The organism is Pseudomonas sp. URMO17WK12:I12, from assembly GCF_000514395.1.
In the GTDB taxonomy this organism is placed as follows: Bacteria; Pseudomonadota; Gammaproteobacteria; order Pseudomonadales; family Pseudomonadaceae; genus Aquipseudomonas; species Aquipseudomonas mucoides.
Genome location: NZ_AZVV01000006.1, coordinates 287,532 through 386,676, shown reverse-complemented (window position 1 = coordinate 386,676; position 99,145 = coordinate 287,532). Strand labels below are relative to the sequence as shown.

Here is a 99,145-nt window from a genome sequence, read left to right as displayed (position 1 = left end):
CACACTACCGGCCAGCATCATGGCTGCAACTGCTGACAACTGGCAGATAAGCTGAGCGTTGTTGTTCTTCTTCATCCCTACATCCTCGTTTTATTGTTATTAACTGTGTTCTAACGCGGTTACATCAGGCGCGAAGAGCGACAGGCCGCTCACCGCATATCCCCCTGTGGGAGCGAGCGCGCCCCCACATTTTGTTCTTCAGCGGCCTTTGAATTGGGCCACGTTGGCGCTGTGCGCCTCGGCTTTTGGTTCGCCAGCCACACCCAACCGCTCCCCGGTCTTGGCATCGAACAGCAACACTTTCGACGGATCGAATTGCAGGGTCAGGGTTTCGCCCGGGGCCGGTGCAACATCGGGTGCCAGACGGCAGCAGACTTTGGTTTCATTCAGATTGACGAACACCAGGGTGTCGGGACCGGTCGGTTCGGTGACCTGGACTTCCGCGCGGATGGTCGGCAAACCGTTCGGCTCGCCGTTCGCCAGCACGATCTGCTCAGGGCGCATGCCGAGGATCACTTCGCGGTCTTCGAGACCGGCGTCCTGCATGCCCAGCGGCAATTCACAACGGGCCTGGCCGCTGTCGAGCAGCGCGTAGAGACGACCGTCCTTGCGCTGCAAGCGCAGGGGGATGAAGTTCATCGGCGGTGAACCGATGAAGCTCGCCACAAACAGGTTGGCCGGGTTGTTGTAGATGTCTTTCGGCGTGCCGAACTGCTGAATGATTCCGTCCTTCATGACCGCCACTTTGTCGCCCAGGGTCATCGCTTCGATCTGGTCGTGGGTCACGTAGACCGTGGTGGTTTTCAGGCGCTGATGCATCAGTTTCATTTCGGTGCGCATCTCGACCCGCAGCTTGGCGTCGAGGTTGGACAGCGGTTCGTCGAACAGGTAAATCTTCGGCCGACGCGCCAGGGCACGGCCCATGGCCACGCGCTGTTGCTGACCACCGGAGAGCTGGCCGGGCTTGCGGTTGAGCAAGTGTTCGATCTGCAACAGCTTGGACACCCGCGCCACTTCCGTTTCGATATCGGCGGCGGGCATTTTGCGAATCTTCAAGCCGAAGGCGATGTTCTCGCGCACGCTCATGGTCGGGTACAGCGCGTAGGACTGGAACACCATGGCGATGTCGCGGTCTTTCGGGCTCATGCCGCTGACGTCCTGGTCATCGATCATGATCGCACCGCCGGTGATGGTTTCCAGGCCGGCGATGCAATTCATCAGAGTCGATTTGCCGCAACCCGAAGGTCCGACCAGGATCAGGAACTCACCGTCCTTGATCGACAAATGAATGTCCTTGAGGGTGTCCGGCAAGCCGGGGCCATAGGTCTTGTTTACATTGCGAAGTTCGAGCGTAGCCATGATTACCCCTTGACTGCGCCGGCCGTCAGCCCGCGCACGAAATACTTGCCTGCGACCACATAGACCAGCAGGGTCGGCAGCCCGGCGATCATCGCCGCCGCCATATCAACGTTATATTCCTTGGCCCCGGTACTGGTGTTGACCAGGTTGTTCAGCGCGACCGTGATGGGTTGCGAGTCACCGCTGGAGAACACCACACCAAACAGGAAGTCGTTCCAAATCTGAGTGAACTGCCAGATCAGGCAGACCATGATGATCGGGGTGGACATCGGCAGGATGATCAGGCGGAAGATCGTGAAGAAACCCGCGCCATCGAGCCGCGCCGCCTTCACCAGCGCATCGGGAACGCTGACGTAGTAGTTACGGAAAAACAGCGTGGTGAACGCCAGGCCGTAGACAACATGGACGAACACCAGGCCCGTGGTGGTGCTGGCCAGGCCCATCTTGCCGAGGGTGAACGAGGCTGGCAGCAGGACGGTCTGGAACGGCAGGAAGCAACCGAACAACAGCAGGCCGAAGAACAATTGCGAGCCGCGAAAGCGCCACATCGACAGCACATAGCCGTTCAGTGCACCGATGGCGGTGGAGATCAACACCGCCGGGACGGTGATCTTGATCGAGTTCCAGAAATACCCGTCGACGGTGCCCCAGGCCTTGACCCAGCCAATGCCGCTGACCACGGTCGGCCAGCTCAGCAGGTTGCCGGTATTGATGTCTTCCGGTGTCTTGAAGCTGGTCAACAGCATGACCACCAGCGGTATCAGGTACAGAAATACGGCGAGGATCAGCACGCCGTAAATCGCGATGCGACTCAGGCTGATGGAAGGTTTGGCAGCGAAACTAGTCATGACGCTTGGTCCTCAGCTCGGAGTACAGGTAAGGCACGATGATTGCGAGAATCGCACCGAGCATCAGAATCGCACTGGCCGAGCCCATGCCCATCTGGCCGCGACTGAAGGTGAAGGAGTACATGAACATCGCCGGCAAATCGGAGGAGTAACCCGGGCCGCCAGCCGTCATCGCTGCCACCAGGTCGAAACTCTTGATCGCGATGTGGGCCAGGATCATCACGGCGCTGAAGAACACCGGACGCAAGCTTGGCAACACCACTTTCAGGTAAATGCGCGGCATGCTCGCGCCATCGATCTGGGCGGCACGGATGATCGATTGATCAACGCCACGCAGGCCGGCGAGGAACATCGCCATGATGAAGCCCGAGGCTTGCCAGACCGCAGCAATGACCAGGCAATACACCACGCGGTCCGGGTCGATCAGCCAGTCCAGGCGGAAGCCTTCCCAGCCCCAGTCACGCAGCAATTTGTCCAGGCCCATGCCCGGGTTGAGCAGCCATTTCCAGGCGGTACCGGTGACGATCATCGAGAGCGCCATCGGGTACAGGTAAATGGTGCGAATGAAACCTTCGCGACGAATGCGCTGATCAAGAAACACGGCCAGCAGCACACCGATCACCAGGGTGATGCCGATGAACATGCCGCCGAAAAGCGCCAGGTTCTTGCTCGCCACCCACCAACGATCGTTGTCGAACAGCCGCTGGTATTGAGCCAGGCCTGCCCATTTGTAAGTCGGCAAAAAGGTCGAACTGGTGAACGACAGAACGAACGTCCACAGGATGTAGCCATAAAAGCCCACCAGAACGATGAACATGCTCGGCGCCAGCACCAGTTTAGGTAGCCAGCGTTGCAATGCATCGAACGGCGAGGCCTTGCTGAACACAGCAACAGAACTCATGGGGAAATCCAGTACGAGAGAAAATTTACGTTGGAAATGCTGCCCCCTTGTAGGAGTGAACCTGCTCGCGATCGCTGAGTGTCAGTCAGTGGATGTATCAACTGATACACCGCAATCGCGAGCAGGCTCGCGCCTACAGGGGCCAGGCATTACTTGGCAGACTTGACCGCGGCGCCGAGTTTCTTGGCGGCATCGGCTGGGTCGGCTTTCGGGTCGTTGATGTAGTTGGTCACCACATCAAAGAACGCACCCTGTACGGCCAGCGTGGTCGCCATGTTGTGCGCCATGCTCGGCTGCAGGCCGCCAGACTTGGCGTCTGCCAGGAAGTCCTTGGCAGCGGTCTGGGCGCAGGAGTCGAAACCGTACTTGCCCATGTCGCTCAGCATGTCGTTGCGAACCGGGATCGAGCCCTTGTTGATGCTGAAGACTTTCTGGAAGTTCTCACCCAGGACGATCTTGGCGATGTCCTGCTGACCGGCCGCAGTGCCCGCGTCTTTCTGCTTGAACACGGCCAGGGAGTCGATGTTGTAGGTGAAGGCCTTGTCGGTGCCCGGGAACGCTACGCACTCGTAGTCCTTGCCGGCGACTTTCTTGGCGGCGGTCCATTCGGACTTGGCCCAGTCACCCATGATCTGCATGCCGGCCTTGCCGTTGATGACTTTGGCCGCTTCCAGGTTCCAGTCCTGGCCTTTGCCATCGACGTCCATGTAGGTCGCGACTTTCTTCAGCTCGGTCAGCGCCTTGACCATTTCAGGACCGGTCAGCGCAGCGTTGTCGAGATCGACCAGGGCTTTCTTGTAGCCATCGACACCCATGACCGAAAGCACCACGGCTTCGAACACGGTGCTGTCCTGCCAAGGCTGGCCGCCGTGGGCGAGCGCAATGAAGCCCGCAGCCTTGAGCTTGTCGCCGGCGGCGTAGAATTCTTCGAGGGTGGTCGGGTTTTTGGTGATGCCGGCTTTCTTGAAGACTTCCGGGTTGATCCACAGCCAGTTGACGCGGTGAATGTTCACCGGCACGGCCACGTAGTTACCCTCGTACTTCACGGTATCGGAGACTTTCTTGTCGAGCAGGCTGTCCCACTTCTCCGATTTGGCAACGTCTTTCAAGACGTCGGTGTCGAGCAGACCGGTAGACGCCCATTCCTGGATGTCCGGACCTTTGATCTGCGCCACACCTGGCGGGTTGCCGGCAACGGCGCGGCTCTTGAGCACGGTCATGGCGGTAGCACCGCCACCACCGGCAACAGCGCCGTCCTTCCAAGTGAAGCCGTCTTTTTCGACTTGGGCCTTGAGCACATCGACCGCTGCTTTTTCACCACCCGACGTCCACCAGTGAACCACTTCCACGGAACCTTTGGATTCGGCGGCAAGCACACTGAGAGGGAGCGCAGACAGGGAGGCGAGAGAAATGACAGTAGCGAGGCGAGAAATCGCATTCATCTAGAAGTACCTTTCTTGTTGTTATGCATGCAAGTCTGGTGCTTGCGCTGCATAGGATTTTAAACAGGAGTTATCCCCTCGCAGGTAACGAAGGGACGCTTGAATGTCACCACATGGTTACACAGGAGCGCTCTGGGACAACCTCGTCAGAGCCGTGGCCATGCTGGGCGCCAGGGGCAGTCGTGGAATCAGTACGGCTTGCCAGGCGTGATACAGATCAGGTTTACCCGCCCAGATATCGGCACTTGGGCGATTCTGCGGATCCAGTTCGTGATGCCAGCTGCCGTCGCAATGGTCGATGAAATGAGTGTCACAAAATTCCCAGAACAGCCGGTACCAGCGTTCGTATTGCTCATCGCCCGTGCGTTTGAGCAACGCGCTGGCGGCAGCGCTGGCTTCGCAATGGGTCCAGTGCAGACGGTGACGAACCACTGCGCGGTTGCCCCAATCGAGGGTGTAGACAATCCCGGGCAGCCCGTCGATATCCCAGCCATGACGGCAGTTGTGGTCGAAAAGTTTTTGCGCGTCAGTAGCCAGCCACCCCGGCGTCAGCATGCCGGCCTGAACCCGCGCTGCTTCGAGGTGCAGTAGCAGGCGTGCCCATTCAAAACCGTGGCCCGGTGTGGTGCCGTAGGGGCGAAAACCGTCGGCCGGGTTGTCGTGGTTGTATTCGCGTAGCGGCTGCCAGTCGCGGTCGAAATGTTCGACCACCAGATAATCATTAGCGGCGGCGTGACCGTGGATCACCCGCTCGACGATGCGCTGTGCGCGACATAGCCAACGACTTTCTTCGGTGACATCGGCCAGCGCGAGGAACGCTTCGGTGGCGTGCATGTTGCTGTTGGCGCCGCGGTACGCTTCTTCTTCGCTCCAGTCACGATTGAAGGATTCGCGCAGGGCGCCCTCCTCCTCGCTCCAGAAATGCGTGTCGATGATGTTGATCGCGTCATCGAGCAAGGCGTGTGCGCCGGGACGTTGCGCGACCACGGCCGAACTGGCGGCCAGGGCCACGAAGGCATGCAGATAAGCCGCCTTGCCGGTGTTGTCATCCAGCGCATGAGCGACGGCAAACCAACCGCCATGTTCGGCATCGCGCAACGGGCCGCTGAGGGCCTGGACACCGTGATCCACCAACTCGGCAAACCCCGGCAAGCCTTGAATATGGGCCATGGCGAAGCTGTGCGTCATGCGCGCGGTGTTCATGGTTTCAGCGCGAGCGTTGGCCGGGAGATGGCCTTTTTCATCGAGATTGCCGAAGCCGTCAGGAAGCTTTGAAGCCTTGGCGAACGCCAGCAGGCGCAGGCCTTCGGCGGCGAGCCATTGCTGGTGGGCAGGCGCGTTCAGCCAACTGCTGAAGGCCGGTTGGAAGGTGTCCATGGGGTGCCTTTTTTGTTGTTTTGACTGAGGGCAGTCTAAACAACGGGCGGGGACGGGCTTGTAACGAAAGGGGCGAGTTATGTCACTGATTTGTGACATTAGCTAAATGATGTGTTGAAAATCTGCTCGCGAAGAACGATGACGCGGCATTACTAATCAACACTACGAGGCAACTGCAACGTCACCCGCAACCCACCCTCACGCAGGTTTTGCAGACTGACCTCGCCACCATGACTGTGCGCAATATTGCGCGCAATCCCCAACCCCAGCCCATATCCCTGCTGCTGCCCGGCCAGGCGGAAGTGCGGTTCAAACACCTGCTCCAGCCGTTGCTCCGGCACGCCCGGCCCTTCGTCATCGACGTGAAGGATGAACGCGCTCTCGTCGTCATCGATGTGCAAATGCGCGTTCTGTCCGTATTTCAGGGCGTTGTCGATCAGGTTGCCAATGCAGCGCTTGAGCGCCAACGGTTTGCCCGGATACGCCGCCAACGCCCGGCCCTGCTGGGTCACGCGGCCATTGCCGTTAGGTGCCAGGTACGGTTCCACCAGGCAATCGAGCACGTGGTTGAGGTCCACCGGCTCGATGTTTTCGTGAATGTCGGTGTCTTTCACGCATTGCAGCGCGCCTTTGACCAGCAACTCCAACTCATCCAGATCACGCCCGAACTTGGCTTGCAGCTTCTCGTCTTCCAGCAATTCCACGCGCAGGCGCAAACGGGTAATGGGCGTGCGCAGGTCGTGGGAAATCGCACTGAACAACTGACTACGCTCCGTCAGGTAACGGCTGATCCGTTCGCGCATGGCGTTGAACGCGCGCCCCACTTCGACCACTTCACTGCCGCCACCCTCGGCCACCGGTTGCACATCGGCCCCCAGCGACATATCGCGCGCGGCCCGTGCCAGGCGCTTGAGCGGACGGCTTTGCCAGTGCACCAGCAAGCCAATGAACAACAGCAAGAAGCTGCTGGTGAGGACGATGAACCAGACCTGTTGCGCCGGCAGGCCTTGCTCTTCAAGACTGGTGTAGGGCTCGGGCAGCAATGACGCGATGTACAGCCATTCTCCCGGCGCCATCTGGATTTGCGTGACCAGCACGGGTGGATTGACCGGTTCGAGGGTCAATGCGTAATGCGCCCAGGAGCGCGGCAACTCATCGAGTTTCAGCCCGCTGTTGAAGATCCGCAGGTCTTCAGGACTGACGAAAGTCACCGAGATATCCGTGTCATGGCCCAGGGATTCGCGCAGCACCTGGTCCACCGCTTTGAGCACGGCCTCCTTGCGCGGGGTGATCGGCAGCACTTCCATGCCCAGGGGTTTGTCGTTGAGCGTCACCACGAAACGGGTGCCGCCCATGCTGCGCAACTGATCCAGTACCAACGGCCTGAAAGCGACGGGCAATGAGCGGAAGTAACTGACGCTGGCCGTCATCGAATGCGCCAGGCTGCGGGCAGCAGTGACCAGGCCTTCAAGCTGCGTGGCTCGCAATTGCGAGACCCAGATCACGCTCGACAACGTCTGCGCAAACAGCACCGCCAACAACGTCAGCAGCAACATCCGCCCGAGCAGCGAACGGGGCACCGGCACGCGGGCGGCGAGCTTGCGCAGAAACTCAGTGGCCATTGCTGGCAACCACATTGGCTGCCAGTTGGTAGCCGCTGCCGCGCACGGTGCGGATCAGACGTGGCGGCTTTTCGGTGTCACGCAGGCGTTGACGCAAGCGGCTGACCGCCATGTCGACGATGCGGTCCAGCGGCATCAGATCGCGCCCGCGGGTGGCGTTGCCGATGGTGTCACGGTCGAGGATTTCCTGCGGGTGATCGAGGAACAGTTTCAGCAGCGCGAAGTCGGCGCCGGACAGAATCACTTCTTCGCCATCGGTGTGGAACAGCCGATGGCTGACCATGTCCAGGCGCCAGTCGTCGAACGCCAGCACTTCTGCGCCATTACGCTCCTGGCCAAATTGCGCACGGCGCAACAGGGCTTTGATGCGCGCCTGCAATTCTCGTGGGCTGAACGGTTTGCCGAGGTAATCGTCGGCGCCGAGCTCCAGGCCGATGACGCGGTCAGCTTCGTCGGAGCTGGCGGTGAGCATGATGATCGGCACCTGCGCCTGACGCGGGTGCTGGCGAACCCAGCGGCAGAGGCTGAAGCCGTCTTCGTCCGGAAGCATCACGTCGAGGATCACCAGATCGCTCGGGGCCTCGTTCAAAGCCTGGCGAAAACCGGCGCCATCGGGCGTGGTGCGGACCTGGAAACCGGCGCGAGTCAGGTAGGTATCCAGCAACTCGCGTATCTCTTGATCGTCATCGACCAACAAAATCGACTTGTTGACTGAGCTCACGGGGCGGCGTCCTTGTTGTTTGAATTGGGCGGATTATGCCTGATGAACCTTGGAAATTTGTTGCCTGATCTGGCCTCATCGCGGGCAAGCCCGCCCCCACAAGGTTACGCACACATCTTCAGATGTAGGAAATCCTGTGGGCGCGTGGCTTGCCCGCGATGAAGACGACGCGGTTTCAAGCCTGTTCCAGCGCCACGCCCGCACCCATCAGGCCGGAATACGGCGCTGTCACCAACCACACCGGAATGCCCTTGAAGTAATCGCTCATGCAACCCTTGTCGGCGAAGCACCGGGCGAAACCGCTCTCAAGGAAGAAATCGGCAAACCGTGGGATAACACCACCAACGATATACACGCCACCGCGCGCGCCAGTGGTCAGCACGTTGTTGCCGGCCACGCGGCCGAGCCAGCAGCAGAACTGCTCCAGCACTTCGAGGGCAATCGGGTCGCCCGCGAGCCCGGCAGCGGTGATTGCTTCCGGTGTTTCGAGCACCGGCGTGTGGCCGTCGACTGCACAAATCGCCCGGTAAACCCGAGGCAAGCCGCCGCCGCTCAACGCCGTTTCAGCACTGACATGGCCAATCTCATTGAAGATGTGTTGCCACAATTGAGTTTCCCGCGGGCTGCTCAGCGGCAAATCAACATGACCGCCCTCCCCCGGCAACGCGGCAAAACGCCCTTCACCAAAATCCAGCAAGGTGCCGACGCCAAGGCCGGTGCCCGGCCCAATCACGACCGCTGGCCGCAACGGTTCCGGGGTGCCTTCGCAGACCACGCGAAACTCGCCCGGCTGCAAACGGGTCATGCCCAGCGCCATCGCCGAGAAGTCGTTGACCAGCAACAGTTGCTCGACCTGCAAGGTCTTGCAGAAACCCTTGCGGCTCAGGCGCCAGTGATTGTTGGTGAACCTGAATTCATCGCCACTCACGGGACCTGCCACCGACAGGCATACCGCGCCGATCGAACCCAACGCCAGACCGAGCCCGCTCAAGTAGAGGGCAATCGCCTCTTCCGGGCTGGCGTGGTCGGCCGTCGCCAGCACCTGGACCGACTCCAGCTGCTGGTTTTTCCACAACGCGAAACGAGCGTTGGTCCCACCGATGTCACCGACCAAAGCCAGTTTCAATTAAGCGTCTCCAGGGCAGAAGTAAAGGCGCTGGCGCCCTGCTCTGCGGAGCTGAAGGCCATGCGCATGAAACCAAACAGCTCGCGTCCGCTGCCAATGTTGTTGCCCAACAGGCCTTTGGCAGGTTCGCGCGCCGCGAATTCGTCGGCGTCCACCTTAAGCTCCAGGGTGCCTTTGACGCCATCGACGCGAATGATATCGCCCTCTTGCACTCGCGCCAAAGCACCACCGACATACGCTTCGGGGCTGACGTGGATCGCCGCCGGGATTTTCCCCGAGGCGCCGGACATGCGTCCGTCCGTGACCAACGCCACCTTGAAACCGCGATCCTGCAGCACGCCAAGGAACGGCGTCATCTTGTGCAGTTCCGGCATGCCATTGGAACGCGGGCCCTGGAAGCGCATCACGGCAACAAAATCCTTCTCCAGTAGACCGGCCTTGAAGGCGTCTGCCAGATCCTGCTGATCCTGGAACACCATGGCCGGTGCTTCGACGATCTGGTTTTCCAGCGCCACGGCCGAGACTTTCATCACGCCGCGACCGAGGTTGCCTTCCATCACGCGCAAACCACCCTCTGGCGAGAACGCGCGAGCGACCGGGCGCAGGATGCTTTCGTCGAGGCTGTCGGTCACGCCTTCGCGCCAGACCAGTTCGCCGTTATCGAGGAACGGTTCCATGGTGTAACGGCGCAGGCCATGACCCAGCACGGTGTTGACGTTTTCGTGCAACAACCCGGCGTCCAGCAGTTCGCGGATCAGGAACGACATGCCGCCCGCCGCCTGGAAGTGGTTGATGTCGGCTTTGCCGTTCGGGTAGACGTGGCTCAGGGTCGGCACGACTTCGGAGAGGTCGGCCATGTCCTGCCAGGTCAACTGGATGCCCGCCGCCATGGCGATGGCCGGCATGTGCAAGGTGTGGTTGGTCGAGCCACCAGTGGCGTGCAGTGCCACGATGGAGTTGACCAACGAACGCTCGTCGACGATTTCGCCGATCGGCATGAAGTCGCCGTTCTGCTTGGTCAGGCGCGTGACCTGATGCGCCGCTTCGCGGGTCAGGGCATCGCGCAACGGCGTGTTCGGGTTGACGAAGGACGCGCCCGGCAAGTGCAGGCCCATCACTTCCATCAGCAATTGGTTAGTGTTGGCGGTGCCGTAGAACGTGCAGGTGCCAGGGCTGTGGTAGGAGTTCATTTCCGACTCCAGCAGCTCTTCGCGACTGGCCTTGCCTTCGGCATAGCGCTGACGCACATCGGCTTTCTGCTTGTTGGAAATGCCCGAGACCATCGGCCCGCCCGGCACAAAAATCGTCGGCAGATGGCCGAAACGCAACGCGCCCATCATCAGGCCCGGCACGATCTTGTCGCAAATGCCGAGCATCAGCGCGCCGTCGAACATGTTGTGAGACAACGCCACAGCGGTGGACATCGCGATCACTTCGCGGCTCGGCAGGCTCAGCTCCATGCCGGGTTCGCCCTGGGTCACGCCATCACACATGGCCGGAGTGCCGCCGGCGAACTGGCCGACCGAACCGATCTCGCGCAGCGCTCGTTTGATCTGCTCCGGAAAGACTTCGTACGGCTGATGCGCCGAGAGCATGTCGTTATATGACGAAACGATGGCGATGTTGGCGGAGTTCATCATCCGCAGGCTGTTCTTGTCTTCGGTGCCGCAACCCGCCACGCCGTGGGCGAAGTTGGCGCATTGCAGCTTACCGCGCATCGGACCGTCGCTGGCCGCACCGCGAATCAGTGCAAGGTAGGCCTCACGCGTGGCGCGGCTACGGGCGATAAGCCGTTCAGTGACCTCAAGGACGCGGGGATGCATGTGTAGAACTCCAGGCTAACGGATAGGGCGACCTGATTGTCTATGCTGAACAAGGACCGTTGTGATTGGGATGACAGACGGTTTTCTTGATCGGTCGGACCAGTTGATTCAGGTCACTCGTTGTAGATTGAACAAAATATTGCCATTAAAAAGGCTTGTTTTCTATTTTTATGCGAATAATCTTGTAATTCCAACAACAAAACGACGGCGGCGCTGTAAATGACTCTTCGAATCGCAATCAATGGTTTTGGCCGGATCGGCCGCAACGTCCTGCGCGCACTGTATACCCAAGGCTATCGCCAGGATCTGCAGATCGTGGCCATCAACGATTTGGGAGACAGCGCGATCAACGCTCATCTGCTCAAGTACGACACTGTTCACGGCACGTTCGACGCCGATGTCCAGCACGACCAGGAGAGCCTGACAGTCAATGGCGACCGTATTGCGGTCAGCGCCATTCGCAACCCGGCCGAACTGCCTTGGGCTGCGGAAAAAATTGATGTGGTATTTGAATGCACCGGTCTGTTCACCGACCGCGCCAAAGCCGCCGCGCATATTACGGCCGGCGCACGCAAAGTCATCATCTCGGCACCGGCCAAGGGCGCCGACGCCACCGTGGTGTATGGGGTCAACCACGACATCCTGCGCCAGCACCACCAAATCATTTCCAACGCATCGTGCACCACCAACTGCCTGGCACCGGTGGCTCAGGTGCTGCACCGCGAACTGGGGATCGAAAGCGGTCTGATGACCACGATCCACGCCTACACCAACGACCAGAACCTGACCGACGTCTACCACACCGACCCGTACCGCGCCCGCTCCGCCACGCAGAACATGATCCCGAGCAAGACCGGTGCAGCTGAAGCCGTTGGCCTGGTGCTGCCGGAACTGGCGGGCAAACTGACTGGCATGGCCGTGCGCGTTCCCGTGATCAACGTGTCGCTGGTGGACCTGACCGTGCAGCTGAAACGCGAAGCGTCGGCCGAAGAAGTGAATGCGCTGCTGAAAGAAGCCAGCCAGCATTCGAAAATTCTCGGTTACAACACCCTGCCGCTGGTTTCCAGTGACTTCAACCATAACCCGCTGTCGTCGATCTTCGACGCCAACCACACCAAGTCCAGCGGCAAGCTGCTAAAGGTGCTGGCCTGGTACGACAACGAATGGGGCTTCTCCAACCGCATGCTCGATAACTGCCTGGCGTTGTGCAACGCAGAATGATCGTGGAGCAGCAACCGATGATCGGTATCAGCTTTATGCAAAAGACCATGGCGGCGCGCAAGCGTGTTGCCTTGGTCGCCCACGACCACTGCAAGGTGTTTTTACTGGACTGGGCCGAGCGGCAGAAAGACAGACTCGCACAGCATGAATTGATCGCCACCGGCACCACGGGGTTGTTGTTGCAACAACGCCTGGATTTGCCAGTGGAGAGCATGATCAGCGGTCCGTTGGGCGGCGACCAGCAACTCGGGGCGCAAATCGCCGAGCAGCGGGTCGACATGCTGGTGTTCTTCTGGGACCCGTTCGAACCACAGCCTCACGACCCGGACATCAAGGCGTTATTGCGCGTCGCGGCGGTCTGGAACATCCCGGTGGCCTGCAACGAATGCAGCGCCGATTACCTGCTCAGTAGCCCCATGATGGATCAGGCACACGAACATCGAATACCCGATTACTCGAAATATCTGCTTGGCCGCGCCTGAAGCTTCAACCTGTTTGCGGAACAATCTTGAGTCTGCATCCTGGATGCCCGCCTGACTTAAAAGCGCCCCACCTGCGGGCGCTTGTTTCAGCAGCCCCCCCTGCCTCCCCCTGCCGCGCGCCCGGAATCACTGCCGAGAATGTCTTGAATTCCCGGCCATTTCAGGGCTTTTTCCTGCGCAAACGTTCACCTGCTACCGTTCGTCGGCATCCGTTCATGCAATCGTCACACGGCGCCGATGTGCATTGAATGGCGCTAAATGGATTTGGCGTACCGAGTCGATCTCGACTCCTTGCCAACACCTCATCCATTTGTGAGTTCGCCCTATGTTCGACTCTCTCTCTATCCGTCTGAAAATCGTTTTGTTGTCCGGTCTGTGTCTGCTCGGAGTGGTCGCTCTGATCGTCGGCATGAACATTTACCAGACCAATCAGAACGATGATCTGGTCAACGCCTCCAGCAGCAAGATGCTCACCGACAGTGTGCAGAACCTGCTGCAAGCCAAGGCGGCGGAACAGGCCGTGCGAGTGCAGAAGACCTTCGGCGAAACCCTGACGGTGGTGACCGCCCTGGCGGACCAGATCAAGGACATGCGCAACATGGCCGCCAAGCGCTCGCTGGAGGCGGGTGCGTTGCGTGAAGAGTTGAACCAGAGCATCAAGACCGCGTTCGAGCGCAACGCAAAAGTATTGGGCGTCTGGCTGGCGTTCGAGCCTAACGGGCTGGATGGCAAGGACAGCGAGTTCGTCAATGATGCGGTCCGCCAGTCCAACGAAGCCGGGCGTTTCGCCACGTACTGGAGCCGCGCAGGGGGGGAAGTGCTCAACACCGTCATGGTCGAAGAAGACATGACCAAAACCACCCTGAACCTCAGCGGCACGCCCTACAACGTCTGGTACACCTGCCCGCGCGACAGCAAGCGTACCTGCCTGCTCGACCCCTACGCCGACACCATCGGCGCTAACAAAACAGAAGTGTTGATGACCACCATTTCCGTGCCGCTGCTGGTGGATGGCAAGTCCATTGGCGTGGTCGGTATCGACATTGCCCTCGATGCGCTGCAAGCGGCGGCGGTCGACTCCCAGCGTGAACTGTTCAACAGCGCCGGGCACATGCTGATCGTCTCCGGCACCGGCGTGCTGGCGGCTAACAGTGTCGACGCCGGTAAAGTCGGCAAGCCTATCGGCGAAACCCTGGGCGCGGACGGCAAGGACATCCTGCAATTGCTCAGCGGTGGTGCGCCGAAGATTGTGCAGCAAGGCGACCTGATTCGCGCGGTGTACCCGGTCAGCCCGATTGCCGATGCGAAGGCCTGGGCTGTGGTGATCGACCTGCCTAAACAAGTGTTGCTGGCCGACTCGGTAAAACTGCAAGCGGTGCTCGATGACGCCCAGCAAAGCGGCACGATTAAAACAGTGCTGGTCGCCGTGATTGCCGGCCTGGTCGGTTTGCTGCTGACCTGGCTCACCGCCTCGGGCGTCACCCGGCCGATCAACAGCGTGGCCCAGATGCTCAAGGCGATTGCCAGCGGCGACGGCGACCTGACCCAGCGTTTGCACTACAGCAAGAAAGACGAATTGGGCGAACTGGTCAGCTGGTTCAACCGCTTCCTCGACAAGCTGCAACCGACCATCGCGCAGATCAAGCAAAGCATCACCGACGCCCGCGGCACTGCCGACCAGTCTTCGGAAATCGCCCGTCAGACCAGCGAAGGCATGCAGGTGCAGTTCCGCGAAATCGACCAGGTCGCCACCGCGTCCAACGAAATGAGCGCTACCGCCCACGACGTTGCCAACAGTGCCTCGAACGCAGCCAACGCCGCCAAAGGGGCCGACCAGTCGGCACGCGATGGCATGCAGATCATCGAGCGCAGCACCCGCGACATTAATCAACTGGCCGACGAAGTCAGCAAAGCCGTGACGGAAGTCGAAGCGCTGGCGGTGAACAGCGAGCAGATCGGTTCGGTGCTGGAAGTGATCCGCAGCATTGCCGAGCAGACTAACCTGCTGGCGCTCAACGCCGCGATTGAAGCGGCGCGTGCCGGCGAGAGTGGGCGCGGCTTTGCGGTGGTGGCCGATGAAGTACGCAACCTGGCCAAACGCACCCAGGACTCGGTGGAAGAAATTCGCCAGGTGATCGAACGCATCCAGAGCGGCACACGCGGCGTGGTCGCCACCATGCATTCGAGCCAGACCCAGGCGCACAACAACGCCGGGCAGATCCAGCAAGCGGTGCAGGCCCTGGGCAAAATCAGTGACGCGGTGACGGTGATCAGCGACATGAACCTGCAAATCGCCAGCGCCGCCGAACAGCAAAGCGCCGTGGCCGAAGAGGTCAACCGCAACGTCTCGGCGATCCGTACCGTCACCGAAACCCTGACCGGCCAGGCCACCGAATCGGCGCAGATCAGCAGCCAGCTCAACTCGCTGACCACCCACCAGATGAAACTGATGGACCAGTTCCGGGTTTAAGACTTCACCTCGCTCCTACAAGGGGGGGGGCAGTGTTGAAGCTGACATCATCGTTTCATCCGGCCAGCCAGTTTTTTGAACTATGATCGGGCTCTCGTTCCGGAGGGCCTTCGATGACTGATCTACTCACGTCCATTCAAACCGCACTCGGCTTGCCCCACACCCCAATTCCCTTCACGTCGAGCGGCGCCCTGCCCTCGGCGTTTGCCGTGACCGACCTTGCCTGCGCCAGCATTGCCGCAGCCGGGCAGGCGGTCAGCGAATTGTTGCAGCAGCACACCGGTCGCTTGCCCGGGGTTGAAGTCGACCGCCGCCTCGCGTCGTTCTGGTTCGCCACCTCGATCCGCCCCATCGGCTGGAGCGTTCCGCCGCTGTGGGACCCGATTGCCGGTGACTACGCGACGAAGGACGGCTGGATCCGCCTGCACACCAACGCGCCCCATCACCGCGCCGCGGCTGAAAGCGTGCTCGGCACCTGCGCCGACCGCGCGGCGATGGCGAGCAACGTGGCGCAATGGGCCAGCAGTGGTCTGGAACAGGCCGTCGTCGACGCCGGAGGATGCGCCGCCGAGATGCGCACTTGGGCGCAATGGCAGCAACACCCACAAGGTATGGCCGTGAACACCGAGCCGTTGATTCAGTTCAGCGGCGACCAAGGGCAACCGGCGAAACCGTGGCAAGGTTCCGTGGCTCAGCCGCTGGCCGGGCTCAAGGTGCTGGACCTGACCCGCGTGCTGGCCGGTCCGGTCGCCAGCCGTTTTCTCGCCGGCCTCGGGGCGGATGTTTTGCGCATCGACCCACCGACCTGGAACGAACCCGGCGTGGTGCCGGAAATCACCCTGGGCAAACGCTGCGCGCGCCTGGACCTGCACAACAACGATGATCGCGCGGTGTTCGAAACGCTGCTCAAAGAGGCTGACATCCTCCTGCACGGCTACCGCGCCGATGCGCTGGAGCGCATGGGTTACGGGGCTGCTGAACGCCGGAGGCTGGCACCGGGGCTGATCGATGTCAGCCTCAATGCGTACGGCTGGAGCGGACCGTGGCAGAACCGCCGTGGTTTCGACAGTTTGGTGCAGATGAGCAGCGGGATTGCCGAGGCCGGGATGCACTGGAAAAACGCGGACAAACCGACGCCGTTGCCAGTGCAGGCACTCGACCACGCGACCGGGTATTTGATGGCGGCGGCAGCAATCAGGTTGTTGGGGCGCGGGGGTTCGGCGCGGCTTTCGTTGGCGCGTACAGCAAAGTTGCTGATTGAAAATGGCCCGGGAACGGCCGAGGCATTACGGGCGGAGGATGACAACGACCAGGGGCTGGTAGTTGAGCAGACACCTTGGGGACCGGCGCATCGGCTGCATGTGCCGCTGAGAATAATCGGTACTCCGTTGCAGTGGGCACTGCCGGCAACTGAATTGGGTTCCCATCGCGCGCAGTGGGGGTGATTGCTCGCGATGAGGCCAGCAGAATCAATACAAATCCCGGATCAGCTCAATCCATTCGGCTCAGCGATGTCCAAAGCAACTGCGCCGCATACCCTCGACAAGGTCGCCACGCCTCGGCGCGCAACAGCAGTTCGCGCGCCGTCACCGGCCTTTGCTCGAGTGCCGCCAACGCCTTGATCAACCCCACATCCCCGGACGGAAACGCATCCGCCTCACGCAACTGACGCAAGGCAATGTACTGCGCCGTCCAGCCACCAATCCCGTGTAACGCCAACAACCGCGCCACACCGCCCTCCCGCCCCGGCGCAAACAACAGCGAATCATCCAGCAGCGCCTGAGCCACGCCGGACAAGGTCCGCCCTCGGCTTTTCGGCATGCCCAACCTCGCCAGATCCGCCTGCGCCAACACGACAGGCTCAGGAAAAACATGGCTCAAACCCGCCAGCGGCGAGGAAAAGGGCGCACCATACTGCGCGACCAATTTACCCGCCAACCGAATCGCCGCGCCCACGGTAATCTGCTGCCCCAGCACGGCCCGAATCGCCAGCTCCAGCCCATCCCAGGCCCCCGGCACCCGCAAGCCCGGACGCTCGGCCATCAAGCGCGCCATCAACGGGTCCCGCTTCAACTGCCGATGAATCGACGGCAAATCCGCGTCCAGATCAAACATCCGTCGCACGCGCGCCACGATCTCGGGCACCGCCGACTCCTGCGCAAAATCCAGCGTCAGCTCAAGCGCATCACCGCCCGCCGGCCCGATCGAAAACGTACCGTGAACACCGTTAAACCCGATGCTGCGCGAGTACACCCCATCGGTCACGATTTCCATACCGGCCACCGCCCGCGCCGACAAGAACTGCAACATCGCCGCCCAGTCATACGGCGGTTGATACGCCAGCAGCAACCTCATAACGACAGTAAACCGCTGTACAACCCATATGCGGCCAACCCGGCACCAATCAGGACACCGGTAAAAATGCCCTTCTCTACATGAGTGAACAACGGCTCGCCCTGCTCGTGCTTGGCCTTGGCAAACAGAATCACCCCCGGCGCATACAGCAGCGCCGACAGCAGCAGGTATTTGACCCCGCCGGCATACAGCAACCACACCGCATACCCCAGCGCCACCCCACCGATCATCAGGTCTTTGGTGCGCTCGGCACTGGCGTGTTCGTAGGTTTCGCCGCGTCCGCTCAACAATACCGCGTACGCCGCCGACCACAGGTACGGCACCAGAATCATCGAGGACGCGAGGTAGATCAGGCTGGTGTAAGTGCCGGCGGAAAACAGCGTGATCAGCAGGAAGAGCTGGATCATCACGTTGGTCAGCCACAGGGCGTTGACCGGCACATGGTTGGCGTTTTCCTTCGTCAGGAAAGCCGGCATGGTCTTGTCCTTCGCCGTGGCGAACAGGATCTCGGCACACAGCAGCGCCCATGACAGCAATGCCCCCAACAGCGAAATCGCCAGGCCGATACTGATCAGCAACGCGCCCCAAGGCCCGACGATATGTTCCAGCACCGCTGCCAGTGACGGGTTTTGCAAGTTGGCCAGTTGCGGCTGGCTCATGATCCCCAGCGACAACACGTTCACCAGCACCAGCAATGCCAGCACCCCGAGAAAGCCGATGACCGTCGCCCGGCCCACGTCCGAGCGTTTCTCCGCACGCGCCGAATACACACTGGCACCTTCAATGCCGATAAACACGAACACCGTCACCAGCATCATGTTGCGCACCTGGTCCATCACTCCGCCGAAACTCGGGTTGCTTCGGCCCCAGATGTCGCGGGTAAAGACGTCAGCCTTGAAAGCGACGGCGGCAATGACGATGAACATGATCAGCGGCACGATCTTGGCCACGGTGGTCACCTGGTTGATGAACGCCGCCTCCTTGATCCCGCGCATCACCAGAAAATGCACGGCCCACAGCAGCACCGAGGCGCAGCCAATAGCAGTCGGCGTATTGCCCTGGCCAAAGACCGGAAAGAAATAACCGAGGGTGCTGAACAGCAGCACGAAGTAGCCGACGTTGCCCAGCCAGGCACTGATCCAGTACCCCCACGCCGACGAGAACCCCATGTAGTCACCGAAGCCGGCCTTGGCGTAGGCGTACACCCCGGAGTCCAGTTCGGGTTTGCGATTGGCCAGGGTCTGGAAGACGAACGCCAGGGTCAGCATGCCGACAGCAGTAATGGCCCAGCCGATCAGCACCGCCCCCGCGTCGGCCCGCGCTGCCATGTTCTGCGGCAACGAGAAAATCCCGCCGCCAATCATCGACCCCACCACCAGGGCGATCAGTGCGCTCAGGCGTAGCTTTTGCGTGGGTTGTGACATTCCAGCATCTCCATTTTTGTCCACAGTCGGCCAAGGGCTGTCATGGTTTTGAAACCTTCAAGGGGTTGGCTTAACTAAATAGATACAGCGTAATAACGTTTATTAGATAAAGCCATTTCGGACGCGGTTATTTATAGCCGATCACTCTATAGGCGTCTTGGCAAAGAGCGAATTTGTCGATGAATCCCAATAAATCAAATCCACACTGGAAACGACTGCCAAATAGTTGCGGAAACGCCAAAACGAACTAATTTAAAGATCGCCAGCCAAGCTCTCTTATTTCGGATAGCTCTGAGCGAGCCGTCTGGAATAGGCTTCTGCGGCAATCCGTGTGTGGCCGGAGCAACATCCAAAAGTCTTTATTTAACAATGGAATGTGCCAATGCACTGATCTAAGTCAGATGTTTGAACAGCTAACAGAACTACTCTGTTGTCTCTCTTCTCCTGCACTGGAGTCATGCGATGTCTGAATCCCCCGGAAAACTGAAACTCGGCGCATTGGTTGCACTGGTTGTTGGCTCAATGATTGGTGGCGGGATCTTTTCCTTGCCACAAAACATGGCCGCCAGTGCGGACGTTGGCGCGGTCCTGATCGGCTGGGCCATTACCGCTGTCGGCATGCTCACGCTGGCCTTCGTCTTTCAGACCCTGGCCAACCGCAAGCCTGATCTGGATGGCGGGGTGTACGCCTACGCCAAGGCCGGTTTCGGCGACTACATGGGTTTCTCTTCCGCCTGGGGGTACTGGATCAGTGCCTGGCTGGGCAACGTCGGCTACTTCGTTCTGCTGTTCAGCACCCTCGGCTACTTCTTCCCCATTTTTGGCGAGGGTAATACGGTCGCAGCCATCATCGGTGCATCGGTACTGCTCTGGGGTGTGCATTTCCTCGTGTTGCGCGGGATCAAGGAAGCGGCGTTCATCAACCTGGTGACCACGGTCGCCAAAATCGTGCCGCTGCTGCTGTTTGTGCTGATCGCGATTTTCGCCTTCAAACTGGACATCTTCACCGCCGACATCTGGGGTTTGAAAAACCCGGACCTGGGCAGCGTGATGAATCAGGTGCGCAAAATGATGCTGGTCACCGTCTGGGTGTTCATCGGCATCGAGGGCGCGAGCATTTTCTCGGCCCGCGCAGAAAAACGCACCGACGTCGGTAAAGCCACCGTCATCGGTTTCATCACCGTGCTGCTGTTCCTGGTGCTGGTGAACGTATTGTCCCTGGGGATCATGACCCAACCGGAACTGGCCAAGCTGCAGAACCCGTCGATGGCGGCCGTGCTGGAGCATGTGGTCGGTCATTGGGGCGCGGTGCTGATCAGCGTCGGTCTGGTCATCTCGCTGCTGGGGGCCTTGCTGTCGTGGGTACTGCTGTGCGCGGAGATCATGTTCGCCGCCGCCAAGGACCACACCATGCCGGAGTTCCTGCGCAAGGAAAACGCCAACCACGTGCCGGTCAACGCCCTGTGGCTGACCAACGCAATGGTGCAGCTGTTCCTGGTCATCACCCTGTTTTCGGCCAGTACTTACCTGTCGCTGATCTACCTCGCCACTTCGATGATCCTGGTGCCCTACCTGTGGTCGGCGGCTTACGCACTGTTGCTGGCGGTACGCGGTGAGAGCTACGAAATCGACAAGGCCGATCGTTCCAAGGACCTGTTCATCGCCAGCATCGCGGTGATCTACGCCGTCTGGCTGGTCTACGCCGGCGGCACCAAATACCTGCTGCTGTCCGCCCTGCTCTATGCGCCCGGCGTGATCCTGTTCGCCAAGGCCAAGCGAGAACTGGGCAAACCTGTTTTCACCAACGTCGAGAAGCTGATTTTTGCAGCCGTGATCATAGGTGCCGTAGTGGCGGCCTATGGACTGTATTCCGGCTTCCTGACTCTGTAACACCTGAATAATTTGTCATCTGGAGGATCACTGTAATGACCACGGAAAAAGTTAAGTACGGCGTGCATTCCGAAGCCGGCAAACTGCGCAAAGTCATGGTTTGCTCCCCCGGCCTGGCCCACCAGCGGCTCACCCCGAATAACTGTGACGAGCTGCTGTTTGATGATGTGCTGTGGGTCGCCCAAGCCAAGCGTGACCACTTCGACTTCGTCACCAAGATGCGCGAACGCGGGATCGACGTTGTGGAAATGCACAACCTGTTGACCGACATCGTCGCCATCCCCGAAGCGCTGGAATGGATTCTGGAGCGCAAGGTCACCGCCGATTCGGTGGGTTTGGGCCTGATCAATGAAGTGAAATCCTGGCTGCTCAGCCTGGAGCCACGTCATATCGCCGAGTTCCTGATTGGCGGTGTCTCCGCCGATGACCTTCCGGACAGCTTCGGTGGCAAGACCATCCAGATGTTCCGCGACTTCCTCGGCCATTCCAGCTTCATTCTGCCGCCACTGCCCAACACTCAGTTCACCCGCGACACCACGTGCTGGATCTACGGTGGCGTGACCCTGAACCCGATGTACTGGCCGGCACGCCGTCAGGAAACCCTGCTGACCACCGCCATCTATAAATTCCACCCGCAGTTCACCAACGCCGAATTCGAGATCTGGTACGGCGACCCGGACCAGGATCACGGCAGCTCCACCCTTGAGGGCGGCGACGTGATGCCGATCGGCAACGGCGTAGTGCTGATCGGTATGGGCGAGCGTTCGTCGCGCCAGGCCATCGGTCAATTGGCGTTGAACCTGTTCAAACACAAAGCCGTGGAAAAAGTCATCGTCGCCGGCCTGCCAAAATCCCGCGCCGCGATGCACCTGGACACCGTGTTCAGCTTCTGTGACCGCGACCTGGTCACTATTTTCCCCGAAGTCGTGAACCAGATCGTCGCCTTCACCCTGCGTCCGGACGAAAAGAAACCGGGCGGCATCGACATCCGACGCGAAGACGGCACGTTCCTCGACACCGTGGCCAAGGCACTCAACCTGAAAGCGTTGCGGGTCGTCGAAACCGGCGGCAACAGCTTCGCCGCCGAACGCGAACAGTGGGATGACGGTAACAACGTGGTGGCCGTGGAGCCGGGCGTGGTCATCGGTTATGACCGTAACACCTACACCAACACCTTGCTGCGCAAGGCGGGTATCGAGGTCATCACCATCAGCGCCGGCGAACTGGGGCGTGGACGTGGGGGCGGCCACTGCATGACCTGCCCGATCATTCGCGACCCTATCGACTATTAATCTTTGAGCCCTGGCCGCTGCTGCCCTCTACCCGAAGGCAAGCACGGCCAGGGGGATAACCGACATCTAAGGAGATCCATCATGGCTTTTAACATTCACAACCGTAATTTGCTGAGCCTGGAACACCACACCCCTCGCGAATTGCGTTATCTGCTCGACCTGTCCCGCGACCTCAAACGCGCCAAGTACACCGGCACCGAGCAACAGCACCTCAAAGGCAACAACATCGCGCTGATCTTCGAAAAAACCTCGACCCGCACCCGTTGCGCCTTCGAAGTCGCCGCTTATGACCAGGGTGCCAACGTCACCTACATCGACCCGAACTCTTCGCAGATCGGCCATAAAGAAAGCATGAAAGACACCGCCCGCGTGCTGGGGCGCATGTACGACGCTATCGAGTACCGTGGCTTCAAGCAGGAAATCGTTGAAGAACTGGCCAAGTTTGCCGGTGTGCCCGTGTTCAACGGCCTGACCGATGAATACCACCCAACGCAAATGATCGCCGACGTGCTGACCATGCGCGAACACGCCGACAAGCCGATCCACGACATCAGCTACGTCTACCTGGGCGACGCCCGTAACAACATGGGTAACTCGCTACTGCTGATCGGCGCCAAGCTGGGCATGGACGTGCGCATCTGCGCGCCAAAAGCCCTGTGGCCGCTGGACGATCTGGTTGAGCGTTGCCACAAATATGCCGAAGAAAGCGGCGCGCGCATCACCCTGACCGAAGACACGAAAGTCGCGGTCAAAGGCGTGGACTTCATTCACACCGACGTGTGGGTCTCGATGGGTGAACCGGTCGAAGCCTGGGCTGAACGTATCCAGCAACTGCTGCCGTATCAGGTCAACGCCGAACTGATGAAAGCCACCGGCAACCCACGCACCAAGTTCATGCACTGCCTGCCGGCCTTCCACAACAGTGATACCAAAGTCGGCAAACAGATTGCCGAGCAGTACCCGAACCTGAAGAACGGCATCGAAGTGACTGATGACGTGTTCGAGTCGCCGGCCTGCATCGCCTTCGAGCAAGCGGAAAACCGCATGCACACGATCAAGGCGATTCTGGTGTCGACCCTGGCTGACCTTTAACGGCGCACCCGGCTCCCACTGACTGGACTCAGTCAATGTGGGCGCCGGCTTTTGTGGGAGCCGGGCTTGCCCCGGGCGGCGTTCCGATGATGGCATCACCTCGTTGTGACTGATTCACCGAGGCGTCTGCATCGCTGGCAAGCCAGGCTTCCACAATGACCGCATTCGTCTTACGAGACCTCACTGTTTTCTGGAAGGACTGCATTATGCGTATCGTCGTAGCTCTGGGCGGTAACGCCCTGCTCCGCCGTGGTGAACCCATGACCGCGGACAACCAGCGCGCCAACATCCGGATCGCCACTGAACAAATCGCCAAGGTCCATGCCGGCAACCAACTGGTGATCGCTCACGGTAATGGCCCGCAGGTCGGCCTGTTGTCGCTGCAAGCCGCGGCCTACACCTCGGTGTCCCCTTACCCGCTGGACGTGCTCGGTGCCGAAACCGAAGGCATGATCGGCTACATCATTGAACAGGAACTGGGCAACCTGCTGGACTTCGAAGTGCCTTTCGCCACCCTGCTCACCCAGGTCGAAGTCGACGCCAACGACCCGGCGTTCCAGAAGCCCAGCAAACCCATCGGCCCGGTCTATACCAAGGCTGAAGCGGAGAAACTCGCCGCCGAGAAAGGCTGGGCGATTGCCCCGGACGGCGACAAGTACCGTCGCGTGGTGGCCAGCCCGAAACCGAAACGCATTTTCGAAATCCGCCCGATCAAATGGCTGCTGGAAAAAGGCAGCATCGTGATCTGCGCCGGCGGTGGCGGCATCCCGACCATGTATACCGCGCCCGGCAAACTGGAAGGCGTCGAAGCGGTGATCGATAAAGACCTGTGCTCGGCGCTGCTGGCCGAACAACTCGAGGCCGATCTGCTGGTGATCGCCACCGACGTCAACGCCGCGTTTATCGACTATGGCAAGCCGACCCAGAAAGCCATCGGCCAGGCTCACCCGGATGAAATGGAAAAACTCGGCTTCGCCGCAGGCTCCATGGGACCCAAGGTTCAAGCGGCTTGCGAGTTCGCCCGTCACACTGGAAAAACCGCGGTAATCGGTTCACTCTCGGACATTGAAGCGATCGTCCAGGGCAAGGCAGGTACGCGTATCAGCACGGCGAAACCTGGCATTACTTACTTGTAAGGAGAGACGTCTATGGCAAAGTTTGAACCAGGTCACTTGCACATCGAGCGTCACGCGCTGACCCCGGATGATGTCAGCTACAACATTTTCCTCGACTATGAAGTCAGCAAGAACCCCAAAGGGGAAAAAGGCATCCAGTTCAGGATGCATGGCGACATTCAGGGCAAGAAAGTGGACGAGCCCTTCTTCCTGCGCAAGGAGGAGGCCTACAACTTTGCCAACAACGTGACGGTTATCGCCGAGAAGTACGGCATTCCAAAGACACACAGCCAGATTGGTTCGGTTCACAAGCATTACGATCTGATGTTTGAAGACATCCGGGTGCAACTGGACATGAAGTCCGGCGACCCGGTGAACCTCGAGAACTTCGAGTAACCCACACTCCCCCTGTAGGAGTGAGCCTGCTCGCGATAGCGGACTGACATTCACCATGGATGTCGACTGATACACCGCTATCGCGAGCAGGCAAACTCCTACAAAGGTTCGGTGTGGGCCTGAAATCCCGCGCAGGATTTCACCATTCGCCCGCCCCAAGGCATACTTGCGCCCCTCCGCACTCCAGAACCAAATACCGCCCCATGCGTATCCACGTCAGTTTCATCGACCGCGTCGGTATCACCCAGGAAGTCCTGGCCCTGCTCGGTGGGCGCAATCTCAATCTGGATGCGGTGGAAATGGTCCCGCCCAACGTTTACATCGATGCCCCGACCCTGAGCCCGGAAGTCCTCGAAGAGCTGCGCGATGCGCTGTTCAGCGTGCGTGGCGTGCAAGCGGTGACGGTGGTCGACATCCTTCCCGGCCAGCGTCGACACCTGCAACTCGACGCACTGCTCGCGGCCATGACCGACCCGGTACTGGCTCTCGACAGTGCCGGCAAAGTGTTGCTGGCCAACCCGGCATTGATCGCGCTGTACGGGCGTGAACCGGCGGGTGAAAGCATCGCCGACTTGTTCGCCGACCCGGCGCTGCTCGACGCGTTGCTGGAACAGGGCTTTCGTTTGCCGCTGCGGGAAATCACGGTCAACGGCCAGACCTTGTTGCTGGACGCCACGCCGATCACCGACGCGGGTGCCCTGCTGACGCTGTATCAACCCAACCGCATCGGCGAACGCCTCTCGGCGCTGCACCATGATCACGCCGAAGGATTCGATGCGCTGCTCGGCGAGTCGCCGGTGATCCGCACCCTCAAGGCGCGCGCGCAACGGGTGGCGGCGCTCGATGCACCACTGCTGATTCAGGGTGAAACCGGCACCGGTAAGGAACTGGTGGCCCGGGCCTGCCACGCCATCAGCGCGCGGCACAGTTCGCCCTTTCTTGCGTTGAACTGCGCAGCATTGCCGGAGAACCTCGCCGAAAGTGAACTGTTCGGCTACGCCCCCGGTGCCTTTACCGGCGCGCAACGGGGCGGCAAACCGGGGCTGATGGAACTGGCCAACCAGGGCACGGTGTTTCTCGATGAAATCGGGGAGATGTCGCCGTACTTGCAGGCGAAACTGCTGCGGTTTCTCAATGACGGCAGTTTCCGTCGGGTCGGCGGTGATCGTGAGGTGAAGGTCAATGTGCGGATCCTCAGCGCCACCCACCGTGATCTGGAAAAAATGGTCAGCGAAGGCACCTTCCGCGAAGACCTGTTTTACCGCCTCAACGTACTCAACGTTGAAGTCCCGCCGCTGCGCGAACGCGGCCAGGACATTCTGCTGCTCGCCCGCTACTTCATGCAGCAAGCCTGCGCGCAGATCCAGCGCCCGGTCTGTCGCCTGGCGCCGGGCACCTACCCGGCACTGCTGGGCAATCGCTGGCCGGGCAACGTGCGGCAATTGCAGAACGTGATTTTCCGCGCCGCGGCAATTTGCGAAAGCACGCTGGTCGACATCGGCGACCTCGACATCGCCGGCACCTCGGTGGCGCGCCAGAGCGACAGCGATGTCGACAGCCTGGAGCAGGCGATGGAAGAGTTCGAGAAAACCCTGCTGGAAAAACTCTACGTCAGCTACCCCTCGACTCGCCAACTGGCCAGCCGCCTGCAGACGTCCCACACGGCGATTGCCCATCGGTTGCGCAAGTACGGCATACCCAACAAGCCCTGAGCCTGAGGTTGAACCACAACCCACAAACACCACAAAACCCTGTGGGTGGCCCCAGAACATCTCTCCAAAAACGACCTCCATCTGTACTGAAAGCGCTACAGCGGAACGATATCGCTACACCCCTCCCTGATCACGGCTGTGCAAGGCTTTGATCCACCTCGGCTTTCTTCCCTGACCTTGTCCGTATCGATTTCGCTACAGCGGGCGAATTCCGTCGACTCGCAAAACGCCACAAACCACTGATTAATAAAGACAAAACCAACATTGGCCGTGTTCTTGCTATGTAGTCCGGCATAACAGGGCTTTTTTGCCCAAGCATTCAATAGCGTCCACCAGACGAGTCTGGCCCCCTTAGGAGTTCTCATGAGCGATTTGCGTTTTACTGAAGATCACGAATGGCTGCGCACCGAAGCTGACGGCACCGTTACTGTCGGCATCACCGCTTTCGCACAGAACGCCTTGGGCGACGTGGTTTTCGTACAACTGCCTGAGCTGCAGTCCTACGACAAAGGCGCTGAAGCCGCCACCGTGGAATCGGTAAAAGCCGCCAGCGGCGTCTACATGCCGCTCGACGGCGAGGTGCTGGAAGTCAACCCGGCACTCGACAGCAGCCCTGAACTGGTCAACGAAGATCCGCTGGGCGAAGGCTGGTTCTTCCGCTTCCAGCCAAGCGACGCCTCTGCCGTCGCCCAACTGCTGGACCAGGACGCCTACGACCGCCTGATCAAAGCCCAAGCCGAAGCCTGAGGAGCACCGACATGACCGTAAACCTGACCACCGCCAACGAATTCATCGCCCGTCACATCGGCCCGCGTGCCGGCGACGAGCAAGCCATGCTCAACAGCCTCGGCTTCGACTCGCTGGAAGCCCTGAGCGCCAGCATTATCCCGGACAGCATCAAAGGCACCAGCGTGCTGGGCCTGGAAGACGGTTTGAGCGAAGCTGAAGCCCTCGCTTCGATCAAAGCCATCGCCGGCAAGAACCAACTGTTCAAGACCTACATTGGCCAGGGCTACTACGGCACCCACACGCCATCGCCGATCCTGCGCAACCTGCTGGAAAATCCGGCCTGGTACACCGCCTACACCCCGTACCAGCCAGAAATTTCCCAGGGCCGACTCGAAGCGCTGTTGAACTTCCAGACCCTGATCAGCGACCTGACCGGCCTGCCGATTGCCAACGCCTCCTTGCTCGACGAAGCCACCGCCGCTGCCGAAGCCATGACCTTCTGCAAACGCCTGAGCAAGAACAAGGGCAGCCACGCCTTCTTCGCTTCCGTGCATTGCCACCCGCAAACCCTCGACGTACTGCGCACCCGTGCCGAGCCGTTGGGCATTGATGTGGTGGTCGGCGACGAACTCGAACTGACCGACGTGACGCCGTTCTTCGGCGCTCTTCTGCAATACCCGGCCAGCAACGGTGACGTGTTTGATTACCGCGAACTGACCGAACGCTTCCACGCCGCCAACGCACTGGTGGCTGTGGCCGCTGACCTGCTGGCCCTGACCGTGCTGACCCCGCCAGGCGAATTCGGTGCCGACGTGGCCATCGGTAGCGCCCAGCGTTTCGGTGTTCCGCTGGGCTTCGGTGGCCCGCACGCGGCGTACTTCTCCACTAAAGACGCGTTCAAGCGCGACATGCCGGGCCGTCTGGTCGGTGTCTCCGTGGACCGTTTTGGCAAGCCGGCCCTGCGCCTGGCCATGCAAACCCGCGAGCAACACATCCGTCGCGAGAAAGCCACGAGCAACATCTGCACCGCTCAAGTGCTGCTAGCCAACATCGCCAGCATGTACGCCGTGTACCACGGTCCGAAAGGCCTGACCCAGATCGCCAACCGCGTGCATCACCTGACCGCCATTCTGGCCAAAGGCTTGAACGCACTGGGCCTGACCGTCGAACAAGCCAGCTTCTTCGACACCCTGACCCTGGCCACCGGCGCGCAAACCGCCGCGCTGCACGACAAGGCTCACGCCCGGCAGATCAACCTGCGCGTCATCGACGCTCAGCGTCTGGGCCTGTCGGTGGACGAAACCACCACCCAGGCTGACATCGAAACCCTGTGGGCTCTGTTCGCCGACGGCAAGACCCTGCCGGACTTCGCTGCGCTGGCCGCCTCGGTACAAAGCACCCTTCCAGCTGCGCTGGTGCGTCAATCGCCGATCCTCAGCCACCCGGTGTTTAACCGTTATCACTCGGAAACCGAGCTGATGCGCTACCTGCGCAAGCTCGCCGACAAGGACCTGGCGCTGGACCGCACCATGATCCCGCTGGGTTCTTGCACCATGAAACTCAACGCTGCCAGCGAGATGATCCCGGTGACCTGGGCTGAATTCGGTGCCCTGCACCCGTTCGCCCCGGCCGAGCAAAGCGCCGGCTACCAGCAACTGACCGACGAACTGGAAGCGATGCTGTGCGCCGCGACCGGTTACGACTCGATCTCGCTGCAACCGAACGCCGGTTCGCAAGGTGAATACGCCGGTCTGCTGGCCATCCGCGCCTATCACCAGAGCCGTGGCGAAGATCGTCGCGACATCTGCCTGATCCCGTCGTCCGCCCACGGCACCAACCCGGCCACCGCCAACATGGCTGGCATGCGTGTGGTCGTGACCGCTTGCGATGCACGCGGCAACGTCGACATCGAAGACCTGCGCGCCAAAGCCATCGAGCACCGCGAACACCTTGCGGCGCTGATGATCACTTACCCGTCGACCCACGGCGTGTTCGAAGAAGGCATCCGCGAAATCTGCGGCATCATTCATGACAACGGCGGCCAGGTGTACATCGACGGCGCCAACATGAACGCGATGGTCGGCCTCTGCGCACCGGGCAAGTTCGGCGGCGACGTGTCGCACCTGAACCTGCACAAAACCTTCTGCATCCCCCACGGCGGCGGCGGCCCGGGCGTCGGCCCGATCGGCGTGAAATCGCACCTGACTCCGTTCCTGCCGGGCCACGCCCAGATGGCACGCAAGGAAGGCGCGGTCTGCGCAGCACCGTTCGGCAGCGCGAGCATTCTGCCGATCACCTGGATGTACATTCGGATGATGGGCGGCGCCGGCCTGAAACGCGCTTCGCAGCTGGCGATCCTCAATGCCAACTACATCTCCCGTCGCCTCGAAGAGCATTACCCGGTTCTGTACACCGGCAGCAACGGCCTGGTGGCGCACGAATGCATCCTCGACCTGCGTCCGCTGAAAGACAGCAGCGGTATCAGCGTTGATGACGTCGCCAAGCGCCTGATCGACTTCGGCTTCCACGCCCCGACCATGTCGTTCCCGGTCGCCGGCACGCTGATGATCGAGCCGACCGAAAGCGAATCCAAGGAAGAACTGGACCGTTTCTGCGACGCCATGATCCGCATCCGCGAAGAAATCCGCGCGGTGGAAAACGGCACGCTGGACAAGGAAGACAACCCGCTGAAGAACGCTCCGCACACCGCGGCAGAGATCGTTGGCGAGTGGACGCATCCGTACAGCCGTGAGCAAGCGGTGTACCCGGTGGCCTCCCTGATCGAAGGCAAATACTGGCCACCGGTCGGTCGCGTCGACAATGTGTTTGGCGATCGCAACCTGGTGTGCGCCTGCCCGTCGATCGAAAGCTACGCTTAAGAAAATCAGCGTCTAGCGGCCAGCCTCGGGCTGCAAGGAAGAGCCGATCGGCTTTAACTTGCAGCTTGTTGCTTGTTGCTTGCCGCTGAGTGCTCGCGCTTGCGCGCGCCTATAACAAGAAACCGGAGAACAACCATGTCGTTAAGCGTGTTCGACCTGTTCAAGATTGGCATCGGCCCCTCCAGTTCCCACACCGTCGGCCCGATGCGCGCAGCTGCGCGTTTCGCCGAAGGGTTGCGCCGCGAAGGGCTGTTGGCCGCCACCACCTGCGTCAAAGTCGAGCTGTACGGCTCGCTCGGCGCCACCGGCAAGGGCCACGGCAGCGACAAGGCTGTGTTGCTCGGCCTCGAAGGTGAACACCCGGACACCGTGAATACCGAAACCGTGGCCGCCCGTCTGCAAGAAATCCGCGGCAACGGTCGCTTGAACCTGCTCGGTGAACACAGCATTGCGTTCAACGAGAAAGAACACCTGGCAATGATTCGCAAACCCTTGCCCTATCACCCCAACGGCATGATCTTTCGCGCCTTCGACGCCGCCGGCCTGCAGATCCGCAGCCGCGAGTACTACTCGGTCGGGGGTGGTTTTGTGGTCGATGAAGATGCCGCCGGCGCCGACCGCATCGTCGAAGACGCCACGCCGCTGACCTTCCCGTTCAAAAGTGCCAAGGACTTGCTCAGTCATTGCACCACCTACGGCCTGTCCATCAGCCAGGTGATGCTGACCAACGAAAGCGCCTGGCGCCCGGAAGCGGAAACCCGCGCCGGCCTGCTGAAGATCTGGCAAGTCATGCAGGACTGTGTCGACGCCGGTTGCCGCAACGAAGGCATTCTGCCCGGCGGGTTGAAGGTCAAGCGTCGCGCGGCGGCACTGCACCGGCAATTGTGCAAAAACCCGGAATCGTCACTGCGCGATCCGCTGTCAGTGCTGGACTGGGTCAACCTGTACGCCCTGGCGGTCAACGAAGAAAACGCCAATGGCGGACGCGTCGTCACCGCGCCCACAAACGGAGCGGCCGGGATCGTTCCGGCGGTTTTGCATTACTACATGCGCTTCATTCCCGGTGCCAATGAAGACGGCGTCGTACGCTTCCTGCTGACGGCGGCGGCCATCGGCATTCTCTATAAAGAAAACGCCTCGATCTCCGGCGCCGAAGTCGGCTGCCAGGGCGAGGTCGGCGTGGCCTGTTCGATGGCGGCCGGCGCCTTGTGCGAGGTCCTTGGCGGGACCGTGCAGCAAGTGGAAAACGCCGCCGAAATCGGCATGGAACATAACCTCGGCCTGACCTGCGACCCGATTGGCGGGCTGGTGCAAGTGCCTTGCATCGAGCGCAACGCCATGGGTTCGGTCAAGGCGATCAACGCGGTACGCATGGCCCTGCGCGGCGACGGTCAGCACTTCGTCTCCCTCGACAAGGTCATCCGCACCATGCGCCAGACCGGCGCCGACATGAAAAGCAAATACAAGGAAACCGCCCGCGGCGGTTTGGCGGTCAACATTATCGAGTGCTGATGCTCACGCGCACTGCACACTTTTTCAGGAGCTGAATATGTCCACCGAACAATTGCTGAAAACCCCGCTGCACGCACTGCACATCGAACTCGGCGCACGCATGGTGCCGTTCGCCGGCTATGACATGCCGGTGCAATACCCGCTCGGCGTGATGAAAGAACACCAGCACACCCGTGATCAGGCCGGGCTGTTTGATGTGTCGCACATGGGCCAGATCCGCCTGACCGGCGCCAATGCCGCCAAGGCCCTGGAAACCCTGGTGCCGGTGGACATTATCGACCTGCCGGTGGGCATGCAGCGCTACGCCATGTTCACCAACGAAACCGGTGGCATCCTCGACGACCTGATGGTCGCCAACCTCGGTAACGACGAACTGTTCCTGGTGGTCAACGCAGCCTGCAAGGATCAAGACCTGGCGCACCTGCGCAAGCACATCGGCGAGCAGTGCAACATCGAGCCGCTGTTCGAAGAACGCGCCCTGCTGGCGCTGCAAGGCCCGGCCGCCGTCACCGTGCTCGCACGCCTGGCGCCGGAAGTGGCGAAGATGACCTTCATGCAGTTCACCCGCGTGAAACTGCTGGGCGTGGACTGCTTTGTCAGCCGTTCGGGCTACACCGGTGAGGACGGTTTCGAAATCTCGGTACCGGCCGCCAACGCCGAAGCCCTGGCTCGCGCCCTGTTGGCTGAACCTGAAGTGGCGGCCATCGGCCTTGGCGCTCGCGACTCGCTGCGCCTGGAAGCCGGTCTGTGCCTCTACGGCCACGACATGAACACCGAGACCACCCCGATCGAAGCGAGCCTGCTGTGGGCCATCTCAAAGCCTCGTCGTGCCGATGGCGCGCGGGCCGGCGGCTTCCCTGGCGCTGAAACCGTGTTCGCACAACAGCAAGGTGGCGTCAGCCGCAAGCGCGTCGGCCTGCTGCCTCAGGAACGCACACCCGTGCGTGAAGGCGCAGAAATCGTCAACGAGGCCGGCGAGATCATCGGCGCCGTTTGCAGCGGCGGCTTCGGTCCGACCTTGGGTGCTCCTTTGGCCATGGGTTACCTCGACAGCGCTTATATCGCTATCGACACACCCGTATGGGCGATCGTCCGTGGGAAAAAGGTGCCTTTGCTTGTAAGCAAAATGCCATTTGTTGCACAACGCTACTATCGCGGCTGATTGATTGTTTCTATAAGTAACGCGGTTGCGTTGACAGTGCACTAATGTGTAACGCAACCGCCATAAAATAGTGCATATCTTTATAGCCAGCCTTCGTTTATGAACGTTGCTTATAACGATCGAAAACAATTGAACAGCGGCAAAGAATAAGACGGCACTAGTGGATCGACTAGTACCCTCAACCTGAGTAAAACCGGGCCTCTGACGGGGCTTGTTTTTTCTCCCGTAGTTGGCGTAGAGTTTATTCACTGTGTTTGCATGGGTCGCTTGGAATCGTGACCTGGGCAGTAGCCTACAAGTTAGCTACATCCCGTTCGACGTCTTCTTACTCTCCTGCAACCAGCCCCAGTACTCTTTCATGAGAAGGAGACTGTCATTAATTTTTGCGTCAAAGGAAATAAGAAATGTCCCAACGTCAGAGCGGTACCGTCAAGTGGTTTAACGACGAGAAAGGTTTTGGTTTTATCACTCCTGAAAGCGGTCCGGATCTGTTCGTGCATTTCCGCGCCATCCAGGGCAACGGCTTCAAGAGCCTGAAAGAAGGCCAGAAAGTGACTTTCGTTGCTGTGCAAGGCCAGAAAGGCATGCAGGCTGACGAAGTACAAGCAGAAGCCTAATCTTCTGTTACGAAAAAGCCCCTGATGCTGACATCAGGGGCTTTTTTGTGCGCGTAAATCCGTAAAATGGCTTTTTTTCCGCCCAGAGGCTGCCATGTCGAAACACCTGCTCAATCCCCAGGGCGACTTTCCCGCCGCCACCCTGGGTCGTCGCCTGGCAGCGATGTTCTATGACTTCCTGTTGTGTACCGCCCTGCTGATCGTCACCAGCGGCGTCTACAAGATGATCCAGATGGCGATCCTCGGCGAAGAGAAAATGCGCACCCTGACTGAAGCCGGCGCGCTGGACGGGGATCCATTACTCTCGACGGTGCTGCTGTTTGTGTTGTTTGGTTTTTTTGCCAAGTTCTGGACCTGGTCCGGTCAGACCCTGGGCATGCAGGTGTGGTGCATCCGTGTGCAGAATGCCGATGGCTCGTCCATCAGCCTGTGGCAGGCGTTGTTGCGCTTTGTGGTGTCGATTGCTTCTTGGCTGTGCGTGGGCCTGGGGTTTATCTGGCCATTATTTGATAAGCAGAAACGCAGCTGGCATGACATGTACTCCAACACTCAGCTTGTGCGCATCCCGAAGAAAACCAAGTAATTCAGCTATACAGAAACCACTGTGGGAGCAAGCTTGCTCCCACAGGTTTTTTAGGACTGGCTCAAAGAGTTCAGGCGTTACCGGCGAGCTTCATCCGCGCAGCCTGAGTAAAGTCCAGCATGCGCTTCAACGGCCGAATCGCCTGCGGAATCAACGCCGGATCCACAAAGATCTCGTTAGTCCCTTCCTTCAAGCACTTCAGCGTGCGCTCAAGGGTGTTCATCGCCATCCACGGGCAGTGCGCGCAACTGCGGCAGGCTGCGCCGTTACCGGCCGTTGGCGCCTCGATGAAGACCTTGTCAGGGCACAGCTGCTGCATCTTGTAAAAGATGCCGCGATCGGTGGCGACGATCAGGGTCTTGTTCGGCAGACTCTGTGCCGCCGCAATCAACTGACTGGTGGAACCGACGGCATCCGCCAGCTCGATCACCGAGGTCGGCGACTCCGGGTGCACCAGAATCGCGGCATCCGGGTACAGCGCTTTCATGTCTTCAAGCTGCTTGGACTTGAACTCTTCGTGAACGATGCAGGCACCGTCCCAGAGCAGCATGTCCGCACCGGTCTGGCGCTGAATGTAGGTGCCCAGGTGCTTGTCCGGGCCCCAGATAATGGTCTCGCCGTTATCCATCAGGCTTTCGACGATTTCCAGCGCACAGCTGGATGTCACCACCCAGTCCGCCCGCGCCTTGACCGCCGCCGAGGTGTTGGCATACACCACCACCGTGCGTTCCGGGTGCTGATCACAGAACGCCGAAAACTCGTCCACCGGGCAACCCAGGTCCAGCGAGCAGGTCGCTTCCAGGGTCGGCATCAGAATGCGTTTTTCAGGGTTGAGAATTTTGGCGGTTTCGCCCATGAACTTCACTCCGGCGACCAGCACGGTCTTGGCCGGGTGAGCACTGCCGAAGCGGGCCATCTCCAGTGAGTCGGAGACGCAACCACCGGTTTCTTCGGCCAGGGCCTGAATCACCGGATCGCAATAGAAGTGGGCAACCAGCACCGCGTCCTGAGCCTTGAGCTCGGCGGCGATGGCGGCACGGTAATAAGCCTCTTCCTCGACGGTCAGCGGCTTGGGCTGCTTGGCGTCGAGGTGAGCTTGAACCAGAAGGCGTTCGGAAATCTGCGTCATGTTCGCAAGACCTGCAGGCGCTTTCGCGCGAAAGTCGAGTATACACCCGGCTCCGGACCCATCAGGGTACCGCCGGGAGAGTGAGTATTCATCAGGCACGGACAGCGTTGAAGTTGCGCAAGGCTACAGAATATCCCGTGGATGCAAAAGATGATTCTGACCTGCGTCATGCGATGCAGCCCAGGGCCTGGGCGAGCTCAAATCGCGGGCAAAAAAAAATCCGGAAATCCTCACTTGCGTGGGCCTTCCAGACTTTTAAAACTGCTACAAAAATGGTGGGTCGTGTGGGATTCGAACCTACGACCAATTGGTTAAAAGCCAACTGCTCTACCAACTGAGCTAACGACCCGCTGTGTGGTGGCGCGTATAATACTGATTTTTAAGGACTATTCAACACCTAATTTGAAATAAATCAAAAATAAGGTGTTGGGTCGCTGATTCCGGCCGCCGCAAAGCCTTCTGCACGCAGTCGGCAGCTGTCGCATTTGCCGCATGCACGGCCGTCATCGTCAGCCTGATAGCAGGAAACCGTCAGCCCATAATTGACGCCCAGCTTCACGCCCGCCTCGACAATTTGCGCCTTGCTCAGGTTCTGCAGGGGTGCCTGGATACGGAAGCCATTGCCCTCTACCCCGGCTTTGGTCGCCAGATTGGCCATGCGCTCGAAGGACTCGATGAACTCGGGACGGCAGTCCGGGTAACCGGAGTAATCCACCGCATTCACGCCAATGAAGATGTCACGCGCACCGAGCACTTCAGCCCAGCCCAAGGCCAGCGACAGGAATACCGTGTTGCGCGCTGGCACGTAAGTCACTGGAATGCCCTCCCCCAGCGCCTCCGGAATGTCGATGCTGCTGTCGGTCAGCGCCGAGCCGCCCATACCGTTCAGGTTGAGGCCGATCACCTTGTGCTCGACCACGCCCAGGTCACGGGCAACGCGTGCAGCGGCGTGCAACTCTGCCTGGGAGCGCTGACCGTAATCAAAGCTCATGGTGTAGCAGCTGTAGCCTTCGGCGCGGGCCATGGCCACGACAGTTGCCGAGTCCAGCCCGCCGGACAGCAGGATGACTGCTCGTTTTTCAGCGGTGTTCAGTTGTTCCGTCATTTCAGCGCCCCGGCTCGTCATTCCAAAGATATTTATGCAGCTGCAATTGCAAACGCACTGGCAGGTTGTCCGCCACCACCCAATCCGCCAGGTCCCGAGCATTCAGGTCGTGGTGGCTTGGCGAGAACAGGACTTCGCCGACACGCCGGTCAAGACCGTACTGGATCAGTTTGGACACGGCCCAGTCGTAGTCTTCCCGCGAGCAGATGACGAACTTCACCTGATCGTTAGGCGTGAGCAGCTCGATATTTTCGTAGCGGTTGCGATGTGCTTCTTTCGAACCCGGGGTTTTCAGGTCGACAACGCGACTGACCCGGGAATCTACCGCCGAGATATCAAGCGCACCACTGGTTTCCAGTGACACTTCGTAACCGGCGTCGCACAACTGCTTGAGCAATGGGATGGCGTTAGGTTGTGCCAGTGGCTCGCCACCGGTAACACACACATAACGGGGGCGGAAACCGGCCACTTGCTCGAGGATGTCGTCGAGCGGGCGAAGGGTGCCGCCAGTGAACGCGTAGGCGCTGTCGCAGTATTGGCAACGCAAAGGGCAACCGGTCAGGCGCACAAATACTGTGGGCAGCCCGGCAGTTCGCGTTTCACCCTGCAACGAGTAAAAAACTTCGGTAATTCTCAATGTGTCTTGCATAGTCGCCACGGGCATAACAGCTAAACAGGCTGTCCGCCTCCGTCAGGCACTTCAAGGAACCCCGCCACCGCGCAGATCCCAAAAAGCGTGTTTCATAAAAAGGGCGTGAATTCTAACGAAAAAACCCGCGACAAGCGCGGGTTTCTTCGAAACGGGTCAAGCAGCCCTTACATTTTTTGCAGATCACGCTGAGCCAACTGAGCGGCGGAGGTGCCCGGATATTGCGACACAACCTGCTGCAGAATGCCTTTGACCTTGTCGGTGTGACCGAGGCGGCGCTCTACATCAGCCAGCTTGTACAACGAATCAGGCACTTTGGCGTGCTTTGGGTACAGCTGTGAAACCTTGGCAAACGCCTGACCTGCACCTTGCAGATCGCCTTTGGCCAGGTTCACTTCGCCCAACCAGTACTGGGCATTGCCCGCGTATTGGCTGTTCGGGTATTTGCGCAGGAAAGCGGCAAAAGCCTGGCTGGCCTTGTCGAAATCCTTGGCTTTGATCAGGTCGAAGGCTGCATCGTAATACAGCTTTTCCTTCGCCGGATCCGCCGGTTCGCCACCCGCGGCAGGTGCCTGAGCGGCAGCCGCTCCTGCACTTGCGCCAGCAGCTGCTGCACTAGGGGCATTCAAATCGCCACCAGTGGAAGAATTTTCAGGAGTCGCGGCAGGTGCAACGCCGGTTCCTATGCGCCGATCAAGATCCTGATATCGCTCCAGGTTCTCTTGCTTCATGCGCGCTACATCATTTTGCAGTTCTTCGATCACACCCTGTTGGCGCGAGATCTGGTCCTGCATTTGTTGCAGTTGGTTGAACAGCTGACCCTGTGCCGAGACAGGGGTTGAAACCCCTCCCCCGGCATAGGCGCCGTTCGTACCGTAACCCGCAGGCGGATAACTACTCCCGCTGTTAGAACCGGAGTTGTTATCGACCACAGGAACCGCAGCCCACACCGCAAGCGGTGCGAGACTGAGAGCCAAGACAGTTACAGCACGACGGCACGTTCGCATGACGAATTACTTACGCAGTTCGACGCGACGGTTTTGAGCCCAGGACTGCTCGTCGTTGCCGGTAGCAACTGGACGCTCTTCGCCGTAGGAAACCAGTTCCAGCTGAGCTGGGGAAACGCCTTGCAGTACCAGGTAGCGTTGAACGGCTTTCGCACGACGCTCGCCCAGTGCCATGTTGTACTCACGAGTACCACGTTCGTCGGTGTTGCCTTCCAGAACAACGCGAGCGCCGTTTGCTTTCAGGTCTTTGGCGTGAACGTCCAGAGCGCGCATGGCTTCTGGCTTCAGGTCCGAGCTGTCGTATTCGAAGTAGAAGGTGGTGATTGCGCGCAGAGCAGCTTCTTCGCTCAGGGAACCGTCAACGGCACCAGTGTTTGCGCCGTAACCAGCGTTTGGATCAACAGCGCCTTCACCGGCGTTGTCGCCGCCTTTGGACGAGCAACCTACAGCTACAGCCATGGCCAGAGCCAGCGCAGCAAATTTACCAAACTTCAGCATTTCCATCGTGAAACTCCTAATGAACCCCAGTGTGTTAAGTAAAACGTGTAGCGCCGCGTCAGTTCAGGTAAGGGGACCAGGAAGGTTCTCGAACTTCGCCTTGAGCGGTAGGAAGCGGGAGCCTTACGCGTCCATTAATGGACACGAGCATCAAGACTCCCCGGCCCTGCTGGCGGGTGGCGTAGATTACCATGGTGCCGTTGGGCGCAACAGTAGGCGACTCGTCCAGAGTGCTATCAGTGAGGATCTTTACACTACCTCGCTGCAAATCCTGGGCTGCCACCTTGAAATTGGTGAAGCCGTCCTGGCGGTGAATCATCACCAGGGTCTTTTCATCAGCCGACAGTTTAGGGTTGGCGTTGTAGTTACCGATGAAGGTCACACGTTCCGCACCGCCACCACTGACACTGGTTTTATAGATCTGCGGCTTGCCGCCACGGTCGGAGGTGAAGTAGATGGTCGAACCATCCTTACCCCAGAACGGTTCGGTGTTGATGCCGGGACCATTGGTGACGCGGGAGATCTGACGCGAACCCAGGTTCATCACATAGATGTCCGGGTTGCCATCCTTGGACAGGACGAATGCCAGGCGATTGCCATCCGGCGACCAGGCTGGCGCGCCATTCAGGCCTTCGAAGTTGGTGATCTGCTCGCGGCGACCGGTGTCGATGTTCTGCATGAAGATGCGCGGACGCTTCTGCTCGAACGACACATAAGCGATGCGCTTGCCATCCGGTGCAAAACGCGGCGACAGGATAGGCTCGCGCGATTGCAGCAGGGTCACGGCACGGGCACCGTCATAGTCCGAACGTTGCAGTGTGTAGCGCGTGTTCTTCTCGGAGAAACGCTCGGCGGTCACGTACAACAGACGCGTCGAGAACGCACCTTTGATACCGGTGAGTTTTTCGAACGACTGGTCGGAGATGTAGTGCGCCATGTCGCGCAGTTGATCAACGCTGCCCGACACGCTGCCGGTCAGCACTTGCTGCTCGGTGGCGACGTTGAACAGAGCGTACTGAACCTGCAGGCGACCGCCTGCTGGCACGATACTGCCGACCATGATGTATTGGGCGCCAACCGCTTTCCAGTCACGGTAAATGATTTCGCTGGCCTGGCTCGGCTGGCTGATCATGTTCTGCTTTGGAATCGGCGCGTAGTAACCCGAGTTGCGCAGGTCGTTACCGATGATTTCAGCCATGTCGTCCGGCAGCACGCTGCCGCCCTGGAAACCGAATGGCACGACGGCAATTGGAGTGGCCTGGGAGCTGCCACTGCTGACCAGGATATTTTTTTCATCTGCCGTGGCCAGTCCTGCGAAGCAGAACATGACTACAAGCAGTCCTCGAAGAAGGTTTCTCACAAGGCTAGATCCTCAGGTGTGAATGTCATCTTGAATGAACGATAGGGTGCGAAATCAGCTGGCTTCAGACCCTGCATTTCGGTCAAACGACCAATATTTTTTACCGCCGCTACTGCTGAACTGTCGAACGGCACATCACCACTGGAATGAGCAACCGATACGCCGGAGATCGTTCCGTCAGGCAGCATGTTGATTTGCAGAATCACTTTCATGCCCTTGCGGGCCGACGGTGGCTGCGCCCAACCTTCAGAAGCGCGCGAACGAATCAGATCATCGAAGTTGCCCGCGGTCTCATCACCCTGCTCATCCGCCAACGCCTGTTGACGCTCCGGCTTGTCGGACAGCAAATCAGCCAAGGCCTGCGCCTTTTTGTCTTCAACCGATTTACGTGCCGCATCCTGCGACTTCTTCTTCGCAGCATCGGCAGCAGCTTTCTTCTTCGCGTCTTCGGCGACTTTCTTCTTCGCCTCTTCAGCTTCAGCTTTCTTCTTGGCGTCTTCGGCGGCTTTCTTCTTCGCGTCTTCGACGATTTTCTTCTTGGCTTCTTCAGCGGCCTCTTTCTTGGCCTCTTCTTCAGCTGCTTTCTTGGCTTCTTCTTCGGCTTTCTTCTTGGCTATATCAGCCAATTGTTTCTCTTCTGCCTTTTTGGCTTCGGCGGTCTTCTTCGCTTCATCGGCTTTCTTGGCTTCATCAGCCTTTTTCGCCTCATCCGCTTTCTTCGACTCGTCGGCCTTCTTGGCTTCCTCGGCCTTTTGAGCCGCTTCTTCTTTCTTTTGTTCCGCAGCCTTCACCGCTTCCTGCTCGACCTTTTTCTGTTCCATCTGTTCGACTTCAGTTTGACGCGCAGCAGATTTCTGCGCTTCACCCGCAATCTTCTGATTGGTCTGGGTGGTCGCCCGACTTTTCGATTTCAGCTGGTACAGGGTCGCCTGGACAATCGGCTTGGCCGGCGGCAACTCAGGCGTCATGGCAAAACTGACAAACAGCATGCCGAACACCAGCACGTGCAAGCCAATCGCCCAGACACTAGGCCAGAAGTAGCTTTCCGAGGCTGTTGGCTCTCGTTGTTGCTGCATCAGGGCGCCTCGGTAATCAAGCCAACGTTACCGACTCCGGCCTTCTGCAACCCGCCCATGGCGCCCATGACCGAACCGTAATCAACGGTCTTGTCGCCACGGATGAACACCTGAGTACGCTTGCCACCTTCAGTGCCGGCACGAATGATCTTGGTCACCGCGTCAGTCATCTGCGGCAAGGTCATGGCCTTGTCCTGCTGCTTTTCGGTGTCGACTTCACTGCCAAGGTTCCAGTAGTAGGTCTTGTCAGCCTTGATCGAAATGGTCAGGACCTGGGTGTTGTTGTCCTGCGGCAAGGCTTCGCTGGAAACCTTGGGCAGATCAACTTTCACGCCCTGATTGAGCATCGGCGCGGTCACCATGAAGATGACCAGCAGTACCAGCATCACGTCGATGTAAGGCACTACGTTCATCTCGGCAACCGGCTTGCGCTTTTTGCGAGCTCGAGCGATTAAAGCCATTGGAAATTACCTGCTTATTCTTCGCTGGTGTGCACTTTGCGGTGCAGGATCGCCTGGAATTCATCGGCGAAGGTGTAGTAACGGCTCAGCAAGGTTTCGCTGCGAGCAGAGAAGCGGTTGTAAGCAATAACGGCCGGGATGGCAGCGAACAGACCGATCGCGGTGGCGATCAGCGCTTCGGCGATACCGGGAGCCACAGTGGCCAGGGTCGCTTGCTGGGCCGAGGCCAGGCCACGGAAGGAGTTCATGATGCCCCAGACCGTACCGAACAGACCGATGTACGGGCTCACGGAGCCGACGGTGGCCAGGAATGGCAGGCTCTGCTCGAGCTTCTCTTCTTCGCGGGAAATGGCGACGCGCATGGCACGGGCCACGCCTTCCATGACCGCTTCCGGGTCAACGCCTGGCTGCTGGCGCAGACGGGAGAATTCCTTGAAACCGGCACGAAAAATCTGCTCGACGCCCGAATCCGGGTCAGGGTTGCTGCCGGCCTGACGGTAGAGTTTGGACAGGTCGATACCGGACCAGAAGCGCTCTTCGAAGCTCTCCAGGGCACGTCGACCGGCGCGAATCAAATTGCTGCGCTGAAAAATCATGATCCATGAGGTCACCGATGCGGCTACCAGGATCAGCATTACCAGTTGCACCACGATACTGGCATTGCTGACCAGGCTCCACATGGAGGAATGGTCGACGACGTTAGCTTCCACGCTTTATCTCCTGCTTTGAGTGTGTACCCGCGCCGCTCACGTCGGCAAAGGCCGCACGTAGAGCTTCGGGAATGGCCCGGGGTTTCAAACTGTTAGTGCGCACACAGGCCACCAAAAACTGCCCTTCGCAGAGCAGCACATTATCCGTTGCCCGCCTGACCTGCTGCTTGAAACGCAGGCTGACCCGGTTCAATTCGATTACTTCAGCGCTTACCAGAAGCTCGTCGTCCAGTCGCGCCGGCGCGTGGTAACGCGCTTCGCTGGAATGCACGACAAACAACAGGTCCTCCCCTGCCAGCGCCGATTGGGCAAAGCCCAGATCCCGGAGCCGCTCGGTTCGAGCCCGTTCCATAAACTTGAGGTAATTGACGTAATACACGATGCCGCCCGCATCGGTGTCCTCGTAATAAACGCGACAACGATGTGTGAACGGCTCAAGCCCGTTTTGCGCGCGCATACTCTAGTGCTTACTCCTCAGGTTGCCAATCCGGCCAGGCAACTGTTTTTCATTGATCTGCGGGCTTTTTCGAAAAAGCACGGTCCTCGGACCGCACAAAAGCCGAATATATCAGCGCGCAAAAATTATTAATCATCCACGGCGTCAAGGAACTCGTCTACCACGGGCATTTCGCCCAATCGTGACGGAATATTTAAACCGAAGTGCAAATACGCATGCCGGGTCACCACTCGCCCCCGCGGGGTGCGCATGATGTAGCCCTGCTGGATCAGGTACGGCTCCAGCACGTCTTCAATGGTGTGGCGTTCTTCACTGATGGCCGCGGCCAGGCTGTCCACTCCGACCGGCCCGCCGTCGAACTTCTCGATCATGGTCAACAGCAGACGTCGGTCCTGGTGGTCGAAACCACGTTCGTCGACATCCAGCAGGTTCAACGCGAGGTCGGCAATCGGCTTGGTGATATGGCCCTTGGCGCGCACCTCGGCGAAATCGCGCACCCGTCGCAACAACCGGTTGGCGATCCGCGGCGTACCGCGGGCACGTCGGGCGATTTCGAAGGCACCTTCCGGGTCCAGCGGCAAACCAAGGATGCTCGCCGAACGGCTGACAATCGTCGCCAGGTCCGCGGTGCTGTAGAACTCCAGGCGCTGGACGATACCGAAGCGGTCGCGCAAGGGGTTGGTCAACATGCCCGCACGGGTCGTTGCACCGACGAGGGTAAAGGGTGGCAAATCAAGCTTGATCGAACGCGCGGCCGGCCCTTCGCCGATCATGATGTCGAGCTGGAAATCTTCCATGGCCGGGTACAGCACTTCTTCGACAATCGGCGACAGGCGATGGATTTCGTCGATGAACAGCACGTCGTGGGGTTCAAGGTTGGTCAACAGCGCTGCCAGGTCGCCCGGACGTTCCAGAACAGGACCCGATGTGCTCTTGATCGACACGCCCATTTCCTGGGCGATGATGTTCGCCAGAGTGGTTTTACCCAGGCCCGGCGGACCGAAGATCAGCGTGTGATCCAGCGACTCGTTGCGCCCACGGGCGGCCTGGATGAACAACTCCATTTGCTCGCGAACGGTCGGCTGGCCGATGTATTCGGCCAGACTGACAGGACGAATCGCCCGGTCCTGGACTTCCTCGCGGTCACGGGGACCTGGCGTGGCGGCTATCAGACGATCAGCTTCAATCACTTAAATCATTCCCTTCAGGGCACGACGAATCAGGTCTTCACTGCTCAAGCCTTTCTCCTTGATCGCGGAAATCGCCTTGCTGGCCTCCTGCGGCTTGTAGCCCAAGGAAATCAGCGCACTGACCGCATCGTTTTCAGCGGTGGCGATCGGCGCCGGCGCATCTGGCCCGCCCGGCTGGTTGGGAACCAGCGCGAACATCGCAGGTACGGTTTCCCACGCCTTGAAGCGGTCCTTGAGTTCCACCAGCAAACGTTCAGCCGTCTTCTTGCCCACGCCCGGCACCTTGGTCAGCGCCGAGGTGTCCTGGGACTGTACGCAACGGACCAACTCATCGACTTCCAGACTGGACATCAAGGCCAGCGCCAATTTCGGCCCTACACCATTGAGACGGATCAGCTCGCGAAAAAAGTCTCGCTCACGCTTGCCGAAGAAGCCATAGAGTAACTGCGCGTCTTCGCGTACGACCAAGTGGGTGTGCAAGGTCAGCGGTTCACCGACCGACGGCAAGCGATACAGCGTGGTCATGGGCACTTCCAGCTCATACCCCAGACCGTTTACATCCAGAATCAGGTGCGGTGGCTGTTTTTCAGCCAGTGTGCCGCGCAAGCGTCCAATCACGTTACAGATCCTTGAGCGTTGGCCAGATCAATGCCTGGCGACCGACAGAGCAAGGGTTCGCGTCGACAACACAGACACGAAGACCCTCATTCCATAAAAAATGATTGCTGATGCTATCAGAGACGCAGGCGCCCGCCACGACTGCGTGCCGTCCCCAGGCCATGGGGCAGCAGACTGGAACGGGTGTGCGCATGGCAAATGGCGATGGCCAGGGCGTCAGAAGCATCGATTTGCGGTTTGCTGGTCAATTTCAGCATGTGCATGACCATCATTTGCACCTGTTCTTTGTTCGCCGCACCGGTGCCGGTCACTGCCTGTTTGACCTGGGTCGCGGTGTACTCGGCGATTTCCAGGCTTTCTTCGGCACCGGCAACGATGGCCGCGCCGCGCGCCTGACCCAGCTTCAGTGCAGAGTCGGCATTGCGCGCCATGAAGACTTTTTCGATGCCCATGGTGACCGGGCCGTATGTCTGGATGATTTCACGCACGCCGCGATAAACGATTTGCAGACGCTCATGCAATTCTCCCGAGCCGGTACGAATGCAGCCCGAGGCCACATACACACAGCCACGCCCGGTATCGCGCACCACGCCATAACCGGTAATACGCGAACCGGGGTCGATACCTAGAATTAAAGTCATAACGCCTGCGGGTTAGGTAAGAGCACTTCAATACAGCAAACACCAACAGTGGGAGCTGACTCCCACCTTTGATCTTAGTCACCCTTAACCGAGTTGCGCGGCTACCGATTCCGGGATGTCCGCGTTGGAATAGACGTTCTGCACATCATCCAGGTCTTCAAGCATGTCGATCAGCTTGAGCACCTTCTCGGCGCCTTCCAGGTCCAGTTCGGCGCTGGTGGTCGGCAACATGACGATTTCAGCGTCGTCGCCTTTGAACCCGGCCGCTTCCAGCGCATTGCGCACGGAATAGAACCCGGCGAACGAGGTGAACACATCAATGGAACCGTCTTCGTGGGTGACCACGTCATCGGCGTCGGCTTCCATCGCCGCTTCGATCAGCGCGTCTTCATCAACGCCTGGCGCGAAGGAAATCTGCCCTTTACGCTCGAACAGATAAGCCACGGAACCGTCGGTGCCGAGGTTGCCGCCACATTTGCTGAACGCGTGGCGGACTGCCGCTGCGGTGCGATTACGGTTATCGGTCATGCACTCGACCATCACCGCCACGCCACCCGGGCCGTAGCCTTCGTAACTCAGCTCGACCATGTCGTCGGTGTCGGCAGCGCCGGCACCGCGCGCAACGGCGCGGTCAATGATGTCGCGACTCATGTTCGCGCCAAGGGCCTTGTCCAGCGCCAGACGCAGGCGCGGGTTGGAGCCCGGATCACCGCCACCCTGTCGGGCAGCAACGGTCAGTTCACGAATCCACTTGGTGAAAATCTTGCCCTTCTTGGCATCCTGACGTTCTTTGCGGTGCTTGATGTTCGCCCACTTGGAATGACCCGCCATAACTCGCTCCGAATTCTCTTTGAAACATTGCCCGCCACACTCAGTGTCGGCCAGCAACCAAAAAATCTCGACTTAAAGAAAAGGCGCACCCAAAAGGATGCGCCTTTGCGGTCAGCCTTACTCAGCCTTTGGCGTTTCGCGCAGACGAATGTGCAGTTCGCGCAATGCCTTGGCATCCACCTGACCCGGTGCCTGAGTCATGACGTCCGCCGCGCTCTGGGTTTTCGGGAAGGCAATTACTTCACGGATCGACTGGGCGCCAGTCATCAGCATCACCAGACGGTCCAGACCGAAGGCCAGGCCACCGTGTGGCGGCGCGCCGTACTTCAGGGCGTCGAGCAGGAAGCCGAACTTCTCTTCCTGTTCCGCTTCGTTGATGCCCAGCAGGCGGAATACGGTCTGCTGCATTTCCTTGCGGTGGATACGGATCGAACCGCCACCCAACTCGGTGCCGTTCAGCACCATGTCGTAGGCACGGGACAGAGCGGTCGCCGGGTTGGCTTCCAGTTCTTCCGGAGTGCACTTCGGCGCGGTGAACGGGTGGTGCAAGGCGGTGAAGCTGCCGTCGTCGTTCTCTTCGAACATCGGGAAATCGACGACCCACATGGGTGCCCACTTGCAGGTCAGCAGGTTCAAATCGTTACCGACCTTGATCCGCAGCGCGCCCAGGGCTTCGCTGACGATCTTGGCTTTGTCGGCACCGAAGAACACGATGTCGCCGTCAACCGCGCCAACGCGATCGAGGATCACATTGAGGTTGGCTTCAGGGATGTTCTTGACGATCGGCGATTGCAGACCTTCAACGCCTTTGGCGCGCTCGTTGACCTTGATGTACGCCAGGCCCTTGGCACCGTAGATGCCGACGAACTTGGTGTAGTCGTCGATCTGCTTGCGCGGCATGCTCGCAGCGCCAGGAACGCGCAACGCGGCAATGCGGCATTTCGGGTCGTTGGCCGGGCCGCTGAACACCTTGAAGTCGACTTCTTTCAGTTGATCTTCAACGTCAACCAGTTCCAGCGGGTTACGCAGGTCCGGCTTGTCGGAACCGTAACGACGCATGGCTTCTGCGAAGGTCATGTGCGGGAAGTCGCCGAATTCCAGGTCCAGCACTTCCTTGAACAGGTTGCGGATCATTTTTTCGGTGATGCCCATGATCTCGTTTTCATCGAGGAAGCTGGTCTCGATGTCGATCTGGGTGAATTCCGGCTGGCGATCAGCCCGCAAGTCTTCGTCGCGGAAGCACTTGGCGATCTGGTAGTAACGGTCGAAGCCAGCCACCATCAGCAGTTGCTTGAACAGCTGTGGCGATTGCGGCAAGGCGAAGAACGAACCGGCGTGAGTACGGCTCGGCACCAGGTAGTCGCGAGCACCTTCAGGGGTCGCGCGGGTCAGGATCGGTGTCTCGACGTCAAGGAAGCCGTTCTCGTCCAGGAAACGACGGATGCTGGTGGTCATGCGCGAACGCAGACGCAGCTTCTCGGCCATTTCCGGACGACGCAGGTCAAGGAAGCGATAGCGCAGACGGGTTTCTTCGCCGACATCGGAGAACTCGTTCAGCGGGAACGGCGGGGTTTCCGACTCGTTCAGCACTTCCAGTTCGTAGCCGAGGACTTCGATCATGCCCGACGCCATGTTGGCGTTGGTAGCACCGGCCGGACGCAGGCGAACCTTGCCGGTGATCTTCACGACGTACTCGCTGCGCACGCGATCGGCGGCAGCGAAGGATTCAGCGCGGTCCGGGTCGAACACCACCTGGGCCAGACCGTCACGATCACGGATATCGAGGAAAATCACCCCACCGTGGTCACGGCGACGGTGAACCCAACCGCAAAGAGTAATTTCCTGGCCTTCCAGGCTTTCGTTCAGTTGGCCGCAATAATGGCTGCGCATCATGGTAGTGGTTTCACTTCTCGTAATTCGAAATTCGGTTGGAGTCCCGCCCATCCTGCCCTTGTTAAAGGTGCCTGATGGTGCAAGCGCTCTCACGTGTCGTTCAACTCAGGCCCTAGACCCTAGTCAGCTTTGTCGCCGCCGGCCAGGTTCTTCTTCGAGCCGGTCTTGAAATCGGTTTCGTACCAGCCGGTGCCGCTGAGGCGGAAACCTGGCATGGACAGCATCTTTTTCAGCTCTGGCGCCTGGCAGGCAGGGCAGTCGACCAGCGGTGCTGCGCTGATCTTTTGAATGGCTTCCAACTGATGACCACAGGAAGCACATTGATAGTCGTACATCGGCATGGGGGTTGTCTCGGCGATCAGATTGCTACCGCGCACGCTGGGTTTTGCGGCAAAGAGCGGGATTATATCCATTAAATGCAGCCTGTGCAGCCGTAAGACTGCACAGACTGACACTCAGTCCATTACGCCGCTCTGCGACTAAGGTGTCGCAACGCAGCCCCCTTCCTTCAAGCTGCGCACGACGCAGACAACCCGCACCAGCCCGGTGAAGTTCTTGACCCCGCCGTGACGCAAATGCACTTCGCGGTCCACATGGGACAACAGCGCACTGACCGAACAGCAATTGACCCTGGCCATATCGCCCAAAATATCCCAATAGACCTGCTCAAGCCGCAAGCAGGTCGCAAAACCATTCAAACGCACAGAGCGGGATAAAGGCCGGGCCAATCCCATATCAAATTCACTGACGAACGGATCAACCCTGATCTCCCTCCCCTCGCCTGGCCTGTCTTCGTAAACCATATCGCTGACACTCCTTTGTCATTCCTTGCCTTCTATCAAGAGCTACATCTGTTGTGTTGCCTTATAAAAGCGCAGGCGCAAAGGGATATCCAGATGACTTTATGACCATCGACGTAGGATAAGCCAACAGTTGACAGGGGATCATGGAGCCCGTCCTAGGCCGGCCATTTTCCTACATGATCAAGCGCGATTTACCACGCGCAAAAGAGACTCTAAGAAGCAAAACGGCAAAGGGTCGGCGGCGGGCACGGCGACCTCGTCCTTAATAGAAGAAAGCCGCGCACAACAAACCTGCCAACACCCCACCGCCCCGAATGACGCACCGACCTGCGACAAATCAACCTCCCAGGCACCGCCGGACTGCCTGATTTGAGTAGCTGCAGGCTTTGCTGTTAAATAGACAGTGTGTCGCGACCGCCTATTTTTCGGGGGCTGCGCATAGGCTGATACCGAATACGTGCCCAACGCCTCTTATTGTTCCGAAGCGAACCGTATTCCATCAGCTCTTCCTCGTGATCCGTCTTAACGTGAGTTAATCAAAATGTTGAAAATCGTCCACCTGCTAACGGGCGCAGCGGCCCTGCTGCTGTCCTTCATCCCCAGCCTGCGAGCTGAAGCGGTCCCTTACCTGCAACAACCCGATGCACTGTACCTGGCCTTTTTCGGCCTGCTGAACCTCACCCTTGCTCCTGTTATCCCTTACTGGAACAAAGGCCCTCGTCACCAACTGCAAAACCTGGTCAGCGTTCTGCTGGTACTGGCCGTCCTCCTGCAAATCCTGACATTGCTCGCGCCGATGCCCGTCATCGCCGGTCAACCTGCCGTCCTGTTCAGCCTGGTCGCAGCCATGGCCGCCGTGTTACTGCACCTGGGCGTCAGCTTCTACAAATCGTCACCAGCCGCCGCCTCGCCAAGCTATGACATGAGCAACCGCGATACCGGCACCGTCAAGTGGTTCAACACCTCCAAAGGCTTCGGCTTTATTTCCCGTGATTCCGGCGATGATATTTTCGTGCATTTCCGCGCTATTCGTGGCGAGGGTCACCGCGTTCTGGTCGAAGGCCAGCGCGTGGAATTCTCTGTGATGAACCGTGACAAAGGCCTGCAAGCCGAAGATGTGATCGCCGCACTGCCGCGTCGCTGATTCAAAGGCTAAAAAAAACCGCGAACAGCCAAGCTGTTCGCGGTTTTTTATTGGCTGCTTCTTTATCAAAAAAGTCAGTAATGCGGCGGCGGTGCTTCTTCTTCGAAGGTTTCGAACTGCCCGGCCATTTCTTCCTGGCGCTTGAGCAGTGCTGCCATTTGCAGCTGCAGGCGTTCAACGGCTCGCTGCTGCGTCGCCAGCACATCACTCAATGACTGGATGGTGTCATCCTGAAACGCCAACTGACTCTCCAGATCGGTAACGCGATCTTCCAGGCTCATGATTCAACCCTCCAGAAACGTAAAGTCTTCGGCTAACACCAAACGCAGCCGCTCGCGAATCGCAGCGATCTGGCCTGCATCATAGGGTTTGGCCGGCACCTTGCCCCAGACCGGCGCAGGCCAGGCGGCGTCTTCGCGTTTGCGCACGATCACATGCATGTGCAACTGGCTGACGACATTACCCAGCGCCGCAATATTCAGCTTGTCAGCGTCGAACGCATCCTTGAGCGTTTCCGCCAGCGCGGTTGTCTCCTGCCAGAGCTGTTGCTGCTCGGCGACACCCAACTGAAATATCTCGCTGATATCGTCGCGACGAGGCACCAGGATGAACCAGGGGTAATTCGAGTCATTGGACAACAGCAACCGGCAGAGCGGGAAATCCCCGATCGGTAGCGTGTCTTGTTGAAGCCGTGGATCTAAAGCGAACACTGTGCGCACTCCCGCCTGGTTCTCATTTTTCAGCTTAGCGCCCCTCCCGAGGGACGGCGCGCCAAGCGACAGGACGGCAGCATACCTGCGAACGGGTCTCTCTTCACGGCCAGACACGCGCCCCGCCATGAGACATTTTTTGCCAGAACGCACCATTACAGGACCAACGCTCCGGCCAAAACCGCCGAAATGACTGATTAACAACGATGTGTTCGATTCAGACAAATAACAACACTGGATGAATTCAGCACAGTGATTCAAATTTTTTGCACCAAAAGCGCACAGCTCGTCTACGCTGAGTCGGTCAGCATCCGCCATCTACTCACTTTTGGGGTGAACCGGTAACGTTTTTGGTTGTCACGGCACCGAGCCGGAGGCTGGAACACGATGCAAACCTGGCGTCAAGCCCGAACAAAACGTGCTTGAAACGCCCGGTTTTATGAGGTTTTTACAGGTATAGACAAGCAGGCAGAAAAAAACAGCAACAAAATTCTGTTTTGTGCACGCTTGTTGCATTCACACCCACATCGCCTTGGATGTCTCTGCTGGAAGTGGGGGCCTCAAGGCAAATAAAAACAGCGGCAGGGTTGCCCGATGGAGATTCAGACGTTTCACCAAGGACTCTTTTTACCGATGTTCAAGCCCCGGAAAACAACGTTAAAGTTGCCGGTCCTCTTGCATTGAGGCTGTAAATTTGCGACATCTACCAAGCTGTTTGCGACAGGGTCGTAAAGAAGCTGAAAGGTTAGATACGCAAGTATCGCCAACATGGTCGGCGTGATATAAGTTTGCGCCGACACAAAAAGAAAGAGCCGCCCAGATAATAAAACAGGTGGGACGGCAGTACTCTTCTAAAACCAAAGGAGCAAATCACGATGCGCGTGATGAAGTGGAGCATGATCGCACTGGCAGTTGCAGCAGCAGCCAGTACTCAGTTGGCAGTAGCCGCACCTTTCGTAAGCGACCAGGCAGAAGCCAAAGGTTTTGTTGAAGACGCGAAGGCCGACATTCTGGTTCGTAACTACTACTACAACCGTAACAAGAAAGACGGCGCTACCGACGACAAAGACTGGACCCAGGGCATTCAGGGCAACTTCAGCTCTGGCTACACCCAAGGCCTGATCGGCGTTGGCGTTGAAGCTTGGGGCCAACTGGCCATCAAGCTGGACGGTTCCGACAAATACGCAGGTTCGGGCAACATGTCCGTGGACGGCGATGGCGAAGTCAACAACAGCCAAGGCAAAGCCGGCGCTGCTGCCAAGTTCCGCATCTCCAAGACCGAGCTGAAAATCGGCGACATGCAGCCAAGCACTGCTCCAGTGTTCGCTGTTGGTGGTTCCCGTATCCTTCACCAAACTGCTACCGGCATCCAACTGCAGAGCAGCGAAGTCAAAGACCTTGACCTCGAAGGCGGCCACTTCACTTCGGCAACCAGCCAGGACAGCAACGCCCGTGACGGCGACCTGTGGGCTACTTACGCTGGCGTGAAAGCCAACTCCATCGACTACTTCGGTGGCAAATACGGCATCAACGACAACCTGAGCTTCTCGCTCTACGGTGCCAAGCTCGAAGACGTCTGGAACCAGTACTACGCGAACGCGAACTATACCCTCCCGCTGGGTGGCGATGAGTCGTTGAACTTCGACGCCAACTACTACAACACCAAGGACACCGGTAACGCTAAAGCAGGCGAAATCAGCAACAACGCCTACTCCCTGGCGGCTGCTTTCTCGTTCCTGAAAGCGCACACCCTGACCCTGGGCTTCCAGAAAGTGAACGGCGATACCCCGTTCGACTACGTCGGTGTGGGTAAAAACAACCGCGGTGGCGACTCGATCTTCCTCGCCAACTCCATCCAGTACTCTGACTTCAACGCCCCTGGCGAGAAGTCGGTACAAGCCCGTTACGACCTGAAAATGGCCGAATACGGCGTACCTGGTCTGAGCTTCATGACCCGTTACGTGAAAGGTTGGGACATCGACGGCACCAACACTCCAGCAGGCAGCGCTTACGCTGGTCTGTACGGTGCAGACGGCAAACACCACGAAGTCAACGTAGAAGCCAAATACGTTATTCAATCCGGTCCGGCTAAAGATCTGTCGTTCCGCATCCGTCAAGCATGGCACACCGCCAACGCAGACGAAGGCGAAGGCGATATCTCTGAGTTCCGCCTGATCACCGACTACCCACTCAACATTCTGTAATTGCAGAACGTTAGTTTGCGGTAATCAAAAAAAGGCCCATCTTCGGATGGGCCTTTTTCGTTGGCTATCAATTAAGCGTTAAAACGATCAAATCCGTGAGAAACATGCCTGACCAAAGAGTCAGACATGATCAAAAAACAATCACTGCACCGCAGATTCCTGAACCACGCGAATAACCCGCTGTGGAAACGGAATATCAATACCGGCATTTTTCAAGCGATCACGGGACTGTTCGTTGAACATGAACATCACCTCCCAGTAATCCGCCGTCTTTACCCAGACCCGAAGCGAAAGAGTGATCGAACTGTCACCCAAAGTAGACACCACTGCCTGAGGTGCCGGATCTGCCAACACACGCGGATCTTTGGCCAACTCCAGCAGTACTTCACGAGCCTTCTGCAAGTCCGCTTCGTAATCCACCCCTACGTCGAACACTACTTTGCGGGTGGGTTGACGGTTGGTATTGGTAATGATGCCGTTCGACAAGTTGCCGTTAGGCACGATGATGGTTTTGTTGTCACCGGTGCGCAGTACGGTGTGGAAGATCTGAATACTGTCGACAGTACCGGCAACCCCTTGGGCTTCAATCCAGTCACCGATTCGAAACGGGCGGAACAACAGAATCAACACACCGCCGGCGAAGTTGGCCAGACTGCCTTGCAAGGCCAGACCAATGGCCAGACCCGCCGCACCGATCGCCGCGACGAACGAGGTGGTTTCCACACCGATCATCGACGCTACGCTGACAATCAGCAAAACCTTGAGAATGATGTTCGCCAGGCTGCTGATAAAACCTTGCAGCGCCAGGTCGGCGTTACGCAGGGCCAGCAGGCCACCGAGCTTTTGCGTCACTTTGTTGATCAGCCACCAACCGATGGCCAGGGTGATCACTGCCAGCAACACGCGGCTGCCGTACTCCATGATCATTGGAATCCAGGCTTGGGATGCCTTGACCAGGTTGTCCACTTCAGTATTCAAATCCATCTAATTTCTCCTGATTTCCGGCTATCCGGCACGCGAAAAAAATAAACGGCAGAACGACCAAACCCAGGGGACTTAATCATTTCTGCCGTTGGTTGGGCCTCGGACGCCGAAAACGCCGAGAGGTTCCCAAGTTGAAGGTCAGTCGCGGAAGTTGTTGAACTGCAGCGGCATATCGAACGTTTTGGCGCGCAAGGCCGCGATGGCTTCCTGCAAATCGTCACGTTTCTTGCCGGTAATGCGCACTTGCTCGCCCTGAATAGCGGCCTGAACCTTGAGCTTGGCGTCTTTGACGTGAGCGACGATTTTCTTCGCCAGTTCCTTGTCGATACCTTCCTTGAGGACCGCTTCCTGCTTCATCAGCTTGCCCGATGCGTAGGCGTCCTTGACTTCAAGGCACTGCACGTCGATTTTGCGCTTGACCAGGGCCAGCTTGAGGATCTCGATCATCGCTTCGAGCTGGAAGTCGGCCTCGGCGGTCAGGTTGACGGTCAGGTCCTTTTCCTTGAACTCGAAGGTGCCCTTGCCCTTCAGGTCATAACGGCGATCGAGTTCCTTGACGGCGTTTTCGACCGCGTTGGTGACTTCGTGTTTGTCCAGTTCGGATACCACGTCGAACGACGGCATGTAATCTCTCCAATAAAAAGGCGCGCTCGATTGCAATGGCGCGCGCTTGGCTTGCGGTTAAAATCGGGCTCATTATAACGGGTCTTTTCCAACCGATACTGCGAGCCTCACATGCCTGCCTCAAACCGAGCAAAAAGCTGATGTCGACTACTTGGCATGTATTGGGCGCCGGCAGCCTCGGCACGTTGTGGGCCACACGTCTGGCGCGGGCCGATTTGCCGGTCAGGCTGATCGTTCGGGATGCGCAGCGCTTGCAGGCATATCAAGCCGCAGGCGGTTTGACGCTGGTCGAGCACGGCGTAGCCAATACCTATGATATCCCCGGCGAAACACCGGACAGCCGCGAACCGATCAGCCGCCTGTTGGTGGCCTGCAAGGCTTACGACGCCGAGAAAGCCGTCGCACAACTGGCGCCACGCCTGACACCCGACGCCGAGCTGATCCTGCTGCAGAACGGCCTCGGCAGTCAGGACGCCGTGGCGGCGCAGGTGCCGCAAGCCCGTTGCGTGAGTGCATCGAGTACCGAAGGCGCGTTTCGCGATGGCGACTGGCGTGTGGTGTTCGCGGGCCACGGTTACACCTGGCTGGGGGATGCAGGCCATCCGGTTGCGCCGATCTGGCTGGATGACTTGGTGGCTGCCGGAATCCCCCATGAATGGAGCACCGACATCCTCACGCGGCTGTGGCGAAAACTGGCGCTTAACTGTGCGATCAACCCCCTGACAGTCCTTCATAACTGCCGTAATGGCGGGTTGCAGGCGCATCAGTGCGAAGTCGCGACCCTCTGCGGTGAATTGACCGAGTTGCTGGAACGGTGTGGTCAGCCCGCTGCGGCAGAAAACCTGCAACAGGAAGTCGAGCGCGTCATCCAGGCCACGGCGGCCAACTACTCCTCGATGTACCAGGACGTCGCGAATCAGCGCCGCACCGAAATCACCTACCTGCTGGGCCATGTGTGCAAAGTGGCCGAGCGTCATCAACTGAACCTGCCCCACCTGCATCAATTACAGCAGCGGCTGATCGGCCATCTGCACAGCCTTGGATTGCCCAGCGACTGAGCAGCGGCTACGCTGGCCACGTGTTCCATTTAAGCGACGAACCTGATGCCATTGCGCCAGCGCCTTGAAAACCTTCCCGTCGGCCAGAAGCTGCTGGCCGCCCTGCTGGTGCTGTTGATCACCATCCTGCTGGTTGCCAACCTGACCTTCATCAGCGCGGCGTATTACATCTCCCAGGAAAGCATGGCGCCCCAAGCCTTGCAGACCATTGGCCGACTGGTGTCGAACCCGAGCCTGGTGGCCGACGCCCTGAAGACGCCACAAAACGCCGAACGCCTGCTCAACGAACTCAACAGTTACTCGCCGCTGCGTGCAGCCGCCATTTATGACGGCAAGGGCGAACGGCTGGCCCAGTTGCAGCATGGCGACAAACTCAGCCTGCCGGGGCGCTATCAGCACATAGAGGCTTGGCAAGCGACCGAGTTTCGCAGCAATCAACTGATCACCCTGCCCCGCCCCGGCACTGAGCCTGGCCATTTGTTGCTGGTGGCCAGCAGTGAGCTGCCAATGGCGTTCTACACCGGAACCCTGACTGCCAGCCTGGGCATTCTGATCTTCAGCGTGTTGTTGTGGCTGGTAATTGCCCGGCAAATCAAACGGCTGATTACCCGCCCCATCCATGAGCTCGAAGAGCTGTCCCGGCAGGTGACCCGCGAAGAGAACTACGCGCTGCGAGCCTCCCGTGGCAACCACGACGAAATCGGCAGCCTCGCCGAGGCGTTCAACACCATGCTCTCGCGGATCGAAGCCCGTGAGCAGCAACTCAAACGGGCCCGGGACGACTCCCAGGCCGCTTACGACCAGGCCCAGGGCCTGGCCGAAGAAACGCGCCATACCAATCGCAAGCTGGAACTCGAAGTCCAGGTGCGCAGCAAGATCGAGAAAAAGCTCACCGGTTTCCAGAATTACCTCAACAGCATCATCGACTCTATGCCGTCGGCGCTGATCGCCCTCGACGAACAGCTCTACGTGACCCAGTGGAATCAGGAGGCCAGCGCCCTGTCCGGCACGCGCCTGGACGAAGCGCTGAACCAGCCGATCTTCCTCGCCTTCGAACCGTTGAAGCCGTTTCTGCCGCAGCTCAAGCAAACCGTCGAGCAGCACACCGTGGCCAAGATCGAGCGGGTAACGTGGTTCAAGGACGATGAGCCCAAGCATTACGCCCTGACCTTTTACCCGCTGATGGGCGGCGCCGGGCGCGGCGTGGTGATTCGGATCGACGACATCACTCAGCGCCTGTCGCTGGAAGAAATGATGGTGCAGTCGGAGAAAATGCTCTCGGTCGGTGGCCTCGCCGCCGGCATGGCCCACGAAATCAATAACCCGTTGGGCGCGATCCTGCACAACGTGCAGAACATTCGCCGACGCCTGTCACCTGACCTGCCGAAGAACCTGGAGCAGGCCGAGCACATCGGCATCGAGCTGGAAACGGTCAACCGGTACCTGCAAGCGCGCGAAGTCCCGCAACTGCTCGACGGCATTCAGCAAGCCGGCGCCCGGGCGGCGAAGATTGTGACGCACATGCTCAGCTTCAGCCGTCGCAGCACCCGGCAAATGGCCCCGTGCGACCTGCCGGCGCTGATCGATCAAGCGGTGGAAATCGCCGGTAACGACTTCGACCTGGCGATTGGTTTCGACTTCAAGGGCCAGGCAATCATTCGCCAGTTCGATCCGGCCCTCGGCCCGGTGCCCGGCACGGCCAACGAATTGGAGCAGGTGCTGCTCAACCTGTTGAAAAACGCGGCTCAGGCCATTCACCAGCGTGAAGATGACCGCGAACCGGGACGGATCATTCTGCGCACCAAACTGAATCCGCCCTGGGCGGAAATCCAGGTGGAGGACAACGGCATCGGCATGAGCGAAAACGTGCGCAAACGCACGTTCGAGCCGTTCTTCACCACTAAGGAAATCGGCCAGGGCACGGGGTTGGGCCTGTCGGTTTCCTATTTCATCATCACCAACAATCACAAGGGCCAGATGGAAGTGCAATCGACGCCGGGCCAAGGCACCTGTTTCACCTTGCGCCTGCCCTTGGCGGGCACGCCAGTCATCTCTCAAGAACTCAATCAGCTATCGAGGTAACCCATGGGCTTTCGCTTGTCGAAAATTTACACCCGCACTGGCGACAAAGGCGAAACCGGGCTTGGCGATGGTCGCCGGGTGCCCAAGGATCACCCGCGGATCGAGGCCATTGGCGAAGTCGACTCGCTGAACAGCCAGGTCGGTGTGCTGTTGGCCGGGTTGGCCGCAGAACGCATCACATATCCGGGGTTGAACGAGGTGATCGAGGTGTTGGCGCCTTGCCAGCACCGCTTGTTCGACTTGGGTGGCGAGCTGGCGATGCCGGAGTATCAGGCGTTGGACGCGGCGGAGATCGAACGCCTGGAAGCGGCGATTGATCACTGGAATGAAGAGTTGGGACCGCTGGAGAATTTCATACTGCCCGGCGGTTCAGCGTTGATCGCTCAGGCGCATGTGTGCAGGTGCCTGGCGCGCACTGCGGAACGGCGGTGCCAGCAGTTGAATGCGATTGAACCGTTGGCCGGGGTTGGGTTGGCGTATATCAATCGGTTGTCGGATGTGTTGTTTGTGGTGGCGCGGGTGATTGCCAAGCGGCAGGGGGTTGCGGAGATTTTGTGGCAGGCGGCGGTGAAACCTCAGGTTTAACCGGCGCCTGCTCGCGATGGGGGTGGCAGCTACTCCAAAGAATCCGGCCAGAACGCCCGAATCCCCGCCACGCCCTGAGCCCCGGCTTCCCAGGCTTGTTGCCGCTCTGCCGGGCCAACACCGCCCAACAGGAACACTGGCTTGCTGAAGCCCGTCATCAACGCCGAAGCCTGATCCCAACCCAACGGCTGCGCATCCGGATGAGTCTGGGTCTTCTGCACCGGCGAGAGGGTCACAAAGTCCACGCCCATTTGCTCGGCCAACGCCAGTTCTTCAGCGTTATGACACGACGCCGCCAACCAGCGCGACGCCGGCAGTGGTCGCCCGGCCGCTGCGTATTTACGCAACTGGGCGGAGGTGATGTGCCAACCGGCGGACGGGAAATCACCAAGCCATTCGAACGGCCCCTTGATCATCAGTTGCGCCTTGCCCGCACACAGCCCGGCTGCGTCCACCGCCAGGTCGCGGTACTTTGGATCGTAGCCGTTGGGCGCCCGTAGCTGGATCAACTTGATCCCACCGGCGATGGCTTTCTGAATGCCGCGCAGCAAGGCCGGGGTTTCCAGATCTTCGGGGGTAATCAGATACTCCGCGGGCAAGCGTGCAGCCGCGACGATCGGCTGGTTGGCCGCCGGGAACTCGTAGTTCAGCAGGTCGCGTGGTGACACCCATTCCAACGGCTGACCTTCGGCGCCGTGGGGTTCGCCGGTAAAAGCCGAGACCTCCCAGACATCCAGTAACACGTGCTTGTCCGGGTAGTCGTGATGAACTTTGATCAGCGGTCGCGCGGCGCTGACCACAATGCCCAGCTCTTCCTGAAGCTCACGACTCAGTGCGGTTTCGACGGACTCGTCGCCCTCGACCTTGCCACCGGGAAACTCCCACAAACCGCCCTGGTGCTGAGTGTCGGCACGGCGTGCGATAAGGATCTTGCCGCTGTTATCACGGATAACGGCAGCGGCTACATGAACTCGTTTCACTGCCCGACCTCCTCCAGACCTGCCTTCTGCCAGGCCTTGAACGCCGGCCATTGGTAGATGGCTTCGACATAGGCTTCGTCCGCTGCCGGCAATTTCACCTGATAGGTGCGCAGGCGTACGGCAATCGGGGCGAAGAACGCATCGGCCAGGGTTGCGCCGCCGAACAGGAACGGACCAATGTCAGTCGCCACCGTTCGGCATTCCGCCCACAACGCCAGCATGCGCTGGATATCGGCCTGAACATCATCAGGCGTCGGCGACAGCGGCGCATTGCGGCTCAGGTCGAACGGCATGTTGCCGCGCATGGCAAAGAACCCCGCGTGCATCTGCGCACAAGCCGAACGCGCCTGGGCTCGGGCGGCGGTATCTTTTGGCCAGAGACTGGCATTGGGGAACTGCTCGGCCAGGTACTCGGCAATCGCCAGGGAATCGGCGATGGTGCCGTGTTCGGTTTTCAGCAGCGGGACTTTGCCGGTCGGCGAATGCTTGAGCAGGCGTTCGCGGGTGTCGGGTTGACCCAGTTTGATCAATTCTTCGGTGTAGGCCGCGCCGGTCAGCTCGAGGGCCAGTGCGCCGCGCAGGGACCAGGAGGAAAGCAGTTTGTCGCCGATGATCAGGTGGAGGCTCATGTTCGGGACCTTTTTTGATGAGGGGTACAGACCGGAATCTTCGGTGTCTGGCCGTCCGTCATCGCGGGCAAGCCAGCCCCCGCAGTGAACGCGTTGAACACAACCTTTGTGTACGCCACTGAACCTGTGGGAGCGGGCTTGCCCGCGATGGCGGTCAATCGATCTTAAGTACGGTACTCGGCGTTGATCTTCACGTATTCGTGGGACAAGTCGGTGGTCCAGATGGTTTCGCTGCAATCGCCGCGACCCAGCTCGATACGGATGGTGATCTCTTCCTGCTGCATCACTGCAGCGCCCTGGGCTTCAGTGTAAGTCGCGGCACGCGCACCACGGCTGGCAATGCACACGTCGCCGAGGAACACGTCGATCTTGCTCACGTCCAGGTTCGGCACGCCGGCACGGCCAACGGCAGCCAGGATGCGGCCCCAGTTCGGGTCGGAAGCAAACAACGCCGTCTTGATCAGCGGCGAGTGCGCCACGGTGTAGCCGACGTCCAGGCATTCCTGGTGATTGCCGCCGCCGTTGACTTCAACGGTGACAAACTTGGTCGCGCCTTCGCCGTCGCGAACGATGGCCTGGGCCACGTCCATGCACACTTCGAAAACAGCCTGCTTCAACTTGGCGAACAACTCGCCTTCGGCACGGGTGATTTCCGGCAGTGCAGCCTGACCGGTGGCGATCAACATGCAGCAGTCGTTGGTCGACGTGTCGCCGTCGATGGTGATGCGGTTGAACGACTTGTTGGCACCGTCCAACAACAGGTTTTGCAGCACATCGCGGGAGACTTTGGCGTCGGTGGCGATGTAGCCGAGCATGGTCGCCATGTTCGGACGGATCATGCCCGCGCCTTTGCTGATGCCGGTGACGGTGATGGTCACGCCGTCATGCTGGAACTGGCGGCTCGCCCCCTTGGGCAGGGTGTCGGTGGTCATGATGCCGGTGGCGGCCGCTTCCCAGTTGTGGATCGACAGGTCGTCAAGGGCTGCTTGCAGCGCGCCTTCGATTTTCTCGACCGGCAGCGGCTCGCCAATCACACCGGTGGAGTAAGGCAGCACCAGGCTGGCATCGACGCCCGTCAGCTCAGCCAGTTTGGCGCAAGTGCGCTCGGCGGCGGCCAGGCCAGGTTCGCCAGTGCCGGCGTTGGCATTGCCGGTGTTGGTCAACAGGTAACGCACCGGGCCTTGCACGCGTTGCTTGGCCAGGATCACCGGGGCGGCGCAAAAGGCGTTCAGGGTGAAAACGCCAGCGACGGTGGAACCTTCGGCGCAGCGCATGACCACAACATCCTTGCGCCCCGGGCGCTTGATGCCGGCCGAGGCGATACCGAGTTCAAAACCGGCAACCGGGTGCAACGTTGGCAAAGGACCAAGACCAACAGCCATGAATGCGCTCCTCAAAAAATGTAGTCATCACCGTCATGCGATGAACGGCGGTATTAAATGGCAAAACGCCGCGACGGCTGATGCCGGTCGCGGCGCGGGTATTTCAGCGTTTGAAACGGGTTTTACTGAATCTGCCCGTGGCAATGCTTGAATTTCTTGCCCGAACCGCAGTAGCACAGTTCGTTGCGGCCCAGCTTCTGCTCGTTACGAACCGGTGCTGCGGCGAGGGCGACATCAATATCTTCCCCCAGCGGTTCCACTTGCTCGAGACCCGGTGCTTCTTCGTGATGGAACTGCAAGCGTGCGGCCAGTGCTTCGGCTTCCTGACGCAGGCGTTGCTCTTCGGCTTCCGGATCTTCGCGGCGAACCTGAACGTGCGACAGCACACGGATCGAGTCGCGCTTGATCGAATCCAGCAGCTCGGAGAACAGCGTGAACGACTCGCGCTTGTACTCTTGCTTCGGGTTCTTCTGGGCATAGCCACGCAAGTGGATGCCATGACGCAGGTGGTCCATGGTCGACAGGTGGTCTTTCCACAGGTCGTCGAGCACGCGCAGTACGATTTGTTTCTCGAAGCTGCGCAGCGCTTCGGCACCCGCCTGGTCTTCTTTCTCGTTGTACGCCGCGATCAGCTCTTGCATCAGCTTCTCGCGCAGGGTTTCTTCGTACAGGTGATCGTCTTCGTCGAGCCATTGCTGGATCGGCAGCGCCACACCGAAGTCGCTCTGCAACGCAGCCTCCAGACCGGCCACGTCCCACTGCTCAGGCAGCGATTGCGGTGGAATGTGCGCGCTGACGGTAGAGTTGAGCACGTCCTGACGGAAATCAGCGATGGTTTCGCCAATGTTGTCGGCGGCCAGCAACGTGTTACGCATGTGATAAATCACTTTACGCTGTTCGTTGTTGACGTCGTCGAACTCGAGCAGTTGCTTACGAATATCGAAGTTACGGCCTTCAACCTTGCGCTGAGCCTTTTCGATGGCGTTGGTCACCATACGGTGCTCGATCGCCTCGCCTGGCTGCATGCCCAGGGCCTTCATGAAGTTCTTCACTCGGTCAGAGGCGAAGATGCGCATCAGACTGTCTTCCAGCGACAGGTAGAAGCGGCTGGAACCGGCGTCGCCCTGACGACCGGCACGACCACGCAACTGGTTGTCGATACGGCGCGATTCGTGACGCTCGGAAGCAATGACCTGCAAGCCGCCCGATTCGAGCACTTGCTGGTGACGCTTCTGCCAGTCGGCCTTGATCTGGGCAATCTGCTCCGGAGTAGGATCTTCCAGGGACGCCACTTCCACTTCCCAGTTACCGCCCAACAGGATGTCGGTACCACGACCGGCCATGTTGGTGGCGATGGTCAGTGCGCCTGGGCGACCGGCCTGGGCAATGATCTCGGCTTCCTTTTCGTGGAACTTGGCGTTCAGAACCTTGTGTTCGATGCCTTGTTCCACCAGCAGGCGGGACATGTGTTCGGAGGTTTCGATGGTCGCGGTACCCACCAGCACCGGACGGCCCGCCGCCATGCTTTCCTTGATGTCCGCCACGATGGCCGTGTATTTCTCGTCGGCCGTCAGGAACACCAGGTCGTTGTAGTCCTTACGGGCCAACGGCTTGTTCGGCGGAATGACCATGACCTGCAGGCCATAGATCTGATGGAACTCGAACGCCTCGGTGTCAGCCGTACCGGTCATGCCGGACAGCTTGTTGTACAGGCGGAAGTAGTTCTGGAACGTGGTCGATGCCAGGGTCTGGCTTTCGGCCTGGATGTTCAGGTTTTCCTTGGCTTCGATGGCCTGGTGCAGGCCTTCGGACAAACGACGGCCCGGCATGGTACGACCGGTGTGTTCGTCGACCAGGACAACCTGACCGTCCTGCACGATGTACTCGACGTTGCGGTGGAACAGTTTGTGCGCGCGCAGACCGGCATAAACGTGGGTCAGCAGGCCCAGGTTGTGGGCCGAGTACAGGCTCTCGCCTTCAGCCAGCAGGCCGAGGGAGGTCAGCGATTCTTCTACGAATTGATGGCCCGCTTCGTTGAGTTCAACCTGACGGGTCTTCTCATCGACGGTGTAGTGGCCGGCCTTGGTGACTTCGCCTTCAACTTCTTCGACGTGCAATTCCAGGCGCGGGATCAGTTTGTTGATCTCGATGTACAGCTTGGAGCTGTCCTCGGCCTGACCGGAAATGATCAGTGGAGTACGGGCTTCGTCGATGAGGATGGAGTCGACTTCGTCGATCACGGCAAAATTGAGTTCGCGCTGGAATTTTTCTTCCATGCTGAACGCCATGTTGTCGCGCAGGTAATCGAAACCGAATTCGTTGTTGGTGCCGTAGGTAATGTCAGCGGCGTAAGCCAGACGTTTCTCTTCCGGTGGCTGGAACGGCGTGACCACGCCGACCGTCAGGCCGAGGAATTCGTAGAGCGGACGCATCCAGTTGGCGTCACGACGGGCCAGGTAGTCGTTCACTGTCACAACGTGCACGCCCTTGCCGGACAGCGCGTTGAGGTAAACGCCCAGTGTTGCCACCAGGGTCTTGCCTTCACCGGTACGCATTTCCGCGATCATGCCTTCATGCAAGGTCATGCCGCCGATCAGCTGGACATCGAAGTGGCGCATACCCATGACACGCTTGCCGGCTTCGCGGGCGACCGCAAAGGCTTCTGGCAACAGCTTGTCGAGGGATTCCCCTTTGGCGATGCGGGCCTTGAACTCGTCTGTCTTGGCACGCAATTGATCGTCCGAAAGGGCCACCATTTGCTCTTCGAAGGCATTGACGAATTGCACCGTCTTGAGCATGCGTTTGACTTCACGCTCGTTCTTGCTTCCAAAAAGTTTCTTTAACAAAGGCGCAAACATATCGGCAGGATCTTCCACACTAAAGGGATGGAGGGCGGCCCCGTGAGTCGCCCGTGCAGCCCTCATGGCCGCATGCGAACGAGCATTCTACCCGGAAACGATGGTGAGGAAAGTGGCGTTATTCCACGATGCATGCACTGCGCTGTAACGGGGCTCACTTAAAATAAGGGCTTTTTGCTGAACTTCAAGCCGTTCACGGCAGAAGTTACTTGTTGATTTAATGGGTAAAGCGCGCGCAAAGCAATGGGTCAGGTGCAGGAGGTGCTTTCTGCTACCATAGCGGCTCTGTTACTTCAGGTGTCTGATCATGGCATTTCGCCCTCTTACGGCCAGAGCACCCGCCGTTCTGCTTCGCGAAGCCAAGCCGCTGAAAGCTATTTTTGGCCACGCTCAACGCCTGGGTCATTTACAACGCCTGCTCGAAAGCCAGCTGCAGCCCGCCGCTCGCGAACACTGCCATGTTGCTTCGTGGCGCGAAGGCAGTTTGTTGCTGATCGTCACCGACGGACACTGGGCAACGCGCCTGCGCTATCAGCAAAAGCGTCTGCAACGCCAGTTACAGATGTTTGACGAGTTTGCCAGCCTGACCCGGATTCTGTTCAAGGTGCAGCCACCGACCGTGCAACAAGGCGCGGCGGGGCACACCATCAGTTTGTCGTCCGATGCGGGCGCGACCATTCAGGCCACGGCCGACGGGATCAGCGATCCAAATCTGCGGGCTGCGCTGGAACGCCTTGCGGCGCACGCAAAACCAAAGACCTGACACGCCGATTTTTGTAGGCGCTGGGCTTGCCTGCGATGGGCGCGCCGCAGTGCAACAGATACACCGCGTTATCGTTCATCGCGGGCAAGCCATGCTCCTACAAGGTTCAGCGGCTTTTTTTGCCGCCGAGCAACGACCCCATCAACCCGCGTACCAATTGTCGGCCCAACTGATTAGCCGCCTGTCGCATCGCCGACTTCAGGGCCTGCCCGGCCGCCGTGCCGAGAAACTCCCCGGCCTGTTCGGTGAAACTTGGCTCTTGGGGCGCAGGTTTGGACGGCGCGGCCTCGGGATCAGGTGCCAACCCCTTGCGCCCCATCAGCACTTCATAGGCCGATTCCCGATCTATCGGCTTGTCGTAGCGTCCCTGCAACGGCGAACCGGCGATCAGTGCCGCACGCTCGGCCTCGCTCAACGGCCCGATCCGCGATTGTGGTGGCGCGATCAACACACGCTGAACCATCTCCGGCGTGCCTTTATCGGCCAGCGTCCCGACCAGCGCCTCGCCGATCCCCAGCTCAGTCAACACCGACAAGGCATCGAACGCCGGGTTCGGCCGGAAGCCCTCGGCCACGGCGCGCAGGGATTTCTGTTCCTTGGCGGTGAACGCACGCAAACCGTGCTGGATGCGCAGCCCCAACTGAGCCAGCACGTCATCCGGCAGGTCACCCGGCGATTGGGTGACGAAATACACGCCCACGCCTTTCGAGCGAATCAGCCGCACCACTTGTTCCAGTCGATCCTGCAGCGCCTTGGGCGTCCCGGCGAACAGCAAATGAGCTTCGTCGAAAAACAACGCCAGCAGCGGTTTGTCCGCATCACCGCGCTCCGGTAATTGCTCGAACAGCTCGGCGAGCAGCCACAGCAGGAATGTCGCGTACACCTTCGGGGCTTCGTGAACCAGACGACTGGCATCCAGCAAATGAATGCGCCCGCGACCGTCAGCAGTTGGTTGCAGAATGTCTTCGAGTTGCAGCGCCGGTTCGCCGAACAGCGCTTCGGCGCCTTGTTGCTCCAGCGTGGCCAGCCGCCGCAACAGCGCCTGACTGGAACCGGTGGTCATCAACGCGGCGTCATCGCCGAGCAATTCGGGGTTATCACGCAGGTGATTGAGCAGCGCCTTGAGGTCCTTGAGGTCGAGCAGCAACAGCCCTTCGCGGTCCGCCACCTTGAACGCCGCGTACAGCGCCGACTGCTGGCTGTCGGTCAGTTCCAGCAGACTGCCGAGCAACAACGGGCCCATTTCACTCAAGGTGGTGCGCAATGGATGACCGGACTGGCCATGAATATCCCACAGCGTCACGGGATACGCCTGGGGCTTGTGGTTCAGCCACGGCATCCCGGCGATGCGCTCGGCGATCTTGCCTTGGGGGGTGCCAGCGGCGCCGAGGCCACACAGATCGCCTTTGATATCGGCGGCAAACACCGCCACGCCTGCGTCGCTGAAGGCTTCGGCCATGCGCTGCAAGGTGACGGTTTTACCGGTCCCGGTAGCGCCGGCGACCAGGCCGTGACGATTTGCCAGACGCATGGCCTGGGCGATGGACTGGCCGGCAAGGTCGGCACCGAGAACGAGTTGCGATGAGTCAGGCATTTGGTCACCTAATGGTTAATCTTTGATCCGGCGCGGCCGATACAAAAAACGAGACTTCACAGAAATCAGCGCCGGTATTCCCTAAGGACAGGACAGAACTATCAGCTGCTTTTCACCCTGCCCGTTTTGCGTGCCTTTATAAAAGCACGCCCTGAACAATAAGACCTTAGCGGAACCCCAAGCCATGAACAAAAACCTGCGCTTCAGCCATAAAATTTTGCTTGCCGCCGCCCTCATTGTTATTGCTGCCTTCGCCTCGTTCACCCTGTACAACGACTATTTACAGCGCAACGCCATCCGCGAAGACCTGGACAATTACCTCAATGAGATGGGCGACGTCACCGCCAACAACATCCAGACCTGGTTGGCCGGTCGTATCCTGCTGATCGATAACCTCGCTCAAAACATCGCCATCAACCCAGAACAGTCCAATGTCGCCAGCCTGCTTGAGCAGAAAGCCCTGACCTCGACCTTCATGGCGTCCTACCTGGGCGATGCCACCGGCAGCTTTACCATTCGCCCCGACGCCAAGATGCCGGCCGGCTTCGATCCACGGGTTCGCCCTTGGTATAAAGGTGCCGAAAGCAGCAGCACCGCGACCCTGACCGAACCGTACATCGACGCGGCCACTGGCCAGACCATCATCTCCATCGCCACCGCCTCGAAGAAGGCCGGGCAAAGCGTCGGCGTGGTGGGCGGCGACCTGAGCCTGCAAACCCTGATCGACACCCTCAGCGCCCGTGATTTTGACGGCATGGGGTATGCCTTCCTGGTCAGCGCCGACGGTAAAATCCTGGTGCACCCGGACAAAGCCCTGGTCATGAAGTCCCTGGGCGAGGCGTACCCGAAAAATACCCCGCGCATCAGCAGCGACTTCAGTGAGGTCGACGTCGACGGCAAGACCCGTATCGTCACCTTCACCGCGATCAAAGGCCTGCCATCGGTCAACTGGTACATCGGCCTGTCGGTGGACAAGGACAAAGCCTTCTCGATGCTCAGTTCGTTCCGTGCATCCGCCGTGGTCGCGACCATTATTGCCGTGGCGATCATCATCGCGCTGCTGGGCATGCTGATTCGCATCCTGATCCAGCCGCTGCACGTCATGACCCGCGCCATGGAAGACATCGCCGACGGTGAAGGCGACCTGACCAAACGCCTGACCATCCAGAACAACGACGAATTCGGCATCCTCGGCACCGCGTTCAACCGTTTTGTGGAACGTATTCACACCTCAATTCGCGAAGTGTCCTCGGCCACCGGGCAAGTCAACGAAGTGGCACTGCGCGTGGTGGCCGCCTCGAACTCGTCGATGTTCAACTCCGATCAGCAGGCCTCGCGCACCAGCAGCGTCGCCGCCGCGATCAATCAGCTCGGGGCCGCCGCCCAGGAAATCGCCCGCAACGCCGCGCAAGCGTCGAGTCAGGCCAGCGATGCCCGCAGCCTGGCCGAAGATGGCCAGCAAGTGGTGGACCGCAGCATCAAAGCGATGAATCAGCTGTCGAGCATGCTCAGCGCCTCGAGCACCAACATCGAATCGCTGAACAGCAAAACCGTGAACATCGGCCAGATCCTCGAAGTGATCACCAGCATTTCCCAGCAAACCAACCTGCTGGCACTCAACGCGGCCATCGAAGCCGCCCGTGCCGGTGAAGCCGGCCGCGGTTTCGCGGTGGTAGCAGATGAAGTGCGCAACCTGGCGCACCGCACGCAGGAATCGGCGCAACAGGTACAGACCATGATCGAGGAGCTACAAGTCGGCGCCCGCGAATCTGTCAGCACCATGAGCGACAGCCAGCGCCACAGTCAGGACAGCGTTGAAATCGCCAACCTGGCGGGCGAGCGGTTGAACAGTGTGACGTTGCGCATCGGCGAAATCGACGGGATGAACCAGTCGGTGGCCACCGCGACGGAAGAGCAGACAGCGGTGGTGGAGTCGATCAACGTCGACATTACCGAGATCAATACGCTGAACCAGGAAGGCGTGGAGAACCTGCAATCGACGTTGCGCGCGTGCTCGGATCTTGAGCAGCAGGCTTCGCGGCTTAAGCAGCTGGTCGGCAGTTTCCGTATCTAGTGTCAGTTAGGGCCCCATCGCGAGCAGGCTCACTCCTATAAGGTTTTGCACTGAACCTGTGGGAGTGAGCCTGCTCGCGATAGCGGTCTATCAAACACCACAAAAGCCCCGCTAACACCCCACCACAAAACCCCAGCCGAACATCTATCCTTCATAAAGGTCAATCAAGGGAGAACAACAGACCGGAGGGCCGCTCATCGTGCATATCGCGGACATCACCATGTTCTACGCCCCGGCCAGCGGTGGCGTGCGCACGTATCTGGATGCCAAGCACCGTCGCCTGGTGATCAAGCCAGGCATCCGCCACAGTCTGTTGATTCCAGGCGCACACCTGAGTGAAACGGATGGCGTCTACACAGTTCCCGCCCCCGCCCTGCCCTTTGGCAAGGGTTATCGTTTTCCCCTCCGCCTCGCTCCCTGGCGAAATGTCCTGCAGGATTTACAGCCTGATCTGATCGAAGTGGGCGACCCGTACCTCACCGCCTGGGCCGCACTCGACGCGCGGCGCCAACTGGATGTCCCGGTTATCGGTTTTTATCACTCGGACTTGCCGCTGCTGGTCAGCAACCGGATGGGGAATTGGGTTACCACCAATGTCGAGGCCTATGTCAGCAAGCTCTATGGCAACTTCGACCGGGTGCTGGCGCCGAGCCGGGTCATGGCCGACAAATTGAGCGGGCTGGGCGTGAAAAACGTCTATGTCCAACCTCTGGGCGTGGATTTGCACACCTTCAATCCCGATGCCCGGGACCCTGGCCTGCGCGCCGAACTGGGCATTGATGAAAATACGCATCTGCTGATTTTCGCCGGGCGCGGTTCCAAGGAAAAAAACCTGCCGGTGCTGCTCAAGTGCATGGCACGTCTGGGGCCGCGTTTTCACCTGCTGCTGGTGGGTTCGTCGATGCCGGCCACGGTGCCGGAAAACGTCACGGTGGTCGATGGGTTCTGCCCGGCCGCACACTTGGCGCGCTTGATGGCCAGCGCCGATGCCTTGTTGCATGCCGGCGACCAGGAAACGTTCGGGCTGGTGATACTCGAAGCCATGGCCAGCGGTATTCCGGTGGTCGCCGTGGCGGCCGGTGCCTTTCCGGAAATTGTGACCGAGCACTGCGGTTTGCTTTGCACGCCGAACAATTCAACAGCCATGGCCGACGCCGTTCGCGAGTTGTTCAGCCAGGGCAGCGTGGCGCTGGGGAAATCAGCGCGCAGTCATGTCGAGCGCCAATACAGCTGGGACATGGTGGTCAACAGCCTGCTGGGGCACTATCACGCCGTTCTCGGCAGCCAATGGCCGCTGGTGGCTCATGGTTAACCCGATGAGTCCACCCAGCGTCTTACTGGTACTGCATGACGTTGCGCCGCCCACCTTGGCCGACTATCAACCGTTCGTTGAAGCCGTCGACGCCTTGGGCGAGGTGCCGATGACCTGGCTGGTGGTGCCGGATTTTCACAAACACAACGGCCTTGAGGCTCATCCGGAATTTCGACGTGTGCTCACCCATCGTGTTGCACGAGGTGACGAACTGGCCTTGCACGGCTACTTTCATTGCGATGAGGGCCCTCCGCCCGACACCCCGCGAGACTGGTTCATGCGTCGGATCTACACCCATGAAGGCGAGTTTTACACCCTGTCGCAACGCGCCGCGCTCGACCGGTTGCGCGCCGGCATTGAGGTCTTTGATCGTTACAACTGGCCGCTGGAAGGTTTTGTCGCCCCGGCCTGGCTGATGAGCGAAGGAACGCGCGAGGCCTTGCGGCAACTGCCACTGCGCTACACCAGCGATTCGCAGCATCTATATCAACTGCCGGATTTCACACCGATGGATGCACCCGGCCTGGTCTGGAGTGCGCGCAGTGCCTGGCGCCGGGGCCTGTCGAAACTGCTCAGCGATCAGCGCGAACAACAATGGCGCGAGGCGCCGGTCATTCGGCTGGGCTTGCACCCGGTGGACATGCGCCATGAGTTCTCCCGGCATTACTGGTTGCAAACCCTCAAGCGTTTGCTCGATGGCGGGCGCGTACCGATGACCAAATCGCAATGGCTGGCGCGGCAACGCGCCCCGCTCGGCCGCGCCGCATGAGCCGGGGCATTCTGCTGTTCGTCGCCCTGCTGGCGGCGGTGCTGATCCCGCTGCTGCTGGGCGGCAACCAAACCTGGGCGCGGCTGCAAAGTTTTCCAGTGAGTTGGCTGCTGATCATGTTCGGCATGATTCTGCTGTGCTGGGGGGTGAACACCCTGCGCCTGCGCCTGTTGCTGGGCGATCAGCGCGACAAGGTCAGCCCGCTCAAAAGCCTCGGCGTCGTCATGGCCGCCGAGTTTGCCTATTGCGCCACACCCGGCGGCAGCGGCGGACCGCTGGCGATCATGGCGTTGCTGGCACGCCATGGTGTGCGACCGGCCAGGGGCAGCGCGGTGTTCGCCATGGATCAACTCAGTGATCTGCTGTTTTTTCTCTGTGCGCTGAGCGGGATTCTGATTTATGCGCTGTTCCAGCACCTCAGCCAGCGCATGGAGTGGCTACTGACCGTCAGCGTGATTTCGATGGTCGGTGGGTTGATCTGCTGCGTGATGGTTGCGCGCTACCATCGACTGCTGATTCGCCTGAGCGGGCGGTTACTGGCTCGCCTGAATGTAAAAAGCACAACGCGCCTGCGCTGGGCACGAAAACTCCTGCACTTCCTCGCCGCATTCACGGACACATTGAAGTTGCCCTTGCAGACATTGATCACGGTGTTTGCGCTGACCTGCGTGCATTGGGTGTTGCGCTACAGCGTGTTGTACCTGGCATTGCGCGGGCTGGGAGCGGATGTGCAGTGGGCCTGGTCTTTCTTGATCCAGATGCTCTCACTGAGTGCAGGGCAATTCAGCTTGCTACCGGGCGGTGCCGGGGCGGCGGAGTTGACGTCGGCCGCCTTGCTGGCGCCGATGGTGGGGAAATCAACCGCCGCAGCGGCGATTCTGATCTGGCGGGCGGTGACTTATTACTTCTACCTGATCGCGGGTGGCCCCGTGTTTTTATTGATGCTGGGGCGGCCGCTATTGAGGAAGTTGATGAAGTTCAAGCAGGCTTGATCTTGTCTTCAGGGGCTTGCTGTAACTGTTCCCACAACTCGGCAGCACCGGGGAACTCCGTACCGTCTTCCGGGCTCATGTCATCAGGGTCATAACGACTCAGACAACCTTCGCCCAAAGTAGCGGGCGCCTTGGAAGTGGCTTTGTCCAGTGGATCGACCATGGTCAATGTCCTCAGTGCAGAAACGGCGAAGGGCCTGAAGCGATTGAACGCCCAGGCCCTTCGAATTTCAACTGTAAAGCACTGTTATCAGAACACGACTGTCTTGTTGCCGTGTACCAACACTCTGTCTTCCAGGTGATAACGCAGACCGCGTGCCAACACCATTTTCTCGACGTCACGGCCGAAACGCACCATATCTTCAATGCTGTCACTGTGGCTGACACGCACCACGTCCTGCTCGATGATCGGGCCGGCATCCAGCTCTTCGGTCACGTAGTGGCAGGTTGCGCCGATCAACTTCACACCGCGCAGGGAGGCCTGATGATACGGCTTGGCGCCAACGAATGAAGGTAGGAAGCTGTGGTGAATGTTAATGACCTTGTGCGCGTATTCGCTGCACAACGCCGGCGGCAGAATTTGCATGTATCGGGCAAGTACTACCACTTCAGCATCGTGCTGTTTGACCAGACGCGAGACTTCGGCGAACGCCGGCTCTTTGTCCTGTGGATTGACCGGCACATGGTAATAAGGAATGCCGTGCCACTCGACCATGCTGCGCAAGTCGTCGTGGTTGGAAATCACGCAGGAGATTTCGCAGTCCAGTTCATCACTGTGCCAGCGGTGCAGCAAGTCAGCCAGGCAGTGGGATTCGCGGCTGGCCATCAATACCACGCGTTTTTTCTGCGCGGTATCGGTGATGCGCCAATTCATCGAGAACTCTTCAGCTATCGGTGCAAAGGCTTCGCGGAAGGCTTCGATACCGAAAGGCAGCGAATCGGCACGAATTTCGTGACGCATGAAGAACCAGCCACTGAGGTTGTCCGAGTGATGGCTCGCTTCGGTGATCCAGCCGTTATGTGACGCCAGAAAGTTACTGACTTTAGCAACGATGCCGACGCGGTCCGGGCAAGCAATCACCAGCCGAAAAGTGCGCATGAGGGGGAAACTCCAGAACTTCGCAAAGGCCGCCATTCTAGCGATTACGCAACAAAACTGCAGTATTGATGACGTCTTGCCTGGCACACGGTCTGTGGAGCCGGCCAGGAAAGCACCCGTTCCCCGCGCGGTGGTGATCTTTTAGTCGATATCAAGAGTCCATTTGTGAAGATCTGTGATGACTGCATCACACTATTTAATCAGCTCTTCAATCTGCGCCCTATTCCTGACAACTAATTTAATTAAAACGCCGGTTAAATGTTTACTTGATGAAACACCCTGACTATTATTGCGGCACTGTCCCCCTGCCATCCAGTCTCCAACATAAGGTAGTCCTCATGTCCTTGATCAACGAATATCGTGCCACCGAAGAAGCTATCAAAGAGCTGCAAGCCCGTTTGAAGAACCTGTCCCAAGACGACAAACTGCAAACCGAGCTGGAATTCGAAGGCAAACTGCGCACCCTGATGGGCGAATACTCCAAGTCCCTGCGTGACATCATCGCGCTGTTGGATCCAGAGTCCAAATCCAAAGCGCCACGCGGCGGTGCAGTAAAAACTACTGGCACCAAGCGTGCTCGCAAAGTTAAACAATACAAAAACCCGCACAATGGCGAAGTCATCGAAACCAAAGGTGGCAACCACAAAACTCTGAAAGAGTGGAAAGCCAAGTGGGGCGGCGACGTGGTTGAAGGCTGGGCTACCCTGCTGGGCTAAGCCATAGCGCTTGTCACAGATAAAAGCGTGACAAAAAATAACGCCAGCGAAAGCTGGCGTTTTTTTATGCCTGCCATTGAGGCATGTCTATTTTCGTTTTCAAAGATTCAAACGTTTGCGTAATGCTTCGACATAATTTTGCCATTCATTGAGCACCTCTCGCTGAAACGATGTAGCAGTTTCATGCAATTGGGCCGCGGCTTCTGTAAAACTATTCAGCGTATTGGGTGCCCCGCATTCAGGCACTGTCAGACGTTGCTGACAGAATAATTGCCAACGCGCTTGCTCCTCGGAATTCAACGTATCGGGGAAGTTGCGTGCGCGATATCGAAACAATAATTCCGGCAAGCGTTCGTCATCGAAAGGCCACTGCTCTTGTGATAATTGGGCAGGGTCCGCGGTTCGGACTTGCTCGCATAGACGCCGGTCCCGATCACCGATAAAACCATCGTATAACTGTTGCTCGGGGTCCTGGCTCGACGTGAAATCTTCGCGGGCATAAATCGCCTGCACTTTATCTCGCCACACTAGTTGTGCGTCGATTAGCCGCAGCGACCGTTCCTGATAAAGCGCCATGTCCAGCCCCAGACGTCGCTGATCGTCAGGTCGAAGTACCGACAACGGTGCGACCACCGGGCACTTGTTGATGTGAATAAGTTTAAGCGGCACCGGCAGTTCGCCTTCGAACAGCTCATCGCGACGGGTATACAGGCGCTGACGCAAGGTCTCGGCATCCAGATCCAGCAGGCCCTGAGGATCCAGATGCAGGTCACAGACAATCAAGGCGTTCTTGTTGCGTGGGTGCCAGGCCAGGGGCAGCACCACGCCGACGTAACTGCGCGCGGCCGAGAACCGCCCGGAAATATGCACCATCGGCTGCAACAGGCGGATCTGGTCCATCACCTTTTGCTTACTGCGCAACTTGAACAGCCAGTCATACAACTTCGGCTGTTTTTCACGAATCAGCCGCGCCAGCGCAATGGTGGCGCGAACGTCCGACAGCGCCTCGTGGGCATTGCCATGATCAATATTGTTGGCGGCGGTCAGACGTTCGAGCTTGAGCGTTACTCGCCCTTCTTCATCCGTCGGCCAAACGAGCCCGTCGGGCCGCAAGGCATACGCTGCACGCACCACATCGATCAGGTCCCAGCGGCTGTTGCCGCCCTGCCACTCGCGGGCATAGGGGTCGAAAAAATTTCGATACAGGCTGTAACGGGTCATCTCGTCGTCGAAACGCAGCGTGTTGTAACCCGCACCGCACGTGCCCGGCGCTGCCAACTGGGCATGCACACGGGTCATGAAGTCCGCTTCGCTCAAGCCCTGTTCGGCGAGTCGAGCGGGCGTGATTCCGGTGATGGCGCACGCCGCCGGATGCGGCAGGATGTCCTCACTGGGCTGGCAGTAAAGGTTGACCGGCTCGTCTATTTCATTGAGATCGAAGTCGGTGCGAATCCCCGCCACTTGCAGCGGACGATCGCAACGGGGGTTGATGCCAGTGGTTTCATAGTCGTACCAGAAGATCGAGGTCACGGGCTGTTCCTGAACTGAAGATCGGCAAAGTCTAGGCGTTCACATCCCGCCCCGGCCAGTAATCTGTCATTCAATCACCTCTGGCCACTCACCGTGCAATACATAGTTATGTCGTTTTCCCCCGAGAGGCTGCTAGCATCGGGTAGACATTGAATCCCGAACAGGCCACATAAGGTTGCCCATGCTCGAGACCACAGCACTGCCAAGGAAAGCGACGCTGTCCCCGCCACTGGATACGCGGTATCAAGTCGAAACGCCCGAAGGCATCGACTTGCCACTGCGCCCGGCCGGGTTGATGGTCCGTGCGCTGGCGTTCGCCATTGATTTAGGGATACGCGGGCTGATCCTCGGCCTGTTGTTTATCGTCTTGGCGTTTCTCGGAAAGCTGGGCGCCGGGCTGGGCTCGATCCTGCTGTTCGGGGTCAGCTGGTGGTACATGGTGCTGTTCGAAGTGCTCAATCAGGGCCGCTCGCCGGGCAAACAGTGGATGGGCTTGCGCGTGGTGCAGGACGACGGCACGCCGATCGGCTGGTCCGCTTCGCTGCTGCGCAACCTGTTGCGATTTGTCGACCTGCTACCATTCGGCTATTTCCTCGGGGCCATCAGCTGCCTGCAACACCCGACCTTCAAACGCCTCGGCGACCTGGCCGCCGGCACGCTGGTGATCTACCGCGAACAACCGCTCACCCGACCGCAACTGCCCGAAGCCACCCCCCTGCGTCCGGCCTTCACCCTGACCCTGCCCGAACAACGCGCCATCCTCGCTTTCGCCGAACGCCAGGGTGAACTCTCCAAGGCGCGTACACATGAACTGGCGTCGATCCTGGCTCAACCGTTGCAGGTCTCTGCGCCACACGCGGTGGTCGCACTCAATGGCATCGCCCGCGGCTTGTTGGGGCCCGCATGAAGCAAAGCCATTTCGAAACCCACCACAGGGCCGAGTGGGAACAGTTTTCCCTGACACTGGATCGACTGGAGCGCGGCAAGGACGTCTCCCGAATCGCCGGTTTCCCCAAGGACTATCGGCAGCTTTGCCAACACCTGGCGCTGGCTCGGGAACGCGGCTACAGCAGTTTCCTGATCGATTCCTTGCAGCAACTCGTGCTGCGTGGGCATCAACAGCTGTATCGGCACCGCAGTCAACTGGGCGCCAACCTACTGGGCTTTATCCTGGCCGACTTCCCGCGCCTGGTGCGTGAACAGTGGCGGTTCGTACTGGCCGCCGGCCTGATGTTTTTTGGCAGTCTGATCAGCTTCGCGCTGCTGGTGTATCTGTTCCCGGACCTGGTCTACAACCTGATCCCGGCCGAGCAGGTCAGCGAGATGCAAAGCATGTACGACCCCGTCGCCGGCCATTTGGGACGCACGGCGGAACGCGCCGCCAGTGAAGACTGGGTGATGTTCGGTTACTACATCATGCACAACATCGGCATCGCCTTTCAGACCTTTGCCAGCGGTTTGTTCTTCGGTCTGGGGAGCGCGTTTTTCCTGCTGTTCAACGGCTTGATCATCGGCGCAGTGGCCGGGCACCTGACGCACGTCGGCTACGGGCAAACCTTCTGGTCGTTCGTGATCGGCCACGGTGCTTTTGAACTGACGGCCATTGCCCTGGCCGGTGCCGCCGGCCTGAAACTGGGCTGGGCATTGATCGCGCCGGGACGCCTGCCCCGCGCCGAAGCGCTGCGACTGGCGGCACGCAAGAGCGTACTGCTGATCTGCGGCGTGATGGTGTTTCTGTTGATTGCGGCGTTTATCGAAGCGTACTGGTCGTCGATGACAGCACCGGAGCCCATGACCAAATACGTGGTCGGCGCCGCGCTCTGGGCGTTGGTCGCGACTTATTTGCTGTTTGCCGGACGAACTCGCCATGCGCCTGAGTGACGCCACCGTCGTGATCCGTCCGCGCACCACCTGGGAAGCCATGGACCTGGGCGTGCTGATGAGCCAGCGCCATCGTCGCCTGCTGATGACCAGTTGGGCCATCGTCACCTTGCCGATCTTCGCCCTGCTCAGTGCAATCTTCTGGGATTCGCCGTCCCTTGCCGTGTTCCTCTTCTGGTGGCTCAAACCGGCGTTCGATCGCTTGCCGTTGTACATCCTGTCCAAAAGCCTGTTCGGTGAAACGCCGACACTCAAACAGGCGCTGCGCGAATGGCCGCGCCTGCTCAAGCCGCAACTGCTGGCCAGCCTGACCTGGCGCCGCCTGAGCCTGAGCCGTAGTTTTGTCATGCCGGTGGTGCAACTCGAGGGCCTCCACGGTCACGCGCGCGAACAGCGCTTGCAGGTACTGCTGCAGCGCAATGCCGGTGCCGCGCAATGGCTGACCATTATCGGCGTGCACCTGGAGAGTGCGCTGTGGATTGGCCTGATGGTGCTGTTCTACCTGCTCCTGCCGCAGCAGATCGAACTCGACTGGAGCTGGCAGACCTTGATCACCGCCGCCGTGCAGGACTGGCGATGGTTGGAACACCTTATCAATGCTTTTTACGTGCTGGTGCTGATGGTCTGGGAGCCGATCTATGTGGCCTGCGGCTTCAGTCTTTACCTGAACCGCCGCACGGTGCTGGAAGCGTGGGACATCGAACTGGTGTTCCGCCGTTTGCGCCAACGCCTCAGCACAACCGCCCTTACCCTGTTGCTGGCGGCAATCCTGTGGATACCGGGCACACAACACGTCTGGGCCGCTGAGCCCATCATCACACCGGACAGCCCACGCCTGCTCAATCAACCGCTGACCAGCCAGGCGTCAAAAGACAGCATCAAAGCCCTCCTCGAACAGCCACCGTTCAAAAACAAGGAAACGGTGACCCGCTATCGGTTTGGCGAAGAAAAACCCGATACCAAAACCACGGACGACAGCAAGACACCCGAATGGCTGAAGGCGTTGCTTGCACTGCTCGACAGCCAGCGGTTCGGCGTCCTCGCCACCTTGATTGAAGTGCTGCTGTGGGGCGCGGTGATGGCTGGCGTCGGCCTGCTGATCTGGCGTTACCGTGACTGGTTGCAGGCGTTCGTGAGTCGTCGCCCCTCATTGAAAAGAAAAATCGCCCGTCCAATACCGCAGCAGGCTTTTGGCCTGGACCTCAACCGTGAAACCCTGCCCGACGACATTGCCGCCAGCGCCGAAAGCCTCTGGCAAACCGATCCGCGCGCAGCCCTTGGTCTGCTCTATCGCGCCCTGCTCAGCCACTTGCTGCACGACCACCACATCGCGCTGAAAACCGCCGATACCGAAGGCGAAGTCCTCCAACGCATCGAACAACTGCAACAACCGGCGTTGCTGGCCTTTAGTAAAACCCTGACTCGTCATTGGCAAAACATGGCTTACGGTCATCGTCTTCCACCCGCGCATTCACAACAGGAACTGTGTGACGGCTGGCGAACGTTGTTCGGCCCGGGAGCCGCCCATTGAGCCGGCGTTCAGGGTTGTTTGTCGGCATGGTCATCGCCCTGCTGGTCGGCGCACTGGGTATTTACCTGTACCTGAAAGCCACGCCCTTTCAGGAGGAAATCGATCACGGCCCATCGCCTGAAGCGCAGGCCAATCCTTACCTCGCCGCTGAACACTTTTTGCGCAAGCAGGGCCTGACCGTCAGCCATGCCAACGGAATTGACGTGTTACCCACCCTCGATCCCCGTCAGCACAGCCTGCTATTGCTGGGTGACCGCTACAACATGACCCCACGCCAGATTGATCAGGTGATGAACTGGACTCGGGCCGGTGGCCGCTTGTTGTTTGTCGCCCAGTCGTTGTGGGATGAAAAGACCGGCCAGAGCAACGATCTGCTGCTCGACCGGGTGCAGTTGCACCAGACCTTGAGCAAAGACCTCAAGGAGCCACCGCCCGACATCCTCGACGATCCCTATCCCAAACTGACCAAGCTGTATCTGGAAGATGAAGAAGCACCGGCCTACGCCAGCTTCGACACGGCATTCCACCTCGAAGACCCGAAGAACCTCGCGCAATCCTGGGCCAACAGCGGCAAGGCCACGCACATGATGCAGCTCAACCACGGGCTCGGTTCGATCATCGTGGTCACCGACGCCGACCTGTGGAAAACCCCCGCCATCGACCAGTACGACAACGCCTGGCTGCTCTGGTATCTGACGGCGGACACACGCGTGACGTTGTTGTTCAACACCGATCACGACAGCCTGTTGACCTTGCTGTGGCGTTATTTCCCACAGGCATTGATGGCCTTGATTGCGCTGATCGCCCTCGGGTTCTGGCACGTTGGCGTACGCCAGGGGCCGCTGCTGGAGCCCGCCACGAAAGGCCGTCGCCAACTCCAGGAGCACCTGCGCGCCAGCGCCGATTTCATGTTGCGTCGCCAGGGTCAGCAGCACCTGCTGCAAGCGTTGCAACAAGACATCCTGCGCCGTGTGCGGCGCCGTCATCCCGGTTTCGAACAACTCGGCGTCGCCGAGCAATGGCTGGTGCTCGCACGCCTGACCGGCCAACCCACACGCGCTATCAGCCAGGCCATGAGCCCGCGACCGAAACAGCGGCTGTCCAGCGCTGACTTCAGCCGTCAGGTCGCCCACCTGCAAACCTTGAGGAACACGCTATGAGTGAACAGATCGAGCCCGGCTCGCCGACTCACGTCGCCCAGCAACGCCAGCGTGCCAGTCAACTGGCCCAGGCGGTGCGCGGCGAATTGCAGAAAGCCGTGATTGGCCAGGACACCGTGATCGACGACGTGCTGACAGCGCTGATCGCCGGCGGTCATGTGCTGCTCGAAGGCGTGCCGGGGCTGGGCAAGACCTTGCTGGTGCGCGCCCTCGCCAAGTGCTTCGGCGGCGAGTTTGCACGCATCCAGTTCACCCCCGACCTGATGCCCAGCGATGTCACCGGGCACGCGGTCTACGACTTGAACACCGAGCAGTTCAAATTGCGTAAAGGCCCGTTGTTCACCAACCTGCTGCTGGCCGACGAGATCAACCGCGCCCCGGCGAAAACCCAGGCCGCGCTGCTCGAAGCCATGCAGGAACGCCAGGTCACCCTGGAAGGCCGCGCCCTGCCCATCGTGCAACCGTTCATGGTGCTCGCCACGCAAAACCCCATCGAACAGGAAGGCACCTATCCCCTGCCCGAAGCCGAGCTTGATCGCTTCATGCTCAAGGTGCGCATGGATTACCCCGACGTCGAGCAAGAGCTGAACATGGTCCGCCAGGTCAGCCGTTCGACCCGCGCCGACATGCTCGATGTGCAACCGCTGCGCACCCTGATGCAAGCCAAAGACGTGTCGGCCTTGCAGCGCATTGCCAGCGACTTGCCGCTGGACGACCAGGTGCTCGACTACGCCGTACGCCTGGCCCGCGCGACCCGGACCTGGCCCGGCCTGATCCTCGGCGCCGGTCCTCGGGCGTCCATTGCACTGGTGCGCTGCGCCCGGGCCCGTGCCTTGCTGCGTGGCGGTGAATTTGTGATTCCGGACGACATCAAGGGCTGTGCGCTGGCGGTATTGCGTCATCGCGTACGCATCGCGCCGGAGCTGGATATCGAAGGGCTGGACGTCGATCAGGTGCTCGGGCAATTGCTCGACCAAGTACCGGCGCCGCGCCTGTGAAACCCTCGCGCCTGCTGCTGATCTGGCTCGCAATCCTGCTGGCCATCGGCATCGTGCTGGGCGCGTTGCGGGCGCTGGACATCACCGTCCCATCGCCCCTTCTGTCGATCAACTGGGGACTGCTGCTGGCCCTGTTCGCGCTGGCCGTGCTCGACGCCTTGCGCCTCAAACGCCTGCCCTCGCCGCGCCTGCGCCGACACATGCCCGGCAGCCTGGCGTTGGGTCGGTGGAGTGAAGTGCGACTGGATGTTGAGCATGCGTTCACCCAACCGCTGAACGTGCAGCTTTTCGACCATGTGCCATCGGGACTGAGTGTTGAAAACCTGCCGCTGACCGTCGAATTGCAACCCGGCCTACAGAGCCAGATGGGCTATCGACTGCGCCCGCTCAAACGCGGCCACTTCAGCTTTGAACACTGCGAAATCAGCCTGCCCAGCCCGCTCGGATTATGGTCCGACAAACGCCTGCTGAACGCAGTCGACTCCACCCGCGTCTACCCCGACTTCGCTCGCCTCTATGGCGGCGAACTGTTGGCGGTGGACAACTGGATCAGCCAGCTCGGTGTACGCCAAAAACAACGTCGGGGGCTGGGCCTCGAATTTCATCAACTGAGAGAGTTCCGTGAAGGCGACAGCCTGCGCCAGATCGACTGGAAAGCCACCGCCCGCCAACGCACACCCATCGCCCGCGAATATCAGGACGAGCGCGACCAGCAGATCATCCTCATGCTCGACTGCGGCCGGCACATGCGCAGCCAGGACGGCGAACTCGCGCATTTCGATCACGCACTCAATGCCTGCCTCTTGCTCAGCTACATCGCCCTGCGCCAGGGCGATGCGGTGGGTCTGAGTACGTTCGCCAGCGACCGCGCGCATTACCTGGCCCCGGTCAAAGGCACTGGCCAATTGAACGTCTTGCTCAACAGCGTCTACGACCTCGACAGCACCCAACGCCCCGCCGATTACCAGGCGGCCGTCACGCAACTACTGGCCCGCCAAAAACGCCGGGCACTGGTGGTGCTGGTCACCAACCTGCGCGATGAAGATGATGAAGAGTTGTTGACCGCGGTCAAACGCCTGAGCAAGCAACATCGGGTGCTGGTGGCGAGTTTGCGTGAAGACTTGCTCGACCATTTGCGGCACGCGCCGGTGCAAACCTTGCCGGAGGCGCTGACGTATTGCGGGACGGTGGATTACCTTAATGCACGGGCAGAACTCCATGAGCGGTTGAGCGCTCATGGAGTGCCAGTGCTTGATGCCCAACCAATGGAGTTGGGGGCAGAATTGGTGACTCGCTATTTAGGTTGGAAAAAAGCCGGAACAATTTAATGGCGAGCCGCAATTGATTGGTCTGGTCTTGAGATGCAAATAAATACTGTAAACGAGCACTAATCACTTCCGCTCATCCTAAAAATCGAAAAAAACCTGACTAACAGCCTCATATCTCAATCACAAGGAATTGTTCATGGACGAGAAAACTATATTCGCTTCAGTGCTAACGAAAATCTATGAGAACCAACTGGCGCTGGGAGCGGCAGTAGAAGAGCTATCAAATTGGGTGGAGCAACATGGGGCTATCGAAGTAGCGGGTAACATCCAAGGTGCGCTGGAAGCACTCGATCGAAACCAAGAATTTATAACGTTGGCACTTCTCTCTATCTCTACAGATTTTAATGAACCACGGAATCCAAAAAAGCCCGGATCCTAACGCCTAGCTAACCTTCAATTTCCTGCCGTCTTTCCTCAGCTGTTCCCCTAGCGCTTTATCGCCTAATAGCTAGGGGAAGATGCTCCGCCACGCGACGTCATACATTCATGACAGGCAACCCACTTTTTGCACCCGCCACATGGTGGAGCATAGCCGTGCAAACGACTACATAATGAAGCGCCACTGCCTACAGATCTCATCGACCCTGTCTGATTGTGGCAAGCCCCGTCCCAACATAAGGTTCTCCTACCGACCGCCGCCCATTTCGTCTCGTACAGAAGTGGTGTAGCCCAACAAGGAGTGAACCAATGCCCCCCAGATCCGTGTTACCCAGAATGAATCTTCCTTCCCCCTACAGTTTCCTCGATTCGAGAAAACTCCACGAAGCTGCCAAAAAAGCTCTAGATCACTATCTCAAACGGAAAAACACTGAATCGTGCTTTGCCGACGAATGCGCTAATGAGGAAAGACACATGAAAATGTTCACCGTTGTCCCGGACGCCAATCCCGAAGCCTTGACCATCGAGACCTACGAAACGTTTTCGACGGTCAGCATTTTGCTACTCGACCTGGCTGAAAGCCTGGACAACACGCCGCGGCATCTGGCGATGGCTATTTATCGGATGAGTGAGTTGGGGTTGATGCTGGTGGAGCGGTCGCTGGATAACGAGAAGGCGATCAAGGTAACCGCCGCTTAACTACCCGTCGATTGTGCTGACGTCTTCGCGGGCAAGCCCGCTCCCACAGGGATCGGCGGCGAACACACAGTTTTGTGAACGACGCCAGACACTGTGGGAGCGGGCTTGCCCGCGATGGCGATGGTGAAAACGCCAATGAACTTCAGGCAGACGCCGGCATCGGCTGAAAACTGAAGTACTGCGTCAGCGCCTCCACCAATTGCCCATACTCCGGCGGTGCCCGTTGCAGGCTGAACCCGGCGTCGTAATGGTGGGGGGTTGCGTCTTCATGGCACCACAGGCAACACGCCGTGAGGTCGATGACCTGCTGGCAACCGTCGGTGGCGGGGATTTTCAGACGCAGGTCAAAGTCGACACCCACCATCATGGGCAACTGACTGATGAGCATCAGCCCGTCTGCAGACACGTTGCCGAGAAAGCCGATGGGTTTGTCGGTGACGCTGTTGAACACTCTCAAGAAATACGGCAGCTGATGCCGCTCGATCCGGCGGTCGGTAAACATGCGCAAATGGCCCAGCAAGGCCCTTAAGCAGGGCCGCACTAATGCTTCGGAACGGGCTCTTCCATTTCGTCCATGGAAGTGAACACGCTCTCCCCGTTCCCGGTGCGACAGTCCGTGCAACCGCTGACGCTTACTCCTGCCGATCACAGGTATGACCTCGGCTTTAAAGGCAAGGCTCTAAAACCGATCTCCTGGACTATAGCTCACCCCCGCCGAGCGGCCAGGGAAAACGGCAATCAGTACGTCGCCGGGCGTGGGCTCGCAGCGTTGCGCAGTGGGTAATGGCCCGTACTCTGCAGGGTTTCCAGACGAGCGCGGGCGCGGTAGGCGTATTCGCTTTGCGGGTAGGTGGCAATGATGTACTGGTAAGTCTGCGCCGCATCGACGAACAGCATCTGCCGTTCCAGGCACTGGCCGCGCATCATCGACACTTCTGGCCACACATAAGGCCGCGCACGGCTGGAGCGCTCGACTTTCGACAGTTCGAGCATGACCTGCTCGCAATTGCCACGATCGTAGGCGCTGTACGCGAGGTTTAAATGATGGTTCATCGACCAACGGGCACAACCCGTCACACTGAGGGCAAGGACGGCAATGAGCGCAAATCGCATGGGGGGATCTCCTGTCTTGAGCGCTGTATCGGCCTGCTGGCGAAAATCTTCAGGAATGTTCATTTCAATAAACAAACGAAAAAGTAGTGCATACGAACAATGACTACACCCACGGAGCATAGTAGCCTCACTCAGCGCTTGAACTCAGGAGTCTTTGAATGTCCGTCCGTCGTACCAAAATCGTCGCTACCCTTGGCCCGGCCAGTAACTCGCCGGAAGTTCTCGAACAGCTGATTCTGGCTGGCCTGGACGTCGCCCGCCTGAACTTCTCCCACGGCACCCCCGACGAGCACAAGGCTCGCGCGAAGCTGGTGCGTGACCTCGCTGCCAAGCACGGCCGCTTCGTTGCCCTGCTGGGTGACCTGCAAGGCCCGAAAATCCGTATCGCCAAATTCGCCAACAAGAAGATCGAGCTGAAGATCGGTGATCAATTCACCTTCTCCACCAGCCATCCTCTGACCGAAGGCAACCAGCAAGTGGTCGGCATCGACTACCCGGACCTGGTCAAAGACTGCGGCGTGGGCGACGAGCTGCTGCTCGACGACGGTCGCGTGGTAATGCGCGTTGATACCGCCACCGCCACCGAGCTGAACTGCACCGTGCTGATCGGCGGTCCGCTGTCCGACCATAAAGGCATCAACCGTCGCGGCGGTGGCTTGACCGCACCGGCCCTGACCGAGAAAGACAAGGCCGACATCAAGCTCGCTGCCGAGATGGAAGTCGACTACCTCGCCGTGTCCTTCCCGCGTGACGCCGCCGACATGGAATACGCCCGTCAACTGCGTGACGAGGCCGGCGGTACTGCCTGGCTGGTGGCGAAGATCGAACGCGCCGAAGCCGTGGCTGACGACGAAACCCTCGACGCGCTGATCCAGGCGTCCGATGCGGTCATGGTTGCCCGTGGTGATTTGGGTGTGGAAATCGGCGACGCCGAGCTGGTGGGCATTCAGAAGAAAATCATTCTGCACGCACGCCGCCACAACAAGGCTGTGATCGTGGCGACTCAGATGATGGAGTCGATGATCCAGAACCCGATGCCGACCCGCGCCGAAGTGTCCGACGTGGCCAACGCCGTGCTCGACTACACCGACGCCGTGATGCTTTCGGCCGAAAGTGCTGCCGGTCTGTACCCGCTGGAAGCTGTGCAAGCGATGGCGCGCATCTGCGTCGGCGCTGAAAAGCACCCGACCAGCAAGACTTCCAGCCACCGTATCGGCAAAGTGTTCGAAAGCTGCGACCAGAGCATCGCGCTGGCGGCCATGTACACCGCCAACCACTTCCCGGGCGTGAAAGCGATCATCGCCCTGACCGAAAGTGGCTACACGCCGTTGATCATGTCGCGCATCCGCTCTTCGGTGCCGATCTACGCGTTCTCCCCACACCGCGAAACCCAGGCCCGCGCGGCCATGTTCCGGGGTGTCTACACCGTACCGTTCGACCCGGCATCGCTGCCGCCCGAGCAAGTCAGCCAGGCCGCGATCGACGAGTTGCTCAAGCGCGGCGTTGTGGAGAAAGGCGACTGGGTCATCCTGACCAAAGGCGACAGCTACCACACCATCGGCGGCACCAACGGGATGAAAATCCTGCACGTTGGCGACCCGATGGTCTGAGTGACCGGCCGCTGAAAAACAAAAGCCCCGCCATGTGAATGGCGGGGCTTTTTGCATTCTGGTCAAACAGCTGGGTTGTCTGGGCGGGCCTCATCGCGGGCAAGCCCGGCTCCCACAGTGGTGGGTAGTGATCACAAACTGGAGTTCGACTCAAAACCTGTGGGAGCCGGGCTTGCCCGCGATGAGGCCCGCCCAGTCACCGAAGATTCAATGCCGCTTGATAAACCCGGTCAACGCCGCCAACGCTTCTGGCGACCGCAGCCGCTGGGTGAATAACGCGCCCTCTTCTTCTATCACCTTGCGCAGCAATTCCCGGTCCGGCGCTTTCATCAATTGCTTGCTGATGCGCACCGCTTCCGGTGGCAACGATTCAAAGCGCAACGCCATCTCCCGCGCCTTGGCCAACGCCGCTTCGCCACTGCCCAACGCCTCGGTGGCAATTCCCCACTCGGCCGCTTGTTCACCGCTGAACCCTTCACCCAGCAGCAACAACTCCGCCGCTTTGGCATGCCCAATCAAACGCGGCAGGAGCAGGCTGGAGCCGAATTCCGGACACAACCCGAGATTGACGAACGGCATCCTCAGGCGAGCATCCCGACTGACATACACCAGATCGCAATGCAGCAGCATCGTCGTGCCAATCCCCACCGCCGCACCCGCCACCGCAGCGATTACCGGTTTACGGCATTCCAGCAAATTGAGCATGAAATGAAACACCGGGCTGTCGAGGTTGCCCGGCGGTTGCTGGATGAAGTCGGCGATGTCGTTGCCGGCGGTGAAGCACTCGGCGCTGCCGGCGATCAGCACGGCGTTGATTTCAGGGTCGGTGTCGGCCTGCTTCAGCGCTTCGGCCAAGTGGCTGTACATGGCGCGCGTCAGGGCGTTTTTCTTTTCGGGGCGATTCAGGCGCAGCGTCAGCACACCGCGTTCGCGTTCAATCTGGATGGCATCGGTCATGGTGGGTCTCGCGTCTGAAAAAATCAGCGCTCAACCACGAGGCAGGAACACATCGGCCAGCAGTTGATTGCGCGGCAAACCCGCGAGGTACAGGCGCCGGGAAAAGGCGTCGACACTGTCGGGGGCTCCGCAGACTAAGGCCAGGGTTTGCCGGGAGACAAGCCGCAGTTGCGCCAATGCCTGCGGCAACTCGGCCGGGGTCCAGTGTTCGACGCTGAGGTTTTCACGGCCCTCGGCGATGGCTTGCAGGGGTTTGGCCAAGTAATGCTCATTGGCATCATGGGCAAGGTGAATGACGCGGATAGCGCCCTGATGATCCTGACGCAAGGCTTCGCGCAAGACTCCGAACAAAGGGCCAAGACCGGTGCCGGCGGCCAATAGCCACAGCGGTCGAGTGTGCCAGTCCGGATCGTAATGCAAGGCCCCACCGCGCAGTTCGCCGAGGCGAATCGGGTCACCGATTTTCAGCTGACGGGCCGCATCGCTGAATGCCCCCGGCTGACGGCAATCCAGGTGAAATTCCAGAAAGCGGTCTTCTTCCGGCAGGCTGGCCAATGAATAAGGCCGCGCCACGTTGCCGGCCCACAACACCAGATGTTGCCCAGCGCTATAGCGCAGCGGACGCTCGGGGGTCAGGCGCAAACGCAACACACTGGCGCTCAACCAATCCACGGCGGCCACCTCGGCCGGGCGACCGTCCTGTTGCGGGTCGAAGGTGTGCACGTGCAGGTCTTCGACTACCTGGCATTGGCATGCCAGGCGCCAGCCTTGTTGGCGCTGCTCGGCGCTCAAGGCATCCGGGCGGCTGTCGCCCGGCAAGCCTTGCACACATTGCACCAGGCAGGCATGGCAACTGCCGGCGCGGCAACTGTAGGGCACCGGCACGCCGTTTTGATTCAAGGCGTCGAGCAGGTTGCTGCCCGGCGCCACCGTAAAGTGGCGCTCGCCGACGCGTAACTCAGGCATCGACGTTCTCCCAGGCCGCCGCGCACCGGTTGCGCCCGTCACGCTTGGCGCGGTAAAGCGCCTGGTCCGCGCGCTGCAAGGCATCGTCGAGATCGTCGCCCAGTTCCAGCAACGTCATGCCCGCCGACAAGCTGAGATGGGCGACATCGAGGCCGATCAACTCGACATCGGTGAAGGCGATACGCAACCGTTCACAGCACGCGGTCAAGCGTTCGGCATCGCAATCGGGCACCAGCACCACAAATTCTTCGCCGCCATAACGCGCCAACACGTCGCCGTCGCGCAGGCATGCGGTCGCGACACCGGCAAAGGCTTGCAAGACCTGATCGCCCGCCGCATGGCCGTGCACATCGTTGATGCGTTTGAAGTGGTCAAGGTCGATCAAGGCAAGGCCATGCATCACGCCGGCGTCCATGGCATTGAGTTCGCGGGAGGCCAGGCGCAGAAAATGGCGGCGGTTGAACAGCCCGGTGAGTTCGTCGGTGGCGACCAGGTCTTCGAGCTGGCGCATCATCCCGCGCAGGGTGTCCTGGTGCGCTTGCAACGCGAAGCGCCGTTGCCGCATGCGTTGACGCGACGCCTGGACATAGCGGGCGTAGAGCACCAGCCAGATCAACACGATAAACAGCACAGACACTTGCAACCCGGCCAGCGCCGGGTCGGGCAATTGAAAGCGGTAGCCCTCCCACAGCGTGATCGCGCTGAAACTGAAAAACACCAACAGCGCACACCGCACCAACGCTCGACGCGACAGATGGAACAGCCCGAACAGCAGAATCAGCACATAGAACACCAGGAACGCGCCGCGTGCTTCATCCAGATTGGCGATCAGCCAGGTTTGCCAGCCCAGCCCCATCAGCACTTGCACTTCGGTCAGGCTGGGGTCGGAAAAACGCAGGTTACAGCCGCTGTAAAACACCGCGAACAACGCCGCCTGGCTGATAATCACCATGGCCGTGCCGACAGCAACACTGGTTGCGGGTTCGTTGTAGTGGCCGGTGAAAAATGCCAGCCACAGCAACATCAAAGCCAGGGCGTAAGTGCCGGCAGCGAGGGCAAAGCGTTTGAGTAAAAGCCGTTGGATGGCGTTATGGGTCAATCGTTGACTCACCATGCGAAAAGAGGCTGTTTGAGTGTCCTACTCTACAGGCCGTCTGCCACTTTAGTGGCGAGCCGGACAAATGACCATTCAATTTTCGGGGCAAAAAACTGGCGTCAAAAGCATGGCCCGTTTTCCCTAAAATTCAACCCTTGCCCCGATCCCTGTAGCCGCTGGCGAAGCCTGCGGCTACAGGGATCGGGGCATTATGCGACCAACGATTGACTGCCGGCGCGTGTACCCGCCCGCGAGGCGCGGTATACTGCCGCGCCTTTTTAGCGTCGCGCCAGCAGCCCCGGCGTGCCCTGACTCTTCGAGCCAGCTTCAAGTTGCAAGCTCCAGGCAGCAAGCTCAAAGCAGTACACACACTGCTCTTGCTTGCCGCTTGTAGCTCAAAGGAAGCTAGCTCGAAGAGCTATTGAATGTTCCCGTCTTTTAGAGGAGCGCGACTCATGACCGTGATCAAGCAAGACGACCTGATTCAGAGCGTTGCCGACGCCCTGCAGTTCATTTCCTATTACCACCCCGTTGACTTCATCCAGGCGATGCACGAAGCCTACCTGCGTGAAGAATCGCCGGCCGCCCGCGACTCCATCGCACAAATCCTGATCAACTCGCGCATGTGTGCCACCGGCCACCGCCCGATCTGCCAGGACACCGGCATCGTCACCGTGTTCGTTCGTGTGGGCATGGACGTACGTTGGGATGGCGCCACCATGGGCCTGGACGACATGATCAACGAAGGCGTGCGCCGGGCTTACAACCTGCCGGAAAACGTTCTGCGTGCCTCGATCCTCGCCGACCCGGCGGGCGCTCGTAAAAACACCAAGGACAACACCCCGGCCGTTATCCACTACTCCATCGTTCCGGGTAACACCGTGGAAGTGGACGTGGCAGCCAAGGGCGGCGGTTCCGAGAACAAGTCGAAAATGGCCATGCTCAACCCATCCGACTCGATCGTCGACTGGGTATTGAAGACCGTTCCGACCATGGGCGCCGGCTGGTGCCCACCGGGCATGCTCGGCATCGGCATCGGCGGCACCGCCGAGAAAGCCGCGGTGATGGCCAAGGAAGTGTTGATGGAATCCATCGACATTCACGAGCTGAAAGCGCGTGGTCCGCAGAACCGTATCGAAGAGATGCGTCTGGAGCTGTTCGAGAAGGTCAACCAACTGGGCATCGGCGCCCAGGGCCTGGGTGGCCTGACCACCGTGCTCGACGTGAAGATCATGGATTACCCGACCCACGCCGCTTCCCTGCCGGTGTGCATGATCCCGAACTGCGCCGCCACCCGTCACGCGCACTTCGTGCTCGACGGTTCCGGCCCGGCCTCGCTGGAAGCGCCACCGCTGGACGCCTACCCGGAAATCGTCTGGGAAGCCGGCCCGTCGGCTCGTCGCGTCAACCTCGACACCCTGACCCCGGAAGAAGTGCAGAGCTGGAAGCCGGGCGAAACCGTCCTGCTCAACGGCAAGATGCTCACCGGTCGCGACGCCGCGCACAAGCGCATGGTCGAGATGTTGAACAAGGGTGAAACCTTGCCGGTGGACCTCAAGGGTCGCTTCATCTACTACGTCGGCCCGGTTGATCCGGTGCGCGAAGAAGTGGTGGGCCCTGCCGGTCCGACCACCGCCACGCGGATGGACAAGTTCACCCGTCAGATCCTCGAGCAAACCGGTCTGTTGGGCATGATCGGCAAATCCGAGCGCGGCCCTACCGCTATCGAAGCGATCAAGGACCACAAAGCCGTTTACCTGATGGCAGTCGGCGGCGCGGCTTACCTGGTGGCGCAAGCCATCAAGAAATCCCGCGTTGTTGCCTTCGCCGAACTGGGGATGGAAGCCATCTACGAGTTCGACGTGAAAGACATGCCGGTGACGGTTGCGGTTGATAGCAAAGGCGAGTCGGTACACATCACCGGTCCTGCGATCTGGCAGAAGAAGATCAGTGAAAGTCTGGCAGTAGAAGTGCAGTAAGCGCTTCAAGCTGCTGATAAGGCCGGGGCCTCTTACAGAGGACCCGGCCTTTTTTTCGGCCAAGTTTTAATGTCATATTGTGTTTAGCAAATCGGTCGAAAAATCGGCATAGCCTCAAAACACTTGAATGAACGAAGCAGCATGAAAGGTGCTACCCAGGCGTGGCTCATGATTTCAGGCTCTCCGTGCTATCGTGCGCGCCCGTATTGCTAACTGTTTCCGACACCATGTTTGCTCGTTCGCGCACATTACGCCTGACGCTATACACCTTGCTGATCGTTGCCGGTGCCGTACTGGCCGCCGGATTTGCCCTGCGCCACACCGAACGCCAGGCCTTAGTTGAAGACGCCGCGCGCGCCAATCAGCAATTGGCGCTGTACGCCAATTCCCTGCACACCCTGATCGACCGCTACCGCGCCCTGCCCGCCGTGCTCGCGCTAGACCCGGAGTTGCGCGCCGCCCTCAACGGCACGGTATCGCCAGAGCAACAGGACGCACTGAATCGCAAGCTGGAAAAAATCAACGGCGCCGCCCAGTCCTCGACCCTCGAACTGCTCGACCGCACCGGCCTCGCCGTGGCCGCCAGCAATTGGCGTTTGCCCAGCAGTTACGTCGGCCACAATTATGGCTTTCGCCCCTACTTCAGCGAGACCCGCACCCAAGGCACCGGGCGCTTTTACGCGGTGGGCGTGACCAGTGGCATTCCGGGGTATTTCCTGTCCAGCGCAGTCACCGGCGACAACGGCGAGTTTCTCGGTGCCATGGTGGTGAAGCTCGAGTTTCCGGAACTGGAACGCGAATGGCGCCAGGGCAGCGACACGCTGCTGGTCAGTGACGCACGCGGGATCATCTTCATCGCCAACCAGCCGGGCTGGCGTTATCGCTTGTTGAAACCGCTGGACGACAACGATCACGCCGCGCTCAAGGCGACCCGCCAGTACGACAAGCAACCGCTGACACCGCTTGAGTTTCAATCCCTGCGCCGCTTCGACGACAACAGCGATCTGGCACGGGTGGTCGGCCCTGACGGGACGGCGGATTACCTGTGGGAATCGCTGCCACTGGCCACCGAAGGCTGGACGCTGCACCTGTTGCGTCGCCCGCAAGTCGCGTTCGAAGACAGTCGCAATGCCGCGCTGGCCGCTGCTGGGTTATGGCTGGCGTTGGTGTTTCTGTTGCTGTTCCTCAATCAACGCTGGCGCCTGGCGAAAATGCGCCAGCGCAGCCGTGAAGAGCTTGAGCAACTGGTGGAAGAACGCACCCGCGACCTGCGCACCGCTCAGGACGGGCTGGTGCAATCGGCCAAACTGGCGGCGCTCGGCCAGATGTCTGCCGCCCTCGCCCATGAAATCAATCAGCCACTGACCGCCCAGCGCATGCAGCTTGCTACTCTGAGGTTGCTGCTCGATCACGGCCGGGTCGACGACGCCTACAAGGCGCTGAAACCGGTGGACGACATGCTCACACGCATGGCCGCCCTCACCGGCCACCTGAAAACCTTCGCCCGCAAAAGCCCCAGCGGCCTGCGCGAACGACTGGACCTGGCGGCGGTGGTCGACCAATCGTTGCAGTTACTCGATGCGCGACTGCGCGATGAACAGGTGAGCACGGTGCTGCACCTGACGCGCCCGGCGTGGGTACGGGGTGATGCGATTCGTCTGGAACAGGTGCTGATCAACCTGCTGCGCAATGCCCTCGACGCCATGCACGACAAGCCCTGCAAACGCCTGGAAATCCGCCTCGAAGCCGACGAGCAATTGTGGCGCCTGACGGTCAGCGACAATGGTGGCGGCATCGCCGAAGAACACCTGCCGAACGTGTTCGATCCATTCTTCACCACCAAACCGGTGGGCGATGGCCTGGGGCTTGGGCTGGCGGTATCGTTTGCCATCGTTCACGAAGCGGGCGGACGCCTGAGTGCCGATAATCACGGCAACGGCGCGGTGTTCACCCTGACCTTGCCCATCGATCTGGAGGCGCCTGCCGCATGCTGAATTCAGTGATGGTGGTCGACGACGAAAGCAGCATTCGCAGCGCCGTCGAACAATGGCTGAGCCTGTCGGGTTTCGAGGTGCAGTTGTTCAGTCGCGCCGATGAATGCCTGGCGCAATTGCCCGCGCATTTTCCCGGGGTGATCCTCAGCGATGTGCGCATGCCCGGCATGACCGGGTTGGAGTTGTTGGCCGAAGTCCAGCGTCGTGATGCGGACTTGCCGGTGATTCTGTTGACCGGCCACGGCGATGTGCCGATGGCGGTCGAAGCGATGCGCGATGGCGCGTATGACTTTCTCGAGAAGCCCTTCAGCCCGGAAACCCTGCTGAGCAGTTTGCGCAGGGCGTTGGACAAGCGTCGGCTGGTTCTGGAGAACCGTGCCCTGCACGACCAGGCCGACAACCGCGCCAAACTCGACGCCACCCTGCTCGGCGTGTCCCGTGGTTTGCAGACGCTGCGTCGGCAAGTGCTGGACCTGGCGGCGTTACCCGTCAATGTGTTGATCCGCGGTGAAACCGGCAGCGGCAAAGAGCTGGTCGCGCGTTGCCTGCATGACTTCGGGCCGCGAGCCGACAAGCCGTTTGTGGCGCTCAACTGCGCGGCGATTCCGGAGCAGTTGTTCGAAGCTGAATTGTTTGGCCACGAGAGTGGCGCGTTCACTGGTGCTACGGGTAAACGTATTGGCAAGCTTGAATACGCCGATGGCGGCACGCTGTTTCTCGACGAAATCGAAAGCATGCCGCTGGCCCAGCAGGTGAAGTTGCTGCGGGTGTTGCAGGAGCAGAAGCTTGAGCGCTTGGGGTCGAACCAGAGTATTCGCGTGGATTTGCGGATCATTGCCGCGACCAAGCCGGACCTGCTGGATGAGGCACGGGCCGGGCGTTTTCGTGAGGATTTGGCGTATCGATTGAATGTCGCCGAGTTGCGGCTGCCGCCGTTGCGTGATCGGCGCGAAGACATTCCGTTGTTGTTCGAGTCGTTTGCACAGCAGGCTGCCGAGCGTTTGGGCCGGACCTTTCCACCGTTGACCGGGCCGCAGTTGAGTCATCTGCTGAGCCACGACTGGCCGGGCAATGTGCGCGAACTGGCGAACGTTGCCGAACGGCAAGTGCTGGGGCTGGGCGAGCCGGAACCGGCGGGGATTGATCCGGGGCAGTCGCTGGCGGCGCAGCAGGAAGCGTTCGAAGCGCATTGCCTGCGCGCGGCATTGACCCGGCATAAGGGCGATGTGAAAGCAGTGCTTGAAGAGCTGCAACTGCCGCGCCGGACCTTTAATGAAAAGATGCAGCGGCATGGACTGACGCGCGAGATGTTCCTGACTGACAGCTGATATTTGTGGGGCCTGGACTGGCCCCATCGCGAGCAGGCTCACTCCTACATTTGAATCGTGTACACCGTCCCCCTGTAGGAGTAAGCCTGCTCGCGATGAGGCCGGCCCATGCAAAGCAATTCCATACCCGCTAAGCAAAAATCCGCTCATACCCCATCCAACATAAGCGGATTTCCGCTCACCCAATTCGCAAAACCCCTCTAAACCGCCCCTCTCCCCCTTGGCACACCTCCTGCTATAGCCCCCACAGGCTGCGTTTCAACGCGCTCCACAAAAACAATTAAACGAAGGATCCTTCAATGGATAACTCCAACGCCCTGCCCCTTGGGTCGGCTGCCGTGCCGGCTAAAGAAAGAACCACTGCCAGTCGCATCAAATCGATTTTCAGCGGCTCCGTCGGCAACATGGTCGAGTGGTACGACTGGTACGTCTACGCCGCCTTCTCCCTGTACTTCGCCAAGGCCTTTTTCCCGAAAGGCGACACCACCGCCCAACTGCTGAACACCGCCGCGATCTTCGCTGTGGGGTTCCTGATGCGCCCGATCGGTGGCTGGCTGATGGGCCTCTACGCCGACAAGGCCGGTCGCAAGAAAGCGCTGATGGCTTCGGTGTACCTGATGTGTTTCGGCTCGCTGCTGATCGCCCTGAGCCCGGGTTATGAAACCATTGGCATCGGCGCACCGATCCTGCTGATTTTCGCCCGTCTGCTGCAAGGCCTGTCGGTCGGTGGCGAGTACGGCACCTCGGCGACGTACCTCAGCGAAATGGCGACCAAGGATCGTCGCGGTTTCTACTCCAGCTTCCAGTACGTGACCCTGATCTCCGGCCAGCTCATCGCCCTGGCGGTGCTGATCGTGCTGCAACAGACCCTGACCACCGAACAACTGTACGACTGGGGCTGGCGCATCCCGTTCGCCATCGGCGCACTGTGTGCCGTGGTCGCGCTGTACCTGCGTCGTGGCATGGAAGAAACCGAGTCGTTCACCAAGAAAGAGAAGGCCAAGGAAAGCGCGATGCGCACCTTGATGCGCCATCCCAAGGAACTGATGACCGTGGTCGGCCTGACCATGGGCGGTACCCTGGCGTTCTACACCTACACCACCTACATGCAGAAATACCTGGTGAACACGGTCGGCATGAGCATCTCCGACTCGACCACGATTTCGGCGGCGACGCTGTTCCTGTTCATGTGCCTGCAACCGATCATCGGCGGGCTGTCGGATAAAGTCGGTCGTCGGCCGATCCTGATTGCCTTCGGTATTCTGGGGACGCTGTTCACCGTGCCGATCCTGACCACCCTGCACACCGTTCAGACCTGGTGGGGCGCGTTCTTCCTGATCATGGCGGCGCTGATCATCGTCAGCGGCTACACCTCGATCAACGCAGTGGTGAAGGCCGAACTGTTTCCGACTGAAATCCGTGCACTGGGGGTTGGCTTGCCTTACGCCCTGACCGTGTCGATCTTCGGCGGTACGGCTGAATACATCGCGCTGTGGTTCAAGAGCATCGGCATGGAAACCGGGTATTACTGGTATGTCACGGCGTGTATTGCGGTGTCGTTGCTGGTGTATGTGACCATGAAAGATACCCGCAAGCATTCGCGGATCGAGACTGACTGACCGCTGGATTGAGGGTGGCTGTACTGGCCTCTTCGCGAGCAGGCTCACTCCTACACTGACCGGGTTCTTTTCATGAGAATGCGGTCAAATGTAGGAGTGAGCCTGCTCGCGATGGGGACGCCTCGGTCTCAAGTCAACTCAGCAGCCGTCCGCTTCCCATATTTATTCTGAGCAAACGAAGCCCCCGCAATCATCACCACCAGAATCCCCGCCAACACCCAGGCCCGAATCGTCGGCCAGGTAATCACCCAGCGCCGTGCCCAAGGTGTTGGAAAACAGAATCGCCATCCAATAGAACATCTCGCCGCGAAAGGTCTGGACCTTGGTGACGTTCAGCGAATCACCGCTCAAGCGCCACGCCGCAAAAATCCCGATCAGGATCGCAATCAGGATCATCGAACCGGTGGCGTAGCCCAGGCCGAGGGTGCGGTCCATGAAGTCCGACATCGTGGTGCCGGCCGTACTGGTCGCCAACACGTTCGCCGCCGATGGCTATGTCAAAACCGGCTCGGCGTCCTACGAGCACGGCGCCAGTGCCCCCATCGAACGTACGCATTCTGACAGCTTCGACAAAACCGGCACCGCCGAAGCGATCGGCTGATCACAAGAGCCCCCCCTGTAGGAGAGAGCCTGCTCGCGATGGCGGTGTGTCAGTCACATAAATGCTGAATGACACACCGCCATCGCGAGCAGGCTCACTCCTACATTGGAATCTCATTGCTGGAAATTATCGGCTCGGCCTTGCACCATGGTGGTCTCCCGAGAGCTCCTGGAATGAACCCCATGCCCGACGACATCCACTATTACGAACCCGCCAACGGCCACGGCCTGCCCCACGATCCGTTCAACGCCATCGTCGGCCCGCGCCCTATCGGCTGGATTTCCTCGCAGGATGCCAATGGCCGCTTGAACCTTGCCCCGTACAGTTTCTTCAACGCGTTCAACTACATTCCGCCGATCATTGGTTTTTCCAGTGTCGGGCGCAAAGACAGCCTGAATAACATCGAACAGACCGGCGAATTCGCCTGGAACCTCGCCACTCGCCCATTGGCCGAGCAGATGAACCAGAGCTGTGCGATGGTCGGGCCAGAAGTGAATGAATTCGAGTTGTCCGGATTGACGCCCGCCGCCTCGACAATCATTCAGGTGCCACGGGTCGCCGAAAGCCCGGTGTCCTTTGAGTGCAAGGTCACGCAGATCATCCAGTTGCAGCGCGCGGACGGGAATGTGGTGCCGAGCTGGCTGATTCTCGGCGAAGTGGTCGCCGTGCATATCGCCAAATGGCTGTTGAAGGATGGGGTCTACGACACCGCCGCGGCAGAACCGATTCTGCGCGGCGGCGGGCCGGCGGATTATTTTCAGCTGGGGCCAGAGGCGTTGTTCAAGATGTATCGCCCGGGGGCGAACAGGTAACTCACCAGAGCAGGTCGGTGTCTTCCTTGACGTCCTTGAGGCGGGTCAGCTCTTTGGCGGCGGCTTCATCGGCTTCATGGGCGGTCTTGAAGGTCTGGTCTTCGAGGACTTTGTGAAAGCGCGGTGCGCCTGCGCCACCCAGGGCTTTGACGGCGATGGCGGCGTGGTATCCACCCTCACCCGGTACAACTGCGGAAACGGCTTCGAAGTGTTCAAAGGCTTTACGTGCCATGTCGCGGATCCTGGCTGGTTGAGAATGCGGTCATTAAACCCTCAACCCGCCATTTTGTGTACCCACGACTGGGTCTGACCCAACGCCTGGGCCGCCGACACTTCCTTGAAGGTGTGGAAATCCAGGCTGTTGACCACCAGGTCCTGCACCAGTGCGGCAAACACTTCCATCGCCGGGGTGCTGAAGTACGCGGTCATGGCCTGCTGGTTGATCCAGAAACCGGACACCAGCCACAACTCGGTATCGCATTGCGACTGTTGCAGGGTAAAGCTCAGGCAACCCGGTGCAGTGCGCGTCGGCTCGATCAGGGCGCTCAGGCGCGCACCGAGTTCCACCGAACGCCCGGCGTGGGCACGGACAAAAGCCATATGACTGACGGGGATCTGCGTAGACATGTTCAACCCTCCCAGGTACTCGAGTGGCAGCCGTGGGACGGGCTGCGACAGGATCAAAGGTTAATCGCGCACCCGCCAGCGCGGTTAGTCGATTCCTGCCGGCTTGTTGCACAATCCTGCGCACGTCGTAAAAAACCTCTACCCGCCAGCAAAAGGTTTTCAGGCCAATGAAACAGGGCTTTCAAGCAAGTTTTGCAGGGACTGCCCACTGCCAGAGGCACCGCTAATTCACCCCGTGCAGAATCAGGCAAGGTTGAGGCAGGATGTGTCTACCGCTTCGTCTTGCACAAACATAAGCTGAGCCCATTATCCACGCCCCACCGAGGATGCCTTGCATGTCGTCGCTCGATCATTTTCAAGCCCCGCTGGATGCCGAGATGGAGAAACAGCGCGCGGAACTGGCCGCGATCATCCGTCGCTATACAACCGATGATGGCAATTATGAGACCGCCGTCGGCTCGTTGTTCATGGCCAAACACAGCAAGTCCCACGACTTTGCACCGGTGCTGGCGCAACCGGCGTTGTGCATCATGGCGCAGGGGCGCAAAGAGGTGCGGCTGGCGGACGAATACTTCAATTACGACCCGCTGCACTACCTGGTGGTCTCGGTCTCGATGCCCCTGAGCGGCAGGATCGTCAATGTCACCTCGGAAGAACCGATTCTCTCGGTGCGGCTGGACATCGACCCAGCGGAAATCAGCGCGCTGATTGCCGATGCCGGACCTTTAGGTGTGCCGACCCGCCCCACCGGTCGTGGCCTGTATGTCGAGCGGGTCGACAGCGCCATGCTCGATGCCGTACTGCGTCTGGCACGTTTGCTCGACACCCCGAAAGACATCGCCATGCTCGCGCCGTTGATTCGTCGGGAGATTCTTTATCGGTTGTTGCGCAGCCCGCAGGGGCATCGGCTGTATGAGATCGCGATCGCCAATAGCCAGAGCCATCGCATCAGCCAGGCGATCCAGTGGCTGAACGGCAACTATGAGCAGCCGCTGCGCATTGATGATTTGGCGAAAGAGGTGAACCTGAGCGTGTCGACGTTGCATCACCGGTTCAAGGCGATGACGGCGATGAGTCCGTTGCAGTATCAGAAGCAGTTGCGGTTGCAGGAAGCGCGGCGGTTGATGCTGGCGGAAGGGTTGGAGGCTTCGGCGGCGGGGTATCGGGTGGGGTATGAAAGCCCTTCGCAGTTCAGCCGTGAATACAGTCGGTTGTTTGGGGCGCCGCCGTTGCGGGATTTGGCGCGGTTGCGGTTGAGTGTCTGATCCAGAGTTTTCTGGTGTGGCGGATGGCCCCATCGCGGGCAAGCCCGCTCCCACAGGGAATTATTGGCAGTCACAAAATGGCGTGAACACCGACGATCACTGTGGGAGCGGGCTTGCCCGCGAAGAGGCCAGCAAGGCTGGCATCAATCCTGAATCAGGCACCGAGTACGCGGCAAGCCTCAGCCGGCAACGTCACCGACACCGGGTTGCCAATGCTCAACCCGAACCCCTGGCACGGTGTGCTCAGCGCGGTAAACGACACCCCGGAACACTCCACGGTGGTTTCAATCGTCGCGCCGATATCACGCACGAACGTCACCGTACCCAGCAAACGATTCCCCGCCGTCGCCTGCGGGTGCGACAGTTGCAGGTCTTCCGGGCGAATCAGCATCTTCACTTTCTCGCCGACCACAATGCTGCTGCAGATCGGCACGTCCAGTGCATCGCCCCCCGGCAGACCGACCTTGCCATTGCCCAACGCCGTGGCCGGGAAGATGTTGCCGGAACCGATAAAGTCCGCGACAAATTCGTTGGCC

At 59.6% G+C, this 99,145-nt stretch carries 92 protein-coding genes, 1 tRNA gene and 2 pseudogenes (1 of these 95 running past the window's edge); 45 read left to right on the top strand and 50 right to left on the bottom strand.

Annotation, left to right across the window (positions count from 1 at the left end; genetic code table 11):
• Positions 1-198 precede the first annotated feature (198 nt).
• From D882_RS0109270 to edd, 9 genes are all read right to left on the bottom strand, one after another.
• Positions 199-1,359 (bottom strand): ABC transporter ATP-binding protein, encoded by a 1,161-nt coding sequence (locus tag D882_RS0109270; protein WP_027922972.1) that lies wholly within the window; start codon positions 1,357-1,359, stop codon positions 199-201.
• A 2-nt stretch (positions 1,360-1,361) separates the two neighbouring features.
• A complete protein-coding gene (locus tag D882_RS0109265; protein ID WP_027922971.1) occupies positions 1,362-2,207 on the bottom strand; it encodes a carbohydrate ABC transporter permease in 846 nt (281 codons plus the stop codon).
• Positions 2,200-3,108 carry a carbohydrate ABC transporter permease gene (locus D882_RS0109260; RefSeq protein ID WP_027922970.1) on the bottom strand — a complete coding sequence of 303 codons (909 nt, stop codon included), beginning with the start codon at positions 3,106-3,108 and terminating at the stop codon, positions 2,200-2,202. Before D882_RS0109260 ends, D882_RS0109265 begins: the two co-directional genes overlap by 8 nt.
• Before the next feature lie 149 nt (positions 3,109-3,257).
• On the bottom strand, positions 3,258-4,550 hold the full coding sequence (locus D882_RS0109255) for an ABC transporter substrate-binding protein (protein WP_027922969.1): 1,293 nt from the start codon (positions 4,548-4,550) through the stop codon (positions 3,258-3,260).
• 117 nt (positions 4,551-4,667) lie between these two features.
• Positions 4,668-5,927, bottom strand: a complete 1,260-nt coding sequence (locus tag D882_RS0109250; RefSeq protein WP_027922968.1) for an AGE family epimerase/isomerase — start codon at positions 5,925-5,927, stop codon at positions 4,668-4,670.
• 152 nt (positions 5,928-6,079) lie between these two features.
• The gene (locus D882_RS0109245) at positions 6,080-7,549 is read right to left on the bottom strand and encodes an ATP-binding protein (protein ID WP_027922967.1); all 1,470 of its coding nucleotides are present in this window, start codon (positions 7,547-7,549) and stop codon (positions 6,080-6,082) included.
• A complete protein-coding gene (locus tag D882_RS0109240) occupies positions 7,539-8,270 on the bottom strand; it encodes a response regulator (RefSeq protein WP_027922966.1) in 732 nt (243 codons plus the stop codon). The genes D882_RS0109245 and D882_RS0109240 overlap by 11 nt, the downstream gene beginning before the upstream one ends.
• 175 nt (positions 8,271-8,445) lie before the next feature.
• The gene (locus D882_RS0109235; RefSeq protein WP_027922965.1) at positions 8,446-9,396 is read right to left on the bottom strand and encodes a glucokinase; all 951 of its coding nucleotides are present in this window, start codon (positions 9,394-9,396) and stop codon (positions 8,446-8,448) included.
• Positions 9,393-11,219 (bottom strand): phosphogluconate dehydratase, encoded by a 1,827-nt coding sequence (gene edd, locus D882_RS0109230; RefSeq protein ID WP_027922964.1) that lies wholly within the window; start codon positions 11,217-11,219, stop codon positions 9,393-9,395. The genes D882_RS0109235 and edd overlap by 4 nt, the downstream gene beginning before the upstream one ends.
• Before the next feature lie 219 nt (positions 11,220-11,438).
• On the opposite strand from edd, the gene gap reads away from it, so the two are divergent.
• The 5 genes and pseudogenes from gap to D882_RS0109210 all read left to right on the top strand — a co-directional run bounded on the left by gap (position 11,439) and on the right by D882_RS0109210 (position 16,837).
• Complete coding sequence (gene gap / locus D882_RS0109225; RefSeq protein ID WP_027922963.1) at positions 11,439-12,440, top strand: type I glyceraldehyde-3-phosphate dehydrogenase; 1,002 nt, start codon at positions 11,439-11,441, stop codon at positions 12,438-12,440.
• 17 nt (positions 12,441-12,457) lie between these two features.
• Complete coding sequence (locus D882_RS0109220; protein WP_027922962.1) at positions 12,458-12,922, top strand: methylglyoxal synthase; 465 nt, start codon at positions 12,458-12,460, stop codon at positions 12,920-12,922.
• 325 nt (positions 12,923-13,247) lie between these two features.
• A pseudogene (locus D882_RS1000000133510) lies at positions 13,248-14,486 on the top strand (chemotaxis protein); the annotation flags it as partial.
• Between the two features lie 150 nt (positions 14,487-14,636).
• Positions 14,637-15,392 (top strand): methyl-accepting chemotaxis protein, encoded by a 756-nt coding sequence (locus D882_RS1000000133505; protein WP_371258943.1) that lies wholly within the window; start codon positions 14,637-14,639, stop codon positions 15,390-15,392.
• Positions 15,393-15,505: 113 nt separating this feature from the next.
• Entirely contained in the window at positions 15,506-16,837 is a 1,332-nt protein-coding gene (locus tag D882_RS0109210) for a CoA transferase (RefSeq protein ID WP_027922960.1), read from the top strand.
• A gap of 46 nt (positions 16,838-16,883) precedes the next feature.
• Here D882_RS0109210 and D882_RS0109205 read toward each other — a convergent pair whose 3' ends face one another.
• Both D882_RS0109205 and arcD (D882_RS0109200) read right to left on the bottom strand, forming a co-directional pair.
• A complete protein-coding gene (locus D882_RS0109205) occupies positions 16,884-17,747 on the bottom strand; it encodes a DNA-3-methyladenine glycosylase (RefSeq protein WP_027922959.1) in 864 nt (287 codons plus the stop codon).
• On the bottom strand, positions 17,744-19,171 hold the full coding sequence (gene arcD, locus D882_RS0109200; protein WP_027922958.1) for an arginine-ornithine antiporter: 1,428 nt from the start codon (positions 19,169-19,171) through the stop codon (positions 17,744-17,746). Before arcD (D882_RS0109200) ends, D882_RS0109205 begins: the two co-directional genes overlap by 4 nt.
• Positions 19,172-19,633: 462 nt before the next feature.
• On the opposite strand from arcD (D882_RS0109200), the gene arcD (D882_RS0109195) reads away from it, so the two are divergent.
• The 12 genes from arcD (D882_RS0109195) to D882_RS0109140 all read left to right on the top strand — a co-directional run bounded on the left by arcD (D882_RS0109195) (position 19,634) and on the right by D882_RS0109140 (position 34,150).
• Positions 19,634-21,061, top strand: a complete 1,428-nt coding sequence (gene arcD, locus D882_RS0109195) for an arginine-ornithine antiporter (RefSeq protein WP_027922957.1) — start codon at positions 19,634-19,636, stop codon at positions 21,059-21,061.
• A gap of 35 nt (positions 21,062-21,096) precedes the next feature.
• Positions 21,097-22,353 (top strand): arginine deiminase, encoded by a 1,257-nt coding sequence (gene arcA, locus D882_RS0109190; RefSeq protein WP_027922956.1) that lies wholly within the window; start codon positions 21,097-21,099, stop codon positions 22,351-22,353.
• 81 nt (positions 22,354-22,434) lie between these two features.
• Positions 22,435-23,445, top strand: a complete 1,011-nt coding sequence (locus D882_RS0109185; protein ID WP_027922955.1) for an ornithine carbamoyltransferase — start codon at positions 22,435-22,437, stop codon at positions 23,443-23,445.
• 206 nt (positions 23,446-23,651) lie between these two features.
• On the top strand, positions 23,652-24,581 hold the full coding sequence (gene arcC, locus D882_RS0109180) for a carbamate kinase (protein WP_027922954.1): 930 nt from the start codon (positions 23,652-23,654) through the stop codon (positions 24,579-24,581).
• A 12-nt stretch (positions 24,582-24,593) separates the two neighbouring features.
• Positions 24,594-24,956 (top strand): DUF5064 family protein, encoded by a 363-nt coding sequence (locus tag D882_RS0109175; protein ID WP_027922953.1) that lies wholly within the window; start codon positions 24,594-24,596, stop codon positions 24,954-24,956.
• Between the two features lie 203 nt (positions 24,957-25,159).
• On the top strand, positions 25,160-26,668 hold the full coding sequence (locus D882_RS0109170; protein WP_027922952.1) for a sigma-54-dependent transcriptional regulator: 1,509 nt from the start codon (positions 25,160-25,162) through the stop codon (positions 26,666-26,668).
• 363 nt (positions 26,669-27,031) lie between these two features.
• Entirely contained in the window at positions 27,032-27,415 is a 384-nt protein-coding gene (gene gcvH / locus D882_RS0109165) for a glycine cleavage system protein GcvH (RefSeq protein WP_027922951.1), read from the top strand.
• A gap of 11 nt (positions 27,416-27,426) precedes the next feature.
• Positions 27,427-30,276 (top strand): aminomethyl-transferring glycine dehydrogenase, encoded by a 2,850-nt coding sequence (gene gcvP, locus D882_RS0109160; protein ID WP_027922950.1) that lies wholly within the window; start codon positions 27,427-27,429, stop codon positions 30,274-30,276.
• Between the two features lie 135 nt (positions 30,277-30,411).
• Positions 30,412-31,788 (top strand): L-serine ammonia-lyase, encoded by a 1,377-nt coding sequence (locus D882_RS0109155; protein ID WP_027922949.1) that lies wholly within the window; start codon positions 30,412-30,414, stop codon positions 31,786-31,788.
• A 37-nt stretch (positions 31,789-31,825) separates the two neighbouring features.
• On the top strand, positions 31,826-32,950 hold the full coding sequence (gcvT, locus tag D882_RS0109150) for a glycine cleavage system aminomethyltransferase GcvT (RefSeq protein WP_027922948.1): 1,125 nt from the start codon (positions 31,826-31,828) through the stop codon (positions 32,948-32,950).
• 404 nt (positions 32,951-33,354) lie between these two features.
• Positions 33,355-33,567 carry a cold-shock protein gene (locus D882_RS0109145; RefSeq protein WP_003175786.1) on the top strand — a complete coding sequence of 71 codons (213 nt, stop codon included), beginning with the start codon at positions 33,355-33,357 and terminating at the stop codon, positions 33,565-33,567.
• A 94-nt stretch (positions 33,568-33,661) separates the two neighbouring features.
• A complete protein-coding gene (locus D882_RS0109140) occupies positions 33,662-34,150 on the top strand; it encodes an RDD family protein (RefSeq protein ID WP_027922947.1) in 489 nt (162 codons plus the stop codon).
• Between the two features lie 70 nt (positions 34,151-34,220).
• On the opposite strand, the gene nadA is transcribed toward D882_RS0109140, so the two are convergent.
• The 18 genes from nadA to D882_RS0109050 form a co-directional block, all read right to left on the bottom strand.
• Positions 34,221-35,279 (bottom strand): quinolinate synthase NadA, encoded by a 1,059-nt coding sequence (gene nadA, locus D882_RS0109135; protein WP_027922946.1) that lies wholly within the window; start codon positions 35,277-35,279, stop codon positions 34,221-34,223.
• 273 nt (positions 35,280-35,552) lie between these two features.
• Positions 35,553-35,628 (bottom strand) — tRNA-Lys (locus tag D882_RS0109130).
• A 63-nt stretch (positions 35,629-35,691) separates the two neighbouring features.
• Positions 35,692-36,384, bottom strand: a complete 693-nt coding sequence (gene queC / locus D882_RS0109125) for a 7-cyano-7-deazaguanine synthase QueC (protein ID WP_027922945.1) — start codon at positions 36,382-36,384, stop codon at positions 35,692-35,694.
• 1 nt (position 36,385) lies between these two features.
• Positions 36,386-37,033, bottom strand: a complete 648-nt coding sequence (queE, locus tag D882_RS0109120; protein ID WP_027922944.1) for a 7-carboxy-7-deazaguanine synthase QueE — start codon at positions 37,031-37,033, stop codon at positions 36,386-36,388.
• Between the two features lie 167 nt (positions 37,034-37,200).
• Positions 37,201-38,040 carry a tol-pal system protein YbgF gene (ybgF, locus tag D882_RS0109115; RefSeq protein ID WP_027922943.1) on the bottom strand — a complete coding sequence of 280 codons (840 nt, stop codon included), beginning with the start codon at positions 38,038-38,040 and terminating at the stop codon, positions 37,201-37,203.
• Between the two features lie 6 nt (positions 38,041-38,046).
• Positions 38,047-38,544, bottom strand: a complete 498-nt coding sequence (pal, locus tag D882_RS0109110) for a peptidoglycan-associated lipoprotein Pal (protein WP_003178634.1) — start codon at positions 38,542-38,544, stop codon at positions 38,047-38,049.
• Positions 38,545-38,596: 52 nt separating this feature from the next.
• Positions 38,597-39,865: a Tol-Pal system beta propeller repeat protein TolB gene (gene tolB, locus D882_RS0109105; protein ID WP_218186576.1), complete on the bottom strand. Its 1,269-nt coding sequence runs from the start codon at positions 39,863-39,865 to the stop codon at positions 38,597-38,599.
• 29 nt (positions 39,866-39,894) lie between these two features.
• A complete protein-coding gene (gene tolA / locus D882_RS0109100) occupies positions 39,895-40,974 on the bottom strand; it encodes a cell envelope integrity protein TolA (protein WP_027922941.1) in 1,080 nt (359 codons plus the stop codon).
• Positions 40,974-41,426 (bottom strand): protein TolR, encoded by a 453-nt coding sequence (gene tolR / locus D882_RS0109095; RefSeq protein WP_161807482.1) that lies wholly within the window; start codon positions 41,424-41,426, stop codon positions 40,974-40,976. The genes tolA and tolR overlap by 1 nt, the downstream gene beginning before the upstream one ends.
• A 23-nt stretch (positions 41,427-41,449) precedes the next feature.
• Positions 41,450-42,145 carry a protein TolQ gene (tolQ, locus tag D882_RS0109090; RefSeq protein WP_027922940.1) on the bottom strand — a complete coding sequence of 232 codons (696 nt, stop codon included), beginning with the start codon at positions 42,143-42,145 and terminating at the stop codon, positions 41,450-41,452.
• Entirely contained in the window at positions 42,135-42,602 is a 468-nt protein-coding gene (ybgC, locus tag D882_RS0109085) for a tol-pal system-associated acyl-CoA thioesterase (RefSeq protein ID WP_027922939.1), read from the bottom strand. The genes tolQ and ybgC overlap by 11 nt, the downstream gene beginning before the upstream one ends.
• 128 nt (positions 42,603-42,730) lie before the next feature.
• Positions 42,731-43,792, bottom strand: coding sequence for a Holliday junction branch migration DNA helicase RuvB (gene ruvB, locus D882_RS0109080; protein WP_027922938.1), 1,062 nt, complete (start codon positions 43,790-43,792; stop codon positions 42,731-42,733).
• The gene (ruvA, locus tag D882_RS0109075) at positions 43,793-44,410 is read right to left on the bottom strand and encodes a Holliday junction branch migration protein RuvA (protein ID WP_027922937.1); all 618 of its coding nucleotides are present in this window, start codon (positions 44,408-44,410) and stop codon (positions 43,793-43,795) included.
• 116 nt (positions 44,411-44,526) lie between these two features.
• On the bottom strand, positions 44,527-45,051 hold the full coding sequence (gene ruvC, locus D882_RS0109070; RefSeq protein WP_007945844.1) for a crossover junction endodeoxyribonuclease RuvC: 525 nt from the start codon (positions 45,049-45,051) through the stop codon (positions 44,527-44,529).
• A gap of 84 nt (positions 45,052-45,135) precedes the next feature.
• A complete protein-coding gene (locus tag D882_RS0109065; RefSeq protein ID WP_027922936.1) occupies positions 45,136-45,882 on the bottom strand; it encodes a YebC/PmpR family DNA-binding transcriptional regulator in 747 nt (248 codons plus the stop codon).
• Positions 45,883-45,999: 117 nt separating this feature from the next.
• Positions 46,000-47,775 (bottom strand): aspartate--tRNA ligase, encoded by a 1,776-nt coding sequence (gene aspS, locus D882_RS0109060; RefSeq protein ID WP_027922935.1) that lies wholly within the window; start codon positions 47,773-47,775, stop codon positions 46,000-46,002.
• Positions 47,776-47,894: 119 nt separating this feature from the next.
• Positions 47,895-48,116, bottom strand: a complete 222-nt coding sequence (locus tag D882_RS0109055; RefSeq protein ID WP_010457489.1) for an FmdB family zinc ribbon protein — start codon at positions 48,114-48,116, stop codon at positions 47,895-47,897.
• Positions 48,117-48,254: 138 nt separating this feature from the next.
• Positions 48,255-48,578, bottom strand: coding sequence for a ribbon-helix-helix domain-containing protein (locus tag D882_RS0109050; RefSeq protein WP_027922934.1), 324 nt, complete (start codon positions 48,576-48,578; stop codon positions 48,255-48,257).
• Between the two features lie 541 nt (positions 48,579-49,119).
• Between D882_RS0109050 and D882_RS1000000133340 the strand changes: the two genes are divergently transcribed.
• The gene (locus D882_RS1000000133340) at positions 49,120-49,722 is read left to right on the top strand and encodes a cold-shock protein (RefSeq protein ID WP_027922933.1); all 603 of its coding nucleotides are present in this window, start codon (positions 49,120-49,122) and stop codon (positions 49,720-49,722) included.
• A gap of 74 nt (positions 49,723-49,796) precedes the next feature.
• Here the strand turns inward: D882_RS1000000133340 and D882_RS0109040 are convergent, their stop codons facing one another.
• Both D882_RS0109040 and D882_RS0109035 read right to left on the bottom strand, forming a co-directional pair.
• On the bottom strand, positions 49,797-50,003 hold the full coding sequence (locus D882_RS0109040; RefSeq protein ID WP_010457497.1) for a SlyX family protein: 207 nt from the start codon (positions 50,001-50,003) through the stop codon (positions 49,797-49,799).
• Positions 50,004-50,006: 3 nt separating this feature from the next.
• Positions 50,007-50,432 carry an HIT domain-containing protein gene (locus tag D882_RS0109035; RefSeq protein ID WP_027922932.1) on the bottom strand — a complete coding sequence of 142 codons (426 nt, stop codon included), beginning with the start codon at positions 50,430-50,432 and terminating at the stop codon, positions 50,007-50,009.
• 875 nt (positions 50,433-51,307) lie between these two features.
• Between D882_RS0109035 and D882_RS0109030 the strand changes: the two genes are divergently transcribed.
• The gene (locus D882_RS0109030; RefSeq protein ID WP_027922931.1) at positions 51,308-52,636 is read left to right on the top strand and encodes an OprD family porin; all 1,329 of its coding nucleotides are present in this window, start codon (positions 51,308-51,310) and stop codon (positions 52,634-52,636) included.
• A 141-nt stretch (positions 52,637-52,777) separates the two neighbouring features.
• On the opposite strand, the gene D882_RS0109025 is transcribed toward D882_RS0109030, so the two are convergent.
• Together D882_RS0109025 and D882_RS0109020 are read right to left on the bottom strand one after the other, a co-directional pair.
• Positions 52,778-53,620: a mechanosensitive ion channel family protein gene (locus tag D882_RS0109025; protein WP_027922930.1), complete on the bottom strand. Its 843-nt coding sequence runs from the start codon at positions 53,618-53,620 to the stop codon at positions 52,778-52,780.
• Positions 53,621-53,758: 138 nt separating this feature from the next.
• Positions 53,759-54,244, bottom strand: a complete 486-nt coding sequence (locus D882_RS0109020; RefSeq protein ID WP_007906601.1) for a YajQ family cyclic di-GMP-binding protein — start codon at positions 54,242-54,244, stop codon at positions 53,759-53,761.
• Positions 54,245-54,384: 140 nt separating this feature from the next.
• On the opposite strand from D882_RS0109020, the gene D882_RS0109015 reads away from it, so the two are divergent.
• Genes D882_RS0109015 through D882_RS0109005 form a run of 3 tightly spaced genes read left to right on the top strand, consistent with a single transcriptional unit; the run spans position 54,385 to position 57,969 of the window.
• Positions 54,385-55,302, top strand: coding sequence for a putative 2-dehydropantoate 2-reductase (locus D882_RS0109015; RefSeq protein ID WP_027922929.1), 918 nt, complete (start codon positions 54,385-54,387; stop codon positions 55,300-55,302).
• Positions 55,303-55,347: 45 nt separating this feature from the next.
• A complete protein-coding gene (locus D882_RS0109010) occupies positions 55,348-57,384 on the top strand; it encodes an ATP-binding protein (RefSeq protein ID WP_027922928.1) in 2,037 nt (678 codons plus the stop codon).
• A gap of 3 nt (positions 57,385-57,387) precedes the next feature.
• Entirely contained in the window at positions 57,388-57,969 is a 582-nt protein-coding gene (locus D882_RS0109005; RefSeq protein ID WP_027922927.1) for a cob(I)yrinic acid a,c-diamide adenosyltransferase, read from the top strand.
• A 29-nt stretch (positions 57,970-57,998) separates the two neighbouring features.
• Here the strand turns inward: D882_RS0109005 and D882_RS0109000 are convergent, their stop codons facing one another.
• The 3 genes from D882_RS0109000 to argJ all read right to left on the bottom strand — a co-directional run bounded on the left by D882_RS0109000 (position 57,999) and on the right by argJ (position 60,960).
• The gene (locus D882_RS0109000) at positions 57,999-58,949 is read right to left on the bottom strand and encodes a Nudix family hydrolase (RefSeq protein ID WP_027922926.1); all 951 of its coding nucleotides are present in this window, start codon (positions 58,947-58,949) and stop codon (positions 57,999-58,001) included.
• Positions 58,946-59,578: a glutathione S-transferase family protein gene (locus D882_RS0108995; protein ID WP_027922925.1), complete on the bottom strand. Its 633-nt coding sequence runs from the start codon at positions 59,576-59,578 to the stop codon at positions 58,946-58,948. The genes D882_RS0109000 and D882_RS0108995 overlap by 4 nt, the downstream gene beginning before the upstream one ends.
• 164 nt (positions 59,579-59,742) lie before the next feature.
• Positions 59,743-60,960 carry a bifunctional glutamate N-acetyltransferase/amino-acid acetyltransferase ArgJ gene (gene argJ / locus D882_RS0108990; protein ID WP_027922924.1) on the bottom strand — a complete coding sequence of 406 codons (1,218 nt, stop codon included), beginning with the start codon at positions 60,958-60,960 and terminating at the stop codon, positions 59,743-59,745.
• Here argJ and D882_RS1000000132650 point away from each other — a divergent pair.
• Positions 60,959-61,111 (top strand): hypothetical protein, encoded by a 153-nt coding sequence (locus D882_RS1000000132650; RefSeq protein ID WP_155953712.1) that lies wholly within the window; start codon positions 60,959-60,961, stop codon positions 61,109-61,111. The two genes, argJ and D882_RS1000000132650, sit on opposite strands and share 2 nt — an antisense overlap.
• Here D882_RS1000000132650 and secA read toward each other — a convergent pair.
• The gene (gene secA, locus D882_RS0108985; RefSeq protein WP_027922923.1) at positions 61,083-63,818 is read right to left on the bottom strand and encodes a preprotein translocase subunit SecA; all 2,736 of its coding nucleotides are present in this window, start codon (positions 63,816-63,818) and stop codon (positions 61,083-61,085) included. The genes D882_RS1000000132650 and secA overlap by 29 nt on opposite strands.
• A gap of 307 nt (positions 63,819-64,125) precedes the next feature.
• On the opposite strand from secA, the gene D882_RS0108980 reads away from it, so the two are divergent.
• On the top strand, positions 64,126-64,581 hold the full coding sequence (locus tag D882_RS0108980; RefSeq protein ID WP_027922922.1) for a DUF721 domain-containing protein: 456 nt from the start codon (positions 64,126-64,128) through the stop codon (positions 64,579-64,581).
• 106 nt (positions 64,582-64,687) lie between these two features.
• Here D882_RS0108980 and D882_RS0108975 read toward each other — a convergent pair whose 3' ends face one another.
• Positions 64,688-66,175, bottom strand: coding sequence for a helicase HerA-like domain-containing protein (locus D882_RS0108975; RefSeq protein WP_027922921.1), 1,488 nt, complete (start codon positions 66,173-66,175; stop codon positions 64,688-64,690).
• 184 nt (positions 66,176-66,359) lie between these two features.
• Here D882_RS0108975 and D882_RS0108970 point away from each other — a divergent pair, with 184 nt between their 5' ends.
• The 4 genes from D882_RS0108970 (at position 66,360) to D882_RS0108955 (ending at position 71,322) form a co-directional block, all read left to right on the top strand.
• Positions 66,360-68,249: a methyl-accepting chemotaxis protein gene (locus D882_RS0108970; RefSeq protein ID WP_027922920.1), complete on the top strand. Its 1,890-nt coding sequence runs from the start codon at positions 66,360-66,362 to the stop codon at positions 68,247-68,249.
• A 199-nt stretch (positions 68,250-68,448) separates the two neighbouring features.
• Positions 68,449-69,561, top strand: coding sequence for a glycosyltransferase family 1 protein (locus tag D882_RS0108965; protein ID WP_027922919.1), 1,113 nt, complete (start codon positions 68,449-68,451; stop codon positions 69,559-69,561).
• Entirely contained in the window at positions 69,554-70,330 is a 777-nt protein-coding gene (locus D882_RS0108960) for a DUF2334 domain-containing protein (RefSeq protein WP_027922918.1), read from the top strand. Before D882_RS0108965 ends, D882_RS0108960 begins: the two co-directional genes overlap by 8 nt.
• On the top strand, positions 70,327-71,322 hold the full coding sequence (locus D882_RS0108955; protein ID WP_027922917.1) for a lysylphosphatidylglycerol synthase transmembrane domain-containing protein: 996 nt from the start codon (positions 70,327-70,329) through the stop codon (positions 71,320-71,322). The genes D882_RS0108960 and D882_RS0108955 overlap by 4 nt, the downstream gene beginning before the upstream one ends.
• Here D882_RS0108955 and D882_RS1000000132865 read toward each other — a convergent pair.
• A complete protein-coding gene (locus D882_RS1000000132865; protein WP_172825932.1) occupies positions 71,309-71,485 on the bottom strand; it encodes a hypothetical protein in 177 nt (58 codons plus the stop codon). The genes D882_RS0108955 and D882_RS1000000132865 overlap by 14 nt on opposite strands.
• Positions 71,486-71,572: 87 nt before the next feature.
• Positions 71,573-72,421 (bottom strand): formyltetrahydrofolate deformylase, encoded by an 849-nt coding sequence (gene purU / locus D882_RS0108945; protein ID WP_027922916.1) that lies wholly within the window; start codon positions 72,419-72,421, stop codon positions 71,573-71,575.
• A gap of 338 nt (positions 72,422-72,759) precedes the next feature.
• Here purU and mvaT point away from each other — a divergent pair, with 338 nt between their 5' ends.
• On the top strand, positions 72,760-73,137 hold the full coding sequence (gene mvaT, locus D882_RS0108940; protein ID WP_007945872.1) for a histone-like nucleoid-structuring protein MvaT: 378 nt from the start codon (positions 72,760-72,762) through the stop codon (positions 73,135-73,137).
• A gap of 99 nt (positions 73,138-73,236) precedes the next feature.
• On the opposite strand, the gene sbcB is transcribed toward mvaT, so the two are convergent.
• Positions 73,237-74,667, bottom strand: a complete 1,431-nt coding sequence (sbcB, locus tag D882_RS0108935; RefSeq protein ID WP_027922915.1) for an exodeoxyribonuclease I — start codon at positions 74,665-74,667, stop codon at positions 73,237-73,239.
• 181 nt (positions 74,668-74,848) lie between these two features.
• Between sbcB and D882_RS0108930 the strand changes: the two genes are divergently transcribed.
• The 8 genes from D882_RS0108930 (at position 74,849) to D882_RS1000000131950 (ending at position 82,642) form a co-directional block, all read left to right on the top strand.
• Positions 74,849-75,574 (top strand): RDD family protein, encoded by a 726-nt coding sequence (locus tag D882_RS0108930; protein ID WP_027922914.1) that lies wholly within the window; start codon positions 74,849-74,851, stop codon positions 75,572-75,574.
• Complete coding sequence (locus D882_RS0108925) at positions 75,571-76,548, top strand: stage II sporulation protein M (RefSeq protein ID WP_027922913.1); 978 nt, start codon at positions 75,571-75,573, stop codon at positions 76,546-76,548. Before D882_RS0108930 ends, D882_RS0108925 begins: the two co-directional genes overlap by 4 nt.
• Positions 76,535-78,079: a DUF4129 domain-containing protein gene (locus D882_RS0108920; RefSeq protein WP_027922912.1), complete on the top strand. Its 1,545-nt coding sequence runs from the start codon at positions 76,535-76,537 to the stop codon at positions 78,077-78,079. Before D882_RS0108925 ends, D882_RS0108920 begins: the two co-directional genes overlap by 14 nt.
• The gene (locus tag D882_RS0108915; protein ID WP_027922911.1) at positions 78,076-79,239 is read left to right on the top strand and encodes a DUF4350 domain-containing protein; all 1,164 of its coding nucleotides are present in this window, start codon (positions 78,076-78,078) and stop codon (positions 79,237-79,239) included. The genes D882_RS0108920 and D882_RS0108915 overlap by 4 nt, the downstream gene beginning before the upstream one ends.
• Positions 79,236-80,237 carry a MoxR family ATPase gene (locus tag D882_RS0108910; protein ID WP_027922910.1) on the top strand — a complete coding sequence of 334 codons (1,002 nt, stop codon included), beginning with the start codon at positions 79,236-79,238 and terminating at the stop codon, positions 80,235-80,237. Before D882_RS0108915 ends, D882_RS0108910 begins: the two co-directional genes overlap by 4 nt.
• Entirely contained in the window at positions 80,234-81,565 is a 1,332-nt protein-coding gene (locus tag D882_RS0108905) for a DUF58 domain-containing protein (protein ID WP_027922909.1), read from the top strand. Before D882_RS0108910 ends, D882_RS0108905 begins: the two co-directional genes overlap by 4 nt.
• A gap of 136 nt (positions 81,566-81,701) precedes the next feature.
• Complete coding sequence (locus D882_RS0108900; protein ID WP_027922908.1) at positions 81,702-81,944, top strand: hypothetical protein; 243 nt, start codon at positions 81,702-81,704, stop codon at positions 81,942-81,944.
• Between the two features lie 308 nt (positions 81,945-82,252).
• Positions 82,253-82,642 carry a DUF6124 family protein gene (locus tag D882_RS1000000131950; protein ID WP_081743928.1) on the top strand — a complete coding sequence of 130 codons (390 nt, stop codon included), beginning with the start codon at positions 82,253-82,255 and terminating at the stop codon, positions 82,640-82,642.
• A gap of 142 nt (positions 82,643-82,784) precedes the next feature.
• Here D882_RS1000000131950 and D882_RS0108890 read toward each other — a convergent pair whose 3' ends face one another.
• Both D882_RS0108890 and D882_RS0108885 read right to left on the bottom strand, forming a co-directional pair.
• Positions 82,785-83,144: a PilZ domain-containing protein gene (locus D882_RS0108890; RefSeq protein WP_027922906.1), complete on the bottom strand. Its 360-nt coding sequence runs from the start codon at positions 83,142-83,144 to the stop codon at positions 82,785-82,787.
• A 236-nt stretch (positions 83,145-83,380) separates the two neighbouring features.
• The gene (locus D882_RS0108885; protein WP_027922905.1) at positions 83,381-83,755 is read right to left on the bottom strand and encodes a tol-pal system YbgF family protein; all 375 of its coding nucleotides are present in this window, start codon (positions 83,753-83,755) and stop codon (positions 83,381-83,383) included.
• A gap of 158 nt (positions 83,756-83,913) precedes the next feature.
• On the opposite strand from D882_RS0108885, the gene pyk reads away from it, so the two are divergent.
• Positions 83,914-85,365 (top strand): pyruvate kinase, encoded by a 1,452-nt coding sequence (pyk, locus tag D882_RS0108880; RefSeq protein ID WP_027922904.1) that lies wholly within the window; start codon positions 83,914-83,916, stop codon positions 85,363-85,365.
• Between the two features lie 207 nt (positions 85,366-85,572).
• Here pyk and D882_RS0108875 read toward each other — a convergent pair whose 3' ends face one another.
• From D882_RS0108875 to D882_RS0108865, 3 genes are read right to left on the bottom strand one after another with little or no spacing between them, the layout of a single operon-like run.
• Positions 85,573-86,322, bottom strand: a complete 750-nt coding sequence (locus D882_RS0108875; RefSeq protein ID WP_027922903.1) for an enoyl-CoA hydratase-related protein — start codon at positions 86,320-86,322, stop codon at positions 85,573-85,575.
• 30 nt (positions 86,323-86,352) lie between these two features.
• Positions 86,353-87,288 (bottom strand): iron-sulfur-binding ferredoxin reductase, encoded by a 936-nt coding sequence (locus D882_RS0108870; protein ID WP_027922902.1) that lies wholly within the window; start codon positions 87,286-87,288, stop codon positions 86,353-86,355.
• Entirely contained in the window at positions 87,281-88,387 is a 1,107-nt protein-coding gene (locus D882_RS0108865) for a GGDEF domain-containing protein (protein ID WP_027922901.1), read from the bottom strand. The genes D882_RS0108870 and D882_RS0108865 overlap by 8 nt, the downstream gene beginning before the upstream one ends.
• Before the next feature lie 452 nt (positions 88,388-88,839).
• Here D882_RS0108865 and D882_RS0108860 point away from each other — a divergent pair, with 452 nt between their 5' ends.
• From D882_RS0108860 to D882_RS0108845, 4 genes are all read left to right on the top strand, one after another.
• Positions 88,840-90,363 (top strand): fumarate hydratase, encoded by a 1,524-nt coding sequence (locus tag D882_RS0108860; protein ID WP_019581511.1) that lies wholly within the window; start codon positions 88,840-88,842, stop codon positions 90,361-90,363.
• Between the two features lie 227 nt (positions 90,364-90,590).
• Positions 90,591-92,357, top strand: a complete 1,767-nt coding sequence (locus tag D882_RS0108855) for an ATP-binding protein (RefSeq protein ID WP_027922900.1) — start codon at positions 90,591-90,593, stop codon at positions 92,355-92,357.
• On the top strand, positions 92,351-93,685 hold the full coding sequence (locus D882_RS0108850; protein ID WP_027922899.1) for a sigma-54 dependent transcriptional regulator: 1,335 nt from the start codon (positions 92,351-92,353) through the stop codon (positions 93,683-93,685). The genes D882_RS0108855 and D882_RS0108850 overlap by 7 nt, the downstream gene beginning before the upstream one ends.
• 299 nt (positions 93,686-93,984) lie before the next feature.
• Positions 93,985-95,304: an MFS transporter gene (locus D882_RS0108845; RefSeq protein ID WP_027922898.1), complete on the top strand. Its 1,320-nt coding sequence runs from the start codon at positions 93,985-93,987 to the stop codon at positions 95,302-95,304.
• 207 nt (positions 95,305-95,511) lie between these two features.
• Here the strand turns inward: D882_RS0108845 and D882_RS01000000130920 are convergent.
• Positions 95,512-95,781: pseudogene (locus D882_RS01000000130920) on the bottom strand (hypothetical protein); the annotation flags it as partial.
• Here D882_RS01000000130920 and D882_RS1000000132860 point away from each other — a divergent pair.
• Positions 95,738-95,905, top strand: a complete 168-nt coding sequence (locus tag D882_RS1000000132860; RefSeq protein ID WP_032833476.1) for a hypothetical protein — start codon at positions 95,738-95,740, stop codon at positions 95,903-95,905. The pseudogene D882_RS01000000130920 and the gene D882_RS1000000132860 overlap by 44 nt on opposite strands.
• A gap of 182 nt (positions 95,906-96,087) precedes the next feature.
• Positions 96,088-96,717 carry a flavin reductase family protein gene (locus tag D882_RS0108830; RefSeq protein ID WP_027922896.1) on the top strand — a complete coding sequence of 210 codons (630 nt, stop codon included), beginning with the start codon at positions 96,088-96,090 and terminating at the stop codon, positions 96,715-96,717.
• A 1-nt stretch (position 96,718) separates the two neighbouring features.
• Here D882_RS0108830 and D882_RS0108825 read toward each other — a convergent pair whose 3' ends face one another.
• Both D882_RS0108825 and D882_RS0108820 read right to left on the bottom strand, forming a co-directional pair.
• Complete coding sequence (locus D882_RS0108825) at positions 96,719-96,949, bottom strand: hypothetical protein (RefSeq protein ID WP_027922895.1); 231 nt, start codon at positions 96,947-96,949, stop codon at positions 96,719-96,721.
• Between the two features lie 41 nt (positions 96,950-96,990).
• Positions 96,991-97,344, bottom strand: coding sequence for an antibiotic biosynthesis monooxygenase family protein (locus D882_RS0108820; protein ID WP_027922894.1), 354 nt, complete (start codon positions 97,342-97,344; stop codon positions 96,991-96,993).
• A 335-nt stretch (positions 97,345-97,679) separates the two neighbouring features.
• On the opposite strand from D882_RS0108820, the gene D882_RS0108815 reads away from it, so the two are divergent.
• Entirely contained in the window at positions 97,680-98,609 is a 930-nt protein-coding gene (locus D882_RS0108815; protein ID WP_027922893.1) for an AraC family transcriptional regulator, read from the top strand.
• Positions 98,610-98,763: 154 nt separating this feature from the next.
• Here the strand turns inward: D882_RS0108815 and D882_RS0108810 are convergent, their stop codons facing one another.
• On the bottom strand, positions 98,764-99,145 hold the 3' portion of the coding sequence (locus D882_RS0108810) for an ABC transporter ATP-binding protein (RefSeq protein WP_027922892.1). 674 nt of this gene lie beyond the right edge of the window; 382 of the gene's 1,056 nt are visible here — the last part of the coding sequence; its start codon lies off the right edge, out of view; it ends in the stop codon at positions 98,764-98,766.

Excerpts from the sequence above, each read along its gene's own strand:
- D882_RS0109185 (WP_027922955.1), top strand. The coding sequence starts at position 22,435 with ATGGCTTTTAACATTCACAACCGTAATTTGCTGAGCCTGGAACACCAC.
- argJ (WP_027922924.1), bottom strand. The coding sequence starts at position 60,960 with ATGGCTGTTGGTCTTGGTCCTTTGCCAACGTTGCACCCGGTTGCCGGT.
- D882_RS0109065 (WP_027922936.1), bottom strand. The coding sequence starts at position 45,882 with ATGGCGGGTCATTCCAAGTGGGCGAACATCAAGCACCGCAAAGAACGT.
- D882_RS0109010 (WP_027922928.1), top strand. The coding sequence starts at position 55,348 with ATGCCATTGCGCCAGCGCCTTGAAAACCTTCCCGTCGGCCAGAAGCTG.
- D882_RS1000000133340 (WP_027922933.1), top strand. The coding sequence starts at position 49,120 with ATGTTGAAAATCGTCCACCTGCTAACGGGCGCAGCGGCCCTGCTGCTG.
- D882_RS0109245 (WP_027922967.1), bottom strand. The coding sequence starts at position 7,549 with ATGGCCACTGAGTTTCTGCGCAAGCTCGCCGCCCGCGTGCCGGTGCCC.
- D882_RS0109030 (WP_027922931.1), top strand. The coding sequence starts at position 51,308 with ATGCGCGTGATGAAGTGGAGCATGATCGCACTGGCAGTTGCAGCAGCA.
- nadA (WP_027922946.1), bottom strand. The coding sequence starts at position 35,279 with ATGACGCAGATTTCCGAACGCCTTCTGGTTCAAGCTCACCTCGACGCC.
- D882_RS0108860 (WP_019581511.1), top strand. The coding sequence starts at position 88,840 with ATGACCGTGATCAAGCAAGACGACCTGATTCAGAGCGTTGCCGACGCC.
- arcC (WP_027922954.1), top strand. The coding sequence starts at position 23,652 with ATGCGTATCGTCGTAGCTCTGGGCGGTAACGCCCTGCTCCGCCGTGGT.
- aspS (WP_027922935.1), bottom strand. The coding sequence starts at position 47,775 with ATGATGCGCAGCCATTATTGCGGCCAACTGAACGAAAGCCTGGAAGGC.
- mvaT (WP_007945872.1), top strand. The coding sequence starts at position 72,760 with ATGTCCTTGATCAACGAATATCGTGCCACCGAAGAAGCTATCAAAGAG.
- D882_RS0109140 (WP_027922947.1), top strand. The coding sequence starts at position 33,662 with ATGTCGAAACACCTGCTCAATCCCCAGGGCGACTTTCCCGCCGCCACC.
- D882_RS0109205 (WP_027922959.1), bottom strand. The coding sequence starts at position 17,747 with ATGAGGTTGCTGCTGGCGTATCAACCGCCGTATGACTGGGCGGCGATG.
- D882_RS0108910 (WP_027922910.1), top strand. The coding sequence starts at position 79,236 with ATGAGTGAACAGATCGAGCCCGGCTCGCCGACTCACGTCGCCCAGCAA.
- ybgC (WP_027922939.1), bottom strand. The coding sequence starts at position 42,602 with ATGCGCGCGCAAAACGGGCTTGAGCCGTTCACACATCGTTGTCGCGTT.
- arcD (WP_027922958.1), bottom strand. The coding sequence starts at position 19,171 with ATGTCACAACCCACGCAAAAGCTACGCCTGAGCGCACTGATCGCCCTG.
- ybgF (WP_027922943.1), bottom strand. The coding sequence starts at position 38,040 with ATGCGAACGTGCCGTCGTGCTGTAACTGTCTTGGCTCTCAGTCTCGCA.
- D882_RS0108970 (WP_027922920.1), top strand. The coding sequence starts at position 66,360 with ATGAACAAAAACCTGCGCTTCAGCCATAAAATTTTGCTTGCCGCCGCC.
- gap (WP_027922963.1), top strand. The coding sequence starts at position 11,439 with ATGACTCTTCGAATCGCAATCAATGGTTTTGGCCGGATCGGCCGCAAC.
- D882_RS0109040 (WP_010457497.1), bottom strand. The coding sequence starts at position 50,003 with ATGAGCCTGGAAGATCGCGTTACCGATCTGGAGAGTCAGTTGGCGTTT.
- D882_RS0108980 (WP_027922922.1), top strand. The coding sequence starts at position 64,126 with ATGGCATTTCGCCCTCTTACGGCCAGAGCACCCGCCGTTCTGCTTCGC.
- pyk (WP_027922904.1), top strand. The coding sequence starts at position 83,914 with ATGTCCGTCCGTCGTACCAAAATCGTCGCTACCCTTGGCCCGGCCAGT.
- D882_RS0109155 (WP_027922949.1), top strand. The coding sequence starts at position 30,412 with ATGTCGTTAAGCGTGTTCGACCTGTTCAAGATTGGCATCGGCCCCTCC.
- D882_RS0108825 (WP_027922895.1), bottom strand. The coding sequence starts at position 96,949 with ATGGCACGTAAAGCCTTTGAACACTTCGAAGCCGTTTCCGCAGTTGTA.
- D882_RS0108995 (WP_027922925.1), bottom strand. The coding sequence starts at position 59,578 with ATGAGCCTCCACCTGATCATCGGCGACAAACTGCTTTCCTCCTGGTCC.
- D882_RS0109015 (WP_027922929.1), top strand. The coding sequence starts at position 54,385 with ATGTCGACTACTTGGCATGTATTGGGCGCCGGCAGCCTCGGCACGTTG.
- D882_RS0109020 (WP_007906601.1), bottom strand. The coding sequence starts at position 54,244 with ATGCCGTCGTTCGACGTGGTATCCGAACTGGACAAACACGAAGTCACC.
- D882_RS0109175 (WP_027922953.1), top strand. The coding sequence starts at position 24,594 with ATGGCAAAGTTTGAACCAGGTCACTTGCACATCGAGCGTCACGCGCTG.
- D882_RS0109210 (WP_027922960.1), top strand. The coding sequence starts at position 15,506 with ATGACTGATCTACTCACGTCCATTCAAACCGCACTCGGCTTGCCCCAC.
- queE (WP_027922944.1), bottom strand. The coding sequence starts at position 37,033 with ATGCAAGACACATTGAGAATTACCGAAGTTTTTTACTCGTTGCAGGGT.
- D882_RS0108820 (WP_027922894.1), bottom strand. The coding sequence starts at position 97,344 with ATGTCTACGCAGATCCCCGTCAGTCATATGGCTTTTGTCCGTGCCCAC.
- D882_RS0108870 (WP_027922902.1), bottom strand. The coding sequence starts at position 87,288 with ATGCCTGAGTTACGCGTCGGCGAGCGCCACTTTACGGTGGCGCCGGGC.
- D882_RS0108855 (WP_027922900.1), top strand. The coding sequence starts at position 90,591 with ATGTTTGCTCGTTCGCGCACATTACGCCTGACGCTATACACCTTGCTG.
- D882_RS0109145 (WP_003175786.1), top strand. The coding sequence starts at position 33,355 with ATGTCCCAACGTCAGAGCGGTACCGTCAAGTGGTTTAACGACGAGAAA.
- D882_RS0108885 (WP_027922905.1), bottom strand. The coding sequence starts at position 83,755 with ATGCGATTTGCGCTCATTGCCGTCCTTGCCCTCAGTGTGACGGGTTGT.
- D882_RS0108875 (WP_027922903.1), bottom strand. The coding sequence starts at position 86,322 with ATGACCGATGCCATCCAGATTGAACGCGAACGCGGTGTGCTGACGCTG.
- D882_RS0108845 (WP_027922898.1), top strand. The coding sequence starts at position 93,985 with ATGGATAACTCCAACGCCCTGCCCCTTGGGTCGGCTGCCGTGCCGGCT.
- D882_RS1000000132865 (WP_172825932.1), bottom strand. The coding sequence starts at position 71,485 with ATGGTCGATCCACTGGACAAAGCCACTTCCAAGGCGCCCGCTACTTTG.
- D882_RS1000000131950 (WP_081743928.1), top strand. The coding sequence starts at position 82,253 with ATGCCCCCCAGATCCGTGTTACCCAGAATGAATCTTCCTTCCCCCTAC.
- D882_RS0109170 (WP_027922952.1), top strand. The coding sequence starts at position 25,160 with ATGCGTATCCACGTCAGTTTCATCGACCGCGTCGGTATCACCCAGGAA.
- D882_RS0108955 (WP_027922917.1), top strand. The coding sequence starts at position 70,327 with ATGAGCCGGGGCATTCTGCTGTTCGTCGCCCTGCTGGCGGCGGTGCTG.
- D882_RS0109050 (WP_027922934.1), bottom strand. The coding sequence starts at position 48,578 with ATGGTTTACGAAGACAGGCCAGGCGAGGGGAGGGAGATCAGGGTTGAT.
- D882_RS0109260 (WP_027922970.1), bottom strand. The coding sequence starts at position 3,108 with ATGAGTTCTGTTGCTGTGTTCAGCAAGGCCTCGCCGTTCGATGCATTG.
- pal (WP_003178634.1), bottom strand. The coding sequence starts at position 38,544 with ATGGAAATGCTGAAGTTTGGTAAATTTGCTGCGCTGGCTCTGGCCATG.
- purU (WP_027922916.1), bottom strand. The coding sequence starts at position 72,421 with ATGCGCACTTTTCGGCTGGTGATTGCTTGCCCGGACCGCGTCGGCATC.
- D882_RS1000000133505 (WP_371258943.1), top strand. The coding sequence starts at position 14,637 with ATGCAGGTGCAGTTCCGCGAAATCGACCAGGTCGCCACCGCGTCCAAC.
- edd (WP_027922964.1), bottom strand. The coding sequence starts at position 11,219 with ATGCATCCCCGCGTCCTTGAGGTCACTGAACGGCTTATCGCCCGTAGC.
- D882_RS0108815 (WP_027922893.1), top strand. The coding sequence starts at position 97,680 with ATGTCGTCGCTCGATCATTTTCAAGCCCCGCTGGATGCCGAGATGGAG.
- ruvC (WP_007945844.1), bottom strand. The coding sequence starts at position 45,051 with ATGACTTTAATTCTAGGTATCGACCCCGGTTCGCGTATTACCGGTTAT.
- gcvH (WP_027922951.1), top strand. The coding sequence starts at position 27,032 with ATGAGCGATTTGCGTTTTACTGAAGATCACGAATGGCTGCGCACCGAA.
- D882_RS0108920 (WP_027922912.1), top strand. The coding sequence starts at position 76,535 with ATGCGCCTGAGTGACGCCACCGTCGTGATCCGTCCGCGCACCACCTGG.
- gcvP (WP_027922950.1), top strand. The coding sequence starts at position 27,427 with ATGACCGTAAACCTGACCACCGCCAACGAATTCATCGCCCGTCACATC.
- D882_RS0109255 (WP_027922969.1), bottom strand. The coding sequence starts at position 4,550 with ATGAATGCGATTTCTCGCCTCGCTACTGTCATTTCTCTCGCCTCCCTG.
- D882_RS0108930 (WP_027922914.1), top strand. The coding sequence starts at position 74,849 with ATGCTCGAGACCACAGCACTGCCAAGGAAAGCGACGCTGTCCCCGCCA.
- D882_RS1000000132860 (WP_032833476.1), top strand. The coding sequence starts at position 95,738 with ATGAAGTCCGACATCGTGGTGCCGGCCGTACTGGTCGCCAACACGTTC.
- arcA (WP_027922956.1), top strand. The coding sequence starts at position 21,097 with ATGACCACGGAAAAAGTTAAGTACGGCGTGCATTCCGAAGCCGGCAAA.
- D882_RS0109265 (WP_027922971.1), bottom strand. The coding sequence starts at position 2,207 with ATGACTAGTTTCGCTGCCAAACCTTCCATCAGCCTGAGTCGCATCGCG.
- D882_RS1000000132650 (WP_155953712.1), top strand. The coding sequence starts at position 60,959 with ATGAATGCGCTCCTCAAAAAATGTAGTCATCACCGTCATGCGATGAAC.
- D882_RS0109055 (WP_010457489.1), bottom strand. The coding sequence starts at position 48,116 with ATGCCGATGTACGACTATCAATGTGCTTCCTGTGGTCATCAGTTGGAA.
- D882_RS0109270 (WP_027922972.1), bottom strand. The coding sequence starts at position 1,359 with ATGGCTACGCTCGAACTTCGCAATGTAAACAAGACCTATGGCCCCGGC.
- D882_RS0108960 (WP_027922918.1), top strand. The coding sequence starts at position 69,554 with ATGGTTAACCCGATGAGTCCACCCAGCGTCTTACTGGTACTGCATGAC.
- gcvT (WP_027922948.1), top strand. The coding sequence starts at position 31,826 with ATGTCCACCGAACAATTGCTGAAAACCCCGCTGCACGCACTGCACATC.
- queC (WP_027922945.1), bottom strand. The coding sequence starts at position 36,384 with ATGACGGAACAACTGAACACCGCTGAAAAACGAGCAGTCATCCTGCTG.
- D882_RS0108890 (WP_027922906.1), bottom strand. The coding sequence starts at position 83,144 with ATGTTTACCGACCGCCGGATCGAGCGGCATCAGCTGCCGTATTTCTTG.
- D882_RS0109220 (WP_027922962.1), top strand. The coding sequence starts at position 12,458 with ATGATCGGTATCAGCTTTATGCAAAAGACCATGGCGGCGCGCAAGCGT.
- D882_RS0109025 (WP_027922930.1), bottom strand. The coding sequence starts at position 53,620 with ATGGATTTGAATACTGAAGTGGACAACCTGGTCAAGGCATCCCAAGCC.
- D882_RS0108900 (WP_027922908.1), top strand. The coding sequence starts at position 81,702 with ATGGACGAGAAAACTATATTCGCTTCAGTGCTAACGAAAATCTATGAG.
- tolB (WP_218186576.1), bottom strand. The coding sequence starts at position 39,865 with ATGTTCTGCTTCGCAGGACTGGCCACGGCAGATGAAAAAAATATCCTG.
- D882_RS0108830 (WP_027922896.1), top strand. The coding sequence starts at position 96,088 with ATGCCCGACGACATCCACTATTACGAACCCGCCAACGGCCACGGCCTG.
- D882_RS0108975 (WP_027922921.1), bottom strand. The coding sequence starts at position 66,175 with ATGCCTGACTCATCGCAACTCGTTCTCGGTGCCGACCTTGCCGGCCAG.
- D882_RS0108925 (WP_027922913.1), top strand. The coding sequence starts at position 75,571 with ATGAAGCAAAGCCATTTCGAAACCCACCACAGGGCCGAGTGGGAACAG.
- arcD (WP_027922957.1), top strand. The coding sequence starts at position 19,634 with ATGTCTGAATCCCCCGGAAAACTGAAACTCGGCGCATTGGTTGCACTG.
- D882_RS0109250 (WP_027922968.1), bottom strand. The coding sequence starts at position 5,927 with ATGGACACCTTCCAACCGGCCTTCAGCAGTTGGCTGAACGCGCCTGCC.
- D882_RS0108850 (WP_027922899.1), top strand. The coding sequence starts at position 92,351 with ATGCTGAATTCAGTGATGGTGGTCGACGACGAAAGCAGCATTCGCAGC.
- tolA (WP_027922941.1), bottom strand. The coding sequence starts at position 40,974 with ATGCAGCAACAACGAGAGCCAACAGCCTCGGAAAGCTACTTCTGGCCT.
- secA (WP_027922923.1), bottom strand. The coding sequence starts at position 63,818 with ATGTTTGCGCCTTTGTTAAAGAAACTTTTTGGAAGCAAGAACGAGCGT.
- D882_RS0109005 (WP_027922927.1), top strand. The coding sequence starts at position 57,388 with ATGGGCTTTCGCTTGTCGAAAATTTACACCCGCACTGGCGACAAAGGC.